This window comes from Vibrio sp. 1CM7H (assembly GCF_023161645.1).
Taxonomy (GTDB): Bacteria; Pseudomonadota; Gammaproteobacteria; order Enterobacterales; family Vibrionaceae; genus Vibrio; species Vibrio diabolicus.
This window is the reverse complement of the sequence record NZ_JALNTV010000006.1, coordinates 57,672-173,014: the sequence shown is the minus strand read 5'-3', so window position 1 is coordinate 173,014 and position 115,343 is coordinate 57,672. Positions and strand designations below refer to the sequence as shown.

93 protein-coding genes, 1 other RNA gene and 1 other annotated feature (1 of these 95 only partly in view) are annotated in these 115,343 nt (G+C 45.4%); of the genes, 61 read left to right on the top strand and 33 right to left on the bottom strand.

The window, feature by feature from the left end; genetic code table 11:
- Positions 1 to 142: 142 nt before the first annotated feature.
- Entirely contained in the window at positions 143 to 1,363 is a 1,221-nt protein-coding gene (locus tag MSG33_RS19115) for a multifunctional CCA addition/repair protein (protein WP_248381754.1), read from the bottom strand.
- A gap of 138 nt (positions 1,364 to 1,501) precedes the next feature.
- Between MSG33_RS19115 and MSG33_RS19110 the strand changes: the two genes are divergently transcribed.
- The 3 genes from MSG33_RS19110 (at position 1,502) to ggt (ending at position 5,812) form a co-directional block, all read left to right on the top strand.
- Complete coding sequence (locus MSG33_RS19110) at positions 1,502 to 3,118, top strand: ExeA family protein (RefSeq protein WP_053808557.1); 1,617 nt, start codon at positions 1,502 to 1,504, stop codon at positions 3,116 to 3,118.
- A complete protein-coding gene (locus tag MSG33_RS19105) occupies positions 3,118 to 3,801 on the top strand; it encodes a general secretion pathway protein GspB (protein WP_048626619.1) in 684 nt (227 codons plus the stop codon). The genes MSG33_RS19110 and MSG33_RS19105 overlap by 1 nt, the downstream gene beginning before the upstream one ends.
- A gap of 280 nt (positions 3,802 to 4,081) precedes the next feature.
- Positions 4,082 to 5,812, top strand: a complete 1,731-nt coding sequence (gene ggt / locus MSG33_RS19100; protein ID WP_248381752.1) for a gamma-glutamyltransferase — start codon at positions 4,082 to 4,084, stop codon at positions 5,810 to 5,812.
- Positions 5,813 to 5,903: 91 nt separating this feature from the next.
- Here the strand turns inward: ggt and MSG33_RS19095 are convergent, their stop codons facing one another.
- The 3 genes from MSG33_RS19095 to MSG33_RS19085 all read right to left on the bottom strand — a co-directional run bounded on the left by MSG33_RS19095 (position 5,904) and on the right by MSG33_RS19085 (position 8,765).
- The gene (locus MSG33_RS19095) at positions 5,904 to 6,515 is read right to left on the bottom strand and encodes a TIGR04211 family SH3 domain-containing protein (protein ID WP_031780509.1); all 612 of its coding nucleotides are present in this window, start codon (positions 6,513 to 6,515) and stop codon (positions 5,904 to 5,906) included.
- 178 nt (positions 6,516 to 6,693) lie between these two features.
- Positions 6,694 to 7,953: an inorganic phosphate transporter gene (locus tag MSG33_RS19090; protein ID WP_005395948.1), complete on the bottom strand. Its 1,260-nt coding sequence runs from the start codon at positions 7,951 to 7,953 to the stop codon at positions 6,694 to 6,696.
- Between the two features lie 131 nt (positions 7,954 to 8,084).
- Positions 8,085 to 8,765, bottom strand: coding sequence for a TIGR00153 family protein (locus MSG33_RS19085; protein ID WP_031780508.1), 681 nt, complete (start codon positions 8,763 to 8,765; stop codon positions 8,085 to 8,087).
- Positions 8,766 to 8,977: 212 nt separating this feature from the next.
- On the opposite strand from MSG33_RS19085, the gene MSG33_RS19080 reads away from it, so the two are divergent.
- Positions 8,978 to 10,510 carry an inorganic triphosphatase gene (locus tag MSG33_RS19080; RefSeq protein WP_005395946.1) on the top strand — a complete coding sequence of 511 codons (1,533 nt, stop codon included), beginning with the start codon at positions 8,978 to 8,980 and terminating at the stop codon, positions 10,508 to 10,510.
- A 40-nt stretch (positions 10,511 to 10,550) separates the two neighbouring features.
- Here the strand turns inward: MSG33_RS19080 and MSG33_RS19075 are convergent, their stop codons facing one another.
- Positions 10,551 to 11,324 carry a potassium channel family protein gene (locus MSG33_RS19075; protein ID WP_248381750.1) on the bottom strand — a complete coding sequence of 258 codons (774 nt, stop codon included), beginning with the start codon at positions 11,322 to 11,324 and terminating at the stop codon, positions 10,551 to 10,553.
- Between the two features lie 105 nt (positions 11,325 to 11,429).
- On the opposite strand from MSG33_RS19075, the gene MSG33_RS19070 reads away from it, so the two are divergent.
- The 3 genes from MSG33_RS19070 (at position 11,430) to hldE (ending at position 17,141) form a co-directional block, all read left to right on the top strand.
- Positions 11,430 to 12,686 (top strand): methyl-accepting chemotaxis protein, encoded by a 1,257-nt coding sequence (locus MSG33_RS19070; protein WP_005395942.1) that lies wholly within the window; start codon positions 11,430 to 11,432, stop codon positions 12,684 to 12,686.
- Between the two features lie 113 nt (positions 12,687 to 12,799).
- Entirely contained in the window at positions 12,800 to 15,643 is a 2,844-nt protein-coding gene (gene glnE / locus MSG33_RS19065) for a bifunctional [glutamate--ammonia ligase]-adenylyl-L-tyrosine phosphorylase/[glutamate--ammonia-ligase] adenylyltransferase (RefSeq protein WP_248381748.1), read from the top strand.
- A 67-nt stretch (positions 15,644 to 15,710) separates the two neighbouring features.
- Positions 15,711 to 17,141, top strand: a complete 1,431-nt coding sequence (gene hldE / locus MSG33_RS19060) for a bifunctional D-glycero-beta-D-manno-heptose-7-phosphate kinase/D-glycero-beta-D-manno-heptose 1-phosphate adenylyltransferase HldE (RefSeq protein ID WP_012842166.1) — start codon at positions 15,711 to 15,713, stop codon at positions 17,139 to 17,141.
- Between the two features lie 178 nt (positions 17,142 to 17,319).
- Here the strand turns inward: hldE and tolC are convergent, their stop codons facing one another.
- Positions 17,320 to 18,648, bottom strand: coding sequence for an outer membrane channel protein TolC (tolC, locus tag MSG33_RS19055; protein WP_012842165.1), 1,329 nt, complete (start codon positions 18,646 to 18,648; stop codon positions 17,320 to 17,322).
- Between the two features lie 229 nt (positions 18,649 to 18,877).
- Here tolC and nudF point away from each other — a divergent pair, with 229 nt between their 5' ends.
- The 6 genes from nudF to parC all read left to right on the top strand — a co-directional run bounded on the left by nudF (position 18,878) and on the right by parC (position 25,889).
- Positions 18,878 to 19,528 carry an ADP-ribose diphosphatase gene (nudF, locus tag MSG33_RS19050; protein ID WP_170902359.1) on the top strand — a complete coding sequence of 217 codons (651 nt, stop codon included), beginning with the start codon at positions 18,878 to 18,880 and terminating at the stop codon, positions 19,526 to 19,528.
- The gene (locus MSG33_RS19045; RefSeq protein ID WP_248381746.1) at positions 19,528 to 19,971 is read left to right on the top strand and encodes a DUF1249 family protein; all 444 of its coding nucleotides are present in this window, start codon (positions 19,528 to 19,530) and stop codon (positions 19,969 to 19,971) included. Before nudF ends, MSG33_RS19045 begins: the two co-directional genes overlap by 1 nt.
- Before the next feature lie 61 nt (positions 19,972 to 20,032).
- The gene (gene cpdA, locus MSG33_RS19040; RefSeq protein WP_046874001.1) at positions 20,033 to 20,839 is read left to right on the top strand and encodes a 3',5'-cyclic-AMP phosphodiesterase; all 807 of its coding nucleotides are present in this window, start codon (positions 20,033 to 20,035) and stop codon (positions 20,837 to 20,839) included.
- A 47-nt stretch (positions 20,840 to 20,886) separates the two neighbouring features.
- Complete coding sequence (gene yqiA, locus MSG33_RS19035) at positions 20,887 to 21,471, top strand: esterase YqiA (protein WP_248381744.1); 585 nt, start codon at positions 20,887 to 20,889, stop codon at positions 21,469 to 21,471.
- 248 nt (positions 21,472 to 21,719) lie between these two features.
- Positions 21,720 to 23,600 carry a DNA topoisomerase IV subunit B gene (parE, locus tag MSG33_RS19030; protein WP_006743361.1) on the top strand — a complete coding sequence of 627 codons (1,881 nt, stop codon included), beginning with the start codon at positions 21,720 to 21,722 and terminating at the stop codon, positions 23,598 to 23,600.
- A 3-nt stretch (positions 23,601 to 23,603) separates the two neighbouring features.
- Complete coding sequence (gene parC, locus MSG33_RS19025; protein ID WP_248381742.1) at positions 23,604 to 25,889, top strand: DNA topoisomerase IV subunit A; 2,286 nt, start codon at positions 23,604 to 23,606, stop codon at positions 25,887 to 25,889.
- A gap of 38 nt (positions 25,890 to 25,927) precedes the next feature.
- Here the strand turns inward: parC and degS are convergent, their stop codons facing one another.
- The 3 genes from degS to zapG all read right to left on the bottom strand — a co-directional run bounded on the left by degS (position 25,928) and on the right by zapG (position 29,197).
- Positions 25,928 to 26,992 carry an outer membrane-stress sensor serine endopeptidase DegS gene (degS, locus tag MSG33_RS19020; protein WP_046873999.1) on the bottom strand — a complete coding sequence of 355 codons (1,065 nt, stop codon included), beginning with the start codon at positions 26,990 to 26,992 and terminating at the stop codon, positions 25,928 to 25,930.
- A 190-nt stretch (positions 26,993 to 27,182) separates the two neighbouring features.
- Entirely contained in the window at positions 27,183 to 28,550 is a 1,368-nt protein-coding gene (locus tag MSG33_RS19015) for a Do family serine endopeptidase (RefSeq protein WP_005395920.1), read from the bottom strand.
- Between the two features lie 203 nt (positions 28,551 to 28,753).
- Complete coding sequence (gene zapG / locus MSG33_RS19010) at positions 28,754 to 29,197, bottom strand: Z-ring associated protein ZapG (protein WP_005395919.1); 444 nt, start codon at positions 29,195 to 29,197, stop codon at positions 28,754 to 28,756.
- Positions 29,198 to 29,392: 195 nt separating this feature from the next.
- On the opposite strand from zapG, the gene zapE reads away from it, so the two are divergent.
- From zapE to sspB, 8 genes are all read left to right on the top strand, one after another.
- On the top strand, positions 29,393 to 30,496 hold the full coding sequence (gene zapE / locus MSG33_RS19005; protein ID WP_005395918.1) for a cell division protein ZapE: 1,104 nt from the start codon (positions 29,393 to 29,395) through the stop codon (positions 30,494 to 30,496).
- Between the two features lie 250 nt (positions 30,497 to 30,746).
- Positions 30,747 to 31,175, top strand: a complete 429-nt coding sequence (gene rplM, locus MSG33_RS19000; RefSeq protein ID WP_012842158.1) for a 50S ribosomal protein L13 — start codon at positions 30,747 to 30,749, stop codon at positions 31,173 to 31,175.
- Between the two features lie 15 nt (positions 31,176 to 31,190).
- Entirely contained in the window at positions 31,191 to 31,583 is a 393-nt protein-coding gene (gene rpsI / locus MSG33_RS18995) for a 30S ribosomal protein S9 (RefSeq protein WP_005372876.1), read from the top strand.
- A 618-nt stretch (positions 31,584 to 32,201) separates the two neighbouring features.
- Positions 32,202 to 32,792, top strand: coding sequence for a ubiquinol-cytochrome c reductase iron-sulfur subunit (petA, locus tag MSG33_RS18990; protein WP_005396462.1), 591 nt, complete (start codon positions 32,202 to 32,204; stop codon positions 32,790 to 32,792).
- Positions 32,792 to 34,057 carry a cytochrome bc complex cytochrome b subunit gene (locus MSG33_RS18985; RefSeq protein WP_005372880.1) on the top strand — a complete coding sequence of 422 codons (1,266 nt, stop codon included), beginning with the start codon at positions 32,792 to 32,794 and terminating at the stop codon, positions 34,055 to 34,057. The genes petA and MSG33_RS18985 overlap by 1 nt, the downstream gene beginning before the upstream one ends.
- On the top strand, positions 34,054 to 34,791 hold the full coding sequence (locus MSG33_RS18980; RefSeq protein ID WP_005372881.1) for a cytochrome c1: 738 nt from the start codon (positions 34,054 to 34,056) through the stop codon (positions 34,789 to 34,791). Before MSG33_RS18985 ends, MSG33_RS18980 begins: the two co-directional genes overlap by 4 nt.
- A 96-nt stretch (positions 34,792 to 34,887) precedes the next feature.
- Positions 34,888 to 35,523, top strand: a complete 636-nt coding sequence (gene sspA / locus MSG33_RS18975; RefSeq protein ID WP_248381740.1) for a stringent starvation protein SspA — start codon at positions 34,888 to 34,890, stop codon at positions 35,521 to 35,523.
- A gap of 17 nt (positions 35,524 to 35,540) precedes the next feature.
- The gene (gene sspB / locus MSG33_RS18970; protein WP_031780550.1) at positions 35,541 to 36,026 is read left to right on the top strand and encodes a ClpXP protease specificity-enhancing factor; all 486 of its coding nucleotides are present in this window, start codon (positions 35,541 to 35,543) and stop codon (positions 36,024 to 36,026) included.
- A 70-nt stretch (positions 36,027 to 36,096) separates the two neighbouring features.
- Here the strand turns inward: sspB and MSG33_RS18965 are convergent, their stop codons facing one another.
- Genes MSG33_RS18965 through MSG33_RS18950 form a run of 4 tightly spaced genes read right to left on the bottom strand, consistent with a single transcriptional unit; the run spans position 36,097 to position 39,544 of the window.
- A complete protein-coding gene (locus tag MSG33_RS18965; RefSeq protein ID WP_005396458.1) occupies positions 36,097 to 36,762 on the bottom strand; it encodes a BON domain-containing protein in 666 nt (221 codons plus the stop codon).
- Between the two features lie 21 nt (positions 36,763 to 36,783).
- Positions 36,784 to 37,374 carry a phosphoheptose isomerase gene (locus MSG33_RS18960; protein WP_005372901.1) on the bottom strand — a complete coding sequence of 197 codons (591 nt, stop codon included), beginning with the start codon at positions 37,372 to 37,374 and terminating at the stop codon, positions 36,784 to 36,786.
- Between the two features lie 3 nt (positions 37,375 to 37,377).
- The gene (locus MSG33_RS18955) at positions 37,378 to 37,746 is read right to left on the bottom strand and encodes a YraN family protein (RefSeq protein WP_104971259.1); all 369 of its coding nucleotides are present in this window, start codon (positions 37,744 to 37,746) and stop codon (positions 37,378 to 37,380) included.
- Positions 37,733 to 39,544, bottom strand: coding sequence for a penicillin-binding protein activator (locus MSG33_RS18950; protein ID WP_248381738.1), 1,812 nt, complete (start codon positions 39,542 to 39,544; stop codon positions 37,733 to 37,735). Before MSG33_RS18950 ends, MSG33_RS18955 begins: the two co-directional genes overlap by 14 nt.
- A gap of 68 nt (positions 39,545 to 39,612) precedes the next feature.
- Here MSG33_RS18950 and rsmI point away from each other — a divergent pair, with 68 nt between their 5' ends.
- The 16 genes from rsmI to lpxC all read left to right on the top strand — a co-directional run bounded on the left by rsmI (position 39,613) and on the right by lpxC (position 57,971).
- Positions 39,613 to 40,476 (top strand): 16S rRNA (cytidine(1402)-2'-O)-methyltransferase, encoded by an 864-nt coding sequence (rsmI, locus tag MSG33_RS18945; RefSeq protein WP_005396454.1) that lies wholly within the window; start codon positions 39,613 to 39,615, stop codon positions 40,474 to 40,476.
- A gap of 167 nt (positions 40,477 to 40,643) precedes the next feature.
- Positions 40,644 to 41,071, top strand: an RNA gene (gene rnpB / locus MSG33_RS18940) — RNase P RNA component class A.
- Positions 41,072 to 41,300: 229 nt separating this feature from the next.
- Positions 41,301 to 42,251 carry a 16S rRNA (cytosine(1402)-N(4))-methyltransferase RsmH gene (rsmH, locus tag MSG33_RS18935; protein ID WP_006743238.1) on the top strand — a complete coding sequence of 317 codons (951 nt, stop codon included), beginning with the start codon at positions 41,301 to 41,303 and terminating at the stop codon, positions 42,249 to 42,251.
- Between the two features lie 5 nt (positions 42,252 to 42,256).
- Positions 42,257 to 42,574 (top strand): cell division protein FtsL, encoded by a 318-nt coding sequence (ftsL, locus tag MSG33_RS18930; protein ID WP_005396451.1) that lies wholly within the window; start codon positions 42,257 to 42,259, stop codon positions 42,572 to 42,574.
- On the top strand, positions 42,571 to 44,364 hold the full coding sequence (locus tag MSG33_RS18925; protein ID WP_006743237.1) for a penicillin-binding transpeptidase domain-containing protein: 1,794 nt from the start codon (positions 42,571 to 42,573) through the stop codon (positions 44,362 to 44,364). The genes ftsL and MSG33_RS18925 overlap by 4 nt, the downstream gene beginning before the upstream one ends.
- 62 nt (positions 44,365 to 44,426) lie before the next feature.
- Positions 44,427 to 45,908, top strand: a complete 1,482-nt coding sequence (gene murE, locus MSG33_RS18920; protein ID WP_248381736.1) for a UDP-N-acetylmuramoyl-L-alanyl-D-glutamate--2,6-diaminopimelate ligase — start codon at positions 44,427 to 44,429, stop codon at positions 45,906 to 45,908.
- The gene (gene murF / locus MSG33_RS18915; protein ID WP_145533439.1) at positions 45,905 to 47,269 is read left to right on the top strand and encodes a UDP-N-acetylmuramoyl-tripeptide--D-alanyl-D-alanine ligase; all 1,365 of its coding nucleotides are present in this window, start codon (positions 45,905 to 45,907) and stop codon (positions 47,267 to 47,269) included. The genes murE and murF overlap by 4 nt, the downstream gene beginning before the upstream one ends.
- Positions 47,269 to 48,351 (top strand): phospho-N-acetylmuramoyl-pentapeptide-transferase, encoded by a 1,083-nt coding sequence (gene mraY, locus MSG33_RS18910; protein ID WP_005372931.1) that lies wholly within the window; start codon positions 47,269 to 47,271, stop codon positions 48,349 to 48,351. Before murF ends, mraY begins: the two co-directional genes overlap by 1 nt.
- A gap of 39 nt (positions 48,352 to 48,390) precedes the next feature.
- The gene (murD, locus tag MSG33_RS18905) at positions 48,391 to 49,704 is read left to right on the top strand and encodes a UDP-N-acetylmuramoyl-L-alanine--D-glutamate ligase (RefSeq protein ID WP_248381734.1); all 1,314 of its coding nucleotides are present in this window, start codon (positions 48,391 to 48,393) and stop codon (positions 49,702 to 49,704) included.
- 18 nt (positions 49,705 to 49,722) lie between these two features.
- Positions 49,723 to 50,919, top strand: coding sequence for a cell division protein FtsW (ftsW, locus tag MSG33_RS18900; protein ID WP_005396444.1), 1,197 nt, complete (start codon positions 49,723 to 49,725; stop codon positions 50,917 to 50,919).
- Complete coding sequence (gene murG, locus MSG33_RS18895; protein ID WP_248381727.1) at positions 50,906 to 51,973, top strand: undecaprenyldiphospho-muramoylpentapeptide beta-N-acetylglucosaminyltransferase; 1,068 nt, start codon at positions 50,906 to 50,908, stop codon at positions 51,971 to 51,973. Before ftsW ends, murG begins: the two co-directional genes overlap by 14 nt.
- Before the next feature lie 22 nt (positions 51,974 to 51,995).
- Entirely contained in the window at positions 51,996 to 53,453 is a 1,458-nt protein-coding gene (gene murC, locus MSG33_RS18890) for a UDP-N-acetylmuramate--L-alanine ligase (protein WP_005396442.1), read from the top strand.
- A 192-nt stretch (positions 53,454 to 53,645) separates the two neighbouring features.
- On the top strand, positions 53,646 to 54,428 hold the full coding sequence (locus tag MSG33_RS18885; RefSeq protein WP_012842151.1) for a cell division protein FtsQ/DivIB: 783 nt from the start codon (positions 53,646 to 53,648) through the stop codon (positions 54,426 to 54,428).
- Positions 54,421 to 55,683 carry a cell division protein FtsA gene (ftsA, locus tag MSG33_RS18880; protein WP_012842150.1) on the top strand — a complete coding sequence of 421 codons (1,263 nt, stop codon included), beginning with the start codon at positions 54,421 to 54,423 and terminating at the stop codon, positions 55,681 to 55,683. The genes MSG33_RS18885 and ftsA overlap by 8 nt, the downstream gene beginning before the upstream one ends.
- Before the next feature lie 30 nt (positions 55,684 to 55,713).
- Complete coding sequence (gene ftsZ, locus MSG33_RS18875) at positions 55,714 to 56,952, top strand: cell division protein FtsZ (protein ID WP_012842149.1); 1,239 nt, start codon at positions 55,714 to 55,716, stop codon at positions 56,950 to 56,952.
- A gap of 101 nt (positions 56,953 to 57,053) precedes the next feature.
- The gene (gene lpxC / locus MSG33_RS18870) at positions 57,054 to 57,971 is read left to right on the top strand and encodes a UDP-3-O-acyl-N-acetylglucosamine deacetylase (protein WP_005381871.1); all 918 of its coding nucleotides are present in this window, start codon (positions 57,054 to 57,056) and stop codon (positions 57,969 to 57,971) included.
- 113 nt (positions 57,972 to 58,084) lie between these two features.
- On the opposite strand, the gene MSG33_RS18865 is transcribed toward lpxC, so the two are convergent.
- The gene (locus MSG33_RS18865; protein WP_012842148.1) at positions 58,085 to 58,543 is read right to left on the bottom strand and encodes a DciA family protein; all 459 of its coding nucleotides are present in this window, start codon (positions 58,541 to 58,543) and stop codon (positions 58,085 to 58,087) included.
- Between the two features lie 408 nt (positions 58,544 to 58,951).
- On the opposite strand from MSG33_RS18865, the gene secA reads away from it, so the two are divergent.
- From secA to carB, 5 genes are all read left to right on the top strand, one after another.
- On the top strand, positions 58,952 to 61,681 hold the full coding sequence (secA, locus tag MSG33_RS18860; protein ID WP_248381725.1) for a preprotein translocase subunit SecA: 2,730 nt from the start codon (positions 58,952 to 58,954) through the stop codon (positions 61,679 to 61,681).
- A 166-nt stretch (positions 61,682 to 61,847) separates the two neighbouring features.
- Positions 61,848 to 62,246 (top strand): 8-oxo-dGTP diphosphatase MutT, encoded by a 399-nt coding sequence (gene mutT, locus MSG33_RS18855; RefSeq protein ID WP_005396433.1) that lies wholly within the window; start codon positions 61,848 to 61,850, stop codon positions 62,244 to 62,246.
- Between the two features lie 110 nt (positions 62,247 to 62,356).
- Positions 62,357 to 63,166, top strand: coding sequence for a 4-hydroxy-tetrahydrodipicolinate reductase (dapB, locus tag MSG33_RS18850; RefSeq protein WP_006742699.1), 810 nt, complete (start codon positions 62,357 to 62,359; stop codon positions 63,164 to 63,166).
- Positions 63,167 to 63,647: 481 nt separating this feature from the next.
- Positions 63,648 to 64,787, top strand: a complete 1,140-nt coding sequence (carA, locus tag MSG33_RS18845; RefSeq protein ID WP_005396428.1) for a glutamine-hydrolyzing carbamoyl-phosphate synthase small subunit — start codon at positions 63,648 to 63,650, stop codon at positions 64,785 to 64,787.
- A gap of 16 nt (positions 64,788 to 64,803) precedes the next feature.
- Entirely contained in the window at positions 64,804 to 68,037 is a 3,234-nt protein-coding gene (gene carB, locus MSG33_RS18840; RefSeq protein ID WP_047009081.1) for a carbamoyl-phosphate synthase large subunit, read from the top strand.
- Between the two features lie 529 nt (positions 68,038 to 68,566).
- On the opposite strand, the gene MSG33_RS18835 is transcribed toward carB, so the two are convergent.
- Positions 68,567 to 68,989 carry a hypothetical protein gene (locus tag MSG33_RS18835; RefSeq protein WP_248381723.1) on the bottom strand — a complete coding sequence of 141 codons (423 nt, stop codon included), beginning with the start codon at positions 68,987 to 68,989 and terminating at the stop codon, positions 68,567 to 68,569.
- Positions 68,986 to 69,777 (bottom strand): hypothetical protein, encoded by a 792-nt coding sequence (locus MSG33_RS18830; RefSeq protein ID WP_248381721.1) that lies wholly within the window; start codon positions 69,775 to 69,777, stop codon positions 68,986 to 68,988. Before MSG33_RS18830 ends, MSG33_RS18835 begins: the two co-directional genes overlap by 4 nt.
- Positions 69,778 to 70,014: 237 nt before the next feature.
- Between MSG33_RS18830 and MSG33_RS18825 the strand changes: the two genes are divergently transcribed.
- The 3 genes from MSG33_RS18825 to MSG33_RS18815 all read left to right on the top strand — a co-directional run bounded on the left by MSG33_RS18825 (position 70,015) and on the right by MSG33_RS18815 (position 72,093).
- On the top strand, positions 70,015 to 70,794 hold the full coding sequence (locus MSG33_RS18825; RefSeq protein WP_005396424.1) for a TSUP family transporter: 780 nt from the start codon (positions 70,015 to 70,017) through the stop codon (positions 70,792 to 70,794).
- Positions 70,795 to 70,930: 136 nt separating this feature from the next.
- Positions 70,931 to 71,677, top strand: coding sequence for a hypothetical protein (locus MSG33_RS18820; protein WP_248381719.1), 747 nt, complete (start codon positions 70,931 to 70,933; stop codon positions 71,675 to 71,677).
- Positions 71,674 to 72,093: a hypothetical protein gene (locus MSG33_RS18815; RefSeq protein WP_248381717.1), complete on the top strand. Its 420-nt coding sequence runs from the start codon at positions 71,674 to 71,676 to the stop codon at positions 72,091 to 72,093. The genes MSG33_RS18820 and MSG33_RS18815 overlap by 4 nt, the downstream gene beginning before the upstream one ends.
- 32 nt (positions 72,094 to 72,125) lie before the next feature.
- Here MSG33_RS18815 and MSG33_RS18810 read toward each other — a convergent pair whose 3' ends face one another.
- The 10 genes from MSG33_RS18810 to gltB (MSG33_RS18765) all read right to left on the bottom strand — a co-directional run bounded on the left by MSG33_RS18810 (position 72,126) and on the right by gltB (MSG33_RS18765) (position 89,265).
- Entirely contained in the window at positions 72,126 to 73,010 is an 885-nt protein-coding gene (locus tag MSG33_RS18810) for a LysR family transcriptional regulator (protein ID WP_248381715.1), read from the bottom strand.
- Positions 73,011 to 73,139: 129 nt separating this feature from the next.
- Positions 73,140 to 73,760 carry a TRIC cation channel family protein gene (locus tag MSG33_RS18805; RefSeq protein WP_054867265.1) on the bottom strand — a complete coding sequence of 207 codons (621 nt, stop codon included), beginning with the start codon at positions 73,758 to 73,760 and terminating at the stop codon, positions 73,140 to 73,142.
- Between the two features lie 69 nt (positions 73,761 to 73,829).
- Complete coding sequence (gene btuF, locus MSG33_RS18800; RefSeq protein WP_012842144.1) at positions 73,830 to 74,654, bottom strand: vitamin B12 ABC transporter substrate-binding protein BtuF; 825 nt, start codon at positions 74,652 to 74,654, stop codon at positions 73,830 to 73,832.
- The gene (locus tag MSG33_RS18795) at positions 74,654 to 75,607 is read right to left on the bottom strand and encodes a cobalamin biosynthesis family protein (RefSeq protein WP_248381713.1); all 954 of its coding nucleotides are present in this window, start codon (positions 75,605 to 75,607) and stop codon (positions 74,654 to 74,656) included. Before MSG33_RS18795 ends, btuF begins: the two co-directional genes overlap by 1 nt.
- Positions 75,608 to 75,618: 11 nt before the next feature.
- Positions 75,619 to 76,314 (bottom strand): 5'-methylthioadenosine/S-adenosylhomocysteine nucleosidase, encoded by a 696-nt coding sequence (gene mtnN / locus MSG33_RS18790; RefSeq protein WP_005396324.1) that lies wholly within the window; start codon positions 76,312 to 76,314, stop codon positions 75,619 to 75,621.
- A 63-nt stretch (positions 76,315 to 76,377) separates the two neighbouring features.
- A complete protein-coding gene (locus MSG33_RS18785) occupies positions 76,378 to 76,806 on the bottom strand; it encodes a DUF1499 domain-containing protein (protein ID WP_031780533.1) in 429 nt (142 codons plus the stop codon).
- Between the two features lie 91 nt (positions 76,807 to 76,897).
- Positions 76,898 to 78,310, bottom strand: a complete 1,413-nt coding sequence (locus tag MSG33_RS18780; RefSeq protein WP_005396322.1) for an FAD-dependent oxidoreductase — start codon at positions 78,308 to 78,310, stop codon at positions 76,898 to 76,900.
- A 20-nt stretch (positions 78,311 to 78,330) separates the two neighbouring features.
- Positions 78,331 to 82,794: a glutamate synthase large subunit gene (gene gltB / locus MSG33_RS18775; protein WP_248381712.1), complete on the bottom strand. Its 4,464-nt coding sequence runs from the start codon at positions 82,792 to 82,794 to the stop codon at positions 78,331 to 78,333.
- A gap of 451 nt (positions 82,795 to 83,245) precedes the next feature.
- Positions 83,246 to 84,715, bottom strand: coding sequence for a glutamate synthase subunit beta (locus MSG33_RS18770; protein WP_085343971.1), 1,470 nt, complete (start codon positions 84,713 to 84,715; stop codon positions 83,246 to 83,248).
- Positions 84,715 to 89,265 carry a glutamate synthase large subunit gene (gene gltB, locus MSG33_RS18765; RefSeq protein WP_248381711.1) on the bottom strand — a complete coding sequence of 1,517 codons (4,551 nt, stop codon included), beginning with the start codon at positions 89,263 to 89,265 and terminating at the stop codon, positions 84,715 to 84,717. The genes MSG33_RS18770 and gltB (MSG33_RS18765) overlap by 1 nt, the downstream gene beginning before the upstream one ends.
- 552 nt (positions 89,266 to 89,817) lie before the next feature.
- Here gltB (MSG33_RS18765) and MSG33_RS18760 point away from each other — a divergent pair.
- The 4 genes from MSG33_RS18760 (at position 89,818) to MSG33_RS18745 (ending at position 95,608) form a co-directional block, all read left to right on the top strand.
- A complete protein-coding gene (locus tag MSG33_RS18760) occupies positions 89,818 to 90,777 on the top strand; it encodes a TIGR01212 family radical SAM protein (RefSeq protein ID WP_248381710.1) in 960 nt (319 codons plus the stop codon).
- A 35-nt stretch (positions 90,778 to 90,812) separates the two neighbouring features.
- The gene (locus MSG33_RS18755) at positions 90,813 to 92,561 is read left to right on the top strand and encodes a diguanylate cyclase (RefSeq protein WP_225461792.1); all 1,749 of its coding nucleotides are present in this window, start codon (positions 90,813 to 90,815) and stop codon (positions 92,559 to 92,561) included.
- Between the two features lie 241 nt (positions 92,562 to 92,802).
- Positions 92,803 to 95,157 carry an aerobic respiration two-component sensor histidine kinase ArcB gene (gene arcB / locus MSG33_RS18750; protein ID WP_047009095.1) on the top strand — a complete coding sequence of 785 codons (2,355 nt, stop codon included), beginning with the start codon at positions 92,803 to 92,805 and terminating at the stop codon, positions 95,155 to 95,157.
- A gap of 1 nt (position 95,158) precedes the next feature.
- Positions 95,159 to 95,608, top strand: coding sequence for a hypothetical protein (locus MSG33_RS18745; RefSeq protein WP_006742686.1), 450 nt, complete (start codon positions 95,159 to 95,161; stop codon positions 95,606 to 95,608).
- 83 nt (positions 95,609 to 95,691) lie between these two features.
- Here the strand turns inward: MSG33_RS18745 and arcA are convergent, their stop codons facing one another.
- A complete protein-coding gene (gene arcA, locus MSG33_RS18740) occupies positions 95,692 to 96,408 on the bottom strand; it encodes a two-component system response regulator ArcA (protein ID WP_005381824.1) in 717 nt (238 codons plus the stop codon).
- A 361-nt stretch (positions 96,409 to 96,769) separates the two neighbouring features.
- Between arcA and MSG33_RS18735 the strand changes: the two genes are divergently transcribed.
- On the top strand, positions 96,770 to 97,177 hold the full coding sequence (locus tag MSG33_RS18735) for a DUF3293 domain-containing protein (protein WP_248381708.1): 408 nt from the start codon (positions 96,770 to 96,772) through the stop codon (positions 97,175 to 97,177).
- A gap of 55 nt (positions 97,178 to 97,232) precedes the next feature.
- Complete coding sequence (locus MSG33_RS18730; protein ID WP_005396309.1) at positions 97,233 to 97,715, top strand: putative 4-hydroxy-4-methyl-2-oxoglutarate aldolase; 483 nt, start codon at positions 97,233 to 97,235, stop codon at positions 97,713 to 97,715.
- On the opposite strand, the gene MSG33_RS18725 is transcribed toward MSG33_RS18730, so the two are convergent.
- Positions 97,712 to 98,182 carry a hypothetical protein gene (locus tag MSG33_RS18725; RefSeq protein ID WP_046873974.1) on the bottom strand — a complete coding sequence of 157 codons (471 nt, stop codon included), beginning with the start codon at positions 98,180 to 98,182 and terminating at the stop codon, positions 97,712 to 97,714. The genes MSG33_RS18730 and MSG33_RS18725 overlap by 4 nt on opposite strands.
- Before the next feature lie 438 nt (positions 98,183 to 98,620).
- Positions 98,621 to 98,740, top strand: a sequence feature (Thr leader region).
- Positions 98,741 to 98,793: 53 nt separating this feature from the next.
- Between MSG33_RS18725 and thrA the strand changes: the two genes are divergently transcribed.
- The 4 genes from thrA (at position 98,794) to MSG33_RS18700 (ending at position 104,289) form a co-directional block, all read left to right on the top strand.
- Positions 98,794 to 101,253: a bifunctional aspartate kinase/homoserine dehydrogenase I gene (thrA, locus tag MSG33_RS18715; RefSeq protein ID WP_065645164.1), complete on the top strand. Its 2,460-nt coding sequence runs from the start codon at positions 98,794 to 98,796 to the stop codon at positions 101,251 to 101,253.
- Between the two features lie 20 nt (positions 101,254 to 101,273).
- Complete coding sequence (gene thrB / locus MSG33_RS18710; protein WP_047009099.1) at positions 101,274 to 102,230, top strand: homoserine kinase; 957 nt, start codon at positions 101,274 to 101,276, stop codon at positions 102,228 to 102,230.
- Entirely contained in the window at positions 102,227 to 103,507 is a 1,281-nt protein-coding gene (thrC, locus tag MSG33_RS18705; protein ID WP_053809747.1) for a threonine synthase, read from the top strand. Before thrB ends, thrC begins: the two co-directional genes overlap by 4 nt.
- Before the next feature lie 122 nt (positions 103,508 to 103,629).
- On the top strand, positions 103,630 to 104,289 hold the full coding sequence (locus tag MSG33_RS18700; protein ID WP_145473154.1) for an NAD(P)H-dependent oxidoreductase: 660 nt from the start codon (positions 103,630 to 103,632) through the stop codon (positions 104,287 to 104,289).
- A 91-nt stretch (positions 104,290 to 104,380) separates the two neighbouring features.
- On the opposite strand, the gene grcA is transcribed toward MSG33_RS18700, so the two are convergent.
- A complete protein-coding gene (gene grcA, locus MSG33_RS18695) occupies positions 104,381 to 104,758 on the bottom strand; it encodes an autonomous glycyl radical cofactor GrcA (RefSeq protein WP_005381814.1) in 378 nt (125 codons plus the stop codon).
- Between the two features lie 326 nt (positions 104,759 to 105,084).
- Between grcA and nfo the strand changes: the two genes are divergently transcribed.
- From nfo to MSG33_RS18680, 3 genes are all read left to right on the top strand, one after another.
- Complete coding sequence (gene nfo, locus MSG33_RS18690; RefSeq protein WP_104974482.1) at positions 105,085 to 105,972, top strand: deoxyribonuclease IV; 888 nt, start codon at positions 105,085 to 105,087, stop codon at positions 105,970 to 105,972.
- 283 nt (positions 105,973 to 106,255) lie between these two features.
- The gene (ung, locus tag MSG33_RS18685; RefSeq protein WP_104974481.1) at positions 106,256 to 106,936 is read left to right on the top strand and encodes a uracil-DNA glycosylase; all 681 of its coding nucleotides are present in this window, start codon (positions 106,256 to 106,258) and stop codon (positions 106,934 to 106,936) included.
- A 112-nt stretch (positions 106,937 to 107,048) separates the two neighbouring features.
- Positions 107,049 to 107,600, top strand: a complete 552-nt coding sequence (locus MSG33_RS18680; protein WP_005396296.1) for a hemerythrin domain-containing protein — start codon at positions 107,049 to 107,051, stop codon at positions 107,598 to 107,600.
- 232 nt (positions 107,601 to 107,832) lie between these two features.
- Here MSG33_RS18680 and MSG33_RS18675 read toward each other — a convergent pair whose 3' ends face one another.
- A complete protein-coding gene (locus MSG33_RS18675) occupies positions 107,833 to 108,018 on the bottom strand; it encodes a DUF3545 family protein (protein WP_005396294.1) in 186 nt (61 codons plus the stop codon).
- 721 nt (positions 108,019 to 108,739) lie between these two features.
- Here MSG33_RS18675 and MSG33_RS18670 point away from each other — a divergent pair.
- Positions 108,740 to 110,173 (top strand): sodium:alanine symporter family protein, encoded by a 1,434-nt coding sequence (locus MSG33_RS18670; RefSeq protein WP_005396293.1) that lies wholly within the window; start codon positions 108,740 to 108,742, stop codon positions 110,171 to 110,173.
- A gap of 111 nt (positions 110,174 to 110,284) precedes the next feature.
- Positions 110,285 to 111,061, top strand: a complete 777-nt coding sequence (gene yaaA / locus MSG33_RS18665) for a peroxide stress protein YaaA (protein WP_248381706.1) — start codon at positions 110,285 to 110,287, stop codon at positions 111,059 to 111,061.
- Positions 111,062 to 111,170: 109 nt separating this feature from the next.
- Here yaaA and srmB read toward each other — a convergent pair whose 3' ends face one another.
- Both srmB and MSG33_RS18655 read right to left on the bottom strand, forming a co-directional pair.
- Positions 111,171 to 112,394 carry an ATP-dependent RNA helicase SrmB gene (gene srmB, locus MSG33_RS18660; protein ID WP_005396291.1) on the bottom strand — a complete coding sequence of 408 codons (1,224 nt, stop codon included), beginning with the start codon at positions 112,392 to 112,394 and terminating at the stop codon, positions 111,171 to 111,173.
- Positions 112,395 to 112,501: 107 nt separating this feature from the next.
- Positions 112,502 to 113,221: a tRNA1(Val) (adenine(37)-N6)-methyltransferase gene (locus tag MSG33_RS18655; protein ID WP_248381704.1), complete on the bottom strand. Its 720-nt coding sequence runs from the start codon at positions 113,219 to 113,221 to the stop codon at positions 112,502 to 112,504.
- 330 nt (positions 113,222 to 113,551) lie between these two features.
- On the opposite strand from MSG33_RS18655, the gene brnQ reads away from it, so the two are divergent.
- Entirely contained in the window at positions 113,552 to 114,862 is a 1,311-nt protein-coding gene (brnQ, locus tag MSG33_RS18650; protein ID WP_006742676.1) for a branched-chain amino acid transport system II carrier protein, read from the top strand.
- An 85-nt stretch (positions 114,863 to 114,947) separates the two neighbouring features.
- Here brnQ and fldB read toward each other — a convergent pair whose 3' ends face one another.
- Positions 114,948 to 115,343: the 3' portion of a flavodoxin FldB gene (gene fldB / locus MSG33_RS18645; protein ID WP_005397338.1), read on the bottom strand. 123 nt of this gene lie beyond the right edge of the window; only the last 396 of its 519 coding nucleotides appear in the window; its start codon lies beyond the right edge, outside the window — the gene reads right to left on this strand; its stop codon occupies positions 114,948 to 114,950.

Sequence of the window (115,343 nt, the reverse complement as noted above, 5' to 3'; positions counted from 1 at the left end):
GGAGCGAGGTTCAGAACCTTCTCTCAGAGTTTCTTGTAGCGTTGGCCATTTCTAAAACTTCCCTGCGTGCTGATATTAGATTCCTAGTCTCGCTGGAATGACCTGGCATGAATACAATTCGGTTAATTAATCTGAGCTCAGATCATTTATTCAAAGCGACTCTTACCGCTTCAATCCGTCTATTTTCTTGTTCATCACGTATTGCCGGGCCTTTAAATCCATCCTTAATGATGCTCTGAACATCTACGGCGGCTGCGGCTTGATAAGCGTGGGTAAAAATCTCAGCTTGAGGATAAGGCTTCTCTTCTAACCCTTTTCGACCTGCATGGTCAGCCTGACAGCATATTAAAATATCTTCTAAGCGCTCAGCTTTGCGCCACACATCGAATTTGTTGAGTATCTTTATGATGGTTTGCGGCTTTAACTCGGCCGCGCGATGGATATTGGAGTGCTGTTCGCACACCATCAAGGCTAAATCACGAAACTCATTCGGTACACGGACACGCTCGCACAGCTTTTTGATCAGTTTTAATCCTGTATGACAATGCATTCTGTGGCTTGGCCATTCGCTCTCTGGCGTCACCCCTTTGCCCAAGTCATGCACTTGAGCGGCAAATCTGACGGGGAGTGAGTCACTCAGTCTTGCAGCTTGCTCTGCCACCATCAAAGTATGGATGCCCGTATCGATTTCTGGATGCCATTTTTCTGGTTGAGGTACGCCAAATAGTGCATCAATTTCAGGTAAAACAACGGCCAATGCACCACAATCTCTTAGAATCGATAAGAAGATATCAGGGCGAGGGGTGGAGAGGGATTTATGCCATTCTTGCCAAACACGCTCGGGAGTCAGTGTGCTCAGCTCCCCAGACTCTGCCATGTGGCGCATTAACTGCATGGTTTCGTCGGCAACCGTAAAGTCTAGATCAGCCAGCTTGGCAGCAAAGCGAGCGACACGTAAAACGCGTAGAGGATCTTCGACAAAGGCGTCTGAGACATGGCGTAGCAGTTTATCGTTGAGATCTTGCTGGCCGCCGTAAGGATCATGGAGTTTACCTGCATCATCCATTGCCATTGCATTAATGGTTAAATCACGACGAATTAAATCTTCTTCTAAGGTGACACTTTGATCAAAGAAACACTCAAAGCCAGTGTAACCAGAGCCTGATTTTCTTTCTGTTCGCGCAAGTGCATGTTCTTCTTTGCTTTTTGGGTGCAAAAATACAGGAAAGTCTTTACCAATGGCGGTGTACCCTTGGGACAGCATCGTCTCGGGAGTCGCACCTACGACCACCCAGTCGTTGTCATAACTATCAATTCCGAGCAATTTATCTCGAACTGCGCCACCTACTAAATAAACTTGCACGAATTACCTCTTAATTTATTGATATGCCGTTGGACATTGTAGCAAGCAATGGTACTTTTCTTTACTCCCGAGAGTAGATGCAGCTATGTTTATATTATATCTGACTATTCCCTGGTGGTTTTTTAGCTGGAGAGCCTAATGTATAAGGACTTTTTTGGGTTTGTAGAACAACCATTTTCGATTGTTCCAAACTCGCGTTATTTGTATTTAAGCCAACGTCACAAAGAGGCAATCACACATCTCCAAGCCGGGTTAGGCGATGGCGGTGGTTTTGCTATGCTTACTGGCGAAGTGGGTACAGGCAAAACGACCGTCGCAAAAGCGATGCTGGCGAATTTAGGTGATAACACCAAAGCGGGTCTGATCCTAAATCCCACGTTTTCGAGTCGAGACTTGCTCGAAGCTATTTGCGATGAATTCAAAATTACTTACCCGCCAGATGCAAACCTCAAACAGCTAAACCAAGTGATTCACAAATACTTGCTGCGTAATTATCGTTCAGGCTGGCAGACATTGCTGGTCATTGATGAGGCTCAACACCTTGCTGCCGACGTTTTAGAGCAGCTACGTTTGTTGACCAACTTGGAAACCGATACCAGAAAACTGCTCAAAGTGTTGTTGGTCGGACAGCCTGAATTACAGCGGTTATTACAAACGACGCAACTACGCCAGCTCGCTCAGCGCATTACTGGGCGTTATCACTTGTTGCCGTTGGATGAAAAAGAGACAGAAGATTACATCGCGTTTCGATTACATACGGCAGGTGGTGACCAGCAACTGTTTAATCGTGCTTCTTGTAAACTCATTGCCAAATACAGTCACGGCATCCCGCGCTTGATTAATCTTATCTGTGATAAATCTCTCAACATCAGTTATCACCAAGGTAATGTGGTTGTGGATAAGCAAACCGTTCAGCAGGCCTGTGAAGAGGTGATGCAGTTTCAGGCAGATATTTATCAGCAAGATAAAAAAGAGCGCCGTACTTTCCGTTGGCCTGCTTGGGGCTCAGTCACGGTGGGTCTTATTGCTGCATTAGGTACGGGGTGGGCGGTCGTGAATTATATGCCAGCTCAAGCAACGTCAGTGTTAGCGCAAGTGAGTGCACCAAGAGAGGAGCCAACGCCAATAGTCGTCAACCAACAATTGACAGATGATCAGCGTGACTTATTGTTAGCACAAAAACAGTCGAATCTCGCCGTGAATGATTTGTATCGTTTGTGGGGTTATCAAGCATCGGTTCGCGACAATCTTTGTTTATCAGAACCCCAATCGACCATGCGTTGTGAGCGTAAAATGGCGACCTGGCCGCTGCTGATGCAACAAAATCGCCCTGTAATTTTGGAGTTGAATTATCAAGGTGATGTTGGGTATGTCATTTTGTACGCCGTCGGTAATGACAAAGTCGAAGTACTCAATGGCAAGCAGCGTCTGCGTCTGCCTATTTCGTGGCTAAAGCCGATGTGGCAAGGCAATATCATTGAACTGTGGCAAGCGCCGTTGAAAGAGACATTACGTTTAGACATGGAAGGCCCTGCGATCGAAGTATTAGACCGACTATTAGCAGAAGCGGTAAGTGAGCCACTGCTTGAAACGTCTATTTTTGATGGTGCGATGAAAGAGCGCGTTGAGTTATTCCAACGTTGGCAAGGTATTGGGGTCGACGGCATTGCAGGTAAGCGGACGCTAGATCGTCTTCAACAAAACGTGCAGCCAGATGCGCCTCAATTGGCACGAATCGAGAAGGAGGACGCATAATGTCAGCTGTGAAACATATAGGTCTGTTCTTGCTGCCAATCACCGTTGCTGCAATCGGAGTTGCTTGGTATTTAGATCTCCTTACGCCTCATGCTGAAGCTAGTACTTCCGCCCTTAAGGCTAAGATGGAAGCGGAACAACCGTTCAAAGCATTGGACTACCCTGAAACTACTCAGTTGGCGCAATTGCCAAGAGAGTGGCCAAGTGCAGAGCTGTCTCGTGATTTTGGTACGTTTGCAACATCTGATGAATACGTGAGTAATACAGCAAACAAAGACGAGATAGAAACATCTGTATCAACTCAAGGCACTTCAGTAGTTGAAGAGGACCTAGGTTTGTCTCTGGATGATCTTGACTTGTCCTCATTATCTCCTGATTTGGCGCGAAAGGTCGAAAATGCGTTATCCCGAGATGATGCGCCTTCACCACAAACGGTGCGCGTGAACGATTTAGAGCGCAACGCTCACCAATGGCAAGGGCGTTTACCTGCGCTCAATTTGCAAACTCACATGTACGCCAGTGATGAAAATCGCCGCTGGGTGAAAATTAACAATGTTGAATATCATCAAGGAGACGTTGTTGATGGGCAGGTCACATTAAGAGAAATACAACCGCAAGCGGTGATTGTCGAGTTCCAAGGTGAGCAAATTCGTATCCCAGCGTTGTATGAGTGGAAAGGGTAGCCGTTTTTTATAGTAAATCATCAAGCCAGCGAGGTCATGTCGCTGGCTTTTTTTGTTTCTCATAAGGTCTTTTTTCATCTATTTGAGTGATGATTTTTAGGGACTCACACAAGCTAAATATAGCTTTTCTCAGTTGTTTAAATTACATCAATATCAGTCATGTATTAGTAGAATGACTCCAGTCAGCGTTGTGTAAAAAAACGCCACATTGACGAACTTCGTCATCACGACCTGGTCCACGTTAGACCCCATGAAATAACAGGAGTCTACACAGAGACACATGCGTATTCTGATTTTTTCTTTAAGTGTTGTTGCGTCGTTAAGTTACGCAGCAAAGCCGACCCCTTTCCCTATAACACCAGATAATAACGGGCAAGATTTCATGGTCAGTGCGACGAATCCTTACGTGAGCAGTACCGGTTACTCAATATTGAAAGAGGGTGGGAACGCCGTTGATGCCATGGTCGCGATGCAGATGGTGATGTCTGTGGTTGAACCGGATATGACGGGAATTGGAGGCGGTACTTTCGCGCTGTTTTATCAACATGACAAGCAGAAGTTTTTAGCCCTTGATGGGCGAGATGAAGCGCCGTCTAGCGCTCACCCTGAGATGTTTATTGAAAATGGGAAAGCACTAAGCCGCGATGAAATTTTGGGGCCTCGCTCCGTTGCAGTGCCGGGCACCTTGCGTCTGCTTTATTCCACTCATGAGCAATACGGCAAATTACCATGGTCTGAGTTGGTTCAACCTGCGATTAAGCTCGCGCGTGATGGGTACGCGATGAATAGCTATACCTATGATATCGTCGTGCGAGAGCAAACGCGTTTGGCTCGCGACCCAGAAATTAAAGCCTTGTATTGGCAAGATGATGAAGTGAAGCCAACAGGGACGTTAATGAAGAACCCTAAAATGGCTGAGACGCTAGAGAAAATAGCTCAGCAAGGCGATCGCTATTTGTATGGTGGTGCACTTGGTCAACATATTGTTGATACGGTGAATAGTCGTATTAACGATCAGCATGAGAAATTGTTGTTAGAGGACTTTAAAAACTATCAGGTGAAATCTCGCGATATTATTGAAAGCGATTATCGAGGCAACAAAATCGTTTCGTTTGGTTACCCGGCCTCTGGCGGTGTGATGGTTGCTCAAAGTCTGAAATTGCTGGAGCCGTACGATATATCTCAGATGGCATTAACTGATGTAGAGCCTTGGCGTTTAATGACCGAGGCGATGCGCTTAGCAAAAGCTGATCGTATTGCGTATGCAGGAGATCCGGATTATGTGGAAGCACCAGTTGAACAATTGTTATCTAAAACCTATTTGGACCAGAGACGTGATTTAATCCCTGATAATGGCACCTCGAAAGAGAATCCAAAAGCCGGACAGATAACGCAAACTCAGTATGCGCAATATCAAGGCTTCGAGAGCAAAGATACAGGGCACATTTCTATCGTTGATAGGGAAGGTAATGCGATTGCTATGACCAGCACCGTTGGCACGGGAATGGGATCTGGTGTCATGGTTGATGGCGTTATCTTGAATGCACAAATGGCAAACTTCTCACCTCAGCCAACGGTTAACGGCAAACCTACGCAAAACTCAATTGAAGCGGGCAAGCGTCCACGCTCAGCCATTACGCCATTAATGGTGATGGACAGTGATGATAACTTGCGTTTGGTTGTCGGTTCACCAGGAAGTTCGCAAATTCCGGGGTATGTACTCAAAACCGTGGTTGGGGTACTGGATTGGAAGTTATCAGCGCAAGACGCCATTGACCTACCAAATATCCAGTACGGCACCAAGATAGACCGCACTAAGCCGTATGACCCAACAGGCTTGCTAGTGGAGAAGAAAACCTTCGCAGAAATGTTGGTGCCGGAGTTTATGGAGCTTGGCTACCCAGTACACGTTATTCCAGTGGTAAGTGGTTTGAATGCAATTGAGCTAAAAGATGGCAAGCTTTATGGCGCAACGGATCGTCGTCGAGCGTCTAGTTCAATGGGTGAGTAGTGCAGATTTCCGTAAAACTAAGCAAACAAAAAAGCCAGTCGAATATCGACTGGCTTTTGCATTCTTTTTTATAGATAAAAGGGCGAAGGATTTATGCCCAACCCGCAGGTGAACGTTTTCTACGAGGCATGACATGCGGAAGAATCAAACCAAATAGCAAACCTAAACCTGCAACACCGCCGCCATAAGTGAAGTACTTAAGCAGCATGTCGTCTTTTTGTGTATCCAGTTTAGCGCGCAGCTCGCGGTTTTCTGTCTCAACAGAAGTAAGCTGGTCGCTGATCTCAGAGTATTTATTCTCAAGATCGGAAATTTGTTGGTTACGCGTTTCTAGAGAGGTAACAAGGCCGGCTTTCTCTGCATCAGAAGTTTTACGAGCGTTAGCAAGCTGCTCTTTCACTTCTGCTAGCTCTTTCTCAATGCGAGGAAGGCGAATCGCCATGCTTTCTTGGTTTGTCACAAACTTGCTTTGTACCCAACCAGTACGACCGCGGTCATCACGAACTTGCGTATAGCCAGTATCTCGGTTGGTTTTAATCAGTTGTACTTTAGAACCGGCATTAACACTACCAATAATACGGTAGGTGTTATTTGGACCTGAGTGCATAAAAGTGAAGAGGTCATCAGAAATATAACGGTCTGCTGCTAGGGCCGCTGGCGCTGCTAGCAAAGTAAACAAAACCGTGATGATTAGTTTTTTCACAGTAAATCCCTTAACGATTTTTCTTGGAGACAGCGTTGGCACCGAATGATTGGAGCCGGAAATAGACGAATAGTATGCAGTTTCAAACTTCGGTGCAACAAAGAAGGGAGGCAAAGCCTCCCTTTCTGTGCGTTTGAGTCAATAATGACAAAGCGCTTACATTCTATTGACGAGTGTCTTAAGCGAACATCGCTTGAAGTCCGTAGAAGAATACAACGGCCAATAGTGCACCTGCTGGTAGTGTAACGATCCATGATGCCACGATGTTACGAACCACGCCCAGGTTTAGTGCCGCGATACCACGAGCAAAGCCAACACCGAGAACCGCACCAACCAATGTTTGAGTGGTTGAGATTGGCAGACCAGTACCAGAAGCTAGAACAACAGTACAAGCGGTTGCTAGCTGAGCTGCAAAACCACGGCTAGGAGTTAGCTCAGTGATACCTGTACCAACGGTTGCCATTACTTTGTGACCCAGTGTCGCAAGACCGACCACGATACCAATACCACCAAGAGGTAGAATCCACCAAGCGATGGTGCTTTTCGTGCTGATTTCGCCCATGTGTTCAACAGTCGATACTACAGCTGACAGTGGACCAATGGCGTTTGCAACGTCGTTTGAACCGTGTGCAAATGCCATTGCACAAGCGGTGATAACCATCAGAACGCTGAAGATACCTTCCACGCCAGAAAAGCTGCGGTCTTCTTCGCGATTAGCGAATTTTTTCTGGATGTATACGTAGCCGCCAACCATCACGAGTGCTGAAACTGCTGCTGCCCACATCCAAGCTTCGCCATTGGTTAGGTGAAGACCAACGTGTTTTAGACCTTTTTTGATAGTTACAAGTGCAATCACCATTGTTGTGATGAACATGTAAACAGGAACAAAACGTTTGGCGTTGAATAACGGGTTCTCAGTATCAAAAATCAGACGTTGTGCGCTGACAAAGATAACGTAAGCAAAGAAACCTGAAATCACTGGTGTAATAATCCAGCTACCAACAATGCCTTGAACACTGCCCCAGTCAACCGCTTCAGTACCTACTGATACGCATGCAAAACCAATGATTGCACCGATGATTGAGTGAGTCGTAGATACTGGCCAGCCCATGTAAGAGGCAAGAAGTAACCATGTACCCGCAGCCAAAAGAGCAGACATCATACCGTAGACAAGAACGTCAGGTTGACTAGCAAATAAAGAAGTTTCGATTACACCTTTACGGATAGTGTCGGTTACTTCACCGCCTGCAAGGTAAGCACCTGCAAATTCGAAGATCATCGCAATGATGATAGCTTGTTTTACGGTTAGCGCTTTTGAACCTACTGATGTACCCATCGCATTAGCAACGTCGTTCGCGCCAATACCAATCGCCATCATGAAACCAAAAATCGCTGCAACAATAATCAGGACAGTGCCGTAGTTCGCAAGGATATCCATCGTAATACCTAGTTGTTTTATAACAAGCGGAACAAAATTTTACGCGCGCCAAACCATAAGACGATGAAAATAGTCATCGTCCCTATGACACGTGTTCATTATGCTCTTCGTTATGTCGTTAACTTTATGTTTTAAGATCGAGATAGCATGACTTCCAAACGAGCACCTACGCGCTGCGCTTGGTCGGCAATACCACCTACCCATTCAAGAATCTTGTACAAGAACATGACATCGATAGGGTTCATGTCAGACTCAATCGCCATCAACTGTTGACGAAGTTCAATCTGCATAGCATCGGTATCATCTTCGATGACATCTAATTGATGAATCATTTCAGCGACGAGCGTCACTTCACGACCTTTGAAGCCGGTTTCTAGCAATTCATCAAGTTCATTGATTACCTTTTGCGCCTGATCGGCCGCATCAAGACAACGTTGAACGTAAGCGAGGAAGTTTGGTTGGAGAGCCTCAGGAATGACAAGTTGACGACCATATACACGGCCAGCAATGTCTTTTGCCAGGTTTGCAAGTTTGTCCTGCTGAGTCAGAAGCTCAAGCATGTCAGTACGGTCTACTGGCATGAACAAACCGCGAGGCAGTTTTAGACGGATTTCACGTTTCAGCACGTCCGCTTCTTTCTCTAGGTGAGAAATTTGTGCACGGATTTCAGATGCTTTTTCCCAGTCACCCTTTGAAGATACTTCAAAGAATTTCACCAAGTGTGAACAACATTCGTTGACACACACAACGTGGCGTTGCAAAGGCTTAATTGGGGACTTTGCAAATAACCCCATAATTGTATTTACTGGCATGGTCATTCAACCTAATAACTATAACCTTAAAAAAACATACACCATTTCTGAGTGCTTGGCGAAATGTTGAACGATGGCTATAAAGGCGCGCATGGTAACGCATTAAATCGCTCATTAAAACTGTTTTAGATCATCATTCCGGCGATATTTCTCTCTTGCCGTGCGAGAAATTACGCAATATCCTGTTTCTATCTGCTTTGAAAGGTATAGCTATGGAAACCGAAATAGAACTGAAGTTTTTTGTTTCTCCTGAATTCTCAGAAACTTTAAAAGAAAAAATTTCTGAGACAAAAGTACTTCAGCATAGTTGTCGTGACTTGGGTAACACCTACTTTGATACCGCCGATAAATGGCTGAGAAAGCACGACATTGGTTTAAGAATTCGCCGTTTTGATGATGTATTCGTCCAAACCGTAAAGACAGCAGGACGCGTCGTCGCAGGCTTACATCAAAGACCAGAATACAATGCTGAGCACACTAGCGACGAGCCTAACCTGTCGCTTCATCCTGTAGACATATGGCCGCCAGGTAAAGACGCAGCAACGCTGCAATCTGAGCTTATGCCGTTATTCTCGACCAACTTCACACGTGAACAGTGGCTGATTGGCATGCCAGATGGTAGCCAAATAGAAGTGGCGTTTGACCAAGGTATGGTCGTAGCCAAAGGTGAAGATGGGGAAGAGAAACAAGAACCGATTTGCGAAGTTGAACTGGAACTTAAATCGGGCCAAACCGATGCCCTATTTACACTAGCACGTAGCTTTTGCGAGCAAGGTGGCATGCGTTTGGGTAACTTGAGTAAGGCGGCGAAAGGCTATCGACTTGCAAGTGGCTATGCAGGTGATGAAGTAAAATCGTTGGCGCTTGTGGACAGTAGCCCGACGGATACCGTTGAATACTGCTTGATCAACTCTTTAGAACACGCCCTATCTCACTGGCATTATCACGAGCAAATTTATGCTGAGCGTGACAATGTGGAAGCGCTACGTGAAATCAGCAATGCCATTCGTTTTATTCGTCAAACATTGACCATTTTTGGTGGTGTTGTCCCTCGTCGTGCTAGCGCTATCCTGCGCCAAGAGCTCAAATGGTTGGAAGAAGAGCTGAGTTGGTTGGATGAGCACGCGCATCTTGAAGAACTTTTGGATGACAAAGGCAACGTGCTGCGTAAGTTGGATGCGCGTAAGTTCTTAGTATCTGAGTTGACTCAGCAGCTACAAGAGCTGCCAAGCCGTGAAGAAGTGCTAGGGCTGCTCAATTCCGCGCGTTACACCGGGTTATTGCTGGATCTTAGTCGCTGGATCTTAGCGCGTGGCTGGCAGCCGTTTCTTGATGAAAAAGCGCGTGAAAAAATGGCAAGTAATATCATGCCGTTTTCAGTCACTCAGCTCGATCGCACTTGGGCAGAACTAATGGAAGCTTTCCCTGCAGAGCGCGACCTGACGGCGCAAGAGTACGTTGATCAGCGTTATCGCTTATTGCGTAATCTCTATACCGGCATTGGTTTCGCGAGTTTGTATAACTCGGATGAGCGTAACAGCTTCCGTTTGCCATGGGCGGATCTGGTGCATGGTATTGATGATCTGCTAATGCTGAACCACTTACTTCCGTTGGTTGATATGTTGGAAGACGCAGAAAAAGAGCAGTTAGAACGCTGGTTGCACCGTCAAGAGCGTTCTATTTTGCATGCAATGGATCAAACCCGAGCGATCAGTGTAGAAGTTCAGCCTTATTGGCGTGAATGATCACCTTGAGTACCTGTACAAAAAATAGGACCGCATGGTCCTATTTTTTTGTCTTTGTTTTGCTTTGTTGCAGCTCGTTTTCTATGAAGTCGAGTCGTTCTAGTATTTGCGCTTGTTGGCTTAGGAGCTGCTCTAGCATACGTTCTTTATTGATTGAGCTGTGCGTCTGTTGTTTTGTCGGGGCAGTAAGGATAGAGGTGATAAGACCCGAAATCATACCAAAGATCCCCACACCACAAACAATGATGATGACGGCTAAAAACTTTCCTATTGATGTCACCGGATAATGATCGCCGTAACCAACGGTTGAGATCGTTACGAATACCCACCACAAAGCATCGGCGCCAGTGCGAATATTCGCTTCTGGGTTTTTCGCTTCGATAAACAGCATTGCACTAGAACCGAGCGTAATGAGGATCACCATCAACAGTAATATTGAGGCGACCGTGGTTTCGCGGCGGTTTTCTTTGAGCTGATGCAAAATGAACTTCGACGAGCGCAGTACTAATACCACTCGAAGAATATGAAAGATACGAGCAAAGCGCAGTGGCTCTATTAATGGGATGCTCGCCACGAAATCTATCCAATGACGTTTAAGAAATAGCCACCGATCTGTGGACCGGATCAAATCAATGGTGAGCTGTAATAGAAAAATACTACAGATTATGAAATCCAGACCGATAAGAACTTGACGGGTTTCGTGATCGATCGGGAAAAACAACAAGCCAGAGATCACAAATAGTGCCATAAAAGACAATATTAGTGACAACAGGCCCATCGGTCGTGTGCTGTCTTTGATATCATTGTTTTTCATACGAAGCTCGAAATAAATCGCGTAACCACGCTAAACGCGAACATAACTATAAGTAATATAAAGATTATAGATAAAGACTATATAAGACTCGGTGGAGAACTGACAATGGAAAAGCTGGCATTTAAGCCATGGGAAAGGGTCATATCCGACATTCGACTGGTTCCTAAAATGGTCATGTTGATGGTCTTCAGTACTGTCCTGATAGTGGCAAAACAACTGTGGGACGCGAACACCTTTTACGATTCACTTTTAGCGGCGACACAAAATGCGCAAGTTGCCCAACAGCATTACGAAGCATATTTAACGCAAGTTGCTTGGCAAACTGCCTTATTGATTGTGGTTTTTGTCGTGCTCTTATTAGCGGCGGCTAGAGTGATGCTGCGTCAAACACAGTATCTGAGCGACGCGATCAAACTGATGGCGAGCAAGAACCTCTCCGTGCCATTTGGTATGGATTGTAAAGATGAATACGGAGACGTGGCACGTGAATTAGAAAAGACACGTCGCCAACTGCACGATGTGATTCAAATGCAAATCAACGCTTCTGATGAGTTATCCACACTCACGGAAGTGATGACGCTGAGCATGTCGGAAACGAAGGAGTCTGCGCAAGAAGAGTTTAACGAAATTGATCAACTTGCGACGGCGATGAGTGAAATGTCATCGACGGTGCAAACCGTCGCAGAACATGCCCAGACGGCGTCTTCTCTTACAGAGCAAGCTTCCGCACAAGCGATTTCTGGTCAACAGTTCTTGCAAAGTACGATGGCGAAAATGAGTGAACTCTCGTCGGACATCGCTTCATCGGCGCAGGCGGTTAACCAGGTCGAAGAACGTGTTGAATCCATTGGTAGTGTTGTGGGTACGATTCAAGGTATCTCTGAACAAACTAACCTGCTTGCACTGAATGCGGCGATTGAAGCGGCGCGAGCTGGCGAGGCGGGTCGTGGTTTTGCGGTGGTTGCAGATGAAGTTCGTAACCTTGCACAACGTACACAACAAGCGACGGTAGAAATTCAAGAGATGATTGCTCAGCTGCAAACCAGTGCAGAATCTGCTGTAGAACTCATGGAGAAAAGCGTAGTGGAAGCGGCCGACGGAAACGAGCTGGTTTCTAATGCTGGATCTGAGCTCGATGGTATTGTTGGGCAAGTGACGCAAATCAATGACATGAACTTCCAAATCGCGACGGCGTCTGGTCAGCAAAGTAGTGTTGCAGAAGAGATGAGTCAAAACCTCACCAATGTACGTGAGCTGGTGGAAGCCTCGGTTGTGGTTGTGACAGAGCTGCTAGAAACTTCTGAAATGATGCAAAATAATGCTGGCGAGTTAGACAAGAAGATCAAATCTTTCCAAGTTTAATATTCCATCCAGAACTTTTGATAAAACGCCCACAAACCTTTTGTGGGCGTTTTTATTTGCTTTAAGTCTGGTATAAAGAATGAGTTACCGTGCTTTTCAAACAAGGAAGAAAAATGCAGCTGCCTTCGCCACTGATTTCTATCGCTGAATCTGCCGTACAAAATGCTCAAGAGGCAGGTTATTTTCCCCTTTGGCCAGATGAGATTGCGCAGCAATTTCGCTATGTGGCGGGCTTAAGCCAGTTTATTACCGAAGCCATTCATCGCGATGAAGTCCTAGCGCGTGAGTTGCCAAACATGTTAGCGCAACCAAGCCGTCAAGAATCTTACCGTTCACGTCTTGCGGCACTGCTGGGACAATGCCCGGATGAGATGTCTGGTCATCGCGTGTTGCGTCAGTTTCGCAACCGAGAAATGGTGTACATTGCGTGGAAGGATTTCATGCATGCATGGTCGCTAGAAACGTCTTTAAGCCACTTATCCGAATTGGCTGAAGCGATGATTTTTGAAACCTATCAATGGCAATATCAAGCGTGTTGTCAGGAGTGGGGAACGCCGACGAGTGAGGAAGGTGAAGTACAGCCGATGTTGATTATCGGCATGGGGAAACTGGGTGGCGGCGAGTTAAACTTTTCTTCCGATATCGATCTGATTTTCACGTATCCAGAAAACGGTGAGACACAAGGCGCGCGCCGCAGTATTGCCAATGCCCAGTTCTTTACTCGCCTTGGTCAACGCATCATCAAAGCGCTCGACCAACAAACCTTCGATGGTTTTTGTTACCGTGTCGACATGCGACTGCGTCCGTTTGGTGAGAGTGGTCCATTAGTCATGAGCTATGCGGCACTAGAGGATTACTATCAAGAACAGGGACGTGACTGGGAGCGTTACGCGATGATCAAAGCTCGAGTGATGGGGTGCGAAATGTACCCGCAATACCAAGAGCTACGCCAAATGCTGCGTCCTTTTGTTTTTCGTCGCTATATTGATTTCAGTGCGATTCAGTCTTTGCGTCGGATGAAATCGATGATCAGTAGTGAGGTTCGCCGCCGAGGTTTGAACAACAACATTAAGTTAGGTGCAGGTGGCATCCGAGAAATTGAATTTATCGCCCAAGTTTTTCAATTAATTCGAGGGGGGCGCGAGCCTTCTCTTCGTAATCGAGGGTTGTTGGAAACGCTGCAAGGCATTGAAGAGCTGGCGTTACTCACTTCGCAAGAAGTCAGCAGTCTAGAAGCCGCATACAAGTATTTGCGTCAATTAGAAAACTTGTTGCAAGCGATGGCGGACAAGCAAACCCAGACGCTGCCTGATTGCAAAACCGAACGCTTAAAGCTCGCTACCGCGATGCAAATGACCTCTTGGGACCAACTGATTGAGCAAACTCAGCAGCACATGGCGAATGTCCATCAAGTATTTGAGTCGTTAATTGGTGATGATGAAGAAGACGAGGGTACTACGGTTGCTCGTCATTTTCATGAGCTATGGGATATGGCGAACAAACAAGATGTGCTTGAACATATCTTGCAGCAGGATATTCAGGTTGAAGACTTTGCTTCATGCGCGAAAACCATCATCAACTTTAAAACCGATCTGGCTAAAAAAACGTTAGGACCGCGTGGACGCGAAGTGCTAAACCGTTTGATGCCGAAGGTGTTTGATGCGCTGTTTGCCCACCCTGATGCACAGTTTGGTTTACCGCGAGTGCTGCATTTACTACACAATATCTGCACACGTACAACTTATCTGGAGTTATTGGATGAGCACCCTGCGGCTCTAGTACAGCTCGTGCGTTTGTGTACCGCAAGCCCAATGATTTCAGAGCAGCTATCTCGGTATCCGATCTTACTCGATGAGTTGATCGATCCTGCACAGTTGTACAATCCAATCCCATTAGACAGTTACCGTACAGAGCTGCGTGATTATCTGGCCCGTATTCCAGAAGATGATATGGAGCAGCAAATGGAAGCGTTGCGTCAGTTTAAGCAAATCTGCATTTTACGTATTGCGGCGGCGGATATTGCTGGTGCATTGCCGGTGATGAAAGTGAGTGATCACTTAACCTATTTGGCGGAAGCTATCGTTGATGCGGTGGTCAGTCAGGCTTGGTTGCAAGTGTCCGAAAAATACGGCGAGCCAACGCATGTGAAAGATCGTGAAGGCAAGGGTTTTGCCGTCATTGGTTATGGCAAAGTCGGTGGCTGGGAACTCGGCTATAACTCCGACTTGGATATCGTCTTCATGCATGACTGCCCAGTCAATGTCTATACAGATGGCAAAAAGGAAATCGACGGCCGTCAGTTCTACCTTCGCCTAGCGCAGCGCATCATCCATATTTTCTCGACTCGCACCGCTTCCGGCATTTTGTACGAAGTCGATACCCGATTGCGCCCATCTGGCGCGTCAGGTTTGTTGGTTAGCCCAACCGATGCGTTTGACGATTATCAGCATCAAGAAGCCTGGACATGGGAGCATCAAGCACTTGTGCGCGCGCGCTTGATTTACGGCGATGAACCCCTTGCCATTGCATTTCACAATACGCGACATGATGTGTTGTGCAAAGCGCGCGATCGGACGGAACTGAAAAAAGCCGTTGTCGAAATGAGAGAGAAAATGCGCGGTCATCTTGGGGGGAAAAAGCCCGGCCGTTTTATGCTCAAGCAAGACGTGGGTGGGATTACCGATATCGAATTTCTCGCTCAGTACTTAGTGCTCAACTATAGTCGCGATAAGCCGAAATTAACGCGTTGGTGTGATAATGTGCGCATCTTTGAAACACTCATTGCACAAAATGTCATGAACGAAGACCAGGCAATGCAGTTGATACGTGCCTACACGACAATGCGAAACGAAATACACCGACGAAATCTACTCAATTTAGATGCTGATGTGGTGGAAGATAAGTTTGTTGCCGAAAGGGAGTGGGTAAAACAGGCTTGGAATCAGTGGTTCAGTTAAGACCATATATTTAGCCTCGATAAGGGCTGTGATAAACTCACTTCGATTTAATTTTTGGAGACCAATAATGAAACCAATTCTACCTGATTACAACAGCGCTGGTGTGCTCATCATCGGTGATGTCATGCTAGATCGTTACTGGTATGGCCCAACCGGACGTATTTCTCCTGAAGCGCCGGTTCCTGTTGTAAAAGTAGAAAACAATGAAGAGCGTCCTGGTGGTGCTGCGAACGTTGCGATGAATATCGCATCACTAGGTGGCCATGCTCACATTGTTGGTCTAACAGGGGAAGATGAGCCTGCAAAAGTGCTGACGGAGACGCTGAGCTCACTCAATGTGAAATGCGATTTCGTTGCACTGCCGGATTACCCAACGATTACGAAGCTTCGCGTAATGAGCCGTGGACAACAGCTTATTCGTCTCGACTTCGAAGATAAGTTTGAAAACACGGATTCTGCACCTGTGCTATCGCGTATGGATGCCGCTCTGCCAAACGTTAAAGCCGTGATTATGTCTGACTACGCAAAAGGCTCGTTAGAGCATGTTCAGGCATACATCCAAAAAGCGCGCGCAGCAAACATTCCAGTTTTCATTGACCCTAAAGGTGCGGATTTTGAACGCTACCGTGGCGCAACACTTCTTACGCCAAACATGAAAGAGTTCGAAGATGTCGTTGGCAAAGTAAAATCAGACCAAGAGCTGGTTGAAAAAGCACTTCAGCTTGTTGAAGAGTTTGATTTTGAAGCGCTACTGGTTACGCGTAGTGAAAACGGCATGACGTTGATCCGCCGTGGTCAAGAGCCATTCCACCTTCCGACTCAAGCGAAAGAAGTGTACGACGTGACTGGTGCTGGTGATACGGTGATTTCTGTACTTGCAGCTTCAGTGGCGGCGGGTAAATCCTTCGAAGAAGCGTGTGCACTAGCGAATGCGGCGGCAGGCGTTGTTGTTGGTAAGCTTGGTACCTCGACCTTGTCTGAAATTGAACTAGCAGAAGCGGTACATGGCAGCCAAGACACGGATTACGGTGTGATTTCAGAAAAAGCGCTGATTGAAGCAGTGAAAAAAGCACGTGCACGTGGCGAGAAAGTCGTTATGACAAACGGCTGCTTTGATATTCTTCACGCTGGGCATGTTTCTTACCTCAATCACGCTGCAGAACTTGGTGATCGTCTGATTGTTGCGGTGAATACCGATGAATCAGTGAAGCGTCTTAAAGGGCCTGGTCGTCCTGTGAATCCAACCGATCGCCGCATGGCGGTATTGGCAGGTTTGGGCGCTGTGGATTGGGTAGTACCATTTAGTGAAGATACGCCGCAACGTTTGATCTCGGAAGTTTTGCCAAGCTTGCTAGTAAAAGGTGGTGACTACAAACCAGAAGAGATTGCTGGTGGTAAAGAAGTCATTGCTGCAGGTGGCGAAGTTCGTGTATTGAACTTTGAGGATGGTTGCTCAACCAGTGAAATCATCAATGCAATCAAAGGCGGTAAGGGCTAAGCCTACGATTTGTTGGCATTGAAACGCTATTTGTTTGTAAAAGGTCGCCAAGTGCGGCCTTTTTGATACTTGATGTTCTGAGACACTTTTCGTCTCTTAACGGCAAGCAATAAAAAACGCCAGCTGATAAATCAACTGGCGTTTTTATTTATTGAGAACTGAAGTATTCAGTCAGCAATTATTTTGCTGCTTTCAAACCTGCATCAACGTCTAAGATGTCTTGTTCGCTTAGCGTACCAACGGCTTGGCGTAGCTGAAGAACACTTAAGATGTAGTCGTAACGAGCGTTCGATAGGTTTTTATTCGCATCGTATAGACGACGAGTTGCGTCTAGCACGTCAACGATAGTACGAGTACCCACATCAAAACCTGCTTCTGTTGCTTCTAGTGCAGAGCGCGCAGAAATAACGGCTTGCTCATAAGCACGTAGTGCGCCGATAGAGGCGTTAATGTTGTTGTTTTGTGCGCGAACATCTTTTACTACGCTACGGTATTGTGCTTCAAGATCTTCACTTGCAGCCACGTACGCGTATTCAGCCTGTTTGGTTTGAGAGGTGACGTTACCACCCGTGTATAGCGGCACCGCAAGGTTCACACCGATATTGAAGTTGTCTGTGGTGTTGTCACGAGAGCTATGAGACGTATCCCCGTAGTTGTAACCACCGTCTAGAGACAGCGTTGGTAGATGACCAGAACTTGCTAGTGAAATATTGTCACGTGCGATATCTTGAAGAATACGTGAAGATAGCAAGGTCAGGTTTTTGGTTTTTGCTTCGTCAATTAGTGATTCAGCAGGCACGGTCGATGGGCTAGCAGTGAAGCGGCGAGTGTCCAAGATGTTGAGATCTTTGTGCTCTTGACCAGTGATTTCACGTAATGACTCGTAGCTGTTAGTCAGTGCGTTTTCTGCTAACACTTCATCCGCCAGTACTTGGTCGTACTGAGCTTGCGCGTCGTGTACGTCAGTGATCGCAGATAAACCTACTTCAAAACGCTGTTTTGTTTGCTCTAGTTGACGACCCACTGCGGCTTTTTCTGCACGGACGAAGACAAGGTTGTCTTGTGCGCGTAGAACTTCAAAATACGCTTGTGAAACACGAAGAATTAGTGCTTGTTGAGTCGCAGCGTAAGTTGCGTCTGCTTGACGAGCACTTTTCTCAGCGGTATCTAGCGAGATCCAAGATGCGCGGTTGTAAAGTGCTTGTGAAAAGCTAACACCAGCGGTTAGAGCGTTGGCATCGTTTGATACGTCATTGACTAGATTTGAGTCGTATTCAGTATCACCACGAGTTAAGTTGTAACCTGCTGTTAGGTTAATTTGTGGTAATAGAGCACTACGGCTTGAGGTGATTGCTTCGAAAGCTTGGTCACGTTGTGCTGCTACACTGAGCAATTGTGGATCATTTTGTTTTGCTAAGTCGTAGATTTCAGCCAAAGAGTCTGCGAACGCAGACGTACTCATGCTACCTAGCGCTGCACTGATAAATAGTGGAAGCAATTTTTTCATTTTCTATTCCCGCGGTCAATAGATTGGTTAATTCTCAGTAGTTTAACTCAATTTGCACGATATTTACTCTAAAGTTTGCACTTTTTTACACGTAATTATCCAGTTGTGCAATAAATTTTCACCAAAGACTTAAATTAATTTGTAACTATTGTACAAAAAGTTGAGCCAAGTCCTTTGAGCAAGCGAATAACAATGAGTAAACTACAAGATTCACTCAGAGAGGTGTCGAATGCAACAGTGTGACAAACAACAAAAGGATTTTACTTCGCAAGATGTAAAAGTCATCTCGAAAGAAACCTTATTTGAAGGCTTTTTCAAAATGGTGAAATATCGCTTTCAGCATAAGCTATTTGCTGGAGGTTGGAGCGAGGTTGTCGAACGAGAAATGTTCGAGCGTGGTCATGCTGCAGCGATGCTTCCTTATGATCCAAATACGGATCAAGTGGTTATCATTGAACAGATTCGAGTAGGAGCCTTAGAGCATCAACACCCATGGCAGCTAGAGGTTGTCGCGGGTATGATTGACCGTGATGAATCAGCTGAAGCCGTCATTCGCCGAGAAGCTGTCGAAGAGGCGGGGATACAAGTGGGGCGTGTTGCGCCAGTCACTTCTTATTATCCTTCTGCTGGCGGTTGCTCGGAAAAGTTGGACGTATTTGTTGGTGAAGTGGACGCATCTAAAGCGCACGGCATTCATGGTTTAGACTATGAGAATGAAGATATTCGCGTACATGTTTTGAGTCGTGAGCAAGCATATCAATGGGTGAAAGACGGAAAATTTGAAAATGGTGCGTCGATTATTGCGTTGCAATGGTTGCAATTAAACCATCAAGAGTTGAAGTCACAGTGGGGGCAACCCCAAATGGTGGAGAGTAAGTAATGGCACAAGTGGCTGAAAAAAAGAGGTATCATGTTGATTTAGCGGGTCTAATGAGAACCTATGAGACCAACTACGCTAAATTGAACGCCTTATTGCCTGCTTCTGCCGAAGTTGGGGATGTACGTTGCTACCAAGCGGCGAACATGGTTTACCAACTGACCGTGAATGAAATCACAAAATACACCACAGTTGTTGAGATATGTCAGAGTGATGAAACGCCAGTGTTTCCTTTACCGACGATGTCTGTCAGGCTTTATCACGATGCGAGAGTAGCCGAAGTATGCTCAAGCGGAGAGTTCTCTCGCATAAAAGCTAAGTATGATTATCCCAACGACCAACTGATGCAGAAAGATGAAAAGCATCAACTAAACACATTCCTCGGTGAATGGCTGACGTTTTGTTTACGAAGTGGTATCAGTAGAACACCACTTGCCTTCAATTGATCGTCACGTCACTAAAGGAAAATAACAAATAACGATATAGTGGACGAATCAGGTTTTCATTTTGCAATCATCTAGTGACAGCATCAAACTTTTACAAATTACGGATACTCATCTGTTTGCTGCCGATGAGGGAAGTTTGCTGAGCGTAAAAACGGCCGATAGCTTTAACGCTGTTGTTGCTGATGTTTTACGCCGCAACGTGACGTTTGATTACATCTTGGCGACAGGGGACATTTCCCAAGACCATAGTGCAGAATCTTACCAGCGCTTTGCCGAAGGCATTGAACCGCTAGAGAAAGACTGCTTTTGGCTGCCTGGTAATCATGACTACAAGCCCAATATGGGCAGTGTATTACCTTCGCAACAAATCAAAGCGGCAGAGCATGTATTGCTTGGCGCGCATTGGCAGTTGGTTCTTTTAGACTCGCAAGTTGTTGGCGTTCCTCACGGACGCTTGAGTGACCAGCAGTTAGCGTTACTCGAAGAAAAGTTAGCAGAACACCCAGAAAGGCACACACTTGTGTTGTTGCATCACCATCCATTATTGGTGGGAAGCGCGTGGCTTGATCAACATACCTTAAAAGATGCCGAAGCGTTCTGGCAGGTTGTCGATCGTTTTGATAACGTGAAAGGCATTCTCTGTGGTCATGTTCATCAAGACATGAATGTGCTTCATAATGGCATTCGAGTGATGGCAACACCCTCGACGTGTGTTCAGTTTAAGCCTAACTCGGATGATTTTGCCCTCGATACGACTTCGCCTGGTTGGCGTGAACTGCAGCTGCACGCTTGTGGTGATATTACGACTCAAGTGGGCCGACTTCCTGATGGCCAGTTCCAACCAGACTTCTCTTCTAACGGATACTAACGCGCCCGAGCTCTATGTTCGGGCTCGCTTTTTTGTGCGAGATATCTATGAGTAAACCTTCACTTCTTCTGTATATCCATGGCTTTAACAGTTCTCCACTCTCAATGAAAGCCAATGTGATGAGAGCATACTGCGAGCAGCATCGTCCTGATATCAAAGTGATTGTTCCCCAATTACCTTGTTATCCTCAACAAGCGGCGAAATTGTTGTTGGATATCATCGAGCAATATAAATACGACTATAACATTGGTCTGGTGGGCAGCTCATTAGGCGGCTTTATGTCAATGTGGCTAAATGACAAGTTTGGATTTAAAGCGGTTGTGGTCAACCCCGCGGTTAAGCCCTATGAGTTGTTAGTAGATTATTTGGGTGAGCAAACTAACCCTTATACGCACGAAACCTATACACTTGAAGCTTGTCATATTGACGAGTTAAAAGCTCTTGATGTACAAAGCATCGCGTCGCCACATTCTTTCTGGTTGTTACAGCAGACAGAAGATGAGGTTTTAGACTATCGACAAGCGGTAGATAAGTTTGCAGACGCTAAGCAAACAGTAGAACAAGGCGGTGATCACAGTTTTGTAGGCTTTGAGCGTTATCCTGCACAGATTATCGAATTTCTAGAACTGTAATTCGAAAGCGATTGGAAAAGGCTCATAGTTTTTATTGATATATCCAACCGTTTCTTGACATGGGCGGTATGCTTTCCGACTATGTTTTGCCAAAAGATCTTAAGGGTCGAGGACCCTGGCTACTTTGTTATGCATCATGTTTACAAGCACTTAGTGATGTGAACAGGGTGGCTTTTTCGTTTCCTGAGTATGGGTTCACCCATTGGTGATATTCAGGCAACAAGTAAACTTGAGAATAATTCCGTATTATGACTGAACAATATAATGCTGGTGCCATTGAAGTACTGAATGGCTTAGAGCCAGTACGTCGCCGACCAGGGATGTATACGGATACAGCGCGCCCAAACCATTTGGGCCAAGAAGTTATCGACAACAGTGTCGATGAAGCGCTAGCCGGACATGCCTCAAAAGTACAAGTCATCCTACATGCCGACCAATCACTAGAAGTGATTGATGATGGTCGAGGCATGCCTGTTGATATCCACCCAGAAGAGAAAGTGTCAGGCGTAGAGTTAATCCTATGCAAGCTGCACGCAGGTGGTAAGTTCTCTAACAAAAACTACCAATTCTCTGGTGGTTTGCACGGGGTAGGTATTTCGGTAGTAAACGCGTTGTCAAAACGCGTTGAAGTAACCGTTCGTCGTGATGGCCAAGTGTATGAAATTGCATTTGAGCACGGTGATAAAGTCTCTGACCTGACCGTAACCGGCACATGTGGTCGTCGCAATCGCGGTACCAGCGTGCATTTCTGGCCTGATGCGAAGTACTTCGATTCGGCTAACTTCTCTGTTACGCGCCTAGTCAACAACCTGCGCGCAAAAGCGGTTTTGTGCCCGGGCCTAGAGATTACATTAACCGACAAAGTTAATGGTAAAGACTATAAGTGGTACTACGAAGACGGTCTTAAAGACTATCTTGCGGAAGGAGTAAAAGGCTACCCAGTTATTCCTGAAGAACCATTTACTGGTGAGTTCTTGGCGGATACCGAAGCGGCAAACTGGGCGGTAATTTGGCAGCCAGAAGGTGGTGAGATGATCACCGAAAGCTACGTTAACCTGATCCCAACCGCTCAAGGTGGTACGCACGTTAATGGTCTACGCCAAGGCTTGTTAGAAGCGATGCGCGAATTCTGTGAGTTCCGTAATCTATTACCTCGTGGCGTGAAGCTAACGGGTGATGACGTTTTCGACCGCTGTTCTTACGTGTTGTCGGTTAAAATTCAAGATCCGCAATTTGCAGGCCAGACCAAAGAACGTCTGTCTTCTCGTCAAACCGCGGCATTTGTCTCTGGCGTAGTCAAAGATGCGTTCAGTCTTTGGTTGAACGAAAAGCCTCAGCTAGCAGAGCAATTGGCAGAAGTCTGTATCGCTAACGCGCACCGTCGTATGCGTGCAGCGAAAAAAGTCGTACGTAAGAAAGTGGCGTCCGGCCCGGCACTGCCAGGCAAGTTGACCGACTGTTCAGCACAGGACTTAAGTCGCACTGAAATCTTCTTTGTGGAGGGGGACTCTGCGGGTGGCTCGGCAAAACAGGCACGTGACCGTGAATTCCAAGCCGTGATGCCACTGCGTGGTAAGATCTTGAACACGTGGGAAGTCTCTGCCGATCAAGTTCTTGCGTCTCAAGAAGTACACGATATCTCAGTGGCTTTGGGGATTGATCCTGACAGCGATAACCTTGAGGGGTTGCGCTACGGTAAGATCTGTATCCTTGCCGATGCGGACTCGGATGGTCTTCACATCGCAACGCTGCTTTGTGCTCTATTTACTCGTCACTTCCGCGCACTAGTGGAAGCGGGTCATATCTATGTGGCGATGCCACCTCTGTATCGAATCGATTGCGGGAAAGAAGTGTTCTACGCCCTCGATGACGATGAAAAAGATGGCATCTTAGAGCGCTTGTCGAAGAAGAAAGCCAAAATCAACGTGCAACGATTCAAAGGTCTGGGTGAGATGAACCCACTTCAGTTGCGTGAAACCACCATGGATCCGAACACGCGTCGCTTAGTGCAGTTAACCATTGACGACTCTACGGCGACCATGGAAATGATGGACATGCTGCTAGGTAAAAAGCGTGCAGATGACCGTCGTTCTTGGCTACAAAACAACGGCGACTTGGCAGAGGTGTAACGGATGTCTACAGAAATTACCTACGATGGCGTCGAACAGTTGCCAATGCGCAAGTTCACTGAAGACGCTTATCTGAACTACTCGATGTACGTAATCATGGACCGCGCCTTGCCATACATTGGTGATGGCTTAAAGCCGGTTCAACGACGCATCATTTATGCGATGTCGGAGCTTGGTCTCTCTGCATCAGCAAAATACAAAAAATCTGCACGTACGGTTGGTGACGTGTTAGGTAAATACCATCCGCACGGTGATTCAGCGTGTTACGAAGCGATGGTATTGATGGCTCAGCCATTCTCTTACCGCTATCCATTAGTGGATGGTCAAGGTAACTGGGGTGCGCCAGATGACCCGAAATCATTCGCGGCAATGCGTTATACCGAAGCAAAACTGTCTAAGTTTGCTGAAGTATTGCTAGGCGAACTGGGCCAGGGTACGGTTGAATGGCAACCTAACTTTGATGGCACAATGAAAGAGCCACAAATGTTGCCAGCACGCCTGCCTCATATCCTGCTTAACGGTGTAACCGGTATTGCGGTTGGTATGGCAACAGACATCCCACCGCATAACGTTCGTGAAATCGCAGATGCGACTATTCATTTGATCGACAACCCGAAAGCAGAACTGCCGGACGTGATGCAATATGTTAAAGGTCCGGATTACCCAACAGAAGCAGAAATCATCTCGCCGCAAGCGGATATTGAGAAGATTTACCGCAACGGTCGCGGCAGCATCAAGATGCGCGCGGTATGGCACAAAGAAGGTTCTGATATCGTTATCACCTCTCTGCCACACCAAGTATCGGGTGCAAAACTGCTTGAGCAAATCGCCAACCAGATGCGTGCGAAGAAGCTACCAATGGTTGACGATCTTCGTGACGAGTCGGATCACGAGAACCCAACGCGTATCGTTGTGGTACCTAAGTCAAACCGCGTCGATTGTGATTTGTTGATGAACCACTTGTTCGCATCAACGGATCTTGAGCGCAGCTACCGCGTTAACTTGAACATGATTGGTTTGGATAATCGTCCTCAAGTTAAAGGTCTGGTGCAAATTCTGTCAGAGTGGATTGAGTTCCGTCGCACGACCGTACGTCGTCGTCTACAACACCGCCTAGACAAAGTCATGGCTCGCTTACACATCTTGGAAGGTTTGTTGGTTGCTTACCTAAACCTAGATGAAGTGATTGAGATCATCCGTACCGAAGATGATCCTAAAGCGGTATTGATGGCACGCTTCGGTATTACCGATATCCAAGCGGATGCGATTCTAGATACCAAACTTCGTCATCTAGCCAAGCTAGAAGAGATGAAGATTCGTGGTGAGCAAGACGAGCTAGAGAAAGAGCGCGAGAAGCTAGAACAGCTACTCGGTTCTGAGCGCCGTCTAAACACACTACTGAAAAAAGAAATTAAAGCAGACGCAGAGAAATACGGTGATGACCGTCGATCTCCATTGGTTGAGCGTGCAGAGGCAAAAGCGCTCACTGAACGTGATCTTGTTCCAAGTGAACCAATCACGGTTGTGCTTTCTGAAAAAGGTTGGATTCGTCACGCGAAAGGCCATGAAGTGGATGCAGAAGGCTTGAACTATAAGTCGGGTGATAAATACTTAGCGCATGCGCGAGGTAAGAGTAATCAGCCTGCGGTATTCCTAGGCAGTGACGGTCGAAGTTACTCTCTGGAATCGCACTCGCTGCCTTCTGCTCGTAGTCAAGGTGAGCCGATTACCGGTCGTTTGAATATTACGGCTGGTAGCAGTATTCGCCAAGTGATCATGAGTGAAGAAGATCAGCTGTGGCTGGTGGGCTCTGATGCAGGTTACGGCTTTGTATGTAAAGGTGCTGACTTGCTGTCTAAAAACCGCAGTGGTAAAGCGCTGGTCACTTTGCCGGCTAACTCTGAGGTCATGACGCCAAAAGCGATTGAAGATTTAGATTCTGATGAAATCTTAGCAATCACTAACCAAGGTCGCATGCTGCTGTTCCCAATCAAAGATCTGCCACAACTGGCGAAAGGTAAAGGGAATAAGATCATCAATATTCCTGCTGCTAAAGCAAAAGAGCGAGAAGAAGTACTATCTCACTTAATGTCTTTACCAAAAGGTGCATCGTTAACGCTGTACGCGGGTAAGCGAAAGTTGGGTCTTAAACCGTCTGACCTTGATAACTTCCGTGGCGAACGTGGTCGCCGAGGTGGGTTATTACCAAGAGGTTTGCAGCGAGTCACTCGCATTGAGGTTGAGCTGGACGATTCCGATACGACGGAAACACCGAGCGATAGCGAGTAACGCACAAATAAAAAATCCCAGCCAATGGCTGGGATTTTTTATGCTTCTTGCTTGTCTTCGGCAATGGTGACTTTCAAGCTCATCTCTTTTCCTTTGCGAATGATGCCGACGTCCACGGTGGTGCCAGGACGTAAATCGGTGACGATATCCATAACGCTCTGACGCCCTTGCACTTTATTGCCATCAATACTGATAATGATGTCCTGCTTTTGGAAGCCTGCCGCATTGGCTGGGCCATTTGGATCAATACCAAGCACGACAATACCACCTATGTGTTCATTTCCAAGTAGGCGAGCAGTGACCGCATTAATATCTTGGCCGTCGATACCAATATAGCCACGAATCACGCGACCATCAGCGATGATTTTCTGCATGATCTTGCTGGCTAGTGGCGCAGGGATCGCAAAGGAAATACCGTAAGTTTCTAAATCGGTCGCTTGCTGGAAAGAGGCGGTATTGATGCCGACGAGCTCACCTTGAGTATTCACTAGGGCGCCACCAGAGTTCCCCTCATTGATGGCGGCATCGGTTTGAATAAATGCTTGGCGACCGTCGCTAATAGATGAGCGTCCTGTTGCTGAAATAATACCGAACGTTGTGGTTTGCCCAAGGTTGTATGGGTTACCGATGGCTAGGACCACATCACCAACTTGTGGTTTGTAATTAGAGTTAAGAGGAATAACAGGTAAATTCGAACCTTCGACACGAAGTACGGCAATGTCTGTGCGTTTATCCGTGCCAACTAGCTGAGCTGCCGCGGCTCTACCGTCTTGTAATGCGACAACAATTTGGTCTGCTTGAGCAACCACATGGTAGTTGGTAATGATGTAGCCTTTCTCACTGACAATAACACCTGAACCCAGACCTTGAGTCGAGAGTTTACTGCGATCATTTTCAACATATTTACGGCTGTAGATGTTTACTACGGCAGGTGCTGCTCTTCGCACCGCCTGATTAAATGTCAACTCAACGGACGCGATATTAACAGGTTGCGGATCTAGCGCGGCAGGAATTACGTTGTGGCGCAAAGATGGCACCGCCAGTAATACCACTGCGGCAGTAGCCAAGCCTAAAAAGACAGAACGTAATAAAAAGCTGAGCATATCCTCTCCATGCATGAGCGCCAAAATGGCATAGAAGATGAAGAATAGCATTACATTGAAAAATAACAAAAGGGCAGCACGGAATCGTGCTGCCCTTTTCATTAGCTATTGAGCGATAAGGAAAAGTATTCGAGGCTTATTACTCGGTGCTATGCATCGAAAACCTTATTTCCTATCACTTTGAAAGTGACTAACGAATAACAAGATAAATAGTACGTTCGCCACGCTGAATATTCAGAGCCAATACGCCTTTGTGTTTATCCACGATTGCACGAAGCTCAGCAAGGTTTTTCACGCGCTGGCGGTTCACACCGATAATGATGTCTCCTTGTTGTAATTGATATTGAGCGGCCGGAGAGTTATCTGCAACGCTCGATACTTTAACGCCTTGAATTGCATCACTTGGTGTCGTATTGCTTAATTCCGCACCCTTGAGCCCTTCGTGTAATGTTTCGGCTTTGGCTTTCATATTTGTAGATTCGCCAAGCGTTACATCAAAGGTTTTATTCTTACCATCTCGAACCACACCTAACGTGATTTCTTTTCCTGCGCCCAGCGTTGCCACTTTTGCGCGGAGCTCTGAGAAAGTATTAATCGCTTTGCCGTTTACCGATACAATTACATCACCGGCTTTCAATCCAGCTTTATCGGCTGCGCTGTCTGGTACGACTTGACCAATAAAGGCCCCTTTACTTGACTCGTAACCTAATGCATCAGCCAGCTCAGAGGTTACTTCACCGCCCTGTACACCCAACATGCCGCGTTTGACTTCACCAAATTCTAGAATTTGCTCGGTGAGGTTTTTCATCATGTTGGACGGAATCGCAAAGCCAATCCCCACGTTACCGCCGTTAGGGCCTAAAATCGCAGTATTAATACCGATCAGCTCACCATTAAGGTTGACCAATGCACCACCAGAGTTACCGCTGTTAATTGCGGCATCGGTTTGGATGAAGTTTTCGAAGTTTTCAACGTTTAAGCCACTACGGCCTAACGCTGAGACGATGCCCGACGTCACGGTTTGACCGAGTCCGAATGGGTTACCAATCGCAACCGTAAAGTCACCTACGCGAAGTTTGTCGGAATCTGCGACTTTAATTTGCGTTAAGTTTTTCGCTTTTTCTAATTTAAGCAACGCAACATCGGCCATCTCATCGCCGCCAACGAGCGTAGCGTCATACTCGCGACCATCATAGAGGCGAACTCGAATCTCATCCGCGCCCTTGATTACGTGGTAGTTAGTGACTATATGCCCTTTTTTCGCATCAATAATGACACCAGAACCTAAACCTCTGAACGGGCGCTCGCGCCTTTGCTCCATCGGAAAGTCCGGTCCAAAGAAGAATTGAAATTGTTCGGGAATACGGCTGGTTTGTACTTGTTTGCCTTCTACAGCAATACTCACAACAGCAGGGGTTACCTTCTCAAGCATGGGCGCCAAGCTAGGTAACTGTTGGCCATCCACATTTAAAGGTAATGCGGCGGTGGCTTGAACTGGCGCAATAATAGAGCCCAAACTCAGAGATAGAACGGTGAGCGCAAGCAGTGGTTTTTTCATCCAATAACTCCTCTTGAAACATGTCTGCCAAAAAGAAATATCCGAACGGTTAGTTCACTTTGTTAATAACTAATATAGGGCCTAGTTCGGATAATCAAAGGGGGAGGCAGTTCACATCCAAGTTAGAGCAAAGGTAAGAAGAAAAAGTTCAAAAAAGGGCCGATACAAATGTATCGGCCCTAGTTGGTAGAGGTAAGAGAAGGTTATGATGCTTTTGCGGTTACCGCTTCGGGAGCATTAATGATTTCTTTCTCTTGATCCTTTAAAAGACCCGTTGCGCCATTGGCGTAGTCTTTTGGCTGTTCGTTAAACTCTGGTTGATCTTCTGCAATAGCTTCAGAAGACATTGCCGTTTTCTTATCAAACGGGTTGTCTTGCTCTGGCAAGTTTGGCAAAAGCTCAGAAGAGGTCTTAGCCATATGTTGGTACAGCTTGGTGTAATCTTTACCTAGTGTATCCAACATTTCTGCGGTTTGTGCAAAATGATCGACGAGCTCTTGACGTTGTTGCTCTAGTTCAAACTTGGCCGCTTCAAGTTCTTTCTGCACAGACTTTTGTTTCTTGTATTCAGGGGTGGTTAGTCTACTAATGACTACGCCTACGATTGTACCGACCAGCAAACCCACAATGGCATAAATCCAAGGCATAACTGCTCCTTATAGTTGTTTTAACAAGTCTTTTACTACTTAGTTACACGCGGTGCTAGTCCATGTTACTATGGCTTGAACAGCCGATAAAGAAAAATAGCAGTATGTCTTCGGGGACTGATAACTACTTCTCTCTATTCTCAAAGTTGACCCCGAGGTAACCCTTTTCCCAGTACCTCTATACGACTTAATACGATGACACCACTACAACAATATCAAAAAGACATAGCAGAACACGGGTTTCAGCGTGATGAAGCTCAGTATCAAGCGGTCGTTGCATTAGATAAGCTTTACCATGCTATCGTTGAATTTCAGTCAGCTCCTGTGCCCCAGCTTTCCAAATGGCAAAAGCTCATGGGAAAAAAAATCGACATGCCTGAGCCCCCAAAAGGTCTTTACTTTTGGGGAGGAGTCGGACGCGGTAAAACGTACCTCATGGATGCGTTTTTTGATGCTTTACCAACCCAAAGAAAAATGCGCGTACACTTTCACCGCTTCATGTATCGAGTACATGATGAGTTGAAGCTGTTAGGTGATGTCGAAAATCCGCTAGCAAAAGTAGCGGATAAATTCAAAGAAGAAGCGGATGTGGTTTGCTTTGATGAATTTTTTGTCTCTGACATTACGGATGCGATGATCCTTGCAACGTTACTCCAAGAGATGTTCAAGCGGCAGATGATCCTAGTCGCGACTTCAAACATCGAACCGCAGAACTTATATCGTAATGGCTTACAAAGAGCGCGCTTTTTGCCTGCAATTGATATGATTTTGGCACGCTGTGACGTGTTGAATGTTGATAGTGGCGTTGATTATCGCTTAAGAACGCTTGAACAGGCCGAAATATACCATTATCCACTTGATGAACAGGCCAACATTAACCTCAACAAGTATTATCAGCAGCTGACGGGCGAACGTCAGATCGTCGCTCATCAAATCGAAGTTAATCACCGTCAGCTTGAGGTAATTGAAGCGAGTGATGGGGTTCTGCATGCGTCTTTTGCTCAGTTATGCCAAACCGCTCGCAGTCAAAATGACTACATTGAGCTGTCCCGAATTTATCACACGGTATTATTGGCGGACGTTCAACAGATGAACCGAAAAATAGATGACGCTGCGAGGCGTTTTATCGCACTGGTCGATGAGTTTTACGAGCGCAATGTGAAGTTGATTATTTCTGCTGAAGTGCCAATGGAAGACTTATATACTGAGGGGCAGCTCGAGTTTGAATTTAAGCGCTGTTTGTCTCGGCTCACTGAGATGCAAAGTCATGAGTACCTCGCGCGTGAGCATTTGGCCTAAATCTAGTGGGTTCTTAAAAAGTGAAGAAAAAATTAGTGATTTGGCGCAAAAAAAGGTGATTTTTTCTTCGCTCTTCTCTATAATCCTGCGACCCACCGTTACTGCAGACCGGATTATCGAAGTTATTTCGAAATTGAAGGTCGAGAGTACCAACGACTCGAAGGGGTGATGACTGGGCTCTTAGACAGTGTGGGAGCACCAGAACGGTGTTCCTTAAAGTTTAAATTTTAATTAACGGGTTATTATTAGCATGAAAACTTTCGTTGCTAAACCAGAAACTGTAAAACGCGACTGGTACGTTGTAGACGCTGAAGGTAAAACTCTTGGTCGTCTAGCAAGTGAAATTGCATCTCGCCTACGTGGCAAACATAAAGCTGAATACACTCCTCACGTTGACGCTGGTGACTACATCATCGTTATCAACGCTGAGAAAGTTGCTGTAACTGGTAACAAAGCTAAGAACAAAGTGTACTACCGTCACTCTGAGTTCCCAGGTGGTCTAAAATCTATCACTTTTGAAAAGTTGATCGATCGTAAACCTGAGATGGTTCTTGAGCTTGCAGTTAAAGGCATGCTTCCACGTGGTCCTCTAGGCCGTGCTATGTACCGTAAGCTTAAAGTTTACGCAGGCGCTGAGCACAACCATGTTGCTCAACAACCACAAGTACTAGACATCTAATTGGGGATTTCGAAAATGGCAGAGAATCAATACTACGGCACTGGCCGTCGCAAAAGCTCAGCTGCACGTGTTTTTATTAAACCAGGCAGCGGCAACATTGTAGTAAACAAGCGTAACCTTGACGAATACTTCGGTCGTCCAACAGCTCGCATGGTTGTACAACAACCTCTAGAACTTGTTGAACTAACTGAAAAGCTAGACCTTTACGTAACAGTTAAAGGCGGCGGTATTTCTGGTCAAGCTGGTGCTATCCGTCACGGTATCACTCGCGCGCTTATGGAATACGATGAGTCTCTACGTCCTGCTCTACGCGCAGCTGGCTACGTTACTCGTGACGCTCGTTGCGTTGAACGTAAGAAAGTTGGTCTACGTAAAGCACGTCGTCGTCCACAGTTCTCTAAGCGTTAATTTCCTCTTATTGGAAATTCTGCTTTTCAGAGTTACTCTGGAAACTGTGTACCAAAAGCTCGGCTCTATGCCGGGCTTTTTTGTTTTTAAAGAAATAATACCTGCCTATCAATATCCATTTGTATTCACTTATAACTAGGCTCAGAGTAAGGCTTCTTCCTTACCATACGTTATAAGCTTATTTATCTGCTGTGGGTGCCTTTACCTCTTAATATCCCTGCAACATGTTTTAAAATGCCTACTCGTCTTTTTTGCGTATGCGGCGTGCTACAAAAGTGAAAATACAAACAACGTAAGTTGAATGCGCACTAAGAAATATTTTGCTGTGTAATTAACTGAAAACTACCAAGATAAAAGGTTTGAATAGCTTTCAGCAGAACTTCCATGTTGTGCTTTCTTGTTACAAATCACATCAATTTTTTATAATTCTGCCGCTTTTGTGACGACGCGAGCGATTTGCCTCACAAATGTTACAAAAAGGTAGCTTTATCTTGTCAAAAAGTAGGGTTTTCTTTATCATTTCCCTCCAATAAATAGAACTAAATTCATTATTTGTTAGCCATGCTCTTATAAGCGGAATAATAACGATCCAAAGGGAGCAAATGGGAGAATGTTTGGATGAGCAACGCGCCTTTAAATAACGGTCGCAGGCGTTTTCTAACCGCTACAACGGCAGTTGTTGGTGGGTTAGGGGCAGTCGCCGTCGCCGTGCCTTTTATCAAATCATGGAATCCGAGTGCTAAAGCCAAAGCGGCAGGTGCTCCGGTGGAAGTGGATATAAGTAAAATTGAACCAGGTCAGCTGGTTCGTGTCGAGTGGCAGGGGAAACCTGTATGGATTGTTCGCCGCACTCAAAGCGTTCTAGATAACTTAAAAACGATCGGCGATAAGCTTCGTGATCCGCAATCTGAAATGGAACAGCAGCCTGAGTACGCTCAGAATGAGTTTCGTTCGATTAAGGAAGAGTTTTTTGTCGCTGTTGGTTTCTGTACTCACCTAGGTTGTTCACCAACCTATCTACCAGACTCTTTCTCAGAGCAGGTCCAGGGCGTAAGATCTGGCTTCTTCTGTCCTTGTCATGGTTCTAAGTTCGATATGGCTGGTCGAGTGTTCCAAGGGGTACCTGCTCCATTGAACCTTGTCGTTCCTAAGCACATGTATTTGAGCGACACCAAGCTCATTGTGGGTGTTGATGAGGGGGATGCATAATGCAAGCAATGTTAGACTGGGTTGAAAAGCGTATTCCTGCAATGAATGCTTATAAAAAGCATTTGTCTGAATACCCAATGCCTAAGAACTTCAACTTTTGGTACCTTTTCGGTTCTCTGGCGATGCTGGTTCTGGTTAACCAAATCCTAACGGGTATTTGGCTAACGATGAACTACGTTCCTTCTGGTGACGGTGCGTTTGCTTCTATCGAGTACATCATGCGTGATGTAGAGTACGGTTGGCTTCTACGTTACATGCACTCAACTGGCGCATCTGCGTTTTTCGTTGTTGTGTACTTGCACATGTTCCGTGGCCTGATCTACGGTTCATACCAAAAACCTCGTGAACTACTGTGGATCTTCGGTATGTTGATCTTCCTCGTTCTAATGGCTGAAGCATTCATGGGTTACTTACTGCCATGGGGTCAGATGTCATACTGGGGTGCGCAGGTAATCATTTCTTTGTTTGGTGCGATTCCTGTTATCGGTGATGATCTAACGCTTTGGATCCGTGGTGACTACATCATCTCTGGTGCAACGTTAAACCGTTTCTTCGCACTACACGTTATTGCACTGCCTATCGTTCTGCTTCTTCTTGTGGTTCTGCACGTATTGGCGCTGCACGAAGTCGGCTCAAACAACCCTGATGGTATCGAAACTAAGCTACCAAAAGGTTCAATGGGCGATGATTACAAGACACAGTTCAAGTTCCACGATTACTACACGAAGAAATACGACATTATCGACTCTATTCCTTTCCACCCATACGGTACGGTTAAGGACTTAGTTGGTGTGGCTGGTTTCTTGTTCTTCTTCTGTTACGTGCTGTTCTTTAACCCAGAAATGGGAGGATACTTCCTTGAACCGCCTAACTTTGAAGCTGCCAACCCACTGAAGACACCAGAGCACATTGCTCCGGTATGGTACTTCACGCCGTTTTACGCAATCTTACGTGCGGTTCCAGACAAACTATTAGGTGTTATCCTAATGGGTGCGTCAATTGCAGTGCTGTTTGTTCTACCTTGGTTGGATCGTTGTAAAGTTCGTTCATACCGTTACCGTAGCAAACTTCATCTGTTGAATATTGTACAGTTCACTATCGCCTTTATCGCTCTGGGTATTTTAGGTGCGTTACCTGCAACACCAACGTACACACTACTATCTCAGATCTTTAGCTTGTGTTACTTCATGTTCTTTGTGTTGCTGTTCTTCTACAGCAAAAATGAAGCAACCAAACCATTACCAGAGAGGGTGACATTCAAATGAAGAAGTGGATTGTAATTCTATTTGCTATGTTGCCATCACTAGCGATGGCAGCGGGGGCTAACGTTCCGCTTGATAAAGCGAATGTTGACCTAACGGATAAAGCTTCGCTACAAAACGGTGCGAAGTTGTTTATGAACTACTGTTTTGCTTGTCACTCAACGCAGTATCAGCGTTATGAGCGTGTAGCAACAGACTTGGAAATTCCAACAGACTTAATGAAAGAAAACCTGATTTTCAACCCTGAAGCGAAAATCGGTGATCTAATGGTCAACGCAATGCCACCGAAGCAAGCGGCAAACTGGTTTGGTGCTCCACCACCAGATCTTACGTTGGTTGCACGAGTTCGTGGTGCTGATTGGTTATACACTTACTTACGCTCTTTCTATGTTGATCCATCTCGTCCATTCGGCGTGAACAACATTGTCTTCCCGAGTGTTGGTATGCCACATGTGCTCGAAGAGCTACAAGGCATCCCGACGCCGATTTACGATACGAAAATCGTAGATGGCGAAGAAGTACAAGTTGTTGTTGGTACTGAAACAGACGGTACGGGGGAGCTGAGCGAAGGCGAATACGACAAAGCGGTTGGCGACCTAGTGAACTTCTTGGTTTATTCAGGTGACCCAGTGCAGCTTGAGCGTCATGCTTTAGGTTGGTGGGTAATGGGCTTCTTAGTGCTTCTAACTATCGTTGTCGTGATGCTCAAGAAAGAGTATTGGCGCGATGTGCATTAATTGTGCTAAAATACCGTGCTAATTCCCAATTTTAATTGATGTACAATGGAGGCTTAGCCTCCATTGTTTTTATTTGTAAGTGTACTGGAGGGCTCCATGGCTGTAGCTGCCAATAAACGTTCTATGATGACTCTTTTCTCAAGTGCATCAGATTTGTATAGCCATCAGGTTCGCATTGTACTAGCTGAAAAAGGCGTAAGTGTTGAAGTTGAGCTTGTTGACGAAGCAAACCTTCCTGCTGAGCTTGTTGAGCTAAACCCATATAAATCAGTGCCAACTCTTGTTGACCGTGAGCTAGCTCTTTACGATTCAAAAATCATCATGGAGTACTTGGACGAGCGTTTCCCTCATCCACCTCTAATGCCGGTTTACCCTGTTGCTCGCGGCAACAGCCGCTTGATGATGTACCGTATCGAACGCAACTGGTATTCACTCGCTGAAAAAGTGATGAAAGGTAATGCGGAAGAATCAGAAAAAGCACGCACAAAGCTGCGTAATGATCTTCTGACGTTAGCGCCAATTTTTGCTGAATATGAGTACTTCATGAGCGAAGAATTCAGCTTGATCGACTGTTACCTAGCTCCATTATTGTGGCGTTTGCCTCAACTTGGTATCGATCTGGTTGGCCCTGGTTCAAAAGAAATCAAGGTGTACATGAACCGCGTATTTGAACGTGATTCGTTCCTTGCTTCTTTAACTGAAGCTGAACGTGAAATGCGCCTAGTTCGCTAAGCGATTTTAAACACGTTATGGATATTGCAAAAATGACTGCTCGCCGCCCGTATATGCTTCGTGCATTTTACGATTGGCTAGTAGACAATGACTTGACTCCTCACTTGGTGGTGGATGCAACGATGCCGGGCGTACGTGTACCGGTTGAGTTTATTCAAGATGGTCAAATTATTTTGAATATTGCACCACGTGCGGTGGGTAATCTTGAGTTAGGTAATGATGCGATTACCTTCCATGCTCGCTTTAGCGGTCGTCCGCACTCAGTAATTGTGCCTGTGTATGCTGTCCAAGCTATTTATGCGCGTGAGAATGGTGCTGGTACTATGTTTGAACCAGAAGAAGCGTACACTCACATCGAAGAAGAAGCGATGACCGAGGAAGAATCATCCCCATCGTTTACAACGGTTAGCGATGAGCCTTCTGAGTTAGCCTCTGATTCGGATGCCGAAGAGGATGATGCTCCTCGACCAAAAGGCAAACCAAGCTTAAGAGTGATTAAGTAATAAAAAAGCAGCGTAACGCTGCTTTTTTTCTTTTTAGTGTCTTGACGTGTTTTCAAATGATGTTTCGCAATTACTCAATCGTAAATGCTTCGACGTTGGCTTCATTTTCCGCGTTTGTCTCACTTTCTATTGTTTGTACACCGTCACTCGGTAAGTCCACTTCAACAGGTTCCATTTCGCCATATTGGAACCCTTTAATGACTTGTTTTACGCCAGAGATATTACGCGCGATTTCTGTCGCTCGCTCGCCTTGCTCTGGTGTGACATAACCAAAGAGAAAAACGTCGCCGTCTTCGGTGATCACTTTAACCTTAACGCCATTGAGTTCAGAGTCGGTCAGCAAGGCTGATTTTACTTTGGTTGTGATCCAACTGTCGTTGCTAATTTGAGTGACAGTGAGTGGCTCTTTTTGTTTGATTTGATTGTGTATGACTTTCACACCACTAACTTCTCGAGCTCTTCGCTCTAAAGCATGGATAAGGTCTTGCGTTGGAGCCTGACCCATAAGAACAACCGTACCGTTATAGGAGCTGGCAACCACACGAACCTCACCTTTAAACGGCGCCTTATTACCGATCGCCGCAACTTCGAATTCGATGTTGTTGTCCTGCCAAATTTGTTTTGTACTGCGTGTGTCCGTGACAATATTTGCTGTGGTTGCAGCGCCAGCGATAAACAAGCCAGCGCAACCACTTAAACTCAATGCTGTTAATAAGATAACGAGGCTACGTATCATAATTCTGACCCTCAGTCTTGGTTACTCTTCATGAGCAGGGAAAAGCACCTGGTCAATAAGGTCACAAAGACAATGGAGTGTCACCATATGTACTTCGTGAATACGTGCAGTGCGGTGTGATGGAATGCGAATTTCGACGTCGTTCTCACCAAGCAGTCCTGCCATCTCACCGCCATCTTTGCCTGTTAGCGCGATAATCGTCATGTCTCGAGTTACGGCCGCTTCCATCGCTTTGATAATATTTTTGCTGTTACCGCTAGTCGACATGGCAAGCAGAATGTCGCCTGGCTGGCCAAACGCTCGTACCTGTTTTGAGAAAATTTCCTGGTAGTGGTAGTCGTTTGCGACAGCGGTCAGGGTTGTATTATCGGCTGTTAAGGCCATTGCAGGCAGGCTAGGGCGCTCAGTTTCAAAACGGTTTAAAAGACAAGAAACAAATTGTTGAGCGTTTGAAGCACTGCCGCCATTACCACAACATAAAATTTTGTTGCCATTGAGCAAGCTTGAGACCATCGCTTGGGCCGCGTGAGTAATGGCATCGGGCAGCGCCTCTGCTGCTGCGATTTGAATTTGAATACTTTCTGTAAAGCTGTCTTTAATGCTGTCTAGCATCGCTTATCCTTCAGAGATTGCGTTTTCTATCCAGTTGATATCTCGCCCATTGTTATGAATAGCGATGACATCAAACCGATAATCGATATTGTGTTTTAAGCGCTTTTGTTGGCTAAGCCAAACTTGTGCAGTTTTGATTAGCTTGCGCATTTTTGCGTGCGTTACCATTTCTGCTGCTGAGCCAAAGTGATCGTTCTTACGATATTTGACTTCAACAAACACAATAGTTTCTCCTTGTTGGAAGATTAAATCAATCTCACCGACCTTGGTCAGGAAATTTTGTTCAATAAAGCGCAAGCCCTGGCGTTGCAAATAGTGCTTCGCCAGAGCTTCATATTGATTTCCGATTTGGCGCTTACTAAAGAGCCCCACGCTCAGCCCAGCTCAATTCACGCTGTACAACACAGTTGTTGTCGATACTTAAAATACCGGTTTGGCCACCGACTGAGTAACCAGGAACGACCTTCATTTGTGGAAGTTCACCGATCAATTTATATGCATCCATACCGAGTGCTTTCAAACGTTTTTCCATGTTAGATTGCTCTGACCAAAGCTCGTTCATTTCAGCGGTCACGCTAGGATCTGGGTCAATCAGCAATGGAATGTCGCTGTAGATGATGCCTGTTAGATCTTCGTATGTCGCGCCGCCACTGTTGCTACGCGAACTAGAGAAGATTTGTGGTGCTTTCGCATCAGGGTTAATCGCTACTTCGATAAACGGCTTGATCAAAGTCAGCTCAGTGCTTCTAGCTACGATATAAACCGCATCAACATCACGACGGCTACGTGGCTGTGTTTCAAGCTTAATTCGCATTAATGATTGCATCTGGGCGATACGCTGCTTGCTCTCTTGCAGGCCAAATACTTCATTGATGTCTTTTTGAAGTTGGCGCTTGTCACCAAAGTAACTTGCTGCGACTTTGTTAGAGCTGTACTTTCGCCATTCTTTGTTGAAAGCCTCAGTTACACGCTCTCCAAAGCTGCCTTTTGGTGCAAGAATAAGAGGGAAGCTGTAGCCTTCGCTGAACAAGTGTTTTGCAGCTTGTGCGGCTTCTTGTTCCGGTGATAATGCCAAGTAGCAAATATTGCTATCTGGTTGCACATCCTCGGGGATATTTAGCGCAAGGGCTGGAATGGTAGGGCCATTTGCTGAGCCATCCATGGTTGTGTGCAACAACTCCACGTTCTCTTTTTCTAGAGGGCCAACAACAAAATCGATGTTTTCATTGATCAAGCGTTGTTTAATTTGGTCAGCGTTATACGCATTGGTGTCAATCACCGTAAGTGTTGCACTAGGATCTCGATTACGATCATTCATCATCGCAAACACAAAACCATCACGAATTAATTGCGCTTGTGGCGAGAACTTACCCGTCAGCGGCAGCAATAAAGCAGTATTGTTTGGCTTCACGATATCAAGAGAGAGAATGTTTTGAATCTCTTCTGGTGTATAGATAGCAGCTGGGTGCGAAGGGTTTTCGCTTAACCAGCGCTCTAGCGTATTTTTAAGTTGGGACAGGTTGCCCGATAGCGTTTTTGCATAAACAGCCAGCTGAAGCCAGCCGTCTAGAACATCCTCATTCGGCTCTGTTTCTAATGAGGTGAGTTCATATTCTGAGTAGCTGCCAAAGTTCATCCAAATACGGCTAGAGATTTCCCTCTGCTCTGCTGACGAGGCGTATTTACCAAATGCAACCAGCTGGCGGTTTGCTTCAAACGCTTGGTTGAGGCCTTGATAAGCGTCGGCACGCATCAAGTAATAGTCTTTCCATTGCTCGTTTGGCAATTTCCACCAAGGTTTAAAGTTTAACAATTGCAGCAACTGCGAGTAATTACCTTGCTTTTGCTGTATGGTCGCACGCGCCAGTTGCCACTCCGCTTGCTGAACTTCGGTCAACTGTTGTCGAGCCAGACGTTTGATCAACAGTTCTGCTTGATCAAACTGGTTCGCTTGAATAGCGGCTTTGGTTGCCATGATCAACCAGTCATTTTGTAAACTGCCTTCCGTGCTATCAGCTTGGATCATATAGTTCTGAACAGACTGAGTAGGCTCAAGTGTTACATCAACGCCATCAGGCTGTCTTGGACCTGAAGAACAGGCGGCGAGCGTAATTGCTAGTGCAACAGGAGTAAGTATGCGTGGTACACTGAGTCTCTTATGGTTAATCATTGCCGTGAGTTCTCTATAATTTTGTACAAAATTGTCTCTATATTAATCGTTGAAGTGATGGTAAACAAATGACAGATAAAAATAAGTTGCCGAATGAGGGGCCAACTCTCTATATCGTACCGACTCCAATCGGAAATTTAGCGGATATCACCCAACGTGCTATCGAAATTCTGTCGACGGTGGACATCATTGCTGCTGAGGATACTCGTCATACGGGTAAATTACTGTCTCACTTCAATATTCAAACCAAAACTTTTGCTCTGCATGATCATAATGAGCAGCAAAAAGCACAGGTTTTGGTAGAAAAGCTGCTTTCCGGTCAGTCTATCGCGTTAGTTTCTGACGCTGGTACGCCACTTATCAGCGACCCAGGATACCATTTGGTGACAAAATGTCGTCAAGCGGGCGTTAGAGTTGTGCCGCTTCCTGGTGCTTGCGCGGTCATTACGGCGTTAAGTGCATCAGGCTTGCCATCCGATCGCTTTAGCTTCGAAGGCTTTTTACCACCGAAAAGCAAAGGCCGTAAGGATAAATTCCTAGAGATTGCTTCGGTAGAGCGTACGTGTATTTTTTACGAGTCACCGCACCGTATTTTGGACTCTCTACAAGACATGTTAGACGTTCTTGGCCCAGATAGAGAAGTCGTGTTGGCGAGAGAACTAACGAAAACTTTTGAAACCATTCAAGGTATGCCATTAGGTGAGTTAATTGAGTGGGTGAAAAGTGACGATAACCAACAGCGTGGCGAAATGGTATTATTGGTACATGGTCACCGCGAAACCGCGGACGATTCATTGCCAGATGATGCCTTGCGTACATTAGGGATTTTAACCAAAGAGCTGCCTTTGAAAAAAGCAGCGGCTTTGGTGGCAGAAATTCATAACTTGAAGAAGAATGCGTTGTATAAGTGGGGCTTAGAAAACTTAGACTAAGCACGGCTAACGAGACACATGGTAAAGCGGGTCGATGTGAAAATATCGGCCTTTTTTAGGCTCAATGTTTGATGGTTAGGTTAAAAAAACACCACTCAATGCATTCATTTCATCATATCTGTGATCTCACTAGACTCTGAGTAGATAACTCTATACAATCCGCCCTCGGAGTTGACTGGGTAGTCGCTGCTTTACTGATGTCCTTCGGGAGACTGACGTTGAAGTCCTTTGGGAGACTGACGTTGACGTCCTTCGGGAGACTGGTAAAGGGGAGGAAAGTCCGGGCTCCATAGAGCAGGGTGCCAGGTAACGCCTGGGAGGCGCAAGCCTACGACAAGTGCAGCAGAGAGAAGACCGCCGATGGCCCTAGGGCACAGGTAAGGGTGAAAGGGTGCGGTAAGAGCGCACCGGACGACTAGCAATAGTTCGTTGCAGGGTAAACTCCACCCGGAGCAAGACCAAATAGGCCTCCACATTGCGTTGCTCGCGTAAGGAGGCGGGTAGGTTGCTTGAGCCAGTGAGCGATTGCTGGCCTAGACGAATGGCTACCGCCGCGCAAGCGGAACAGAACCCGGCTTATGTGTCGACTCCAACTATTCGAGACCCATCACTACTTTTTGTAGTGATGGGTTTTTTGCATTTTATTGACGCAAACCCTGTCATTACCAATAAACTTGGCGTTAAATCACGTCTGACTTTAGACTTGAGGTGGCGATGATGTGGGAAATCAGTACACTATGGTAGGTTGATCTTTTGCTATAAATATTCAGCATGAGAGAGCAACGTATCTTAAAATCGCTTCAAGATCATTCAACGAGAAAGCTATGACCGAAACCTTCCAACATATTTCCGTGTTATTAAATGAATCCATTGATGGCTTAGCTATCAAACCAGACGGTATCTATATCGATGGAACATTTGGCCGTGGCGGTCACAGCCGGACCATTCTATCTAAACTCGGCGAAAACGGTCGACTGTACAGTATCGATCGTGACCCTCAAGCGATAGCTGAAGCAGGCAAAATCAATGATCCTCGCTTCACCATCATTCATGGTCCATTTTCTGGTATTGCTGAGTATGCTGAAGAGTATGACTTGGTTGGCAAAGTTGATGGCGTTCTACTGGATTTAGGTGTTTCTTCTCCGCAGTTAGACGACGCAGAGCGTGGCTTTAGCTTTATGAAAGACGGCCCGCTAGATATGCGTATGGACCCAACATCAGGTATTCCCGTATCTCAATGGCTAATGGAAGCTGACTTAGATGATATTACTTGGGTGATTCGTGAGTTTGGTGAAGACAAACACGCGCGCCGCATTGCCAAAGCGATTGTTGCCTACCGTGAAGACGAAGAAAATGAACCACTGGTACGTACTGGCCAGCTCGCGAAGCTGATCTCAGATGCTGCACCCAAAAGCTTTAAAGAGAAAAAACACCCTGCGACTCGTGCGTTCCAGGCATTTCGTATTTACATCAACAGTGAGTTAGAAGAAATTGATACGGCACTAAAAGGCGCGGCAAGCATTCTGGCTCCTGAAGGTCGTTTATCTGTCATCAGTTTCCACTCTCTGGAAGACCGTATGGTCAAACGTTTTATCCGTAAAGAGAGCAAAGGACCTGAAGTGCCACATGGCATTCCAATGACTGAAGAGCAAATTCGTGCTCTTGGTAGTGCGAATATGAAAGCGGTGAGCAAAGCGATTAAGCCAAGCAAACAAGAAATTGAAATGAACCCTCGTTCGCGCAGCTCTGTGCTAAGAATTGCAGAAAAGCTTTAATTATTATGACGAAACCCACTCCTAACCTTGCTAAGTTGATTGCAACGGATCTTATCACCGTTGGTCGCTGGCCATTAGTGTTGTTGCTATTGATCGTGGCATCGGCAATGGGAGTGGTATTTGCTACCCACCATGCGCGTCAAGCGATCACCGAAAAAGATCACACTTTGGTTGAACGAGAGCGTTTAGATAGCGAATGGCGCAACCTGATGTTGGAAGAAACGGCCCTCGCGGAACACAGTCGTGTTCAAGACCTTGCCAAAAAAGAACTTGAAATGAAACGACCTGATGGCGATAAAGAAGTGGTTGTCACGCTCAAATGATTAGAAAGAAAACCAACACGAAACCAAGCAACAAGCGTAAACCTGTCGCGAAAGAAAAAAACGCTTCGGGGGATACGAAAACCGAGAAAAAAGCAGTGAAAGTGGCGGTTGAAGAATCCTTTCTGATTCGTTGGCGCTTCCATCTATTACTGTTTTTTGTCTTTTGTGCATTTGCACTTTTGGTGGCGCGCGTAGCCTATATTCAAATCATTGAACCGGATAACCTGATTAAACAAGGTGACCTACGCTCGGTTCGTGTGAAATCCATTCCTTCTGCACGCGGTATTATTTCGGACCGAAATGGTGAGCCGCTCGCTGTCAGTGTGCCTGTTGAGGCCGTTTGGGCGGATCCCGCGACGATATTTAAAGAAAATGCCTTAAGCCAGACCAAGAGTTGGTATGCATTAGCGGATGTTCTTGGTGTTGACCGACAAGGGTTGATAGACAAGATCAAGCACAATGAAAAGCGCCGCTTTATTTACTTGCAGCGCCAAGTGAGTCCAGCCATGGCGAACTATATTCGTGAGCTAAAGCTGCCTGGTGTGGGTCTTAAGTCAGAATCTCGTCGTTACTATCCTGCCGGTGAGGTTAGTGCTCACTTAGTTGGGGTGACGGGGATTGATGGGCATGGTCTAGAGGGTGTTGAGCGTAGCTACGATGAGTGGCTTACTGGCGCCGCAGGTAAGAAAACCATTCGTAAAGACCGTTATGGTCGCGTCGTAGAAAACATTGCGTGGCAAGACAAGCAAGAAGGTAAGTCACTCCAGTTGACAATCGACCAGCGCCTACAGGCGATTGCTTATCGTGCGATTAAACAAGCCGTTGCGGACCATCGCGCCACGTCAGGCTCCGTTGTTATGTTGGACGTGAAAACCGGCGCCGTATTGGCCATGGTGAATGCGCCTTCCTACAACCCTAACAATCGTAGCGACTGGCAAAGCTATAAAATGCGTAACCGAGTGATCACGGACTCGATGGAGCCAGGCTCCACCATTAAGCCTTTCGTTATTTTAGCCGCCTTAGAAAATGGGGTAGCCGATAAAGATACCATCGTAGATACCGGTAATGGTGTACTTCGTTTAGGTGGTAGCCGAGTAAGAGATGTATCCCGCGTGGGTAAAGCGAGCTTGACCACGATCCTCAAAAAATCGAGTAACATCGGTGTGACGAAGCTGGCAATGCAAATGCCAGTAGAGGCGCTGCTCGGTCTGTACAGCTCTGTGGGCTTTGGTGAGCTTTCTGGTCTGAACCTCGTTGGGGAAGTGACTGGTATCTTCCCGACACGAACACGATGGTCTCCTATTGAACGTGCCACGATTGCGTTTGGTTATGGTCTATCGATAACGCCAATCCAGTTAGCGCATGCCTATGCGACGCTTGGAAATCTCGGCAAATACGAGCCAATCCATATTATCGAAAGCAATGATCATGACATGTCTCGCCAAGTAGTGAGTGCAAAGTACGCACGCCAGGTCTTGGACATGCTGGAAACCGTAACCCAAAAAGGAGGCTCAGCTCGTCGAGCGGCAGTTCCTGGTTATCGAGTGGGAGCCAAAACAGGTACCTCACGTAAAGCGTCTGCAGGTGGATACAGCGATGAGTACATCACTTATACGGCAGGGCTTGCTCCGGTTAGCGATCCGCGAATTGCATTGGTTGTGATCGTAAACGAGCCTCAAGGTGATGATTACTATGGTGGTTCGGTAGCGTCTCCTGTCTTCTCTGAAATCATGAAAGGCGCGCTACAAATACTCAATGTTGCACCAGACGAAAACAAATTCCAGCAGTAAGCCGAGTGGCTTACTGAGCAAACAAAATTAAGAAAACCTGAGCCAAAGCTCGGAGAACAAATATGACTAAAGCCATCAGTATGGACGTGCTGCTTTCCCCTTGGGTGGATTGCCCTAGCTTATCGTCCGTTCTTGTTTCTGAATTGGAGCTCGACAGCCGAAGAGTTCAGCCTGGAACCACGTTTGTTGCGGTGATTGGCCATGTTGTGGATGGACGTAACTTCATTGCTTCTGCCATTGAGCAAGGCGCCAATGCGGTTCTAGCGCAAGCCTGTGATCTAAAAGCACATGGCACGGTGGAAATCATCGATGACGTTCCCGTTATTTACCTCGATACGTTGGATCAACGTTTATCTGCAATCGCTGGAAAGCTCTATGCTTACCCAGAAATGGATTTGGTTGGTGTCACCGGTACCAACGGCAAAACCACTATTACCCAGCTAATTGCACAATGGCTAGAGCTACTTGGCCACAAAGCGGCAGTGATGGGCACGACGGGAAATGGTTTTCTCGACAATTTACAGCAAGCCACGAATACAACAGGGAATGCTGTAGAAATTCAGAAAACGCTCTCTTCTCTCGCAAATCAACAAGCCGCATACACCGCGCTAGAAGTTTCTTCTCATGGCTTAACGCAAGGCCGTGTCAAGGCATTGTCGTTTGCGGCGGGTGTGTTTACTAATCTAAGTCGTGATCACCTAGATTATCATGGCACGATGGAAGAGTACGCCAATGCAAAGCTGGGGTTGTTTACACAACATCAATGTGAACGTGCCATTATCAATGTCGATGATGAAGTCGGTCATGCATGGGCGTCGCAGTTAAGCAATGCGATTGCGGTGTCACTCAAACCGAACACTGAATTTGAAAGCGCAATTTGGGCGACAGATGTCCGTTACGCGGAGTCGGGGATTACTATCCAATTTGATGGTAAATTTGGCTCAGGTCAATTGCACGCGCCACTGATTGGTGAGTTTAACGCAACCAACATAATGCTCGCTTTTGCGACCTTATTAAGCTTGGGTAAGGATAAACAAGCGTTACTCGAAACCGCAGGTCAGTTACAACCTGTACTCGGCCGAATGGAGTTATTCCAAACAGAGGACCATGCCAAAGTCGTGGTCGATTATGCCCATACTCCTGATGCTCTAGAAAAAGCGCTGCAAGCTTTACGAGTTCACTGTGAGGGGCAGCTTTGGGCTATTTTTGGTTGCGGAGGCGATCGCGATGCAGGTAAGCGCCCAATGATGGCGGAAATTGCAGAGCGTCTAGGCGACAGAGTGGTGTTGACTGACGATAACCCACGCAGTGAAGATCCGGTTCAGATTGTAAAAGACATGTTATCCGGGCTGTCAAAACCTGCCGAAGCGATTGTGCAGCATGATCGTTTCAAAGCACTGTCTTATGCGGTTGAGAATGCTTCGCCAAAAGACATCATCTTGTTAGCGGGTAAGGGCCACGAAGATTATCAAATTCGGAATGGCGAAACGATTCATTACTCCGACCGTGAGTCTGCTATGCAGCTTTTAGGATTGTTCTTATGATCAAAGTAACGTTATCTCAAATTGCCAACATCACTCGCGGTGAGCTATTCGGCGATGATCTACTTATCGACGCGGTTTCTACTGATACACGAGCGATTGACAACGGTGCTTTATTTGTTGCGCTGGTGGGTGAGCGCTTTGATGCGCATAACTTTTGCCAACAAGCGGTGGATGCAGGCGCAGGTGCTTTACTCGTACAAAAACATCTAGATGTGAATGTGCCACAAGTCGTGGTGTCGGACACCAAAATGGCACTGGGTGAGTTAGCCTCTTGGGTGCATCAAACTTGCCAAACACCTACCGTAGCCATCACAGGAAGTTGCGGTAAAACGACCGTCAAAGAAATGGTCGCGAGCATTCTGCAATTGAAAGGCAAAGTGCTGTTTACTGCAGGTAACTTCAATAATGATATTGGTGTTCCGTTGACGTTATTGCGCTCACAGCAGGATGACGACTATGCCGTGATTGAGCTTGGTGCTAATCATATCGGTGAAATTGCTTACACAACGCAGTTAGTAAAACCAGATATCGCGTTAGTGAATAATGTAGCCGCCGCGCACCTTGAAGGCTTTGGTTCTATTGATGGCGTGAAACAAGCCAAAGGTGAAATTTACCAAGGTCTTGCTGCAGGTAGTATTGCGATTGTCAATTTAGACAGCAATGGCGAAACAAAGTGGGAAAGCGTGCTGGCGGATAAGGAAGTTATCACCTTCTCACAAAGTAATTCTGCGGCTGATTACTATGCATCAAATATCGTGATGAATGCCGCGGGAGAGGCCAGCTTTAACCTACATATCGCAGCAAGCTCACAAGAAATTGAACTGTCTCTGGGTATTATAGGTCAACACAACGTGGCGAATGCAATCGCAGCTTCTATTATTGCGTTACAAATGGGCGCCACATTAGAAGAGGTTCGCGCTGGCCTTAAACATTTAAACAAAGTGAAAGGTCGCGTCGAGGTTGAAGCGCTGAGCGAAAAAATCAAATTGATTGATGACAGCTACAACGCAAGCGTGCCAGCCATGAAAGCGGCGGTTGACTTATTGGCTGCTTTCCCAGGTCAGCGCTGGCTGATTTTAGGTAATATGGCGGAATTGGGCGAGGAAAGTCTTGCACTTCATCGTCAAGTCGGGGAACATGCTGCCCCACAAAAATTTGAACATGTTCTCACATATGGTGCAGACGCTAAGGTGATCAGTGAGCTTTGCCAAGGCATTCATTTTGAGACGCACCAAGAGATGATTGAATACATCAAGCAGCATCTAGACCAAGCCGTTCCTGAAAACCATACGATTTTGGTGAAAGGAGCGAACGGTGCACGTATGTTTGAAGTCGCTGCTGCTTTGAAGGAGTATTATTAATGATTATTTGGCTTGCCGAGCTGCTACAGCCATACCTGTCTTTTTTCCGATTGTTTGAATACTTGTCTTTTCGAGCAATTCTAAGCGTATTAACCGCTCTGGGTCTGTCGTTATGGATGGGACCAATCATGATCAAGCGTTTGCAAATGCTGCAAATTGGTCAGGTAGTACGTAACGAAGGTCCTGAATCTCACTTTAGTAAGCGTGGTACTCCAACGATGGGCGGTATCATGATCTTAGCGGCCATCTCAATCACAATCTTGCTTTGGACTGACTTATCCAACCCATATGTATGGGCGGTATTGACGGTCTTGCTTGGCTACGGTGCAGTCGGATTTGTTGATGATTATCGTAAAGTGGTGCGCAAAAATACCGATGGTTTGATCGCGCGTTGGAAGTACTTTTGGCAATCGTTGATCGCGTTTGTCGTGGCTTTTGCATTGTACGCTTACGGTAAAGACACTGCAGCCACTCAGCTCGTGGTGCCATTCTTTAAAGACATCATGCCGCAACTTGGTTTGATGTACATTATCCTGACTTACTTTGTGATTGTCGGTACGAGTAACGCGGTTAACCTGACCGATGGTCTAGACGGTTTGGCAATCATGCCAACGGTTCTTGTTGCTGCAGGCTTCGCGGTTATTGCATGGGCGACGGGTAACGTTAACTTCTCTGAATACCTTCATATTCCATACCTACCACATGCTTCTGAGTTGGTTGTCGTATGTACAGCAATCGTGGGTGCGGGCCTTGGTTTCTTGTGGTTTAACACGTATCCAGCACAAGTGTTCATGGGTGATGTCGGCTCACTAGCGCTTGGCGGCGCATTAGGCACTATTGCTGTTCTCGTTCGTCAAGAGTTGGTGTTGGTGATCATGGGCGGTGTGTTTGTGATGGAAACGCTGTCGGTAATTCTACAGGTGGGTTCATACAAACTGCGTGGTCAGCGGATCTTCCGTATGGCACCGATTCACCACCACTACGAATTGAAAGGTTGGCCAGAACCTCGCGTAATCGTGCGCTTCTGGATTATTTCTATGGTTCTTGTTCTGATTGGTCTTGCGACATTGAAAGTGCGTTAATCGCACTTTCCAAGAACAAGATTTACAGTGTGATCAAATATGGAACGTTGGCAAAACATACATAGTGTTGTCGTCGTAGGGCTCGGTATTACCGGGCTCTCTGTCGTTAAACACCTAAGAAAAAATCAGCCACAGCTTGTGGTCAAAGTCATTGATACTCGCGTAAACCCTCCGGGAGCAGAGCGCTTGCCGGAAGGTGTTCAACTGCATAGTGGTGGTTGGAATACAGACTGGCTTTCTGACGCTGAGCTTATCGTGACCAACCCTGGTATTGCGCTAGCGACACCAGAGATCCAAGCCGTATTAGCAAAAGGCACGACAGTAGTTGGTGATATTGAGTTATTCGCCTGGGCGGTGCAGAAGCCTGTGATTGCGATTACGGGCTCAAACGGTAAGAGCACTGTCACCGATCTCACAGGCGTGATGGCCAAGGCCGCGGGTTTGGATGTTGGCGTTGGTGGCAATATCGGCGTTCCTGCCTTGGATTTACTAGAACATGACGCAGACCTATATGTGCTTGAACTCTCAAGCTTCCAGTTGGAAACAACGTCAAGCTTAAAGCTCAAAGCCGCTGCGTTTCTGAATCTTTCTGAAGATCATATGGACCGTTATCAAGGCATGTCTGACTATCGACAAGCCAAGTTGCGTATTTTTGATCATGCTGATCTCGCGGTAGTGAACCGTGATGATCAAGAAACCTTCCCAGATGCAGAGATGCCATTGGTGACATTTGGCAGCGACAATCAGGACTTTGGTCTCGAGGTGGATGGCAACCGTACTTGGCTGCTCGATCACGGTCAACGAGTCGTCGCAAGTGATGAGCTTAAGTTGGTTGGTAAACACAACTTATCCAATGCATTGGTCGTTTTAGCGCTCTTAAAGGCTGCGGGCGTTGATTATCACAACGCATTGAATGCACTTAAAAATTACACGGGACTGACACACCGATGCCAGGTGGTTGCGGATAATCAAGGCGTAAAATGGGTGAATGACTCTAAAGCAACTAATATAGCCAGCACTATGGCTGCGCTATCTGGTTTGGAATCGACAGGCAAGCTCTACTTGCTCGTTGGTGGTGTTGGCAAAGGTGCTGACTTCTCGCCATTAAAACCGATCTTCGCAACGCTTAACTTGCAGCTGTGTTGCTTTGGCGTTGATGGCGATGAATTTATGCCACTACATGAATCTGCAATACGTTTCGACACCATGGAAGATGTGATTCAACAAGTATCTTCGCAGTTAAAACCAGGTGATATGGTGATGCTGTCTCCTGCATGTGCTAGCTTTGATCAATTCGACAACTTTATGGCAAGAGGTGATGCTTTCGCTGCTCTTGCTCAGAAATATGCATAATTAAAGGTTACACACTTCGTGGGTTTAGGTAACGTTAAACGCAGTATTGGCAATTGGCTCAAGCATCCAGCCCCAGAGGCGATGTTTGATCGTCAGTTAGTGTGGATTGCACTGGGTTTGATGTTGACGGGGTTGGTGATGGTAACCTCTGCATCATTTCCAATCAGCTCTCGATTAACCGAACAGCCGTTCCACTTTATGTTTCGTCATGCGACGTTTCTCGTGCTGGCGTTAGGGACCTCCGCTGTTATTTTGCAAGTGCCTTTGCAAGAGTGGTTTAAGAAGAGCCATTACTTACTTTGGGCTTCTTTCGCACTGTTGATCATCGTGCTCTTGGCGGGTAAGTCGGTTAATGGTGCGTCTCGTTGGATCCCGCTGGGTCTGTTCAACTTGCAGCCTGCCGAAGTCGCGAAGCTATCGCTGTTTATCTTCATGTCTGGTTACTTAGTTCGAAAGCAAGACGAAGTACGACAAACCTTCTTTGGTGGCTTTATGAAGCCAATCATGGTGTTTGCTTTCTTCGCAGTATTACTGCTAGGTCAGCCAGACTTGGGTACGGTCGTCGTGATGCTAGTAACACTGTTTGGCATGCTGTTTATCGCAGGCGCAAAACTGACGCAGTTTCTCGCGTTGATGGTGGCAGGTATCGGCGCTGTGGTAGGTTTGATTTTAGTCGAGCCATACCGTATGCGACGAGTAACCTCCTTCCTTGACCCGTGGGAAGACCCATTTGGCAGTGGCTATCAGTTGACTCAGTCTTTGATGGCGTTTGGTCGTGGTGAATGGTTCGGTCAAGGTCTCGGTAATTCAATTCAAAAACTGGAATATCTACCGGAAGCGCATACCGACTTTGTGTTTGCCGTACTTGCTGAAGAGCTCGGTTTTGTTGGCGTTGTGTTGGTCTTAATGTTGATTTTTAGCTTAGTGTTAAAAGCGGTTTACATAGGCAAGCGTGCGTTTGAAGAAGGCGAAATGTTCGGCGGTTATCTGGCTTTCGGTATCGGTATTTGGTTTGCGTTCCAGACCTTGGTGAACGTTGGTGCTGCAGCTGGTATCGTACCAACCAAAGGTTTAACACTTCCGCTAATCAGTTATGGTGGTTCCAGTCTGATTATTATGTCCGTCGCAGTGTCCATATTGCTGCGTATCGATTACGAATGCCGCTTGAAACGCGAGCAACAACAATCAGAACAACAAACTAATGAAACAAAATAAACGTTTGATGGTGATGGCTGGTGGTACTGGCGGTCACGTATTCCCAGGGTTAGCTGTAGCAAAACAGCTGCAAGAGCAAGGCTGGGAGATCCGTTGGTTAGGCACGGCGGATCGAATGGAAGCGGATTTGGTGCCAAAACATGGCATTGAAATCGATTTTATCAAAGTGAAAGGGTTACGAGGTCAAGGCGTAAAGCGTCTGCTTGCAGCTCCATTTCAAATTATTAATGCCATCATGCAAGCTCGCGCGCACATGAAGCATTGGAAGCCCGATGCCGTGTTAGGTATGGGGGGTTATGTGAGTGGTCCCGGTGGTATTGCGGCTTGGTTGAGCGGTATTCCTGTTGTTCTGCACGAACAAAACGCGGTTGCGGGTTTGACAAACCAATGGCTATCAAAAATTGCTAAGAAAGTCTTTCAGGCCTTTCCTGGCGCGTTCCCTGCTGCTGAGGTAGTCGGTAACCCTGTGCGTGAAGACCTAACAAGATTAGAAGCACCTGCAGAGCGAATGCAAGATCGCCAAGGCCCAATTCGTATTCTGGTGATGGGCGGTAGCCAAGGTGCACGCATTCTTAACCAAACTCTGCCAGAAGTGATGGCAAAGTTGGGCGGTGATTACCGTATTCGTCATCAAGCGGGCAAAGGTTCCGCCGAAGAAGTGAACGCCGCATACCAAGCTAATGGTGTGGTAAATGCAGAAGTCACAGAGTTCATTGACGACGTAGCAGAGGCTTATGCATGGGCTGACCTTTTAGTTTGTCGTTCAGGGGCGTTAACCGTTTCTGAAGTATCAGCGGCAGGCGTAGGGGCTATCTTTGTTCCTTTTATGCATAAAGATCGCCAACAAGCACTGAATGCCGATCATCTAGTAGAATGCGGCGCAGCGAAAATGATTGAACAACCAGATTTAACCGTTGAGTCTTTGACTCAGCAGATCCAACGATTGGATCGCCAAGCTTTACTTACGATGGCTGAGCAAGCGCGTGGCGCTGCTAAGTTGAATGCCGACCGAGTTGTCGCACAAGCCATTGTCGCTTTGACCGAAAAGCGTTAACGAATTATTGAGAATAGAATTGATGACAATCCAACATACACAAGACTTAGCTCAGATTCGCGCCATGGTGCCAGAGATGCGCCGCGTGAAATCCATCCACTTCATCGGTATTGGTGGTGCGGGCATGAGCGGCATTGCAGAAGTGCTGTTGAACGAAGGCTACCAAATCACAGGTTCTGACCTATCAGAGAACCCAGTGACAGAGCGTTTGGTATCAAAAGGTGCAACCGTATTTATCGGCCATCAAGCGAGCAATGTAGAAAAAGCCAGTGTGGTTGTTGTGTCAACGGCGATCAACGAAGAAAACCCAGAAGTGATGGCGGCACGTGAGTTACGTATCCCAATCGTACGCCGCGCAGAGATGTTGGCTGAATTGATGCGATTCCGTCACGGTATTGCTGTCGCAGGTACACACGGCAAAACCACGACGACCGCTCTTGTCACTCAAATTTATTCTGAAGCCGGCCTTGATCCAACGTTTGTAAACGGCGGCTTGGTGAAAAGCGCAGGTACAAATGCTCGTTTAGGCTCGAGTCGTATTCTAATTGCTGAGGCGGATGAGAGCGACGCGTCATTCCTGCACCTGCAACCAATGGTAAGTATCGTCACTAATATTGAAGCCGATCATATGGATACTTATGGTGGTGACTTTGAAACGTTAAAGCAAACCTTCATTGATTTTCTACACAATCTACCGTTCTACGGCCAAGCTATTGTTTGTATTGATGATCCTGTGGTTCGAGAGTTAATCCCACGTATTAGTCGTCAAGTGATTACTTACGGTTTCTCCGCAGATGCTGACGTACGCATTGAAAACTATCGTCAAGAAGGTCAGCAAGGCAAATTTACGGTAGTACGTAAAGGGCGTGCCAACCTAGATATCACTCTGAACATTCCAGGTCGTCACAATGCACTTAATGCGTCGGCTGCGATTGCAGTGGCTACTGAAGATGACATTGAAGACGATGCAATTCTAAAAGCAATGGCCGGTACGCAAGGCACGGGACGACGTTTTGATCATCTTGGCGAGTTTGATACCGGTAATGGTCATGCCATGTTAGTGGATGATTACGGACACCACCCAACAGAAGTTGATGTGACCATTAATGCTGCGAGAAGCGGTTGGCAAGATAAACGTCTCGTTATGATTTTCCAACCACACCGTTATAGCCGTACTCGTGATCTGTACGATGACTTTGCGAATGTGCTAGAGCAAGTTGATGTATTAATCATGTTGGATGTTTATGCCGCAGGTGAAAAGCCAATTGCAGGAGCTGATGGACGTTCATTGTGTCGCACAATTCGCAGTCGAGGTAAGGTAGATCCGATTTTTGTTCCAGAAATCGAGCAATTACCTTCAGTTTTAGCTAACGTTATACAAGACGGCGACCTAATCTTAACGCAAGGTGCGGGTGATGTTGGTAAAGTGGCGAAACAACTGGCAGGTCTTGAATTAAATATAAACAAGATGCTTGGTTAACACAGATTGTTGGTGCGAAGGACAGATAAAGACTCAGATCTCGATTTTGCGTCAATATCATTGTGATTTATTGCTATCAGTGTTTGATAGTTTACAAGAGCTCAGTATAATCCCAAGGTTAAAGTCAAGACTTTTACCTCTGCGTAATTATGTGGGTAAAAAGTACACGACAAAAGTCAGGAAACGAAGACGTTGTTGAATATTGCACTGAATGACGAGCGACCAAACACGGATAATAACCGTGGTCGCCAAGAGAAAATCTTGGGTGCGTTATTTTTCGTTGTGGTTGTGACCTTAATTAGTTCTGTTTTGTACTCGGCGATCAGTTGGATGTGGGATGACCAAAGGTTACCTCTCTCCAAAATAGTACTTCAGGGAAAACTGGAGTATGTCCAAGCTGACGATGTGCAGGCTGCATTTAGTCGAATAGATCACATCGGTACATTTATGTCTCAGGATATTGATGTATTACAGCAAAGTGTCGAAGCTCTGCCATGGGTGGCGCATGCCGCAATCCGAAAGCAGTGGCCGGATACAGTAAAAGTTTTTTTGACAGAGCATCAACCTGAAGCCATTTGGAATGGCAACGAACTGTTAGATAAAAACGGGTTTGTTTTTGATGGCGATGTGGCTCTGTTACAAGAAGAAAAAGTGAAACTGTACGGACCCAAAGACAGCGGACCAGAAGTCTTACAGACTTACCGTGATTTGAGTCCTAAGTTTCAGCAATTGGGTTTAGCGATATCGTCTCTGGTATTAAACGAGCGACGAGCTTGGCAAATCATCCTTGATAACGGTATTCGATTAGAGCTCGGTAAAGAGTCTCTTCTTGAGCGTATAGAGCGATTTTTTAAGCTCTATAACAAGCTTGGCAGTGACACGCAAAGAATCAGTTATATCGATCTTAGGTACGATACAGGAGCCGCAGTTGGTTGGTTTCCTGAACAAGAGTTAGAAGAGAGTACAGATGACTAAGGCCGCTGATGACAACATTATTGTTGGTCTTGATATAGGCACTGCAACCGTATCGGCTCTAGTGGGTGAGGTTCTACCAGACGGTCAAATTAATATTATTGGCGCAGGTAGTAGCCCTTCACGTGGCATGGATAAAGGTGGCGTGAATGACTTGGAGTCGGTTGTAAAATCAGTACAACGTGCAATTGATCAAGCTGAATTGATGGCCGAGTGCCAGATCAGCCGAGTCTTCATTTCGTTGTCTGGTAAGCATATCGCAAGCCGAATTGAAAAAGGTATGGGCACGATTTCAGATGAAGAAGTGTCTCAAGAAGACATGGATCGCGCTATCCATACCGCAAAATCGATTAAAATCGGTGATGAACAGCGAATCCTTCATGTGATTCCGCAAGAGTTCACCATTGATTACCAAGAGGGAATCAAAAATCCGCTTGGTTTATCTGGGGTAAGAATGGAAGTAAGTGTCCACCTTATCTCATGCCATAATGACATGGCACGCAATATTATTAAGGCGGTAGAACGATGCGGCCTTAAAGTAGAGCAACTCGTATTTTCTGGGCTTGCTGCAAGTAATGCAGTAATCACCGAGGATGAAAGAGAGCTTGGAGTTTGTGTGGTGGATATTGGCGCCGGCACGATGGATGTGGCCATCTGGACTGGCGGTGCGTTACGTCACACAGAAGTATTTTCGTACGCAGGAAATGCTGTAACCAGCGATATTGCTTTTGCTTTTGGTACGCCAGTGAGCGATGCTGAAGAAATAAAAGTCAAATATGGCTGTGCTTTGAGTGAACTGGTCAGTAAGGATGACACGGTTAATGTACCAAGCGTAGGTGGGCGACCATCACGTAGTCTGCAACGTCAAACGTTGTCAGAAGTGATTGAGCCACGCTACTCTGAGCTTATGGGACTGGTTAACCAAACTATTGACTCTGTACAAGCGAAATTGCGCGAAGAGGGTATAAAGCACCATCTAGCTGCGGGAGTTGTACTCACCGGCGGTGCTGCGCAAATGGACGGAGTGATAGAATGTGCGGAACGCGTATTCCGCAATCAAGTAAGGGTCGGCAAACCGCTCGAAGTCAGCGGATTAACTGACTATGTAAAAGAGCCGTACCATTCTACGGCAGTTGGATTACTTCATTACGCAAGAGACATGCAGTCTAGCGACGATAGCGATTATAATGAACCTAAACGCTCATCTGTTACTGGCTTTTTCGATAAATTGCGTAACTGGATACAAAAAGAGTTTTAACCTGAGTTGCAGGATAAACGGAGACAACACATGTTTGAACCGATGATGGAAATGTCTGACGATGCAGTAATCAAGGTCGTTGGGGTTGGTGGCGGCGGTGGTAACGCCGTTGAACACATGGTGCGTGAATCCATCGAAGGTGTGGAATTCATCAGCGTCAACACTGATGCGCAAGCACTTCGTAAGACAAGCGTTGGCAATGTTATTCAGATCGGTGGCGATATCACCAAAGGTCTGGGTGCAGGTGCTAATCCACAGGTTGGCCGTGACGCAGCTCTCGAAGACAGAGATAGAATTAAAGATTCCCTAACTGGCGCCGATATGGTGTTTATCGCAGCTGGTATGGGTGGCGGTACAGGTACTGGTGCAGCACCTGTTATTGCTGAAGTAGCTAAAGAGCTTGGCATTCTAACTGTCGCGGTAGTGACAAAACCGTTCAGCTTTGAAGGCAAAAAGCGTTTGGCGTTCGCTGAGCAAGGTATCGATGAGCTGTCTAAGCACGTTGACTCTTTGATTACGATTCCAAACGAAAAGCTGCTTAAAGTACTTGGCCGTGGTGTCACGCTACTAGAAGCTTTTGCAAGTGCGAACGACGTTCTTAAGAACGCAGTTCAAGGCATTGCAGAGCTAATTACTCGCCCTGGCATGATCAACGTCGACTTTGCGGACGTAAGAACAGTAATGTCTGAAATGGGTCACGCGATGATGGGCAGCGGTATTGCTAAAGGCGAAGATCGTGCTGAAGAAGCGGCTGAAATGGCAATTTCTAGCCCACTTCTGGAAGACATCGATCTAGCGGGCGCTCGTGGTGTTCTTGTCAATATTACTGCAGGTCTGGATATGCGTCTTGACGAGTTTGAGACGGTTGGTAATACAGTGAAAGCATTTGCTTCTGACAATGCAACTGTTGTTATCGGTACTTCTCTAGACCCAGATATGACGGACGAAATCCGCGTAACAGTTGTAGCGACAGGTATTGGCAATGAGAAAAAACCAGATATCACGCTAGTTGCGGGTGGTAAAGCGAAAGTGGCTCCGACGCCGCAGGCTCAACCACAACAGCAAGCGGCGGCAACGCAAGCTGAAGAGAAACCGGCACAAACCTTGCAAAATAATCAAGTGCAAGAGAAGCCACAGGTAACTCCTCAGCCTACAAATACAGTTTCTTCTTCTCCAGCATCGTCGAGCCAAAGCTCTGCGGCTCCGAAGCAAGAGAAGGAAAGTGGTTATTTAGATATCCCGGCATTTTTGCGTCGTCAGGCTGATTAATCTTTAATCCATAAATTTGACATGGCTCAAAATTATGGTAGCATTCACGGTCGACGTTACAGACGGCCGTGTTTTGTAGCAAATTTTTGAGAGGCAAGCAGATGATCAGACAACGTACTCTGAAAGAAATAGTGAAAACAACTGGTGTGGGCCTCCACTCTGGTCGTAAAGTCACGCTTACTCTGCGCCCGGCTGCTGCAAATACAGGTATCATTTACCGTCGTACAGATGTAAACCCACCTGTAGATTTTCCAGCTGATCCAGCTTCTGTTCGTGACACCATGCTATGTACTGCTTTGGTAAACGACGAAGGTGTGCGTATTTCAACTGTAGAGCACTTGAATGCAGCACTTGCTGGTATGGGCATCGACAACATTGTTGTCGAAGTAGACGCACCTGAAATTCCAATTATGGATGGTAGTGCTAGCCCATTTGTATACTTGCTACAACAAGCAGGTATCGAAACGCAAAATGCGCCAAAACGTTTCATCCGTATTAAAAAGCCAGTTCGTTTTGAAGATGGCGATAAATGGGCAGAGTTTGTACCATTTAACGGCTTCCGCATGGACTTCGAAATTGAATTTAATCACCCTGCTATTGAGTCAGACGAACAGCGCTTGCTGTTTGATTTCTCTTCAAAAGGCTTCGTTCGTGAAATTTCTCGTGCACGTACGTTTGGCTTTATGCGTGATATCGAATATCTACAATCTCAAAACCTAGTATTGGGTGGTAGTTTCGACAATGCTATCGTATTGGATGATTACCGTATTCTTAACGAAGAAGGTCTACGCTTTGAAAATGAGTTTGTGACTCACAAAGTGTTGGATGCGATTGGTGATCTTTACATGTGTGGTCACCCAATCATAGGTGAATTTCGCGCCTTTAAATCGGGTCACGGTTTGAACAACCAACTTCTGCGAGCAGTTCTTGCTGATCAGGAAGCGTGGGAGTGGACTACATTCGAAGAAGAAGTCGGCTCACCAGTAGCATTCGCTGAACCAAATATGGTGCTTGCGTAAATACTCGGCATTAAAATTAATAAAAAACCAGGCTTATGCCTGGTTTTTTGCTATTTGGCTTTAATCTTGGGCTTATTAATAGCATTCGAGCTTTCAGCATATTGAAATAACGATCACTTACGGTCTTTCTTTTCTGCCATATCGGCCAATCGCTTTAAACGCTCTTGAATTTTAGGCGGTGCCATGTCGGCAATCGTCATCAATGACTTTGCTGCAGATTCTGTTAATGGTGGACGTTTAGGTCTGTCGTCTTGTTCGAAACGATTTCTGTATAATGATGGATTGATCCTCACTTCAACGCTCATCAGTTTGGCAAAGCCTTGAGTACGAAGTTTATTTAGGATCATGAGGCGATCGTAATCGATCTTCATTTTGATCGCGGCACTAGAAACATCGATCAATAGGTGGCCGTTACGAACATTCGCCACCCGGCAATGATCGGCCGTCCCAGTGGGTAAGATCTCTTGCAAAGCTTGGTTAAGCTGTAAGATTTCTCCAGCATGTTCTTGAATCTGCTTGAACTGTGATTCAGCAATAACATCTTCAGTCGAGGTTGGACGGTGATCACGCATAGGTAAAATCTAATTTTGTTGAGATATCAGCTATTCTAGAGCAGCTTTCTATCAAGGTATAGTTTACATTAACGTCTTTCGCTTCAGTTTTACAATGTAGCAAGGTAAAAAGCAAAGTCTGCTCTGAATAGATTACACATATTGTGGTATGCAATATCGTCTAATCAGTCACCACTTTAAGTAAAAACTTCAGAGTGCTTCAAACAAATACGTCTATTTATGGTTGTATCGATGAAAAATCCTTACACTAAGCCACATTGTTTCGAAACTTAGCCTTGAAATATGGATGTTTGAACTCAATATCTTTGATAAATGATTTATCTCAGTATTCTTAGTTCCAAACTGGCAGAGACTGAAGGCATTATGAGTAGATCGGGAACGGTCTGATTAAAGAGAGATTCACGAAAAATGATAACTAAGCTACTGACAAAAGTGATTGGCAGTCGCAACGACCGAACACTGCGCCGCCTTAGAAAAATTGTAAAAGAAATTAATAACTACGAGCCAACATTCGAAGCTCTAAGTGATGAAGAGTTAAAAGCAAAGACGGTTGAGTTCCGTGAGCGCCTAGAGAAAGGTGAAACTCTTGATAAACTACTTCCTGAAGCTTTTGCTACGGTTCGTGAAGCATCTAAGCGTGTCTACGGCATGCGTCACTTCGACGTTCAGCTTATCGGTGGTATGGTTCTAAATGCGGGTCAAATTGCGGAGATGCGTACAGGTGAAGGTAAAACGCTGACTGCAACGCTTCCTGCTTACTTAAATGCTCTTGCTGGTAAAGGCGTTCACATCGTAACAGTGAACGATTATCTTGCTAAACGTGATGCTGAGACGAACCGCCCTCTATTTGAATTTTTAGGTATGACCGTTGGCGTAAACGTGCCAAACATGCCTCCTCAAGAGAAAAAAGAAGCGTACCAGGCTGATATTCTATACGGAACCAACAATGAATTTGGTTTTGACTACCTTCGTGACAATATGGCTTTCCGTAGCGAAGATCGTGTACAGCGTGAGCGCTTCTTTGCAGTTGTCGATGAGGTGGACTCAATCCTAATTGATGAAGCTCGTACTCCTTTGATCATTTCTGGTCCTGCTGAAGATAGCTCTGAGCTATACACTCGAATCAACCTTTTGATCCCGCATCTGAAAAAGCAAGATAAAGAAGACTCTGAAGAATACCGTGGTGATGGTCACTACACTGTTGATGAAAAATCAAAGCAAGTATACCTAACAGAAACGGGTCAAGAATACGTTGAAGAGCTGTTGGTGAAAAACGGTCTGATGGAGGAAGGTGATACACTTTACTCTCCGGCTAACATCAGCATGTTGCATCACGTGAATGCTGCTTTGCGTGCTCATGTGTTATTCGAGCGTAACGTTGATTACATCGTTACTGATGAAGGCGAAGTGGTCATCGTTGATGAACACACTGGTCGTACAATGCCAGGTCGTCGTTGGTCTGAAGGTCTTCACCAAGCAGTAGAAGCGAAAGAAGGCGTTAAGATCCAAAACGAAAACCAAACTTTGGCTTCTATTACCTTCCAGAACTACTTCCGTTTATACGAAAAACTGTCAGGTATGACAGGTACAGCGGATACTGAAGCGTTCGAATTCCAGTCTATCTATGGTTTGGAAACGGTGGTTATCCCAACCAACAAGCCGATGATTCGTAACGATATGCCAGATGTGGTTTACCGTACTGAAGCAGAGAAGTTTGCGGCAATCATTGAAGATATTAAAGAGCGTGTTGCCAAAGGGCAGCCAACGCTTGTTGGTACTGTGTCGATTGAAAAGTCAGAACTTCTTTCTAACGCATTGAAGAAGGCTAAGATCAAACACAACGTATTGAACGCGAAATTCCATGAGAAAGAAGCGGAAATTGTTGCTGAAGCGGGTATGCCTGGTGCGGTAACTATCGCGACCAACATGGCCGGTCGTGGTACGGACATTGTGCTTGGCGGTAGCTGGCAATCAAAAGTTGAAGCTTTAGAGAACCCAACTCAAGAGCAAATCGATGCGATTAAAGCAGAGTGGAAAGTGGTGCATGACCAAGTGCTAGAAGCTGGTGGTCTACATATCATCGGTACTGAGCGCCACGAATCTCGCCGTATTGATAACCAGCTACGTGGTCGTTCTGGTCGTCAAGGTGATGCGGGTTCATCGCGCTTCTACCTATCTATGGAAGACTCTTTGCTACGTATTTTCACTTCTGATCGTATGGCGAGCCTTATTCAAAGTGGTATGGAAGAAGGTGAAGCTATTGAATCGAAAATGCTTTCTCGCTCAATTGAAAAAGCACAGCGCAAAGTGGAAGGTCGGAACTTTGATATCCGTAAGCAGCTGCTTGAATACGATGATGTAGCGAACGATCAACGTAAGGTTGTCTACGAACTGCGTGACGAGTTAATGAACGTTGAAGACATCAGCGGCATGATCGAGCAAAACCGTGAAGATGTGCTAACAGCGGTTATTGATGAGTACATTCCACCACAGTCACTAGAAGATATGTGGGATGTTGAAGGTCTACAAGAGCGCTTGAAAGCGGACTTCGATCTTGATGCGCCAGTGAAGCAATGGCTTGAAGAAGACGACAAGCTTTACGAAGAAGCATTACGTGAAAAGATCATCAACCTAGCCGTTGAAGTGTACAAAGAGAAAGAGGAAGTAGTGGGCGCACAAGTGCTTCGCAACTTCGAAAAATCGGTCATGCTTCAGACTCTGGATACGCTTTGGAAAGAGCATTTGGCTGCGATGGATCACTTGCGTCAAGGTATCCATTTACGCGGTTACGCACAGAAGAACCCAAAACAAGAATACAAACGTGAGTCGTTTGAACTGTTTGAGGGTCTACTAGAAGCGCTGAAAACAGACGTTATTACTGTTCTATCTCGTGTTCGCGTTCAGCAACAAGAAGAAGTTGAACGTATGGAAGAACAGCGTCGTGCGCAAGCTGAAGAAGCCGCTCGTCGTGCGCAAGCGCAACACGCTGCAGCACAAAATCCGCTTTCTGAAGGCGAAGAATCTGAAGAAGGTTCAAATCAACCAATGGTACGTGATGAACGTAAAGTAGGTCGTAATGAACCTTGCCCTTGTGGCAGTGGCAAGAAGTACAAACAGTGCCACGGCAAAATCGACTAATCTGTTAGTCGGATTATTTATCAAAGAGTCGCTTAGGCGACTCTTTTTTTAAATAAATTCTTTGGCTATCAAATTCCATAAGTTTGATAGGTCAGAAAGTTTTTGAGATGTAGAAGCTCGTTGTCACAATAGCAAAGTACAACGGTCTTGAGAGTTAGGAATCCCCATGAAAAGAATTCACATAGTCGCGGCAATTATTTTTAACCAAGACAAATCAAAGATCTTTATTACAAAGCGTCCTGATGATAAGCACAAAGGCGGGTTTTGGGAGTTTCCGGGTGGCAAAGTCGAGCCGGGAGAAAGTATTGAGCTTGCTATTACAAGAGAACTCGAAGAAGAAGTGGGAATTGAAGTTATTGAGCAAGCCCCTTTTGAACACTTGGAATACGACTATCCAGACAAATCACTCAAGTTTGATTTTATTACAGTATCTCAATTCAGTAATGAGCCTTACGGTCGAGAAGGTCAAGAAGGATGCTGGGTTGAGATCAGCGAATTGGGCGACTACACCTTTCCTGAAGCGAACGTACCTATCTTGGAGCGTGTTGTAAAAGAGTTTGCTTAAGCTCGATGAACTTGCTTGTGGTAACCACGGTATGTTGTTAGTTTAAACAGATTAAGCGAAACGAGAGAACGAGAGCAAACCTCGTTATCCAGAGAAGGAGAGAAAGCGCAATGGTTCGTATTGCAATCGCAGGAGCAGCTGGCCGAATGGGCCGCAATTTGGTTAAAGCTTCACACCTTAATCCTGAAGCGACAGTGAGCGCGGGATCAGAACGACCTGAGTCTTCACTCGTCGGCGTCGATATCGGTGAACTTTGTGGTGAAGGTAAATTCGATGTGCTCTTAACAGATGATCTTGCTAAAGACGTCGATAATTTTGATGTAATCATCGATTTCACCGCTCCAGTAAGCACATTAGCGAATCTCGAGTTGTGTAAGAAATACGGTAAGAGCATTGTGATTGGGACGACTGGCTTCAGCGATGCAGAGCGTGATCTTATCGATGAAGCAGCCAAGCAAGTGCCTGTTGTGATGGCGCCAAATTATTCTGTAGGCGTAAACCTTGTCTTTAAGCTTCTTGAGAAAGCGGCCAAAGTGATGGGGGATTACTGTGATATCGAGATTGTTGAAGCACACCATCGCCATAAAGTTGATGCCCCCTCTGGTACCGCTATCGGAATGGGAGAAGCTATTGCTGGTGCGATGGGTAATAAGCTGAATGATGTAGCTGTCTATGCCCGAGAAGGCATTACTGGTGAAAGAACAAAAGATGAGATCGGCTTTGCTACGATTCGCGCTGGCGATATCGTCGGTGAGCATACAGCTATGTTTGCTGATATCGGGGAACGAGTGGAAATAACGCACAAAGCGACTGATCGCATGACGTTTGCTAATGGGGCCGTAAAGGCTGCCGTTTGGTTGAGTGCTAAACCTGCGGGCTTTTATACCATGACAGATGTTTTGGGATTGAATGAACTCTAAATACATAATTATTCGCCGGCGCTAGCCGGCTTTTTTATATCTATAGAATTATTTGTAAATAAAATGATTCTGATAGAGAAGATTTTAGCACTTACTTTTGTTATGTTTTTGTCTGTTTTGGCTTTGTTTTTGTGTGTAACCGTTAAAAGTGTTCCTGTTTTTGTCTTGGTGAACGTTTGCGTTAAAAACTCATAATTTTTTGTGATCCCTAAAAAGTTCAAATTTGTAAAATTCATTAAACCTCTATCCCTCCCTATGTAATAGCATTCAAAAGTTGTCTTTTTGAGCCTTACTGATTCGAAATGACCTTACTCGCTAGAAATTGATAATTTATTTTTGATTGTAGGTTGACAGGTTTCCAGTCCAACTTTAGAATACCGCCAATTTGTCTGAAATACCTATTTATGTAGATTTTATAGGTAAAGGAAGGCATGTTTGCAGTTTGATTTATTTTTTTTGCATTTTTATTCTGGAGGTTGTCTTGGGTAAATTAGCACTGTTAGTCCTAGAAGATGGGACAGTGTTCCACGGAGTGTCCATAGGGGCAGATGGTATTTCCGTTGGTGAAGTCGTTTTTAATACCTCGATGACGGGGTATCAAGAAATCCTCACTGATCCTTCCTATTCTCAGCAAATCGTCACCCTTACTTATCCTCACATTGGCAATACCGGAACCACTTCCGAAGATGAAGAATCCTCTTCCATTCATGCACAAGGCCTTGTGATTCGCGACCTTCCTCTTATCGCTTCTAACTTCCGTAATGAACAATCCCTCTCTGATTACCTTAAGTCTCAAAATATCGTTGGCATCGCTGATATTGATACGCGAAAGCTCACTCGTATCTTGCGTGAAAAAGGTGCTCAAAACGGTTGTATTGTTGCGGGTAATAACCTAGATGAAGCTTTGGCTCTAGCGAAAGCAAAAGAATTCCCAGGCTTAAAAGGAATGGACCTTGCGAAAGAAGTTACAACGAAAGAAGCGTATCAATGGAAACAAGGTTCGTGGACGCTTGAAGGTGGACTTCCAGAGGCGAAAGATGACAGCGAGCTGCCATACCACGTCGTTGCTTACGACTTCGGCGCAAAACGCAACATCCTGCGAATGTTGGTTGACCGCGGTTGCCGCTTAACGGTTGTTCCTGCTGAAACGTCAGCGGAAGAAGTGCTTGCGATGAACCCGGACGGTGTTTTCCTATCAAATGGCCCTGGTGATCCAGAACCATGTACTTACGCGATTGAAGCGACAAAAGTGTTCCTAGAAAAAGGCTTACCTATCTTCGGTATCTGTTTAGGTCACCAAATCCTTGCGTTAGCGTCAGGTGCACAAACCGTGAAAATGAAGTTTGGTCACCATGGTGCAAACCACCCAGTAAAAGATTTAGACCGTAACGTTGTTATGATCACTTCGCAAAACCACGGCTTTGCGGCAGATGAAGCAACGTTACCGGAAAACTTACGTGCTACTCACGTATCGTTATTTGATGGCTCTTTGCAAGGTATTCACCGCACAGACAAGCCAGCATTTAGCTTCCAAGGTCACCCAGAAGCGAGCCCAGGTCCACATGACGCGGCACCGCTATTTGACCACTTTATCGAACTAATCAAAAAACACAGCGCTTAATTCGGAGTAGTAGATAATGCCAAAACGTACTGACATTCAAAGTATTCTAATTCTTGGTGCTGGTCCGATTGTTATCGGTCAGGCATGTGAGTTTGACTACTCTGGCGCACAAGCCTGTAAAGCACTTCGTGAAGAAGGCTACCGAGTTATTCTGGTTAACTCGAACCCAGCAACGATCATGACAGACCCAGAGATGGCTGATGCGACTTACATCGAGCCAATCCAATGGGAAGTGGTACGCAAGATCATTGAAAAAGAGCGTCCAGATGCAGTTTTGCCAACCATGGGTGGCCAGACTGCACTTAACTGTGCGTTAGACTTAGAGAAACACGGCGTACTAGAAGAATTCGGCGTAGAGATGATCGGCGCAACTGCAGATGCAATCGACAAAGCGGAAGACCGTTCTCGTTTTGATAAAGCGATGAAGTCTATCGGCCTTGAGTGTCCTCGCGCAGATACAGCGAAGAGCATGGAAGAAGCTTACAAAGTTTTAGATATGGTTGGCTTCCCTTGTATCATCCGTCCATCGTTCACCATGGGTGGCACTGGTGGTGGTATCGCGTACAACAAAGAAGAGTTCGAAGAAATCTGTCGTCGCGGTCTGGACTTATCTCCGACCAACGAACTTCTTATCGATGAGTCACTAATCGGTTGGAAAGAGTACGAAATGGAAGTCGTTCGTGACAAAGCGGACAACTGTATCATCGTATGTTCAATCGAAAACTTTGATCCAATGGGTATCCACACGGGTGACTCAATCACAGTAGCACCAGCACAGACACTGACTGACAAAGAATACCAGCTAATGCGTAATGCATCGCTAGCCGTTCTACGTGAAATTGGTGTTGAAACAGGTGGTTCAAACGTACAGTTTGGTATCAACCCGAAAGATGGCCGTATGGTTATCATCGAGATGAACCCACGTGTATCTCGCTCTTCTGCGTTAGCGTCAAAAGCAACAGGTTTCCCAATCGCTAAGATTGCCGCGAAGCTTGCTGTTGGCTTTACTCTGGACGAACTACAAAACGACATCACGGGCGGTGCAACACCAGCATCATTCGAGCCAACTATCGACTACGTCGTAACTAAGATCCCTCGCTTTAACTTCGAGAAATTTGCTGGCGCAAACGACCGTCTGACTACTCAGATGAAATCGGTTGGTGAGGTAATGGCAATTGGTCGTAACCAACAAGAATCTCTTCACAAAGCACTTCGTGGCCTAGAAGTTGGCGCAACTGGTTTTGACGAGATGGTCGATTTAGAAGCACCAGATGCACTGACTAAGATTCGTCACGAACTTAAAGAAGCAGGCGCTGAGCGTATCTGGTACATCGCCGATGCATTCCGAGCTGGCATGTCAGTTGACGGCGTGTTCAACTTGACTCAAATTGACCGTTGGTTCCTGGTTCAAATCGAAGAAATCGTAAAACTCGAAGAGCAAGTCAAGGCGGGCGGCTACGCAGGTTTAACCAAAGAAGTGCTTCGCCAGATGAAACGTAAAGGCTTCTCTGATGCGCGCTTGTCTAAACTGCTTGGTGTCGCTGAAAGTGAAATTCGCCGTGCTCGTGAGCAGTTTGATATTCACCCGGTTTACAAACGTGTGGATACGTGTGCCGCAGAGTTTTCTTCTGACACGGCTTACATGTACTCATCTTACGATGAAGAGTGTGAAGCCAACCCAACAGACAAAGACAAGATCATGGTTCTTGGTGGTGGTCCAAACCGTATCGGCCAAGGCATTGAATTCGACTACTGTTGTGTACACGCATCACTTGCGCTGCGTGAAGACGGTTACGAAACCATTATGGTTAACTGTAACCCAGAAACGGTATCTACTGACTATGATACGTCTGATCGTCTGTACTTCGAACCAGTAACTCTGGAAGATGTACTCTCTATCGCTCGCGTTGAAAAACCAAAAGGTGTGATTGTTCAGTACGGTGGTCAAACGCCACTTAAACTGGCTCGTGCTCTAGAAGCGGCTGGTGTTCCAATCATTGGTACGAGCCCAGATGCTATAGACCGTGCGGAAGACCGTGAACGCTTCCAAGCCGCTGTTGACCGTTTAGGTCTACTTCAGCCAGAAAACGCGACAGTAACAACGATGGAGCAAGCGGTTGAGAAGTCGAAAGAAATTGGCTTCCCATTAGTTGTTCGCCCGTCTTATGTACTCGGTGGTCGTGCGATGGAAATTGTTTACGATGAGCAAGACCTGCGTCGCTACTTCAATGAAGCAGTAAGCGTATCGAACGAGTCTCCAGTTCTACTAGACCGTTTCTTGGATGATGCAACCGAAGTTGATATTGATGCTATCTGTGACGGTGAACGCGTCGTTATCGGCGGTATCATGGAACACATCGAACAAGCCGGTGTTCACTCTGGTGACTCTGCATGTTCACTGCCTGCATACACGCTAAGTCAGGAAATTCAAGACAAGATGCGTGAGCAAGTTGAGAAGCTGGCGTTCGAACTCGGTGTACGCGGTTTGATGAACACGCAGTTTGCTGTGAAAGACAACGACGTTTACCTAATCGAAGTGAACCCTCGTGCTGCTCGTACGGTACCATTCGTATCGAAAGCGACAGGTGCACCTCTAGCGAAAATCGCTGCACGTGTAATGGCGGGTCAATCTCTAGAGTCACAAGGCTTTACTAAAGAGATTATCCCTCCTTACTACTCAGTGAAAGAAGTGGTTCTGCCGTTCAACAAGTTCCCTGGCGTTGATCCGCTATTGGGCCCAGAAATGCGCTCAACAGGTGAAGTAATGGGCGTTGGCGCAACATTCGCAGAAGCTTACGCGAAAGCAGAGCTAGGTTGTGGTGCGGTTTACCCTGAAGGTGGTCGTGCGCTACTGTCAGTACGTGAAGGCGATAAAGAGCGTGTTGTTGACCTGGCTTCTAAGCTAGTGAAACTGGGTTACCAGTTGGATGCGACACACGGTACTGCTGTGATTCTGGGCGAAGCGGGTATCAACCCACGCTTGGTAAACAAAGTACACGAAGGTCGTCCACACATTCTTGACCGCATCAAGAACAACGAATACACCTACATCGTAAACACGGCAGCTGGTCGTCAAGCGATTGAAGATTCGAAAGTTCTACGTCGCGGCGCACTGGCAGAGAAAGTGAACTACACAACGACACTGAACGCAGCGTTCGCTACATGTATGTCTCATACTGCAGACGCAAAAGCGTCAGTAACTTCGGTTCAAGAGTTACACGCTAAAGTGAAAGCGAGTCTAGACGCGTAACAGATAAAAATCAGTAAGCTCGTTAGTCAGGGCTTACATGACAACCTCATTGCCCGCTCATTTGAGCGGGCTTTTTTATATCGAGGTTTTTCTAAAATGAAGAGTATTAAAATGTGCTAGGAACGATTGGTATGCTTCGCTTTTGAAGAGCATCAAGCTAACTATGGCAAGCAATGTTCCTAAAGATGAAGAAATAGTACTACCACTTGCTACAACAAAGTTGATACTGCAGGTAAGAATGATAAAAGAGATAGTGATTAAGTTTATTTTTGCAGCAATACTTAATCCTTTGCTTATTGTCAGGATGTTTGGAATGCATACAACAACAACCGTAATAGCTCCCAATGTAAGAAGGTACGTATCTAGATCAATGTGTTGAGTAAAAGAAAACCAGTCATTCCAAATGCTTAAGCTAATAGTCAGACCAATAGTCAATGCCAAGTATAAACATACACTTATTGAGATGTTCGCTATGCTAATTGAATTTTTTCTCAAATTTTAATTTCTTTTATGTAACATAAATTGAAGTTTATTTTTTGAAAATATAAACCTTATCTTGTAGCCAGGAGTCTTCTTTATCAATTGAAACAGAGTAACCCTGATTTGTTAAGTGTTTTTTAGTGAGAAACACAAATGCACTTGGTGCTATAATTGTTATAATTGAAAAAGAGATTATAACTTTAATGAACATGCCTTCTTTCTTATATGATAATTTTCTTTTTTTTAAAAACACAGTAATTAAAAGAATAAATATAGATATAAATACCCAGCTTCCAAATAACCCATAAAATGATCCCTGAGAAATTTCTATAATAAGTTCTTCGTTATATATGTCTTTTATGTTATTTATGGTATCGTTGTAAAAAAAATAAATGCATAACAATCCTAGAGAAAGGAATAACAGTGATGTTAAAAATGTTGATGTTAGATCTAGGTTGTCTTCTTTTTTCATAAAAACATTCCATTTTTTATATATGTAGAACCAATTAAATTTTTTATTCTTGCTTCTTCTTGATTTATTTCATTTTTTATTGATTCATCTAGTTTTTTCTCTAATGTTAATTTGAATTTTTTTGTTATATTATGCTTTTTATCTATATGATTTAATATGCTCCCAATAACCAAGCTTATACCTATAGCTAAAAATAATGGGCCAGAAGTTAGAGCGAAAATAGTAGTAGCTCCAGAAATTCCTTTTACAGCAATTGCAGCAATTGCGGATGAAATTCCTAACTTTAGGATGTCACTAGTTATTGTGCCAAACAAACTCAGTAATGTTGATTTATTCTTTTCCGAAAAGAAGTGTTCCATTGCTCTAAAAGAGCTTACTAGTACGATTGTAATAATTGTTCCACTTTTAATAGACTGGATAGCACTTTTTGGACCTACAGCAAAGTTAGTAATTGTTGGAGTCGGTGCATGAGAACCCAAAGCACTTAACTTTATTCTCAGGGCCGGTGTCCCCGTAAAGACAAAATGTGGTTGGCCAGAATAGTAATTTATATGGACAGGGTTTGTTGCTCCGCTTAGATTATTCGCTAGTTTTGTTAAAAATATAAGATCATCGGCTGTTGTGTAATAGTTTGCAGTATTTTCTAGTTTATTTTTGATAACTTTCCATTTTTCAGTAACACCTTTACTTTTGATGTTTTTGTTAATTAAGTCATCAAATACGCTTACTGATACTATATGTACTTCTTTGGTATTGCTACTTGAGTCTTGTTGTATTGCAGGGTACATCGTTTTCTCCTTGAAACCATAATTTTATTATGACCTTGCCTACACGGCTGACACAATGAAAATACTATTTCATTCGTATCCTTGAGGCATGTATCTTTTTTTTGTGAAACTAAAATGAAAATTTCACAAAGATGAAAATTAGGAATAGATTGGTGTCTTGACTTTCCATTGGTGGTTTTGTGAATAAGTGCTACCGTTTTTCCTCTTTGATGCCTCTTTAAATAAAAAGGATGTGTAGTGGAAATTACGGTTGAGATTTTGTTGGCTCTATTTTTTGTTGCGACTGCCGCAGGCTTTATTGATGCGATGGCTGGTGGGGGAGGGCTCATTACGCTCCCTGCGCTTTTGGCAGCGGGGTTGAGTCCGACTCAAGCTCTAGCAACCAACAAGTTACAAAGTTCGTTTGGCAGTTTCTCTGCTAGCTGGTATTTCGTGCGTAACGGTATTGTCAGCCTAAAGGAAATGCGTTTCGCGATACTCTGCACTTTTATCGGTGCAGCGATCGGTGCCGAGGCTGTGCAGTTTATTGATGCTAGCGTACTCACCAGTTTGATCCCTGTTCTTTTGATAGCCATTTCCCTCTATTTTTTACTCGCGCCAAGTACGCGAAAAATCGATGGAGAACCAAAGTTATCTGAAGCGATGTTTGCGCTATGCATTGGTGGCGGGATCGGTTTCTATGATGGCTTTTTTGGCCCTGGGACTGGATCTATTTTTACTGTTTGTTTTGTTGCACTAGGTCACTTTTCTTTGGTCGAAGCCACTGCTAGAACCAAAATCCTCAATTTCACGTCAAACATTGCGGCACTACTCTTTTTTATCTTAGCTGGGTTACCAGTGTGGAAGCTCGGTTTAACCATGGCTGTTGGCGGTTTTCTTGGTGCTCAGTTAGGGGCGAAGGTCGTGGTAAGTAAAGGGCAAAAATGGATTCGTCCTCTAGTTATTGTGATGTCGATGCTCATGGCAACGAAACTTCTTTGGCAACAACATCAGCAATGGATTTTGTCAGTGTTATAACTCGTTCTCTACGTTCAACTACGCTTATTCATGAATCATATGTAAAGAAATACTGATATATCTATGATTTCATTATAGCGTGATATCGTACTTAAAATGAAAAAGTAATAAACAATTTTCATTTAATAAAGTTAGAATGCTATGCATTTCTATCAATGAATTTGATAAATATGTTATTAAATTTATCCCTAAGCATGAACAGCTTCGATGGAATAGTTTAAAGGGTAAGTTAGAATTTATTGCAAACTACTATGCAACTGTAGATGATTTGGCGTATTTAGGTAGAGTTGCTGTAGCCTTGTTAGGTAGCGCAGCTCCTATTGCAGTTGAGAAGTATGGTGGTTTTAATCATATTGTAATTAAAGGAACACCTAGTTTACAAAGAAAAGTTATGGCTTTGTCTGGTAAGATTTCGCCACCGATGGCCGTAAGTTTTGCTATAGGAAAAGAAAAGGTATTACAGACGGTTAAGCAAGGTGCAGTTATTACTGTTATTTTTGTCACATCTTATATAATAGCTGAGTATTTATTTAAAGAGTCAAATAAAAGAGTATTGGCTAAATTATTCGGAGTTATAGCAAGTGACATTATTAAAGTGGGTTTGGCTGCTTTAGTTGCTAGTATAACATTAAAAACGATGGTTTCTGTAGGTGTTGTCGCTGCTGGTGGTTCAGAGGCTCTGTTTGTGGTTGTTTTTGTCGGTGTTGTTGCCAGATTTACAACTAGTAAAATAGATGGAGAATTTAACCTCACAAAGAGGTTCCAAAAGGAAATTATGCTATTTTGGTCTCAAAAGGAAGAGGTGGAAAAATGGGAGATGAAAGATAAAATAAACCAATACCGAGCGATGCAAAGCTTTAAAAATAGTGGTTTTTCATTATGAAAAATGAAGAAATAGATTATAGCACATTTATTATAGGTTCAATTCTATTTCCTATATGTACATATTTTATGATTTATCTTCCGGTATCTGACTTGTTGGATTTTTTTGGAGCAATTTCATCCGATAAGGAAAGTTTATCCTTAGGTGGTCAGAATATTCAGTTGTTTTCATCCGGTTTTTTATTTGCTTTGCTTTCTTATGTTTCTATTTATACTGTTTCTACTAAGAGAAAGCCAAATAAAGAAAAACTTAAAAAACTTTTTAAATTATGTTTTGTTTTATTAGTTTCTAGCTTTTTGTTTTCTTATATGTTTAATGAGTGGCTGCTGTCTTATGCTGAAAGTCATGGATACCATTATTCTGAGGAACTTAGTTCTCGATGGTTTTTAAGTGAGTACTATGTTTTTGTAAAATGACTATGAAATACACTTTTACATTATACTCTACTTCAATTGTCTAGTTGTTGTGATGTCGATGCTAATGGCAACGAAACTTCTTTGGCAACAACATCAGCAATGGATTCTGTCAGTGCTTTAACTCGTTCGCTGCGATATGTGCTGTGGCGCATGCAGATATGTATTGGTCGAATTAACTGTCCTAGTTCTTCAAAGTCATAGCAGAATTTGGGTGTGATATTAAGTGTCTTCAGGATAGATTTAGGAATTAAAGCGGGAGCCATTCCGCCCAAAGCCAGTTGTGCTGCCGCAGTGTATGAATCCATTTCCATCAAAGGCTCAATTCCGTATTTTGACAAAATAGCTTGTTGGTAAGTATTGGCAGGATTGGTTAAGTCATTGGTCAAAATGGCTTTGGGTAGTTGCGAAAGTGGGTATCTACTGACGATTGAAAAAGGTTCATCAGCGAGGTGAAGGCTCATTAATCCATGATGAGACGGTAAATAACCGGCACAGAATCCCAGTGTCGCTTTACCTGATTTGACGTTCTCAATAATGCGTGGTGTATGATTGGTCGATATTCGTATGTACTGGTCATGGGCAAAGCGTTCTGCCATGATCACACTAAGGTATCCAGCGACTAAGGTTTCAGAGCAGTCTATCTTGATCAAAGAAGTATCTTCTATTTCTTGCTGATCATAGATCTGACCTCTTAACTCATTGAACGTTGGCTCGATCGTGTTGATGAGCGCAAGGCCATCGGAGGTCAGCTTTATGTGCCGACCACTTGGCTCAATCAATTTTTTTCCTAACTTCTTCTCTAGATTCGAAATGCGCTTACTCACCGCAGATTGACTAATATAGAGTTGGCTGCCCGTACGGCTCATGGTTTTTTCTTTACTGAGGACAAGTAACGTCTCAATACCTTCAAGCAACATAATAATTAATGAAAGTTAGGAATGGTTGAAATAATTTAGCGAATTGTACAAGAATTGGCGAATCAAATGAGTATAAATGAGAGGAGCCGACACTCAGTCGACTCCATGACCGAATCATGTAATTTGTGTTTAACGATTAATTGCGAAAGTTGGCAGGGATAGATGCCAACGAATAGCACCGAGACGTATAATGAGCGTTGAGATTACACCAGCGAGTAAAGCCGTTGAGTGGTCATAACCCATGTTTACCGCCATCGTATGGAAGATGCCGCCAATAATACATGCCGTAGCGTAGACTTCGCTTCTTAATACCATAGGAACTTCGCGAGCCAGCACATCACGTATAATACCACCACCACAACCAGTAATGACTCCCATGATCACGGCGACCATCCCAGACGCGTTGTAAGCGAGGGCTTTCTCTACACCTATTCCTACAAATACTGCAAGGCCGATCGCATCACAGACGGGTAATACCCACCATGACAGCCGTTTTGGTCTGCGTACAACGAGCATGGTTAGTAGACACGTAACAAATATCACCCATAAGTACGTAGTATCTGTTATCCAAAATACAGGAGTGGCACCTAGCGCCATGTCTCGGATTGTTCCGCCACCAATAGCAGTCACACTGCCGAGAACGATAACGCCGAATGGATCCATTTTTAAACGGCCCGCCAGTAACACGCCAGAGATAGCGAAAACAGCGGTACCGAACAAATCGATCATATAAAGCAGCATGGAGTCCATGTTACTTAGTACCTTTATATAGTGTGAGAAAAAATGGGCGGAAATTGTATGGTATTTGCCACGAAATCGTTAGCGTTTTTGACGAACGCTTTTAAAGTGCTCACACACTTCTGTGATCGCATTTAGTGTGCGTGGGGTTGGGCGGTTAATCCAATCTGAGTTTAGAGACCAGATGTGTTTATTTCTAAGTGCGGGAAGCTCATTGCTCCACTCTGCCCACATACCATCATTACTCATTGCGTGACGAGAAGTAAAAATAACCTCTGGTTGGCGAGTGATGACCTGCTCGATGCTGACCTGAGGATAAGGCGCGCTGGATGCTGCGAAAATGTTTTCACCACCGCAAAAAGTAAAGACTTCACTTGGCCAGTTCTTCCCGGCGACAGTGATGATAGGCTTTTCACTCAACTGATAAAAGTAACGAACTTTCTCGTGCGTGTTGTACTTCTCTTTTAGTGTATTCAGTTGCGTTCTAAAATCTTCAGCGGCCTTTTGTCCTATTTGCGGGGTTTCGCTGTATTGGCTTAGCTGCTCGATATTATTGGCGATATCTTCCAGTGAGCCTGTAGTGGAATAATAGATAGGAATGCCGAACTGTTTAATTTTCTCCAGCTCTTTTGCCGGGTTTCCTGCCGGCCAAGCAATGACTAAATCCGGTTGAAGAGCAATAATGCGCTCTAATTTAATTCCTTGGTAATTAGAGACTCTTTCCAGCTGCTTTGCCTGCTCTGGATAATCACTCATTTCGCTGACAGCAACAAGCTTGTCTCCTAGCCCTGCCGCAAAGGCAATTTCAGTGGCATGCGGAGCTAAACTTACAATGCGTTGCGCTGGTGTTTGGGCGAAGGTCGCTGTCGAAACAAACAGCGTTAATGCGAAGCATAGTTTATTCATCATAATCCTTGATAAATCATTCCTAAAAGCAGACTTTGGATAGCTATCCAAACGAAGACTCGCCAAGCGAGCAGCGTATGTATTTGTGAAAGGTGAATAGCCGATGGGGCGATTCGTCCACCGATTTTTGCGCGTTCCGCACGTATACCTTGATAGATAGCAGGGCCGCATAAAGAGAGTTGTAGTTTGTGTCCGATGGTACACAACACCCAGGCGGGCCCGGGTAGTGGCCAAGACTTCGCTTGTTGCTGTACACCAGAAAGCACATTGCTTACGTTCTTTCCTACAGCTAAAAGTATGGCAAAGAGACGAAGTGGAATAATATCCAGAGCGGCAACCAGCTGAACGGCAGGTTTACCAAAGGGCAAATATTGGCGTCGGCTAGGGGACCAAACTCGAGCTAACTCTGTGGCTAGTCGATACATTAACGCACCAATACCACCTGCTAGTGCGTACCAAAATAACACACCGATTACGTTGCGGCTGTATCCCATAATCACAGCTTCTGAGCTTGCTTTACCTATGCCGATGATCGAGAGGCTGTCAGTATCGCGATTAAGGTATGGTCTTAGTAATTGTCGGCACTGAGCTTTGTCTTCTCTCGACATACTTGTGACGAGTTGTTTCGTTAAGGCTTCGCTGTTGCGCCAGTCCAAAGCAATGATCAATAGCACTAGTTCGTATAAAGGCACTTGCCAAACGAATGGCTCCACGGCAATCAGCAAGATCAAGCAAGGCAATAGCATCAAGCCCAATGCAAGACTGCCGGAGGTCAGGCTCTGTGAGTAACTATGATTATTGTTTACTTTGTTGGCGAGGTTCTCAGCTAACTTTCGCCATAAAGTGATGGGATGCGATGAACGGGGGATTGGTAAAATAAGGTGAAAGAGCAGTGCGCCCCACATAATAAGGAGCGCACCGTTGGCATAAAATGACTGAAAAACTTCTTCCATGAATGAGTCGTTTACTTAATGAGTTCCAGCATTTTGAATACCATTTCAGAAGAGCTTTTTGCTGCTAGCGGTAGGAACTCATCAAAGCTCATTGGTGACTCTTTATCAGCGACATCAGAGATTGCGCGCACAACAACAAACGGCGTGTTGAATTGGTGACAAGTTTGAGCGATAGCAGATGCTTCCATTTCTACCGCGATAACGGATGGGAAGTGTTTACGAATAAACTCTTGGCGTTCAGCGGTGCAAACAAATGCATCACCAGTACAGATCAGGCCGCGAACTGCATGAGTGTTTTCCATTTGCGCTAGTGCCTTTTCTGCTAAATCCATTAGCTTTTCATCCGCTTTGAATGCAGCAGGCTGGCCAGCCATTTGGCCAATTTCATAACCAAAAGCGGTCACGTCTGCATCGTGATGACGAACTTCTGTTGAGATAACAACATCACCTAGATTTAGGCTTGAATCGAAGCCACCAGCAGAGCCTGTGTTAATCACAACATCTGGCTGGTATTCATCAAGAAGAATGGTAGTGCCTACTGCAGCTGCAACTTTACCGATACCTGATTGTAGTACGACTACTTCTACATCATTAATTTGACCAGAGAAAAACGTACAACCTGCTTTATTTACGGTTTTGCAGTTTGTGATTGCTTCTTTCAGGATGGTCACTTCTTGTTCCATCGCACCGATGATACCAACTTTCATAACACTCTCTTTCGGTAAATATTTTAGTTGGCCGAGAGTATAGCACTCCCCGTGAGCAGTTTTCTATTTGATGAGCTTAGCTTGAGTGAGCTTTTCTCGTAATTGTTCGGCGCGCTTTCTGTTTACGCCAAAGTCAGAATAGCCCACACGTGACTCTGAGCGAACAATCAGTTTGTCTCCTGCTACTTTTAATTCGAGGTCATCCACGAAGCGCATGATTTTAGATGTGCATTCTATCCGAAGGTAATCACCCTCTTTTACCGCGGTTTTGGCGCCAGGAAGTTGAAGCGCGGCTTGCTCAATGGCATCTAACGTTGCGGACTCAGTGAGCAAAAAAGGTGCTAATTGAAACTTGTCTCTTGAGTCCTGAGTTGAAACGCAATTTGGTTTGTCACCACAAGGTGATTGAGAACGATCTGGCATACTGGTGACTCCTTGGCTGCAGGCTGTAAGGCTGAGTAAAGCGATGGAAAGGAGAGCGGCTTTTTTCATTGTATTTACTCTTATAATTTTGCTTCTAATTATATGGATACAAAAGAAAAAGGATCCAATAATAGGATCCTTTATGTGATGTTAGCTGTGATTAGACTTCTAGGTAATCAAGAATGCCTTCTGCCGCTTTTCGCCCTTCATCAATGGCGGTTACGACGAGGTCTGAGCCACGGACCGCATCACCGCCAGCGAAGATTTTCGCATTGCTGGTTTGGTACATGAACGCTTGCTCAACAGGTGCCTTGATACGTCCCCATTGGTCTAAATCGACACCATACGGTTCCAACCAGTCCATTTTGTGTGGCTGGAAACCAAATGCCATGATCACGGCATCCGCAGGCAATACATGTTCACTGCCTTCCACTGGTTCTGGTCTGCGACGACCTGCATCATCGGGCTCACCTAAAGCGGTTTTTACCACTTTAACGCCCGATACGTTACCTGAGGCGTCGACCTCCACACCGAGTGGTTGCAGGTTAAACATGAACTTCACGCCTTCTTCCTTCGCGTTTTTTACCTCGCGACGAGAGCCAGGCATGTTGGCTTCGTCACGACGATAAGCACAAATCACATTGGAGGCTCCTTGGCGAATAGAGGTTCGTACACAGTCCATTGCGGTATCGCCACCACCAAGCACGACCACTTTCTTTCCTGCCATGTCGATAAAAGGTTGGTTGTTCTCAAGCTCCATGACTTTGTAGGTATTCGAAATTAAAAATGGCAGCGCGTCATATACACCCGGCGCATCCTCATTTTCTAGTCCTGCACGCATGTATTTATAGGTGCCAACGCCTAAGAAAATGGCATCGTACTCATCGATTAGATCTTGCATTTGTACATCTTTACCGACTTCCACGTTCATGCGGAACTCGACGCCCATTTCAGTGAACACACGGCGACGATTTTCCATTACCCCTTTTTCAAGCTTGAACGAAGGGATACCGAAAGTCAGTAGTCCGCCGATTTCTGGGTAGCGGTCAAACACGACTGGCTTAACGCCATTGCGCACTAGGATATCAGCGGCTGCCAAGCCTGCTGGGCCAGCTCCAATGATTGCGACCTTTTTATCGGTCCACTCCACCTTGGACATATCTGGCTTCCAGCCCATTTCAAAGGCTTTGTCGGTAATGTACTTTTCTATATTACCGATGGTGACGGCACCAAAGTCATCATTAAGCGTGCATGAACCTTCACATAGACGGTCTTGAGGACAAACGCGCCCACATACCTCCGGTAGGCTATTGGTTTGATGCGATAGTTCAACCGCTTCAAGAATACGTCCCTCATTTGCCAGTTTTAGCCATTGAGGGATGTAGTTGTGTACTGGGCACTTCCATTCACAGTATGGGTTACCGCAATCTAAGCAGCGATCCGCCTGCGCAGTCGCTTGTTGTTTGGTAAACGGTTCATAGATTTCAACGAACTCGATCTTACGAACTTTGATAGGCTTCTTCGCAGGATCTACGCGTTGAACATCGATAAATTGATAAACGTTCTGACTCATGATTCAAACATCCTCCATGATTACTGGGCTTGAACGCGCAGCTCAGCGGCACTGCGGCTCTGGTGACCAAGTAGCGTGCGAAGATCTGCCGCTTGTGGTTTCACCAAATAGAACTTTGGAATCCATTCATCAAAGTTCGCCAAAATATTTTCTGCGTGGCTCGACCCTGTTTCTTCAAGGTGTTCCGCAATCAGGCCGCGCAAATGCTCTTGGTGGATGTATAGATCGGACAATGAAATGGCTTCGACAGATTCAGTATTGACTCGACCTTCAAAGCTTTGGTTTTCATCCAGAACATAGGCAAAGCCTCCGGTCATACCTGCACCAAAGTTCACGCCTGTTGCACCTAGAATGGCAACAATACCGCCTGTCATGTACTCACAAGCGTTATCTCCCGCACCTTCAATGACGGCAATCGTACCTGAGTTACGTACCCCAAAACGCTCACCCGCTTTACCTGCCGCGAACAGTTTACCGCCCGTTGCGCCGTACAAACACGTGTTACCAATAATGGTGGCTTCATGACACTTGAACGCTGTACCTAAGTGAGGTTTAATGGCGATCTTGCCGCCTGCCATCCCTTTCCCTACGTAGTCATTCGCATCACCTGTGAGGTAAAGCTCTACGCCTCCCGCATTCCAAACGCCAAACGACTGGCCGGCAGTGCCGTCAAGATAGATTTTGATAGGGGAAGCCGCCAATCCTTGGTTGCCATAGCGCTTCGCTATTTCGCCAGATAAGCGAGCACCCACAGAACGATCAGTGTTGATGACATTGTAGAAGAAACTTGCCGATTGGCTGTTTTCTACCGCATGCATGGCATCATCAATGATCTTTTGATTGAGCTCAGCTTTATCAAACGGTTTGTTTGGCTCTGTCCAAAACAGCGGATGACCTTCAGGCGAGACGGGAGCTTCTAGAATGTTGGATAGATCCAATTTGGTTTGCTTCGCGGTAAAGCCTTCTACTGCTTCAAGTAAATCGGTACGACCAATCAAGTCCGTCAGTTTTTCAACTCCTAGCTCAGAAAGCAGCTCGCGCACTTCTTCTGCCAGTCCGGTGAAGTAGTTCATCACCATTTCAGGTAAGCCTTTGAAGTACTCTTTACGCAGCGTTTCGTCTTGAGTCGCAACCCCTGTTGCACAGTTATTGAGGTGACAAATTCGCAGGAACTTACAACCCATAGCAACCATTGGCGCGGTACCAAATCCGAAGCTTTCTGCACCTAAAATTGCGGCCTTAACCACGTCTAGACCAGTCTTTAGACCACCGTCTACCTGTAGGCGGATCTTATGACGCAGACCATTAGCAACCAGTGCTTGTTGCGTCTCTGCTAGACCTAATTCCCATGGACTACCTGCGTATTTTACCGAAGTTAATGGGCTTGCTGCAGTACCACCGTCGTAACCCGAGATGGTAATAAGATCAGCGTAAGCCTTTGCTACGCCCGTTGCGATGGTGCCGACACCTGGCTCGGAGACGAGTTTCACCGAAACCAGCGCATTTGGGTTGACTTGTTTAAGGTCGAAGATCAACTGGGCCAAATCTTCAATCGAATAGATATCGTGGTGCGGAGGAGGGGAGATCAGAGTCACGCCTTGTACCGAATAACGCAGTTTTGCGATTTCAGCGGTGACTTTGTGTCCTGGTAGCTGTCCACCTTCACCCGGTTTCGCACCTTGTGCCACCTTGATTTGCAGTACATCCGCATTAGTCAGGTAATGAGGCGTTACACCAAATCGGCCAGAAGCAATTTGCTTGATGCGCGAGTTACGTTCAGTGCCGAAACGGCGAGGATCTTCACCACCTTCACCGGAGTTTGAATAGCCACCAAGACGGTTCATCGCAGTCGCGAGGGCTTCATGCGCTTCAGGGCTAAGTGCGCCAATGGACATGGCCGCAGAGTCGAAGCGTTTGAACAGTTCGGTTTTCGGTTCTATTTGCTCAAGTGGCAGCGGTGAGTCTGATTTTTTCAGCGACATTAAGTCACGCAGCATGGCAACAGGGCGTTGGTTTACCTGCTTAGCAAAGCTCTGATAGTCGTTACTTTCGCCAGATTTAACGGCCTGTTGCAGCGTGCCGACAACATCCGGGTTGTAAGCATGATACTCACCTCCATGGACATACTTTAACAAGCCGCCATGATCAATCGATTTGCGTTTCGCCCATGCTTTGCGAGATAAGTTTGTAAGATCTTGCTGGAAGTCGTCAAAATTCGCGCCTTCAATACGAGTTGTGACGCCTTTAAAACACTGGTCGACCACATCTTGGCTCAAGCCAACTGCTTCAAACAGTTGTGAGCAGCGGTAAGAGGCGATGGTTGAGATCCCCATCTTTGACATGATTTTATACAGGCCCTTGTTGATGCCGTATTGGTAGTTCTGCATCACATCGCGATAGTCTTTCTCTAGTGCCTTATCATCAATCAGTTTACCTAACGCTTCATAAGCAAGGTATGGGTAAACTGCAGTCGCACCAAAGCCAAGCAAGACAGCAAATTGGTGTGGGTCACGTGCAGTTGCGGTTTCGACTACAATGTTGGCATCGCAACGTAAGTTCGCATCAATCAAACGAGTTTGAACGGCGCCGACTGCCATTGCCGCTGGAATTGGTAACTTGCCTTTGACCAAAGCGCGATCTGAAAGTACCACTAAAACCGTGCCTTCACGTACGACTTGCTCTGCTTGCTCACAGAGATCATTAATGGCTTGTTTAAGATCTTTCTCTTGTGGGTCGTAGTTGATATCTAGAATGGTATTACGGTAGTGATCGTCACCAAGCTCGAGCAGTTGCTGCATGTCTGAATAAAGCAGTACAGGCGAATCAAATGTTACGCGATGCGCGTGGCCATCGGTTTCACAGAAGACATTCATTTCCTTACCGATACTGGTCGCCAGTGACATCACGTGTTTTTCACGCAGTGGATCGATCGGTGGATTGGTGACCTGAGCGAACTTCTGGCGGAAGTAGTCAGTTACCAAGCGCTCTTTTGAGGAGAGCACTGCCATTGGAGTATCGTCCCCCATGGAACCGACGGCTTCTTGCCCCATATCACCGAGGACACGCAGCACTTGATCGACTTCTTCATTGCTCATGGCAAACTGCTTTTGATAAGTCTTAAGTAAGTCTTCATCAAAGCTACGCTCACCTACTTGCTCCTCAGGTAGCTGAGAAAATGGTGTGAGTTTGCGAACGTTGTTTTCCATCCATTCGCGATAAGGGTGACGAGATTTCAGATCATTATCGATCTCGCTAGACTGCCAAAGCTTACCTTTACGAGTGTCGATGACAAGCAATTCCCCCGGACCTACACGCCCTTTTTCGGCAACTTCATCTGGGGCGTAATTCCAAATCCCTACCTCAGATGCCAGAGTGATCAACTTGTCTTTGGTAATTACATAACGCGCAGGACGCAGACCGTTTCGGTCTAGGTTACAAGCAGCATAACGACCATCGGACAGTACGATACCTGCTGGGCCATCCCATGGTTCCATGTGCTTGGAGTTGAAATCGTAAAACGCCCGTAGATCCGGATCCATATCTGGGTGGTTTTGCCATGCAGGCGGCACAAGCATACGCATGGCGCGGAAGATATCCATGCCGCCAGCTAAGAAGAGATCCAGCATATTATCTAAGCTGGAGGAGTCTGAACCTGTCTCGTTCACAAATGGTGCTGCAGTTTGAAGATCGGGCAGCAGTGGTGACGAGAACTTGTAAGCACGAGCTCGTGCCCATTGTCGATTACCTTCAATGGTATTGATCTCACCATTATGAGCAAGGTAGCGGAACGGTTGAGCCAGTGGCCAACGCGGTTGAGTGTTGGTGGAAAAACGCTGGTGGAACAGACAGATAGCGGATTCCATCCGTAGATCGGCAAGATCAAGATAAAAGCGAGGCAAATCCGCAGGCATGCACAGGCCTTTGTACACTAAAACTTGAGTCGACAAGCTACAGATGTAGAAATCCGGATCTTCGGTGATTTGTTTCTCGATGCGACGGCGTGCGATGTAGAGACGACGTTCAATGTCACGCTCTCGCCAACCAGCCGGTGCAGAGATAAAGACTTGCTGAATATTTGGAAGCGAGTTAGCCGCAATTGGACCGAGTACTTCTGAATTAGTTGGTACTTCACGCCAACCGGCCACTGTTAGCGTCTCTTGCGCAAGTTCTCTGTTGACGATGTCTTTAGCGAGTTGAGCTTTGACCGGATCTTGGTTGAAGAAAATCATCCCTACGGCGTATTGCTTGCCAAGGTTGAAACCATTTTCTTCGGCAATAAGACGTAAATAGGAATCGGGCTTTTGTAATAGAAGACCACAACCATCACCGGTTTTACCATCGGCGGCAATACCACCACGGTGGGTCATTCGGTCAAGTGCAGAAATTGCTGTACGAACCAGCTTGTGGCTTTGTTCGCCTTCCATATGCGCGATCAAGCCAAATCCACAGTTGTCTTTCTCAAGACTTGGATCATAAAGAGCCATTGCAATTCTCCCTTTGCTTATCCGTCATCCCGACAGATATATCAACACTGCTTACGTTGATAGTGATGACTGAATATGCATCATCTTTTATGGTTTTATGTATATTTATTCAATAAAAGCTGTGAAATATTTAACATTTTTTGAGTGTTTTATTTTCATCAACTTCACAAGCTATAGCTTATTGTAAAAAAGGTCAAGTTATTAGTGGATAATCACGTGAATATGCGATTTACCATTTAATAAGCTAAAATAGTTTAATGATTTCAAATAGATAGAAAATTGATTGTTACAAAAAAGTAACATTTGATTCTGTGGGAAATAAAAAAGACCAGCATAAAATGCTGGTCAAAATAGAAAGATTGGAAGGAATTGTTTTCTTTCTTTGCTAATAGCCATCGATATCGCTGATGGCTATTTATGGCATTGAAAGAGGGAAGCGTGAATACTTCCGTTAAGCAGAAAGCATCAGTGAATCTGCTTTTGCTTCTAGGTTTGTGCCATCCATTAGGTAGTCATCGATAGCACGAGCACATTCGCGACCTTCGTTGATACAACGAACCACCAAAGATTGGCCTGTTCGCATATCACCAGCAGCAAATACGCCTTCTTGGTTAGTAGCAAAACCTTGAGTTGCTACGTTACCGCGATCATCTAGCGCGATATCCAGTTGAGCAAGCACGCCTGTAGGTTCTGGGTGTAAGAAGCCCATTGCTAGGAATGCCATATCACATGGGATCACTCGCTCGCTGCCTTCTACTTCTTTGAAACTTGGGCGCTCGCCTGGTTTTGCATCTTGCCAAACGATATCAGCAAGACGAAGGCCTGTGACTTCACCTTTGTCATTTCCGATGAACTCTTTGGTCAGGATGTTCCAGTGACGATCGACACCTTCTTCATGAGAGGTCGAAGTACGTAGGATCATTGGGTATTGAGGCCAAGGCATATTGGCTGGGCGCTTCTCTGGTGGAATCGGCATGATTTCCACTTGAGTTACGCTTGCTGCGCCGTGACGGTTTGACGTACCTACACAGTCTGAACCGGTATCACCACCACCAATGACAACCACATGTTTACCTTTTGCGTGAATCTCTTCCGTTTTCAGGTCCATGTTATTTGCACGTCGGTTGTTTTGACCTAGGAATTCCATTGCGAAGTGAACGCCTTTGAGCTCACGACCCGGAACTGGCAAATCACGTGGAACCGTTGAGCCACCCGTCAGTAGAACCACATCGAACTCTTGACGCAGTTGCTGAGCATTTACATCAACACCGACGTGTTGGTTTACTTTAAACTCAACGCCAGCTTCTGCCATTAGATTGATCTTACGATCAATGACTTCCATGCTCAGTTTAAAATCTGGAATACCGAAACGCAGCAGACCACCAACCTTCTCGTCTCGCTCGAATACTGTCACGGTATGGCCTGCGCTGTTTAGCTGCTCAGCAGCCGCAAGACCAGCAGGTCCAGATCCAATGATCGCCACCGTTTTACCAGTGCGAGAACGTGGCGTTTTTGGCTTGGCGTACCCTTCACGATACGCCGTTTCTACGATGGTTTTCTCGATATTACAGATAGTGATTGGGTCTTGGTTGATGCCAAGTACACAAGCACTTTCACATGGAGCAGGGCAAACACGACCAGTAAACTCAGGGAAGTTATTGGTTGAGCTTAGAATGTTCCATGCTTCTTCCCAGCTATCACGATAAACTGCATCGTTAAACTCTGGGATGATGTTACCGATAGGGCAGCCGTTATGACAAAACGGCACACCACAATCCATACAACGAGACGCTTGAGTATTGATCTTGTCACCAAATTCCTCGTTCAGAACGAACTCTTTGTTGTTCTTGATGCGTTCAGCTGGGTCGATCTTCTGTGGTAGTTCACGACCGTGCTCTAAAAATCCAGTAGGCTTACCCATTATACGGCCTCCGCTTGAGTTTCGTTTCCTTGAGACTGTGCTTCAGCTTTGCGTTTTTGAAGAACCGCTTTGTAGTCACGCGGCATTACCTTAACCATAGAGGCTAGGCTAGCTTCAAAGTTGTCTAGGAAAGACTGAGCGACTTCACTTCCTGTGAATTGAACATGCTTAGTTAGCATGTCGAGTAATAGATCTCTGTCTTCTTGCTCGATTGGATCTAGGTCTACTAATTCTGGGTTCAGTTTTGACTCAAAGTCGCCTGATTTATCCCATACGTAAGCCACGCCGCCACTCATACCTGCAGCAAAGTTACGACCTGTTGAACCAAGGATGATGGCTGCACCGCCCGTCATGTATTCACAACCGTGGTCACCGACGCCTTCTACTACTACTTTCGCGCCTGAGTTACGAACACAGAAACGTTCACCAGCCATACCGCGAATGAAAGACTCACCCGAAGTTGCACCGTAGAAACACACGTTACCAACCACGATGTTGTCTTCCGCGACAATGCTTGATTTCGCATCTGGGTAAAGTACTAAGGTACCGCCAGATAAGCCTTTACCCCAGTAGTCGTTCGCGTCGCCTTCCACTTCAAACTTCACGCCCTTAGCGAGGAATGCACCGAATGACTGACCCGCAGAACCTTTGAACTTCACGTTCATTGGCTGAGGTAGACCGGCATCTTTGTACACTTTCGAGATTTCGTTCGACAACATGGTACCTGCAGAGCGGTCCGTGTTAACGATAGGGAACTCGGCATTCACCGCTTCGCCTTTCTCGAGTGCAGGAATCGCCGCTTGAATCAGCTTGCGGTCTAGCACTTCTTCTAGGTTGTGGTTCTGCTGAGCTTGGTTGAATACACCATCAGCTTCACGTGGTTGCTCAACGTGGAGAACAGGAGACAGATCTAGGTTCTTGTATTTCCAGTGAGAAACGTCTTGGCGAATCTTCAGTTTCTGTCCTTGGCCAACCATCTCATCGATAGTGCGGAAACCAAGTTCAGCCATGATTTCACGTAGACCTTGTGCCATGTATTGGAAGAAGGTTACGACGTCTTCTACGCGGCCATCAAAGCGCTCGCGAAGCGTCTTGTTCTGAGTTGCGATACCGACAGGACAGGTGTTCTTATGACACTTACGCATCATGATACAACCTTCAACCACCAAGGCTGCGGTTGCCACGCCCCATTCTTCTGCACCAAGTAGTGTTGCCACTGCAAGGTCGCGAGGTGTCTTCATCTGACCATCCGCTTGAACCACGATACGGTTACGTAGACCGTTCTTCAGTAGCGTTTGGTGCGTTTCTGCCAAACCAAGTTCCCAAGGAAGACCAGTATGACGGATTGAAGACATTGGGGATGCACCAGTACCACCGTCGAAACCTGCGATTAGTACAACGTCTGCTTTCGCTTTCGCTACACCGGAAGCGATCGTACCTACGCCAGCTTCCGATACCAGCTTCACGTTTACACGACCCGCGCGGTTCGCGTTCTTCAAATCGTAGATAAGCTGAGCCAAATCTTCGATTGAGTAGATATCGTGGTGTGGTGGTGGCGAGATAAGACCGACGCCCGGAGTTGAGTGACGTGTAGCACCGATCCAGTCATCTACTTTATCGCCTGGTAGCTGACCACCTTCACCTGGTTTCGCACCTTGAGCCATCTTGATTTGTAGCTCATCAGCGTTGGTTAGGTAGTAAGAGGTTACGCCGAAACGACCCGAAGCTACCTGTTTGATTGCAGAGCGTTCCCAATCGCCGTTCTCTTTGCGCTCGAAACGCATTGGGTCTTCACCACCTTCACCAGAGTTCGATTTTGCGCCAAGGCGGTTCATCGCAACAGCCAATGTGGAGTGTGCTTCGTAAGAAATAGAACCGAATGACATTGCACCTGTCGCGAAGCGTTTCACGATGCTTTCAATTGGCTCGACTTCGTCGATAGAGATAGAACCAGCTGGGTTCTTAATGAATTCTAGCTGGCTACGCAGAGTTACCGCGTTGTCACCTTGTTTATCGACTGCTGTCGCGTACTGCTTGAACTGATCGTAGTTCTTGTTGCGCGTAGACTCTTGCAGTAGCGAGATGGTTTCTGGGTTGAATAGGTGCTTCTCACCACGCTGTTTCCATTGGTAAACACCACCCACATCCAGCATTTGAATTGGGATTTCGCGTTGTGGGTAACCGATGCGGTGACGAACGAGCACTTCTTTAGCGATATCGTCAAGGGTGAGACCTTGGATACGAGAAACTGTACCTGTGAAGTACTTGTCTACCACTGACTTATGAATACCTAAGGCTTCGAAGATTTGCGCACCGTGGTACGACTGCAGGGTTGAGATACCCATCTTCGAGAAGATCTTCAGAAGACCGCCATTGATCGCTTTACGGTAGTTGTTGAACAGATCGCGAGGGTTCGCTTCTGGGTCCAGCTTCTTCGTACGCTGAAGCTCAATGATGGTTTCAATCACTAGGTATGGGTTAACGGCGTTGGCACCGTAACCAATTAGCGTTGCAAAGTGGTGCGTTTCACGCGCGTCACCAGTTTCAACCACGATGTCACACTTCGCACGTAGACCTTTGCGGATCAAGTGGTGATGTACTGCGCCAACTGCCAGCATTGCTGGGATCGCCGCGTGGTTTGAGTTCACTGCACGGTCAGTTAGCAGGATGATTGAGTAACCATCAATAACCGCATCTTCTGCGTATTGGCAGATACGTTTTAGTGCGCGCTCAAGCTTGCCTTGGTCTTCACTGGCTTGGAATACGATATCCAGTGTCTTCGCCTGAAGATGCTCGTTGTCAATAGCACGCAGTTTCTCAAGCTCAGAGTTCGCCAGAACAGGCGATTCCAATTCGACTTTCTGACAGTGAAGTGGTGTTTCAGTCAGAAGGTTTTGGTCTTTACCCAAGTAAGTGTTCAGCGACATAACCATACGCTCACGGATCGGATCGATCGGTGGGTTAGTTACCTGTGCGAACAGTTGCTTGAAGTAGTTTGAAAGATGTTGAGACTGATGAGATAGAACCGCAAGAGGCCAGTCTGCACCCATGGCTGATAATGGCTCTTTACCTTCATTTGCCATTGGAACGATGATTTCGTTCACTTCTTCAGTACTTACGCCAAACGCTTGTTGGCGGTGTAGAAGATGTTCTGGCTTAGGTTGGCTGAATTGGTTGCTCGCATCTGGCAGCTTCTTCAAGCTTAGTAGGTTTTCTTCTACCCACTTTTCGTAAGGCTGCGCTGTTGCGATGGTGTCTTTCACTTCTTCATCAGAGATGATGCGACCTTGCTCTAAGTCTGCAACGAATATGCGACCTGGTTGTAGACGACCGCGGAACTCAACGTTCTCTGGCTCAATATCCACAACACCAGATTCTGATGCCATTACTAGGAAGTTATCTTTGGTCACTGTGTAGCGAGAAGGGCGCAGACCGTTACGGTCGAGTGTCGCACCAACTTGAACACCATCAGTAAAACATACTGAAGCCGGACCATCCCATGGTTCCATGATGTTCGCGTGGTACTGATAGAACGCGCGACGCTTAGGATCCATGTTTTTGTTTTCTTGCCATGCTTCCGGGATCATCATCATCAATGCGTGCGGCAGGCTACGACCAGAAAGAACTAGGAGCTCAAGTGCCATATCAAAGTTAGATGAATCCGAACTGCCTTCCTGACAAATAGGAAGCAGCATGTCGATTTCAGCTTGGGTAAATAGATCGGATTCAATGATCGCCTCACGGGCTTTCATCCAGTTCAAGTTACCTCGAACTGTATTGATTTCACCGTTGTGGGCAATGTAACGGAAAGGTTGTGCAAGACGCCATTTCGGGAAGGTGTTGGTAGAGAAGCGAGAGTGTACCAGTGCCAGTGCGGTCACCATGGTCGGGTTTTGCAGATCAAGGAAGTACTGAGGGACTTGCTCGGTCGTTAACTGACCTTTGTACACCAATGTCTTGTAAGACATTGAGTTAATGTAGAAGTCATCACCAATGTTCGAAACGCTCTCTAGGCAAACACGTACAGTGTAGTTACGAAGTACGTACAGTTTGCGCTCTAGCTCTTCAGGTGTGATACCTGGACCACCAGAGATAAACACATGCTCAAACTGAGGTTCTGTGCTTAGCGGGTCGGCACCGATCATCGAGTTATCGGTTGGCAAAACGCGGTAGCCAATAACTTCAAGGTCTAGACGCTGAGCGTTGCGTTCTAGAATGTCACGGCATTGCTCGCGTTTGTATTCGTCTTTCGGGAAAAGTACGACACCCACACCATACTTTTCAAATGAAGGTAGTTTAATGCCGAGCTTAACGGCCTCTTCTAATAGGAATTCATGAGGTTTTTGTAGCAAGATACCCGCACCATCACCGCTGCATGGATCACAACCTTGACCACCACGGTGCTCCATGCGAGCTAGCATATCCAATGCTTGAGTCACTACTTCATGAGATTTACGGTTTTTAAGGTGAGCAACAAAACCGATACCACACGCGTCATGCTCCAATTCAGGAGTATATAGACCCTGTGGATTTTGCTCTCTATCTACCATAGATACATCCTTCCAGTTCAATGTCGACGCAAAAGCACCAGGCAGGCAAATGCCACCTAGACCATTGATTACGTCTTGTCCTTTATATTTATTATCGCCACCGATCTAGGTTGACCGATCTTGATTCCTTTCCGTATCTCGCAGGAAAAGTTTTGCGAGAAAAACAATCCTTGGTGGTATCCCTTTATTTATTGCCGCTATTTAGTGATTTATATAGGTAGGAGTGGGATAACACCGACAAATCCCGCAGTGTACTTTGTAATAAAAGTCACAAAAATAACGGGGTTGTGTAAGTATCCTACAATTTTGTCACTTCAGAATGCAATGAAAAAGTCGACGTTGTGACCCAATTTTTTCGTTTAATTATGCATTTTTAGTTTAACATTTACGCAACATGAACGTTTTTTATCTGTATTTATGCAGGTTTATTGATTTTGAGCCGTATGATGTTTGTTTGAATTGACTAGTATTGTGTGTTTTTTCTTGCAGGGATGTAATTTATTTACACAGATCGTAGTGAGATTGATTACGGTTCATTGTTGGTGAGAATTTATGCAGTTACATGAGTTGGTCAATACAATCGGCCAAGATCTTCAGCGTCGATACGGTGAAAAAGTCCATAAACTAACGTTGCACGGTGGATTTAGTTGCCCTAACCGAGATGGCACGATTGGTCGGGGAGGATGTACTTTTTGTAATGTGGCTTCGTTTGCGGATGAAGAAGTACAGATAAAGAGTATTCACGATCAGTTGAAAGATCGTGCGGGCGAAATTCATCGAGCGAAAAAGTATCTCGCTTATTTTCAGGCTTACACCAGTACTTATGCGGAAGTGCAAGTGCTGAAAAATATGTATGAAGAAGCACTAAAAGCGGCTGATATTGTGGGATTGTGTGTCGGGACTCGTCCAGATTGCGTGCCTAATGCCGTATTAGATTTGCTGTCTGACTATGTACAGCAAGGTTATGAAATTTGGCTAGAGTTAGGACTTCAAACCGCTAATAACGACACCCTTAAGCGCATCAATCGCGGTCATGATTTCGAATGTTATGCCGAAATCACTAAGCGCGCGCGAACACTCGGAATCAAGGTTTGTACTCATTTAATTGTTGGATTACCGAAAGAAAGCCGCGACGATAATATTGAGACGCTGCAAAAAGTGTTAGCCGTGGGCACGGATGGCATTAAGTTACATGGCTTGCATATTGTGGAAGGCAGCACCATGGCGAAAGCGTGGCGTGCAGGACGGTTAGAGGCGCCAGAGCTAGAAGAATATGTCGCAATTGCCAGTGAGATGATTCGTATGACGCCACCGGACGTGATTTACCATCGCGTTTCATCAGCAGCTCGTAGACCTACCTTATTATCGCCACTGTGGTGTGAAAATCGCTGGCTGGCGATGACTGAAATTGGTCGAGCCCTCAGTGAACATGGTGCTCAAGGAAGCCTAACGGGAAACGCTTTTATCTATACTAAACCGGAATTAATAGCAGATCGCTCAATAAATAACTGATATATTTTAACCAGTTTTCTTTAAAGGTTTAAACGATGGATCAGTTACTCAATTGGCTTTGGGATGGTCAAGGCGGTTATGGCTATGTCGTCTTGTTATTAATTGCTAGCGTGTGCGCGTTAGCACTGATCTATTTGCACTTTCAAACATCACTTAAGCAACTCGTAACGGATTCACCCTATCCAGTCATAGTGCTGGATAGTGGCCATGCTCAGATCTTGTTATCTAACCAAGCTGCGATGCAGTTATTAGGTATTCGCTCTTTAGGTACGGGATATTTGTATCCCGCTTTATTCGATATTCGTGAGCTTGAGTCGTTTCTCGACAGTGTCTCTAGTCGTCATTTTAGCCAGCAGGTATTTGATTGGCGCTTATCTGAAAGCGAATCTATCAAGGTGGAGTTGTCAGGAAGAAAGAGTTTGCTGCGCAATCACCGTGTTTGGATCATCTACGCGCAGCCATATCAAGCCACTCATCAAGAGCAGCAACAAGAGCTTGCGCAATTAACGATTGCTCGTTCGGCACTAGACTCACTCTCTGAGTTAATTTGTACCCAAGATCGCCAAGGGAATTTATTAACGACGAACCGAGCATTTGATCAATTTTGGGAAGGGCGAAGGGAAGAAGCCTGCGCATCAAAGGTTTCCATGGGTGAGGCTAGCAGAAAGAGTGAGCGCAAGTGGACGACGGATCCACAAGGTCGCAGTTGCTTATTGGAAGTGAATCAAAATTCCCTTGTGTCACCGAGTGGTGAGCTGATCGGTACATTATCCATTAGTCATGATGTGACCGAGTGGCACAAAATGCAGCAGAACCTGAGAGATGAAATGGAGCGCCGTAAAGATACAGAAGTTGCGTTGGCGCAAAGGGATACCATCTTACAGACTATTCTTGACGCTAGCCCTGACTCTATCGGTATCTTCAATGAGAATATGGTCTATCAAGCGTGTAATAAACCGTTCGTTAATGCATTAGGTATTTCAGACGTGTCTGATTTGATTGGTAAGCGCCTTCAAGATGTCATTCCTGAAGAGATGTACGCTCGCTTAGCTGCTAGTGATTTAGATGCATTGCGTCAGTCAGAGCCTGTCCGATATATAGATAAAGTCGTTAGCAGTGATGGCAAAAGTACGTGGTTTGATGTGGTGAAATCGCCTTTTAAAGATAAAGCTTCAGGAACGAATGGTGTGCTGATCATGGCGCGTGATATTTCTGAACGTTACCTTGCCGAACAAAAGTTGGAGAGAGCCAATTTAGAGTTAGAAAAGTTGAGCTTTATGGACAGCTTAACTCAGGTATCGAACCGACGCCGCTTCGATGAACAACTGCAGGTACTATGGTACCACCATGCCCGCGAAAAGCTGCCGCTCACTATCATGTTGTGTGACATCGACTTTTTCAAAGATTACAACGACTGTTACGGCCATCAGCAAGGTGATGAAGCATTGGTCAGTGTTGCTACCGTATTCACAAAAGTCATCAATCGCTCTTCGGATTGTGTTGCGCGTTATGGTGGTGAGGAGTTTGGTTTTATCCTGCCGAATACCACAACGGAAGGCGCGAGCAATGTAGCACAGCGTATTCATGAACAAATTCGACAACTCGATATGGAGCACGACAGCTCAGAAGCATCGGAACGTCTCACGGTCAGTATCGGTCTTGTCTCTTATATTCCTCAACATGGTGATGAACCGGAAATGGGTATTGCCATGGCTGACAGTGCGCTATACCAAGCCAAAGCGGATGGACGTAATCGCACCTGTATTCACCCAAGTTCTTGCTAACGCTTTGTGACCGCTTGCTCTAAGTTGATAGCTGATTGTTTAAATCGCCGTATTAAACACGTTAAACTTACCGAAGCCTGTGCGTTCGTTGGTTAACTTATCTTTTTATCTTGTTTAGCAAGCGCAGTTCGCACTACGTATTTTTCACTAATCACACAGACCTAAATTGCGTTAGGCCGAATATGTCTGCTCGTTTTTTATCATTGAAGGGCAACATCTAGCCAGCACCATGGAGTAGTTAATGAAACCCATGAAAAATCTCGCCCAGTATTATGTCGACTTGCTAGTCAAACTGGGGATTGTTCGTTTCTCGATTTTGCTGGCCCTTGCGCTGGTGGCATTAGCCGTTGTGGTGCAGGTGGGGATTACTTTAGCTCTCAAGGGGCGAGTCGACGATATCGACATTGTCCGTTCGGTGTTTTTTGGTCTCTTGATTACACCTTGGGCGGTTTATTTTCTTTCTGTTGTTGTTGATCAGCTAGAAGAGTCTCGCCAGCGTTTAACCAAGTTGGTGTCCAAACTGAAAGACATGCGCTCGCGAGACCAAGAACTGAATTATCAACTGCAACAAAACATCGAAAAGCTCAACCAAGAAATTGAAGAGCGCATTAAAGCAGAAGAAGCTCGAGAAGAGGCGATGCAAGATCTCGAAAACGAGGTGTTCCAACGAGAGCGTACTCAGTTAGAGCTGGCGGAACGCACTGCACTACTGCGTTCATTTATTGATGCCTCGCCAGACTTAATTTACTACCGCAATGCCGATGGTGTGTTCTCCGGTTGTAACCGGGCAATGGAAGAGCTAACGGGCAAGAAAGAGCACCAGTTAGTCGGATTAAGCCCTTGGGATGTGTATAGCAAAGAAATCGCTGAGCACATCGTTGATACTGACCAAAAGGTCTTCGCCGATAATCAAGCCATCACTTACGAGCAGTGGCTAGAGTACCCTGATGGACGCAAGCACTACTTTGAACTGCGTAAAGTGCCGTTTTACAGCAAAGATGGTCGTCACCTTGGATTGGTAGGTTTTGGCCGTGATATCACTGAACGTAAACGTCATGAAGAGTCGTTAGAGAAAGCAAGCCGTGATAAAACTACTTTCATCTCAACCATCAGTCATGAACTGCGAACGCCACTAAATGGCATTGTGGGCTTAAGTCGTATGCTTCTCGATAGTCCATTGACAGAAGAGCAGCGCAAACACATGCAGACCATCAATGTGAGTGCGATTACGCTAGGTAACATCTTCAACGATATTATCGATATGGATAAGTTTGATCGCCGCAAGTTAGAACTATTACCTGCGCCACTTAACTTCGAAGACTTCGTCGCTGAGATTGAAAGCATCTCTGCTTTGATGGCGGAGCAAAAAGGGCTGCGTTTTGACTTAGAACGTTTGAGTGATTTACCAAAAGCAATTGAAGTGGATGCGACCCGTTTGCGTCAGGTAATTTGGAACTTGGTCAGCAACGCAATGAAGTTTACCAAAGAAGGTGGCGTTGTGATGACGGTGAGTGCGGATGTCGAAGACGATTTTGCCACCATTATTATGGAAGTGGAAGACACAGGTATTGGTATACCGGAAGATGAGCTTGATAAAATCTTCGCCATGTATTACCAAGTGAAATCAGGTAAAGACAACCTACATGCTGTCGGGACTGGTATAGGCTTGGCGGTGTCAAAACAGCTGATCAATATGATGGATGGTGACATTACTGTCGCTAGTGAAGAGGGTTTTGGTAGTACTTTTACCGTATCGATTCACGTTCCTATTGTGGAACTCGAAGAACCTGTCATTGATGCAAAACGCGACAATATGCATCTCAACATCTTTATGGTCGAAGACATTGAGCTTAACGTCACTGTTGCCAAATCGTTGCTTGAGAGCTTAGGGCACTCCGTTACCGTGGCGATGACGGGACAAGAAGCGCTCGTGAACTTTGTGCCAGAAAAATATGACTTGGCGTTGTTGGATATTCAGCTGCCTGATATGACGGGGTTTGATGTCGCAAATTATTATCGCGAGCATTATAACAATCTGCCTCCATTGGTCGCCCTAACAGCTAATGTGATGAAAGATCGTCGTGAATACTTAGATAACGGCATGGATGATGCCATCAGTAAACCGCTTGCTGTGAACGCCATTCAGTCTGTAATTGATAAATTCTTCGCGCATCAGGTAGAGCAGCAAGAGCAACCTGAGAGCGTTCCAGAAACAGTGGAAGAGCCGACCCCTTCTCCTGTGATTGAGACACACTTGCTCGATATGGATATGTTAGAGTCTTACGTCGACATTGTTGGTGCCAAGCCGGTCTACGACAGCATAAAAATGTTTGAAGACATGATGCCAGACTATATTGATGTCTTAGACTCAAACATGACGGCAAAAGATCAAGATGGGATTGTTTCTGAAGCGCATAAAATTAAAGGCGCTGCAGGTTCGATTGGCCTCAAACGTATCCAAAGTGTGGCGCAGAAAGCGCAATCTCCCGATATGCCAGCATGGTGGGAAAACATTTCAGACTGGGTTGAAGAGATCAAAAATGAATACCAAAACGATATTCAAGTCCTCAAAAGTTGGTTGGAACAAAGGAAATAACATGAAAAAAATCGCACCGTTGGCGTTGGTTATAGCATTGATGGCAGGTTGCAGTTCCGTTCCAAGTGTGAACTGGCAACAAAACAGTCAGATTACGATTAACCAGGTGAATGTCGAGCTCAAAAGTAACTTATGGGTGAACCTGATGCCGACTGTTGGGGAAGTACAAGAGCAAAGCATTCAAGGATCACTTTACCTTGAAGGAGACCAGTTACTCCCAGCCAACCTGACTGCCGAAGCGCTTATCATCAAGCAAGGAGAAAAAGAGTGGTGGGTGGATGAAGACTCTTTAGAAACTCGAACTCATAGTGAGAGCCAATGGGAAGTAGCCTTCACGTCTCAGGTAGACGCGGACACAGAAAAATCGGTTGATATCGCGGTACTTTTAGACGACGCAGGTAAACAGCGCTGGTTAGTGGAAAAGTACGTGAAGATTAACAAGGTTTATTAGATTCAGTGATTGTCCGCTAATTGCTAAACCCAAAATAAAAGGGCTTGCTCAATGAGCAAGCCCTTTGCGTATTAGCGATTCAATTAGTCTTCTAGATCGCCACAGAAGCGGTAACCTTCGCCGTGGATAGTCGCGATGATTTCAGGAGTACCTGAAACAGACTCAAAGTGTTTACGAATACGACGAATCGTTACGTCTACAGTACGGTCATGCGGCTTAAGTTCACGGCCAGTCATCTTCTTAAGAAGATCGGCACGAGTTTGAATCTTACCTGGGTTCTCACAGAAGTGCAGTAGAGCTCGGAACTCAGAGCGAGGGAGCTTGTAGCTATCACCAGCAGGGCTTACTAGAGAGCGGCTGTTGATGTCCAGTACCCAACCATTGAATTCATACTTTTCTACTGAGCGTTTCTCTTCTTGCACCGCATTAGAGCTCATTGAGCGGCTAAGTAGGTTGCGAGCACGAATAGTCAGTTCACGTGGGTTGAATGGTTTAGTGATGTAGTCATCTGCACCAATCTCAAGACCTAGGATCTTGTCCACTTCATTGTCACGGCCTGTCAGGAACATTAAAGCAATGTTCGCTTGTTCGCGTAGTTCACGCGCTAACAGAAGGCCATTCTTGCCTGGAAGATTAATGTCCATAATAACCAAGTTGACTGAGTTGTCAGACAACACTTGGTGCATCTCTTCACCGTCACTGGCTTCAAAAACAGCGTATCCCTCTGCTTCAAAAATACTCTTAAGAGTGTTACGAGTTACTTGCTCATCTTCAACGATAAGAATCTGCGGGGTTTGCATTGGCGGTACCTAAATTTGTGACAAAATTGTGCTAATAGAATAAATTCTAGGCAAAAATATAACATACAGGTAATGTGATTTTGATAATAAATCAAGTTGATCAAAAAAACACTTCTTTCAGTTATCCGCCCTCCATGGAATTTTGCCAACTCACCAGTATCCAATGGCGACGTTTATTCTAAAGGGCTTGTTTACCTTTCATTTCCTGCTTTCTGTGGGGCCTGAAACGTAAACACCCTAAGATATGGAGCGGATTTTATATTGTTAACAGCATGCTAACAATGCTCAAATGTTAATTCCATTCAGTTTGTTGATTTATATCAATTGATGAAATGTAACTGTTATTAATCGTTTAAGACTTATGATAGAAAAAAGTAATACGAACATAGACGCATCGTTATGGAATGCTTATTCAGAATCTTTTTTCAGATTCGAGGCCGAGTGGTGCGTTTCAAACTACGCTGTGATAACCGCTTGGAACCCATACAGTAATTTGCGGTCCAAAGAAGAGAACTGCATAAGCAATCAAGCATTAGAAACACTACTACAGAACGTTAATTACGCGCCTATCACAGTAAGTGACAGCTCTTTTACATGGTATGAGGAAAGCTTTGCCGTCGAGTTATCACCAGAGGCGGCGGTCGCATTGGCGAATGACTTTCAACAAAACGCGATTTACTACGTCATTGATGATCAACTTTACCTTATTGCGTGCTCACAGCCGAAAGTGTTGCATAAGTTAGGCTCCCTTAAGCCTCGACTCGTATAGGAAAGGATACTACTCACCGAAGCACTGCTTGGGTGAGAAAATTCACGGAGGAAATATGAGAGACATTACACCCGATATTTGTGACCAATTTGAAGACCAAGTTACCCTGCTTACTTTGCCACTGCAGAACTTTGGTCAACGCACCGCTTTTTACGGAGAAATTGTCACAGTGCGTTGCTATCACGACAACTCAAAAGTACGTGAAGTACTGGGCGAAGATGGGACGGGGAAAGTATTGATTGTTGACGGACATGGTTCGTGTCAGAAAGCATTGCTTGGCGATCAATTAGCAATACTCGGAATAGAAAATGGGTGGGAAGGCATTATTGTCTATGGTGCAATACGCGACGTAGCACAAATATCTCAGATGGACATTGGTGTGCAAGCACTTGGTACCAATCCGTTTAAGACAGAGAAGCGAGGTATGGGAGAGGTCAATGTGACCTTAACGATGCAAAACCAAATCGTGCAGCCGAAGCATTATGTGTACGCTGATTGGAATGGTGTGTTGATTTCAAAGCAAAAATTAGATTTCTAAAAACGAAAGCCTAAACCTACCTCAATACCTTGTTGCCAATCTTGGTAATCAAGAGTCGCGTGAAAATCCAGTTTATCGGTGATTTTTACGCGACTTGAGACTTCAGCTGCGAGGCTGCTGTCTTCTTGTCGAATACCTTCCGCAGTCTCATTCTTGTAAGAGCGAACCGTACTTTTTAGTGTGACACGATCATTGAAGTGATAGCTGATCCCACTCAAAAAACCGCTTTGGTTTTGGGTTGGAGAGTTGTTGACTCGTGCACCGACGTAAACGTCTACGGAGTCAAAGAGTTCGTACGCATAACCCGTGTCGATATTCCAAACATCGAAACTGTCAGATTGATAGCTGTCGCTGGAAATAAATAGTTTATGAGGAGAAGGGGATGTTTTGCCTGGAAGAGGCGGAAGCTCGTTCGCTAGACAAACGCCAGGCACAAAAAACAGCAACAGAAAAAGCCCTCTTTTCATGCTCACCACTCCTTGTGTCAACTTTTTTATTAGTATGTGCCCAAAGCTTCTCACTATTAAAGCATAGAATATGAAAGCTAGCTCACCTATTTTCTAAATAATTCGATCCTGTGAACATAGGTCACAGTTAAGTTGTTGTTAAGTGTCAACAACTCCCTTTCATAATTTGATCTTACGCTTTATGACGAAGATCAGACTAGTTATGGAGTAAAAAGTGAGACTGATGACGATGGGATGAGCCCCCTACAAAAATAAGCGACAGATTTCCTAACGAGCAATAACATCCAATTAGCGTTAAATATCAATAAGATTGCTTAGCAGAATTCGCTGTAAGACTGAAAAACAAACAATTTTTTGTTGACTATGAATCGGAAACTCGGTAAACGTAGAGTTAAGCAAACACAATTAACGTTGAATATTTATTTATGCCATCTAACAGCCTAGTAGTAATGACCACGACCATTATTATTACCGACACGACACATGTTGGGGCAGGCTGCTGAGCGAAAGAAATTCACAAAAAAGGCCTGTATCCAACAAGATACAGGCCTTTTTTTATGCTTTTTTATCCAGAATTTAGACAAGTTTGAGAAGATATACCGGAGGAAGGGATGCGAGTATTGAAGTTTGGCGGTTCATCACTAGCTGATGCAGATCGCTTTTTAAGAGCGGCAGACATCATTGCCAATAACGCTCAACAAGAAGAAGTGGCGGTTGTTCTTTCAGCCCCAGGTAAAACAACAAATAAGTTGGTTGCGGTCATTGAAGGCGCGTTGCGCAATGGTGAAGCAGAGCTGCAAATCAAAGAGTTGGATGAATCGTTTAAAACGCTATTCACTCAAATCCAAGCAGTACTACCCAATATTGATGGTTCAGCTTTCGATAACCAAGTGAAAACCTCGCTATCTCAATTACGTCAATTTGTTCACGGCATCAATCTATTAGGTATGTGCCCAAACAACGTAAATGCACGCATTATCAGTAAAGGTGAGCGTGTTTCCATTCAGTTGATGAAAGCTGTCTTGGAGGCGAAGGGACAACAAGCGAGCTTGATCGATCCTGTCGAGTATCTGTATGCCCAAGGTGATCATCTTGAAGCTATGGTTGATGTGGATATTTCAACGCAAAACTTCCGTCAAAAACCCCTTCCTCAGGGTCATGTGAACATTATGCCGGGCTTTACAGCTGGCAACGAAAAAGGAGAGCTTGTCACGCTTGGTCGTAATGGCTCTGACTACTCGGCAGCGGTTCTTGCAGCTTGCTTACGTGCAGACTGTTGTGAAATCTGGACCGACGTTGATGGTGTATACAACTGTGACCCACGTTTAGTCGAAGATGCTCGCCTACTTAAATCACTAAGCTACCAAGAAGCGATGGAGCTTTCTTATTTTGGTGCTTCCGTTCTGCACCCGAAAACCATCGCCCCTATTGCTCAATTCCACATTCCATGTCTGATCAAAAATAGCTTTAACCCTCAAGGTGCAGGTACTCTTATCGGCCAAGATACTGGTGAAGATAATCTTGCGATCAAAGGTATTACAACACTTAACGACCTAACCATGGTTAACGTATCAGGCCCTGGTATGAAAGGCATGGTAGGCATGGCGAGTCGTGTATTCGGTGCGATGTCGTCTGCTGGTGTATCTATTGTTCTGATCACTCAGTCTTCTTCTGAATACAGCATCAGCTTCTGTATTGAGGCTGAAGATAAAGCGAAAGCGCAGCAAGTGCTGGCAGATGCGTTCGAGCTAGAACTGAAAGATGGCTTACTAGAACCGGTCGAGTTTATTGATAATGTTTCAATCATTACGCTTGTTGGTGACGGTATGCGCACATCGCGTGGTGTGGCTTCTCGCTTCTTCTCTTCTCTTGCTGAAGTGAACGTGAATATCGTGGCGATAGCACAAGGCTCATCAGAACGTGCGATTTCTGCCGTTATTCCAGAAGACAAAATTTCTGAAGCGATCAAAGCGTGTCACGAAAACCTATTCAACTCGAAACACTTCCTCGATGTGTTCGTTGTTGGTGTTGGTGGTGTGGGTGGCGAGCTGGTGGATCAGATCGAGCGCCAACAAGTCAAACTGGCTGAGAAAGGCATTGTGATTCGAGTTTGTGGCTTAGCAAACAGCAAAGGTCTGTTGCTTGATAGCGAAGGCTTACCGCTCGAGCACTGGCGTGATCGTATGTCAGCAGCCACAGAAGAATTCAGCCTAGCGCGTCTGATTTCTTTGGTACAACGCAATCATATTATCAACCCTGTATTGGTTGATTGTACTTCCAGTGAAGACATTGCTAAACAATACGCCGACTTCCTAGCGGCAGGTTTTCATGTTGTAACACCAAACAAAAAAGCAAACACAGCAAGCATGGCGTACTACCATCAGCTTCGCGATGTGGCTCGTAGCTCCCGTCGTAAATTGATGTATGAAACAACCGTAGGTGCAGGCCTACCGGTTATTGAAAACTTGCAAAACCTGATTTCTGCAGGTGATGAACTGGAGCGCTTCAGCGGTATTCTTTCCGGTTCTCTTTCTTATATTTTCGGTAAGTTAGATGAAGGAATGAGCTTAAGTGAAGCGACGAATATCGCAAAAGAAAATGGCTTTACTGAACCAGATCCTCGTGATGATCTGTCTGGTATGGATGTCGCGCGTAAGTTGTTGATCCTAGCTCGTGAAGCGGGCATGTCACTAGAGCTTGAAGATGTTGTTGTTGACCAAGCGCTACCGCCAGGTTTTGATGATTCAGGCAGTGTTGATGAGTTTATGGCGCGTCTCCCAGAAGCGGACGCCTACTTCAAAGAGTTATCAGCTAAAGCAGCAAAAGAAGGCAAAGTACTGCGTTACGTTGGTGAGATTAACGAGGGCAAGTGCACAGTAAGCATCGCTGCGGTGGATGAAAACGATCCGATGTATAAAATCAAAGACGGTGAAAACGCACTGGCATTTTACAGCCGTTACTACCAGCCAATCCCACTTGTGTTGCGTGGCTATGGCGCAGGTACTGAGGTAACGGCTGCGGGTGTATTCTCTGACGTGATGCGTACTTTAGGTTGGAAACTAGGGGTATAACAAGAATGAGTTCAAGTGATATGGATGTAGTGGTTTATGCCCCAGCATCAATTGGTAATGTAAGTGTTGGTTTTGATGTATTGGGGGCGGCGGTGTCCCCAGTGGATGGGACCTTGCTAGGTGACAGAGTGCAAGTTAAGGCAGGGACTGAGCCGTTCAGTCTGAAAACTGCGGGTAATTTTGTCTCTAAGTTGCCTACAGAGCCAAAAGAAAACATCGTTTACGATTGTTGGTTGGTGTTTGCTCGCGAACTAGACAAAAAAGGTGTTGAGCTAAAACCACTTGAAATGACGCTAGAAAAGAACATGCCAATAGGCTCAGGTTTAGGCTCAAGTGCATGTTCTATCGTGGCGGCGCTGGATGCCTTAAACCGATTCCATGGTCAACCGCTGAATGAGACTGAGCTGCTAGCACTGATGGGGGAAATGGAAGGCAAAATCTCTGGTGGTATTCACTACGATAACGTCGCGCCGTGTTACCTTGGTGGTGTCCAGTTGATGCTTGAAGAGTTGGGTATCATCAGTCAGGAAGTGCCTTGCTTTGACGATTGGTACTGGGTGATGGCTTATCCGGGTATCAAAGTATCAACAGCAGAAGCGCGTGAGATCCTACCATCTCAATACCGCCGACAAGATATCATCGCTCATGGTCGACACCTTGCGGGCTTTATTCATGCGTGTCATTCTGGTCAGCCAGAGCTAGCTGCAAAAATGATCAAAGACGTGATCGCAGAACCGTATCGTGAGAAACTGCTTCCGGGCTTTGCGAATGCACGTCAATACGCTGCATCAGCAGGTGCGTTAGCAACCGGTATTTCTGGCAGTGGTCCAACACTGTTCAGTATTTGCAAAGAGAAAGATGTCGCTGAGCGAGTTGCTCGCTGGTTAGAACAGAACTACGTACAAAACGAAGAAGGATTCGTCCACGTTTGTCGTCTAGATAAGCAGGGTTCGAAAGTAACAGGAAGTGAGCTATGAAGCTTTACAATATAAAAGAAAATGATGAACAAGTTTCCTTTGGCCAAGCCGTTCGCCAAGGGTTAGGCCGTAACCAAGGTCTATTTTTCCCATCGGAATTACCAAAGTTTGAAGACGTTGATGCGCTACTGGCCGAAGACTTTGTTTCTCGTAGCACTAAGATTTTATCAGCGTTTATCGGTGATGAGCTGGCGGAAGAGCAAGTCAACGCGCTTGTGGACGCAGCGTTCCAATTCCCGGCGCCAATCAATCAAGTCAAAGATGGTGTTTACGCGTTAGAGCTTTTCCATGGTCCAACGCTGGCATTTAAAGATTTTGGCGGTCGCTTTATGGCGCAATCTCTGGCGGCGGTATCGGACGGTGGCAAGATCACCATTCTGACTGCGACTTCTGGCGATACTGGCGCAGCCGTTGCGCACGCTTTCTATGGTATGGAAGACATCAACGTTGTGATTCTTTACCCGAAAGGCAAGATCAGCCCACTGCAAGAGAAGCTATTCTGTACGCTAGGCAAGAACATTCACACTGTCGCGATCGATGGCGACTTCGATGCGTGCCAGGCTCTGGTTAAGCAAGCTTTCGATGATTCCGCACTGCGTGAAGAGATCGGCCTGAACTCTGCAAACTCAATCAATATCAGCCGTTTGATGGCGCAAATCTGTTACTACTTTGAAGCAGCCGCGCAAATGAGTAAGGAAGAGCGTGAAAACCTAGTAGTGTCTGTACCAAGTGGTAATTTCGGTAACCTGACGGCAGGTCTACTGGCAAAAGCGCTGGGTCTGCCGATCAAACGCTTCATTGCTGCAACCAACGCCAATGACACCGTGCCACGCTACCTAGAAACAGGTAAGTGGGAGCCAAAACCAACGGTTGCAACGACATCGAACGCAATGGATGTAAGTCAACCGAACAACTGGCCGCGTATTGAAGAGCTCTGCCGAGTGAAAGAGTGGGGCCTAGAGACACTAGGTAAAGGCGCGGTTTCAGATGAGCAAAGCGCACAATCTGTGAAAGACTTGTACTCATTGGGCTACCTATGTGAACCGCACGGTGCGATTGCTTACCGCGTTCTTGAAGAGCAACTGCAAGAAGGTGAAACCGGTCTGTTCCTATGTACTGCTCACCCAGCGAAGTTCAAAGAAGTGGTGGATGATATTCTAGAATCAGACATCGACCTTCCTGCGCCACTAGCGAAGCACGCGGCGATGGAGTTGCTATCGGAAGATCTCGACGCAGACTTTGAAGCATTGAAACAAGTACTGCGCCGCGTACAGTAATTATTAAAATGATGAACGACGAAAGGTGAATGAGCAATCATTCGCCTTTTTTATTGTCGGTAAGTTTTGACTCTCTTTATGATTGAGAAACGAACTTAACTAAATGAGATGGAAAGAAAAGCATGCATTTTTTGATTTTCCTTGGCTCAGTGAGAGACAGCACGCCACCACGACCAGCCCGTTTAGGAATGCGAGTCAGTAGAGCGTGTGAAAAACTCATCGTGAGTCAGCATTCGCAACATACTGTCGAAATCATTGACCCATTGAACTACGACTTTGGCGATGTGTTTAAGCCCGAGTTTGCTTATCACCGCGCTAAAGTGCCAGCCCACTTGAGAGAACTGGCAGACAAAATTAAAAGTGCCGATGGGTACGTGATGGTCAGCCCGGAATATAACCATTCGATGAGCCCAGCTTTGGCAAACATGCTCAACCATTTTGGCAGTTCGCTGTTTTCCTATAAGCCAAGTGCTATCGTGACTTACTCTGCTGGGCAATGGGGTGGTGCTCGTGCTGCAGTGTCGATGCGTACTTTCTTATCTGAGCTGGGGTGCTTGCCTGTGTCGGCAATGATCCACATTCCGAAAGCGCAAGAGGTGTTTGATGAACAGGGCGTGGCTGCGGATGAGTCTGAGCAGACGCAGTGGGACAGCTATATGAATCGCACTATGCATCAATTGATTTGGTGGGCAGAAGGAGCGTCGTTGCAAAGAGAAAGGCTTGACCCAACCTCATTGGCTGAAGTGTTTAAGAAGGATCCGTCACAGAGAAATGCTCCGTAAAGGAACAGAACGGTTAGATACTAGGAAAACAAAAAAAGCTTGGCCATTGAGACCAAGCTTTTTAAATGTGAGTAAGTCGATTTTATTGAGATTATAGCGTCTCAGTAAAAGTACGAGCGATGACATCACGTTGTTGCTCTGGAGTTAGCGAGTTGAAACGTACTGCGTAACCAGAAACACGGATAGTTAGTTGTGGGTATTTCTCTGGGTGTGCAACTGCATCTTCTAGTGTTTCGCGTTTAAGCACGTTCACGTTTAGGTGTTGACCGCCTTCGATGCGAGGAGCTGTTTCGATTGCTACTTCACGGCTTTCGTATTCACCTAGATCGCTGATTGCGATAACTTGGTCTGCTTCGTAGCCAGCAGTTGCAGCAACACAACGAGCTTCATTTTTTTCGCTATCTAATAGCCAGATAGAGTTTAGTAGGTCGTCGTTTGCCGCTTTTGTAATTTGGATACCTTGGATCATCACTATCTCCTAGACCACTTACGTGGTGATTATTGGTGTTAATTTTCGAATTTTCGTTGAGCTGAGTATTATATAGCTAATATCCACTATTTTAATATTGATTTAAGTCAAAAAACAACCAAAAACATTATTTTTATTAAGGTGATTTTGTTGAGTTAAATCAATAAAACCTTTGAAAACAAACTAATTACAATTTATTTGATAATATAAAAAATATTTAATAACTCATTTTGTTGTAAATTTACTACAAGTTGAGCTTAAAGTTTAAACTGATTAACGCAACTATCTGTATTTAGGTAGCAATACTGAAAGTCTAAAGTGATTAAATGACAAACATGAAAAACAAGCTTGGGAATAAACTCATTGGTGCACATGTCTCTGCTGCTGGTGGGGTCGATCAAGCGCCGTTGAGAGCTCGCGAAATTGGAGCGAATGCGTTCGCACTATTTACAAAAAACCAACGCCAGTGGGTGGCGAAGCCTTTAGAAGCAAAAACCATCAGTGCGTTTAAAGCGAACTGTAAAATGCTGGGTTTCGGCGCAGAACATATTCTTCCCCATGACTCTTATCTAATTAACTTAGGTGCACCAGAAGCGGATAAGTTGGATAAGTCACGCGCTGCATTCATCGATGAGATGGAGCGTTGTAATCAATTGGGTTTAACGTTGCTGAACTTTCACCCTGGGAGCCACTTAAAGAAAGTCTCGGAACAGGAGTGCTTAGCGACGATCGCAGAGTCGATCAATCTTGCGCACAAAGCGGTGCCGAATGTGATCGCGGTAATCGAGAATACGGCTGGTCAGGGTACAAACTTAGGTTGGAAGTTTGAGCATCTTGCTGAAATCATCGATCAAGTGGAAAACAAAGAACGTGTTGGTGTATGTCTCGATACTTGCCACACGTTTACCGCCGGTTACGATCTGCGTACTAAAGAGGATTGTGAGCATACCTTTGCTGAATTCGACCGTATTGTTGGGATGCACTATTTAAGAGCAATGCATCTAAATGATTCAAAAGTTGAGTTTGCCAGCAAAGTGGATCGCCACCACTCATTAGGCAAAGGAGAGATCGGGTGGGATTGCTTTGAGTACATCGCGAAAGACCCTCGATTTGATGGTATCCCTCTGATTTTAGAAACAATTGATCCGGACATCTGGCAGCAAGAAATCAACGCACTGCGTCAGTTTCATCTAGCGGCGATAGATAACCAATGATGTGATCACAGAGTTGGCACCTTTCTTTCTTAGCCACTTAAGTCAATTTGAATTAAGAAAGAAGGATGCCACTATGTCTCGACCACTCTCTTTTGCTTCTTACGCATATAGCCGCCGCGTGCTTCGTTTGCCGATGCCTAATCGTCACATTACCGGACAGGGGCATTTTCGAACGCCACAGAAGCATTAGTCTTTTATTACTGTTCTCAAGTTCGTGGTAAGTTTTTGTTTGTTTGGGTTTCGCTCGTTAGAATAGAAGCAAAATTTAGGACAGGAACTTTCCATGAATCAGTCACCCACTTGGCACGATGTGATCGGCGAAGAGAAAAAACAGAGCTACTTTGTAGACACTTTGAATTTTGTAGAAGCAGAACGCGCCGCAGGCAAAGCGATTTTCCCGCCAGCGAAAGATGTCTTTAATGCGTTTCGTTTTACCGAGTTTAACGATGTTAAAGTAGTGATTCTGGGGCAGGACCCATACCATGGTCCAAATCAGGCGCATGGTTTGTGCTTTTCCGTTCTTCCTGGAATCAAAACGCCACCGTCACTCGTTAATATGTATAAAGAGTTGGCTCAAGATATTGAAGGGTTCCAAATCCCTCAGCATGGATTCTTACAAAGCTGGGCAGAGCAAGGTGTATTGTTGCTCAATACAGTATTGACGGTTGAGCAAGGTAAAGCGCATTCACATTCAAAAACGGGATGGGAAACGTTCACTGACCGAGTGATTGAAGCGATAAACCAGCATCAGGAAGGCGTGGTGTTTTTGTTGTGGGGCTCTCACGCTCAGAAGAAAGGGCGCTTTATTGATCGCAATAAACATTATGTGTTAGCCGCACCACATCCATCACCACTCTCAGCACACCGAGGTTTTTTTGGTTGTAAGCATTTCTCTCAAGCAAACCAGTTACTTGCCTCGCAAGGAAAAGCACCAATCAACTGGCATTTGCCATTAACTGTATAAAAGAAGAGACAGCGATAATGCTGCCATTATCGCTGTTTTTTTGAGCACGCTCGAGGCTGATGGCAAATTTCTCATGTACACTTATTAAAAGTAGGTGTTAAGGAGAGACGCTATGATGATCGAAAGAATTCGACGCGAACACGGTTATATGGTTCGTCTGTTGGCGATACTGCGCCATAAACTTAATGAGATAAAAGAAGAACGTGCGATCAACTACGCATTAGTAAGCGAGATAGTTGATTACCTCTCTAATCATTCAGAAAAAGTTCACCATCCGAAAGAAGATATTCTCTATCACCACTTTCTTGAGCACTATGGTAAGCAACAGACCATGGAAAACTTAGAGAAAGAACACCAAGAGCTAGCAAGTAAAACCAAAGAGTTTGCTTCCTTGATAGAGATGATCCTGCAGGATGCTGTTGTGCCTCAAGACATGTTTGTGGCCCACCTAGAGGATTTCATTGAATCACAAAGACGTCACTTGGAGTTAGAGGAACGAAAAATCCTGCCTCTCATTGAGGAGCTGTTCACTACCGAGGATTGGCAGCATGTTGAAAGCTTATGGAGCGTCAGTGAAGATGACCCAGTTTTTGGTGACACCATCGCCGATCGTTATAAACAGTTAGCTGAACGTGTGCGTCAAAGTGATGCTGAGTATGTTTAAGTGTGTGCGATGAAACCTGAGTGAGCGAAAGTATCACTCGGGTTTGTTAGCTGCATTTCTTATTTATTGAGAATTGGACGCAAATTTATCTTTTGCGCTTCTCAACCAAAAGACAGGAAAATTCCTATTGAGTAATAACGGTACTCATACTCAAATCCTGGCGCTTAAACTCGTCGTTTACGGTTACTGTAAACAAAAACAAAAGGCACCCTTAAGGTGCCTTTTGTTTGAATTAGAGTTTAATGTCTTCCAAGTTGTAGTCGGTACAGGCATCAAGTTCGCGTAGCTCTTTAAGCAAATTGCGCCTGTCGTTCATCTCTTCTATTTCACGCCACTTTCGCTTTACTGGTTTGGCACGAGATTTGGTTGTTGAGGTAGTATCCAGATTAAAAATGTCATCTAGTTGAAAGCCTTCCATAAGCCACCTTTACCTTTCTTAAGCTAAACTGTTGTAACCAGTCCTTGTGGAGTTTTTTAAGTACCACAATAGCCGTGAGAATAACCATGATATATTTCGCATTTGTGTCGGTAGCATGACATTTTCGTGCAAAAATATTCTCAAAATCACACTTTTCATGGCAATGTGGTGGCTAAAAAATGCACAAACGATCTCAAGAAAACGATTAAATAGAGAGATTTTCAATGTTAATTCGATTTGGCGAGTGGGGAGACAGTGCAAAGGTCAAAGTTGCATAAAACCAGTTTGATGAAATAGTGTTCAATTAGATGGTAAGGCACTAGAGCAAATTTATGTAACACCTTGTGAATACTAGCTTGGTCTTAATTATATGGGTCTCCGTTCTGTTTGGTGGGTGATAATTATTTATGTTGGAATTTGGTAATTGAAATGTTGCGGTTTATGGGTGTTAAGTCTTCCATTTATGTTATTTTTTGGTGACTTTATAGTGAAAAATAACAATGTTATTATCATGGTTGCATATTGATTTTTGCGCTCCTAGGTTGCATTATCCGCCCGTCAAAAAATACGCTGGTACGTAAAATGGATGCATGAAGCGACGTTTACGATTCTAGATTGCCCATAAACATTACTTAAAAAGCTAAGCACACTTTGACACTTAGCAGGCAATTTGGTGGATGGCTTGGACGCATAGACCGGCGCAACTCACTTTGAGGTACACATGACAGACTTAATCAATTTGATGAACGATCTCCTTTGGGGTTCGATTCTGGTTTATCTTCTTGTTGGTGTTGGTATTTACTTCACCGTTCGATTAGGGTTCATTCAGTTCCGCCATTTCGGCCACATGTTCTCTGTTCTTAAGAACAGTCGTAAAGCAGACAAAGCTGGTATTTCTTCTTTCCAAGCGCTTTGTACTAGTCTTGCTGCACGTGTTGGTACAGGTAACATGGCGGGCGTTGCAGTTGCATTGACTGCAGGTGGTCCTGGCGCGATCTTCTGGATGTGGCTGATCGCAATGCTTGGTATGGCAACGTCGTTTGCAGAGAGTACTCTGGCGCAGCTATACAAAACCAAAGATGATGATGGCAACTACCGTGGTGGTCCTGCCTACTACATGGAAAAAGGCCTGGGCATGCGTTGGATGGGCGTATTGTTCTCAGTTTTCCTAATCATCGCTTTTGGTTTGGTATTCAACGCCGTACAAGCTAACTCAATTGCAAATGCAATGAGCACCGCATTTGGTTGGAGTGACCTGTACGTTGGTATCGCGGTTGTAGTACTGTCTGCGATTGTAATTTTCGGTGGTATCAAGCGTATCGCAAAAGTCGCAGAGATGATCGTTCCGATCATGGCGCTGCTTTACTTGGCTCTAGCACTGTTCATCATGTTCTCTAATCTAGAGAAGCTACCTGATGTATTAATGCTTATCTTTAAGAGTGCATTTGGTCTGCAAGAAGCGGCGGCTGGTGGTCTTGGCTACGCGATTGCACAGGCAATGATTAACGGTATTAAACGCGGTCTATTCTCGAACGAAGCGGGTATGGGTTCTGCGCCAAACGCGGCGGCTTCAGCAACGCCTTACCCACCACACCCTGCATCTCAAGGTTATGTTCAGATGCTAGGTGTATTTATGGATACGATCGTTATCTGTTCAGCGACAGTGGCTATCATCCTGATGTCAGGTGAGTATGTCGGTCAAGCAACAGAAGTGACGGGTATCGAGCTAACTCAGCGTGCATTGAGCTCGCAAGTTGGTGATTGGGGTGGCATCTTTGTTGCCGTGGCAATCTTCTTCTTTGCATTTACATCAATCATCGCGAACTACTCGTACGCTGAAACGAACCTAATCTTCCTAGAGCACAACCATAAGGCGGGCCTAAGCATTTTCCGCGTTGTTGTTCTTGGTATGGTGATGTTTGGTGCACTTGCTTCGCTCCCAGTCGTATGGTCACTTGCTGATGTTTCGATGGGGCTGATGGCGATAGTCAACTTGGTGGCAATCATCTTGTTATCTGGCATCGTGATTAAGCTAGCAAAAGATTACAACCGCCAACTTGGTGAAGGTAAAGTACCAACGTTTGATGCGAATGACTTCCCTGAGCTGAAATCTCAGCTTGAAGAAGGCATTTGGTACAACGATAAAAAAGACTAAGTGAGCTATCACTCATAGTTGAAAGCTATTAGTACGATGTAAAAAGCCATGCAGACAATGCATGGCTTTTTTTGTACCCTATTAAAAAACAGAATTAGAGAAGGGAAAGTCATGCTTATCGTAGTTTCTCCAGCGAAGACTCTTGATTACGAGTCTCCGTTAGCGACAGAAAAATTTACTCAACCTGAGTTGCTCGAATACTCAAAAGAGCTTATCGATGTTTGCCGCAAACTGACTCCTGCTGATGTTGCCTCTTTAATGAAAGTGAGCGACAAGATTGCCGATTTGAATGTTGGGCGATTTCAAGAGTGGAGTGAAACGTTTACCACAGAAAACTCACGACAAGCGATCCTAGCGTTTAAAGGTGATGTTTACACAGGACTAGACGCCGAAACCTTATCTGAAGCGGACTTCGAGTATGCCCAAGATCATTTGCGCATGTTGTCTGGCCTCTATGGTTTACTAAAACCACTCGATTTGATTCAGCCATACCGTCTTGAAATGGGTACCAAGCTTGCAAACGACAAGGGCACGAACTTGTACCAGTTTTGGGGCAATGTGATTACGGATAAGCTTAACGAAGCGATTTCTGCTCAAGGTGATAATGTGCTTATCAACCTTGCATCAAATGAATACTTTAAAGCGGTGAAGCCAAAGCACTTAGATGCGCAAGTGATCACGCCAGTATTCAAAGATTGTAAGAATGGTCAATACAAGGTCATCAGCTTCTACGCGAAGAAAGCGCGCGGCATGATGGCGCGTTACATCATCGAAAACCGTATTGAGAGCGTGGCAGATCTGACTAAGTTTGATACAGCGGGTTACTACTTTGTTGAAGATGAATCGACACCAACAGAGTTAGTATTTAAACGCGAAGAGCAAAACTAAAACTTATTGAGACGTAGTCTACGTTAATCTCTATCAGTACAAACGAAAAAGGGTTGGCACTGCCAACCCTTTGTTATGTTTTAGCTTGGGCTATTTCGCCCCAATAAGATTACTTCTTCTTAGCGGTTTTCTTTTTCGCTGGCTTCTTCTTGTCTTCTTTTTTCTTTTTCTTCTTAAACACAGGTTTTTTGTGTTTCGGACGCATCTCTTTCACGAAACGCTCTTTGATGTCTTCTTTCACGTAACGTGCAACGCGATCCATCATTGGTTGGTCGTGTGCTTCTACGATTGAGATAGCGTTACCTTTCTTACCCGCACGAGCCGTACGGCCAATACGGTGAAGGTAGACATCAGCCGTACGTGGCATGTCGTAGTTAATAACGTGTGACACATCCGGAAGGTCGATACCACGCGCAGCAACGTCCGTCGCGAGCAGCACGTTCACAGTACCATCGCGGAAGCGAGAAATCGCATTGTTACGACGATCTTGAGGCATTTCACCTTGAATCCAAGAACATGGAATCTGTGCGCTCTCAAGCTGCGCTCGTAGCTCTGCCAAACGCTCACGTGTCTTCAAGAAGACAATGGTGCGTTCTGCTTGCTGAGTAATAATGTGTTTTAGTAATTCAAGCTTGTGTTCTGCATCATCAGCACGGTGGTACCATTGAGCAATCTTCTTACGCTCACGCAGTGGCGATTTTGCATCGATCTCTGCTGGATCATTCAACAGATCAGCGGTAAAGCCCTCAACGCCTTTACCTTCTAAAGTTGCTGAGAACAGAAGGGTTTGTTTACGCCAGCGGCACTCGTTAGATAGACGATCGACAGTAGGAGCAAAACCCATGTCTAGCATACGGTCTGCTTCATCCAGAATTAACCATTCAATCGCACGGCAATCAAAACGCTCTGCATCAATGTATTCTTTTAAACGGCCAGGCGTTGCAACCACAATGTCTTGTGTTGTCGCAAGGATATCGGCGTGCTCTTGGTATTGAACACCACCTGTGATGGTGAAAATGTTCAGTTTAGTGTTTTTTGCCAAAGCTCGTGCTTGATCAGCGATTTGCATCGCCAATTCGCGCGTCGGCGTTAGGATCAAAATACGCGCAGGTCCAGGCTTGCGACGAGGGAAGTCTTGCAAGTATTGCAATGCAGGCAGGACGAAGGCTGCCGTTTTACCAGTACCTGTTGGCGCTGACGCTAAAATGTCACGACCATCCAACGCTTGTGGAATCGCTTCTGCCTGAATTTTTGTTGGGCGTTCGTAACCCATCTCTTCAATGGCTTCAAGTAGGTTTTGGTCTAGATCAAGTTCAGCAAAGGTTCTGATCACAATGAGTTCTCCACAAGCAAAGCTTGGTTAATGGTTCGCCACAACAGCATAGAATACAAAAAGGTCGCACATTATAAAGTGATTGGTGATAAGGATCACATGTTATTTCACATCTTAAGATAAAACTCGCGGGTTAATTGGACGAAATCGTCACTGTAACCGTCATGCGAATGAATTATTAAATGTGATTCTTGAGTATCGCAAGGCTGCTTCGCCAGTTCAAATAACAGTCGATGTACTGGTTTCTTTCCTGATGGCTGTACACGACAGACTCGCGATAGATACCAGCCTTGGTTTAATGCTAGTTCAATAAACCGTTCGCCTTCGGTGATTGGTAACACAAAATTAGCTTTCCCTTGTTCATCAAGCAACTGATAGCAATGTTGTAGCAATGCGTTGTGGCGTAGCGTATCAGTGTGCCTCGCGGTTGCACGTTGACTGTGTTTCGATTGCTCGCCGCTGTTGAAGTAGGGCGGATTACAAACGATGCGTTGGAATGGATGCGTCGGCGTAAAGTGCAGTATGTCGATGTGATGCACACTTACACGATCTGACCAAGGCGACTGAACTACATTTTTTTGCGCAGCTTCAATGGCTGTTAATTCAATATCGACCGCGGTTATTTGAGCTTCTGTAAAGCGTTGGGCACACATCAGGGCAAGCAACCCGGTGCCAGTGCCAATATCGAGAATTTGAGCGTTGTTCGGGCTTTGAATCCAAGCACCAAGCATTACCCCATCAGTGCTGACGGGCATACCACTCTCGCCGCCCTCAATATAAAATTTCTTAAAATTGAAGCCTTTAGTTTTCAGTTTTTTGCTCTTCATGATTGTTTTATGTTTGCTCAATAATTAAGTGAATTTCTCTATTGTTTCTTAATTGTATAGATTGTTGTTTTGTTGGTTATTAAATTGTATTGTTAATTGATCGAGATAAAGAACTGGTCTGTTATTTAGATCTGGTTATATCCACTGCTTTTAAGTTTGAAAACTAAATTAATATGGTGTTTTTTTCTTAAAGGTTGCCAAATGATGAGTCTTTCGTCATTATGCGGCGAAAATTTTATAGATTGAACCACGTGTACTTATTGACTTTAGGTATACCAAAAGTGGTCTAAGCATACACAACATTCATTAATTAAAAGACAAGGGTTATCTGTGAAGCAGACGTTAAAACTAACAGATATTATCGCAGTAGGCTTTATGCTATTTGCGTTCTTTTTAGGTGCGGGCAATATCATCTTTCCACCTCTAGCGGGTCAGCTAGCCGGTGAAAACTTAATGCCAGCGATGTTTGGTTTCTTGCTAACAGCGGTAGGTCTACCTCTTATTACTATCGTTGCTATTGCTGTAGCTGGTGGTTCTTGGGATCACTTAACGCAAGACCTTCCGAAAAAAGCAGCGGTTATTATGGCTGCGTTGATCTTCATCATCATCGGTCCTGCATTTGCTGCGCCTCGTACTGGCTTAGTGGCTTACGAGATGGCGGTGAAACCTTTCTTCCTTGAAGCGTCACAAACGCATCTCACTGCATTTTCAGTGATCTTCTTTATTGCGGCGATGATGTTCTCATGGTTCCAAGGCCGTTTGATTGATCTTATCGGTAAAGTACTGACGCCGGCATTGTTCGTGGGTTTGATCATTCTTGCAGTGGCGGTATTTATTGATCCTCAAGGTGACATGCTGGGCGCGCACGGTGAGTACTTAACGCAACCACTGACCAAAGGCTTCCTAGAAGGCTACAACACAATGGATACGTTCGCGTCATTGATGTTTGGCATGCTGATGGTTGATGCACTGCGAGGTAAAGGCATTACTGAGCGTTCTGCAACGACTAAATATCTGATCTATGCAGGTTGTATTGCCGCTGCCGGTCTTGCGTTTGTTTACATCTCACTATTCTACTTGGGCGCGACGAGTGCAACTGTTGCTGCTGGTGCAGATAACGGTGGTCTGGTACTTAGCCAATACGTTCAAGCGCTGTTTGGTCCATACGGTCAAATCGTTCTGTCTGTCATTGTATTACTAGCGTGTTTGACAACGGCTATTGGCTTGATTTCTGCGTGTTCAGACTTCTTCAGCTCGAAAACGCCACTGTCATACAAGCAATGGGTACTGATTAACGGTTCTGTTTGTGCGTTGGTTGCGAATGTCGGCCTTGCACAACTGATTTCTCTGTCAGTGCCAGTATTGTTTGCGCTGTACCCTGTGGCGATTGCGTTGGTTGCACTAACATTTGTACGCAGCAAACTGCCAAATCCACGTTTTGCTTACCGCGCGGTACTGCTTGTATCTCTGTTGTTTGCGTTGGTTGATGCGGCAAAAGTATCGGGTGTTGATGTTTCTGCGTTTAACATGTTGCCACTATTCGAAGTGGGCATGGGTTGGGTGCTTCCAACATTTGCGGCTATCGTGTGCATGTTCTTCATCGCGAAACCTCGTCCAGAGCTAGCACAAGAAACAGCGTAATAACTTCGCACTATCAAGATATTAAAAAGCCCGATGAATTACTTCATCGGGCTTTTTATTTTTTATCTTTGAAGCGTTCATACTATTAAAGTGTGTCGTGGAACTCCACAAGAACTTGTTCACACCATTTTTCGATGCGCTCATCACTCAGTTCGTACTGCGAGTCTTCATCTAACGCTAGTCCAACAAACTTGCTGCCATCTTCAATCAGTGCTTTCGATGCTTCAAATTCGTAGCCTTCATTTGGCCAGTAACCGATAAAGGTTGCGCCGGTCGCTTGTAATTCATCGTGAAGTAAGCCCATCGCGTCCAAATACCACTCACCGTAGCCTTCTTGGTCACCCAGACCAAACAGCGCGACAACTTTACCTTTTAATGGTGTTGTTGCGATGTCTTGCCAAATCGCATTCCAATCTTCTTGAATTTCACCAAAGTCCCAAGTTGAGATGCCAAGGAGTAATAAGTCGTAGTCCGCCATTAG

Coding starts and splice junctions, on each gene's coding strand:
- MSG33_RS19110 (WP_053808557.1), top strand. CDS start 1,502: ATGTATAAGGACTTTTTTGGGTTTGTAGAACAACCATTTTCGATTGTT.
- MSG33_RS19105 (WP_048626619.1), top strand. CDS start 3,118: ATGTCAGCTGTGAAACATATAGGTCTGTTCTTGCTGCCAATCACCGTT.
- ggt (WP_248381752.1), top strand. CDS start 4,082: ATGCGTATTCTGATTTTTTCTTTAAGTGTTGTTGCGTCGTTAAGTTAC.
- MSG33_RS19090 (WP_005395948.1), bottom strand. CDS start 7,953: ATGGATATCCTTGCGAACTACGGCACTGTCCTGATTATTGTTGCAGCG.
- MSG33_RS19085 (WP_031780508.1), bottom strand. CDS start 8,765: ATGCCAGTAAATACAATTATGGGGTTATTTGCAAAGTCCCCAATTAAG.
- MSG33_RS19080 (WP_005395946.1), top strand. CDS start 8,978: ATGGAAACCGAAATAGAACTGAAGTTTTTTGTTTCTCCTGAATTCTCA.
- MSG33_RS19075 (WP_248381750.1), bottom strand. CDS start 11,324: ATGAAAAACAATGATATCAAAGACAGCACACGACCGATGGGCCTGTTG.
- MSG33_RS19070 (WP_005395942.1), top strand. CDS start 11,430: ATGGAAAAGCTGGCATTTAAGCCATGGGAAAGGGTCATATCCGACATT.
- glnE (WP_248381748.1), top strand. CDS start 12,800: ATGCAGCTGCCTTCGCCACTGATTTCTATCGCTGAATCTGCCGTACAA.
- hldE (WP_012842166.1), top strand. CDS start 15,711: ATGAAACCAATTCTACCTGATTACAACAGCGCTGGTGTGCTCATCATC.
- tolC (WP_012842165.1), bottom strand. CDS start 18,648: ATGAAAAAATTGCTTCCACTATTTATCAGTGCAGCGCTAGGTAGCATG.
- nudF (WP_170902359.1), top strand. CDS start 18,878: ATGCAACAGTGTGACAAACAACAAAAGGATTTTACTTCGCAAGATGTA.
- MSG33_RS19045 (WP_248381746.1), top strand. CDS start 19,528: ATGGCACAAGTGGCTGAAAAAAAGAGGTATCATGTTGATTTAGCGGGT.
- yqiA (WP_248381744.1), top strand. CDS start 20,887: ATGAGTAAACCTTCACTTCTTCTGTATATCCATGGCTTTAACAGTTCT.
- parE (WP_006743361.1), top strand. CDS start 21,720: ATGACTGAACAATATAATGCTGGTGCCATTGAAGTACTGAATGGCTTA.
- parC (WP_248381742.1), top strand. CDS start 23,604: ATGTCTACAGAAATTACCTACGATGGCGTCGAACAGTTGCCAATGCGC.
- degS (WP_046873999.1), bottom strand. CDS start 26,992: ATGCTCAGCTTTTTATTACGTTCTGTCTTTTTAGGCTTGGCTACTGCC.
- MSG33_RS19015 (WP_005395920.1), bottom strand. CDS start 28,550: ATGAAAAAACCACTGCTTGCGCTCACCGTTCTATCTCTGAGTTTGGGC.
- zapG (WP_005395919.1), bottom strand. CDS start 29,197: ATGCCTTGGATTTATGCCATTGTGGGTTTGCTGGTCGGTACAATCGTA.
- zapE (WP_005395918.1), top strand. CDS start 29,393: ATGACACCACTACAACAATATCAAAAAGACATAGCAGAACACGGGTTT.
- rplM (WP_012842158.1), top strand. CDS start 30,747: ATGAAAACTTTCGTTGCTAAACCAGAAACTGTAAAACGCGACTGGTAC.
- rpsI (WP_005372876.1), top strand. CDS start 31,191: ATGGCAGAGAATCAATACTACGGCACTGGCCGTCGCAAAAGCTCAGCT.
- petA (WP_005396462.1), top strand. CDS start 32,202: ATGAGCAACGCGCCTTTAAATAACGGTCGCAGGCGTTTTCTAACCGCT.
- MSG33_RS18985 (WP_005372880.1), top strand. CDS start 32,792: ATGCAAGCAATGTTAGACTGGGTTGAAAAGCGTATTCCTGCAATGAAT.
- MSG33_RS18980 (WP_005372881.1), top strand. CDS start 34,054: ATGAAGAAGTGGATTGTAATTCTATTTGCTATGTTGCCATCACTAGCG.
- sspA (WP_248381740.1), top strand. CDS start 34,888: ATGGCTGTAGCTGCCAATAAACGTTCTATGATGACTCTTTTCTCAAGT.
- sspB (WP_031780550.1), top strand. CDS start 35,541: ATGGATATTGCAAAAATGACTGCTCGCCGCCCGTATATGCTTCGTGCA.
- MSG33_RS18965 (WP_005396458.1), bottom strand. CDS start 36,762: ATGATACGTAGCCTCGTTATCTTATTAACAGCATTGAGTTTAAGTGGT.
- MSG33_RS18960 (WP_005372901.1), bottom strand. CDS start 37,374: ATGCTAGACAGCATTAAAGACAGCTTTACAGAAAGTATTCAAATTCAA.
- MSG33_RS18950 (WP_248381738.1), bottom strand. CDS start 39,544: ATGATTAACCATAAGAGACTCAGTGTACCACGCATACTTACTCCTGTT.
- rsmI (WP_005396454.1), top strand. CDS start 39,613: ATGACAGATAAAAATAAGTTGCCGAATGAGGGGCCAACTCTCTATATC.
- rsmH (WP_006743238.1), top strand. CDS start 41,301: ATGACCGAAACCTTCCAACATATTTCCGTGTTATTAAATGAATCCATT.
- ftsL (WP_005396451.1), top strand. CDS start 42,257: ATGACGAAACCCACTCCTAACCTTGCTAAGTTGATTGCAACGGATCTT.
- MSG33_RS18925 (WP_006743237.1), top strand. CDS start 42,571: ATGATTAGAAAGAAAACCAACACGAAACCAAGCAACAAGCGTAAACCT.
- murE (WP_248381736.1), top strand. CDS start 44,427: ATGACTAAAGCCATCAGTATGGACGTGCTGCTTTCCCCTTGGGTGGAT.
- murF (WP_145533439.1), top strand. CDS start 45,905: ATGATCAAAGTAACGTTATCTCAAATTGCCAACATCACTCGCGGTGAG.
- mraY (WP_005372931.1), top strand. CDS start 47,269: ATGATTATTTGGCTTGCCGAGCTGCTACAGCCATACCTGTCTTTTTTC.
- murD (WP_248381734.1), top strand. CDS start 48,391: ATGGAACGTTGGCAAAACATACATAGTGTTGTCGTCGTAGGGCTCGGT.
- murG (WP_248381727.1), top strand. CDS start 50,906: ATGAAACAAAATAAACGTTTGATGGTGATGGCTGGTGGTACTGGCGGT.
- murC (WP_005396442.1), top strand. CDS start 51,996: ATGACAATCCAACATACACAAGACTTAGCTCAGATTCGCGCCATGGTG.
- ftsA (WP_012842150.1), top strand. CDS start 54,421: ATGACTAAGGCCGCTGATGACAACATTATTGTTGGTCTTGATATAGGC.
- ftsZ (WP_012842149.1), top strand. CDS start 55,714: ATGTTTGAACCGATGATGGAAATGTCTGACGATGCAGTAATCAAGGTC.
- lpxC (WP_005381871.1), top strand. CDS start 57,054: ATGATCAGACAACGTACTCTGAAAGAAATAGTGAAAACAACTGGTGTG.
- MSG33_RS18865 (WP_012842148.1), bottom strand. CDS start 58,543: ATGCGTGATCACCGTCCAACCTCGACTGAAGATGTTATTGCTGAATCA.
- secA (WP_248381725.1), top strand. CDS start 58,952: ATGATAACTAAGCTACTGACAAAAGTGATTGGCAGTCGCAACGACCGA.
- mutT (WP_005396433.1), top strand. CDS start 61,848: ATGAAAAGAATTCACATAGTCGCGGCAATTATTTTTAACCAAGACAAA.
- dapB (WP_006742699.1), top strand. CDS start 62,357: ATGGTTCGTATTGCAATCGCAGGAGCAGCTGGCCGAATGGGCCGCAAT.
- carB (WP_047009081.1), top strand. CDS start 64,804: ATGCCAAAACGTACTGACATTCAAAGTATTCTAATTCTTGGTGCTGGT.
- MSG33_RS18835 (WP_248381723.1), bottom strand. CDS start 68,989: ATGAAAAAAGAAGACAACCTAGATCTAACATCAACATTTTTAACATCA.
- MSG33_RS18830 (WP_248381721.1), bottom strand. CDS start 69,777: ATGTACCCTGCAATACAACAAGACTCAAGTAGCAATACCAAAGAAGTA.
- MSG33_RS18820 (WP_248381719.1), top strand. CDS start 70,931: ATGCTATGCATTTCTATCAATGAATTTGATAAATATGTTATTAAATTT.
- MSG33_RS18815 (WP_248381717.1), top strand. CDS start 71,674: ATGAAAAATGAAGAAATAGATTATAGCACATTTATTATAGGTTCAATT.
- MSG33_RS18810 (WP_248381715.1), bottom strand. CDS start 73,010: ATGTTGCTTGAAGGTATTGAGACGTTACTTGTCCTCAGTAAAGAAAAA.
- MSG33_RS18805 (WP_054867265.1), bottom strand. CDS start 73,760: ATGGACTCCATGCTGCTTTATATGATCGATTTGTTCGGTACCGCTGTT.
- btuF (WP_012842144.1), bottom strand. CDS start 74,654: ATGAATAAACTATGCTTCGCATTAACGCTGTTTGTTTCGACAGCGACC.
- MSG33_RS18795 (WP_248381713.1), bottom strand. CDS start 75,607: ATGGAAGAAGTTTTTCAGTCATTTTATGCCAACGGTGCGCTCCTTATT.
- mtnN (WP_005396324.1), bottom strand. CDS start 76,314: ATGAAAGTTGGTATCATCGGTGCGATGGAACAAGAAGTGACCATCCTG.
- MSG33_RS18785 (WP_031780533.1), bottom strand. CDS start 76,806: ATGAAAAAAGCCGCTCTCCTTTCCATCGCTTTACTCAGCCTTACAGCC.
- MSG33_RS18780 (WP_005396322.1), bottom strand. CDS start 78,310: ATGAGTCAGAACGTTTATCAATTTATCGATGTTCAACGCGTAGATCCT.
- gltB (WP_248381712.1), bottom strand. CDS start 82,794: ATGGCTCTTTATGATCCAAGTCTTGAGAAAGACAACTGTGGATTTGGC.
- MSG33_RS18770 (WP_085343971.1), bottom strand. CDS start 84,715: ATGGGTAAGCCTACTGGATTTTTAGAGCACGGTCGTGAACTACCACAG.
- gltB (WP_248381711.1), bottom strand. CDS start 89,265: ATGGTAGATAGAGAGCAAAATCCACAGGGTCTATATACTCCTGAATTG.
- MSG33_RS18760 (WP_248381710.1), top strand. CDS start 89,818: ATGCAGTTACATGAGTTGGTCAATACAATCGGCCAAGATCTTCAGCGT.
- MSG33_RS18755 (WP_225461792.1), top strand. CDS start 90,813: ATGGATCAGTTACTCAATTGGCTTTGGGATGGTCAAGGCGGTTATGGC.
- arcB (WP_047009095.1), top strand. CDS start 92,803: ATGAAACCCATGAAAAATCTCGCCCAGTATTATGTCGACTTGCTAGTC.
- MSG33_RS18745 (WP_006742686.1), top strand. CDS start 95,159: ATGAAAAAAATCGCACCGTTGGCGTTGGTTATAGCATTGATGGCAGGT.
- arcA (WP_005381824.1), bottom strand. CDS start 96,408: ATGCAAACCCCGCAGATTCTTATCGTTGAAGATGAGCAAGTAACTCGT.
- MSG33_RS18735 (WP_248381708.1), top strand. CDS start 96,770: ATGATAGAAAAAAGTAATACGAACATAGACGCATCGTTATGGAATGCT.
- MSG33_RS18730 (WP_005396309.1), top strand. CDS start 97,233: ATGAGAGACATTACACCCGATATTTGTGACCAATTTGAAGACCAAGTT.
- MSG33_RS18725 (WP_046873974.1), bottom strand. CDS start 98,182: ATGAAAAGAGGGCTTTTTCTGTTGCTGTTTTTTGTGCCTGGCGTTTGT.
- thrA (WP_065645164.1), top strand. CDS start 98,794: ATGCGAGTATTGAAGTTTGGCGGTTCATCACTAGCTGATGCAGATCGC.
- thrB (WP_047009099.1), top strand. CDS start 101,274: ATGGATGTAGTGGTTTATGCCCCAGCATCAATTGGTAATGTAAGTGTT.
- thrC (WP_053809747.1), top strand. CDS start 102,227: ATGAAGCTTTACAATATAAAAGAAAATGATGAACAAGTTTCCTTTGGC.
- MSG33_RS18700 (WP_145473154.1), top strand. CDS start 103,630: ATGCATTTTTTGATTTTCCTTGGCTCAGTGAGAGACAGCACGCCACCA.
- grcA (WP_005381814.1), bottom strand. CDS start 104,758: ATGATCCAAGGTATCCAAATTACAAAAGCGGCAAACGACGACCTACTA.
- nfo (WP_104974482.1), top strand. CDS start 105,085: ATGACAAACATGAAAAACAAGCTTGGGAATAAACTCATTGGTGCACAT.
- ung (WP_104974481.1), top strand. CDS start 106,256: ATGAATCAGTCACCCACTTGGCACGATGTGATCGGCGAAGAGAAAAAA.
- MSG33_RS18680 (WP_005396296.1), top strand. CDS start 107,049: ATGATGATCGAAAGAATTCGACGCGAACACGGTTATATGGTTCGTCTG.
- MSG33_RS18675 (WP_005396294.1), bottom strand. CDS start 108,018: ATGGAAGGCTTTCAACTAGATGACATTTTTAATCTGGATACTACCTCA.
- MSG33_RS18670 (WP_005396293.1), top strand. CDS start 108,740: ATGACAGACTTAATCAATTTGATGAACGATCTCCTTTGGGGTTCGATT.
- yaaA (WP_248381706.1), top strand. CDS start 110,285: ATGCTTATCGTAGTTTCTCCAGCGAAGACTCTTGATTACGAGTCTCCG.
- MSG33_RS18655 (WP_248381704.1), bottom strand. CDS start 113,221: ATGAAGAGCAAAAAACTGAAAACTAAAGGCTTCAATTTTAAGAAATTT.